Source organism: Pseudomonas sp. THAF187a (genome assembly GCF_009363395.1).
Classification (GTDB): Bacteria; Pseudomonadota; Gammaproteobacteria; order Pseudomonadales; family Pseudomonadaceae; genus Aquipseudomonas; species Aquipseudomonas khazarica.
The window spans coordinates 4419120-4528806 of sequence record NZ_CP045349.1 but is presented as its reverse complement, the minus strand read 5'-3'; the positions used below and the strand labels follow the sequence as shown (position 1 = coordinate 4528806).

Below are 109687 nucleotides of genomic sequence, written 5' to 3'. Positions count from 1 at the left end.
AAGCGTGAAGACGTGCACCGTATGGCTGAAGCCAACAAGGCTTTCTCGCACTACCGCTTCTAATTCCGGCTCCACTAACCTTGCGAGGGCTTTATGGCTCGTAATACAGCAATTAACCGCTACCGTAACATCGGTATCTGTGCCCACGTTGACGCGGGCAAGACCACCACTACCGAGCGGATCCTGTTCTACACAGGCCTGAGCCACAAGATGGGCGAGGTGCATGATGGCGCCGCGACCACCGACTGGATGGTTCAGGAGCAGGAGCGTGGTATTACCATTACTTCTGCTGCGATCACCACCTTCTGGGAAGGTTCTCGTCGTCAGTACGACAAGTACCGCGTAAACGTCATCGATACCCCCGGTCACGTTGACTTCACCATCGAAGTAGAGCGCTCCCTGCGTGTACTCGACGGTGCTGTCGTTGTGTTCTGTGGTACTTCGGGCGTTGAGCCGCAGTCCGAAACCGTATGGCGTCAGGCCAACAAGTACGGTGTTCCGCGTATCGTCTACGTGAACAAGATGGACCGTGCCGGTGCCAACTTCCTGCGCGTCGTCGGTCAGATCAAGAACCGTCTGGGTCACACCCCGGTTCCAATCCAGATCGCCATCGGTGCCGAGGACAACTTCCAGGGTCAGGTCGACCTGATCAAGATGAAAGCCATCTACTGGAACGATGACGACAAGGGCACTACCTATCGCGAGGAAGAGATTCCTGCGGAGCTGGTAGACCTGGCCAACGAATGGCGCTCCAACATGGTCGAGGCTGCTGCCGAGGCCAACGAAGAGCTGATGAACAAGTACCTCGAAGAAGGTGACCTGTCCGTCGACGACATCAAGGCTGGTCTGCGCGCCCGTACTCTGGCGAGCGAGATCGTTCCTGCTGTCTGCGGTTCTTCGTTCAAGAACAAGGGCGTTCCCCTGGTTCTGGACGCCGTCATCGACTTCCTGCCTGCTCCGACCGAGATCCCGGCGATCAAGGGTATCCACCCGGATCTGGCCGAGAAGCCGAAAGAGCAGATGGAAGAGTCGGACTACGACGAGCGTCACGCTGACGACAACGAGCCGTTCTCGGCTCTGGCGTTCAAGATCGCGACCGACCCGTTCGTCGGTACCCTGACCTTCGTTCGCGTCTACTCGGGCGTTCTGGAGTCTGGCCAGTCGGTCATCAACTCCGTGAAGGGCAAGAAAGAGCGCGTTGGTCGTATGGTGCAGATGCACGCCAACCAGCGTGAAGAGATCAAAGAAGTACGCGCTGGTGACATCGCTGCTCTGATCGGCATGAAGGACGTCACCACTGGTGAAACCCTGTGCGATCCCGAGAAGCAGATCATCCTCGAACGTATGGACTTCCCGGAGCCGGTGATTTCGGTAGCTGTAGAGCCGAAAACCAAGGCTGACCAGGAGAAGATGGGTATCGCTCTGGGCAAACTCGCTCAGGAAGACCCGTCGTTCCGCGTCAAGACTGACGAGGAAACCGGTCAGACCATCATCTCCGGTATGGGTGAGCTGCACCTGGACATTCTCGTTGACCGCATGAAGCGCGAGTTCAACGTTGAAGCCAACATCGGTAAGCCGCAGGTTTCCTACCGTGAAACCATCACCAAGGACGCTGTCGAGATCGAAGGCAAGTTCGTTCGTCAGTCCGGTGGTCGCGGTCAGTTCGGTCACTGCTGGATTCGCTTCTCGACTCCGGACGTGGACGACAAGGGCAACATCACTGAAGGCCTGGTGTTCACTAACGAGGTCGTTGGTGGTGTGGTACCGAAGGAATACATCCCGGCTATCCAGAAGGGTATCGAAGAGCAGATGAAGAACGGCGTCGTTGCCGGCTATCCGCTGATCGGCCTGAAGGCTACCGTGTTCGATGGTTCCTACCACGACGTCGACTCCAACGAGATGGCGTTCAAGATCGCTGCCTCCATGGCGACCAAGCAGCTGGCCCAGAAGGGTGGCGGCAAGGTGCTCGAGCCGATCATGAAAGTGGAAGTGGTGACTCCTGAGGATTACATGGGTGACGTGATGGGTGACCTGAACCGTCGTCGTGGTCTGATCCAGGGTATGGAAGATTCGGTCTCCGGCAAGGTCATCCGTGCCGAAGTTCCGCTGGGCGAGATGTTTGGTTACGCTACCGACGTTCGTTCCATGTCCCAGGGTCGCGCCAGCTACTCCATGGAATTCTCCAAGTACGCAGAGGCTCCGGCGAACATCGTCGAAGCACTGGTTAAAAAACAAGGCTAATCCCGCCCTTTAAGTAAGAGGTTTACTGTCGTGGCTAAGGAAAAATTCGAACGTAACAAACCGCACGTCAACGTCGGCACCATCGGTCACGTTGACCACGGTAAGACCACTCTGACCGCTGCTCTGACCCGTGTCTGCTCCGAAGTTTTCGGTTCGGCCAAGGTCGACTTCGACAAGATCGACAGCGCTCCGGAAGAAAAAGCTCGTGGTATCACCATCAACACCGCGCACGTAGAGTACGACTCCACCATTCGTCACTACGCGCACGTTGACTGCCCGGGCCACGCCGACTACGTGAAGAACATGATCACCGGTGCCGCCCAGATGGACGGCGCGATCCTGGTCTGCTCGGCTGCCGATGGTCCGATGCCGCAAACCCGTGAGCACATCCTGCTGTCCCGTCAGGTTGGCGTACCGTACATCGTCGTGTTCCTGAACAAGGCCGACATGGTTGACGACGCCGAGCTGCTGGAACTGGTTGAGATGGAAGTTCGCGACCTGCTGAGCACCTACGACTTCCCGGGCGACGACACTCCGATCATCATCGGTTCTGCTCTGATGGCCCTGAACGGCGAAGACGACAACGAGCTGGGCACCACTGCCGTTAAGAAGCTGGTCGAGACTCTGGATAGCTACATTCCTGAGCCGGTTCGTGCCATCGATCGTCCGTTCCTGATGCCGATCGAAGACGTATTCTCGATCTCCGGCCGCGGTACTGTTGTTACCGGTCGTGTAGAGCGCGGTATCGTCAAGATCCAGGAAGAAATCGAAATCGTCGGTCTGCGTCCGACCACCAAGACCACCTGCACCGGCGTTGAGATGTTCCGCAAGCTGCTGGACGAAGGTCGTGCTGGTGAGAACTGCGGCGTGCTGCTGCGCGGCACCAAGCGTGATGAAGTCGAGCGTGGTCAGGTTCTGGCCAAGCCGGGCACCATCAAGCCGCACACCAAGTTCGAAGCTGAAGTGTACGTTCTGTCCAAGGAAGAAGGTGGTCGTCACACCCCGTTCTTCAAGGGCTACCGTCCGCAGTTCTACTTCCGTACCACTGACGTGACCGGTTCGTGCGAACTGCCGGAAGGCGTTGAGATGGTAATGCCGGGCGACAACATCAAGATGGTTGTCACCCTGATCAAGCCGATCGCCATGGAAGACGGCCTGCGCTTCGCGATCCGCGAAGGCGGTCGTACCGTCGGCGCCGGCGTGGTTGCCAAGATCGTCGAGTAATCAACGATCCGCTTGAAAGAAAGGGGCCCTTCGGGGCCCTTTTCTTTTGAGCTGGTTAAAAGTTGACACCCCTGGGGGGCATCCGTACAATTGCGCCTCCCTCGAACGGGCGTAGTCCGTCTGTGGGGATTAGCAGCTTGGAATCTGAGGTCAAAATGCAAAACCAACAAATCCGTATTCGGTTGAAGGCTTTTGACCATCGCCTGATCGATCAATCTACCCAGGAAATCGTGGAAACCGCGAAACGTACTGGTGCTCAGGTGCGTGGTCCGATTCCTCTGCCTACTCGTAAGGAGCGGTATACCGTTCTGATTTCCCCGCACGTCAACAAAGACGCGCGTGATCAGTACGAAATCCGCACTCATAAGCGTGTTCTGGACATCGTCCAGCCGACGGATAAAACCGTTGATGCGCTGATGAAGCTCGACCTTGCGGCAGGCGTGGAAGTGCAGATCAGCCTCGGCTAAAACCTGGCGGTTTTAGTCGTGTAACGCTCTGAAATGGGCGGCCATAGCGGGTGAAAGCCCCGTACACTCATGAGGTTTAGAACATGACTATTGGTGTAGTCGGTCGTAAGTGCGGCATGACCCGCATTTTCACCGAAGAAGGTGTCTCCATTCCGGTCACGGTCATCGAGATCGAACCGAATCGCGTCACCCAGTTCAAAAACGAGGAGTCCGATGGCTATCGTGCAGTGCAGGTCACTGTCGGTGAACGTCGTGCTTCGCGTGTTAGCAAGGCTCAGGCTGGCCACTTCGCCAAGGCGAACGTCGCGGCAGGTCGTACCGTTCTGGAATTCCGTCTTGAAGAAGGCGACTACCAGGCTGGCGATCTGATCAACGCTGAAATTTTCCAAGCTGGTCAACTGGTCGACGTGACCGGTCAGTCCAAAGGTAAAGGCTTCGCCGGTACCATCAAGCGTTGGAACTTCCGCGGCCAGGACAACACTCACGGTAACTCCGTTTCGCACCGTGTACCGGGTTCCATCGGTCAGTGCCAGACCCCGGGTCGTGTATTCAAGGGCAAGAAGATGTCCGGTCATATGGGCGCCGAGCGCGTGACCGTGCAGTCCCTGGAAGTTGTTCGCGTAGACGCCGAGCGTAACCTGCTGCTGGTCAAGGGTGCCGTTCCGGGCGCTACTGGCGGCGACGTTATCGTTCGTCCGGCTGTCAAGGCGTAAGGGGAGAATCTGAGATGCAATTGAATGTAAATGGCGCTCAGGCGATCGAAGTGTCCGAAGCGACCTTCGGTGGCGAGTTCAACGAGACCCTGGTTCACCAAGCAGTCGTGGCCTACATGGCCGGCGGCCGTCAGGGCACCAAAGGCCAGAAGTCCCGTTCCGACGTTTCCGGTGGCGGTAAGCGCCCGTGGCGTCAGAAGGGTACCGGTCGTGCTCGTGCGGGTACCACCCGTGGTCCGATCTGGCGTGGCGGTGGTGTGACCTTCGCAGCGTCCACCCGTAACCATGATCAGAAGCTGAACAAGAAGATGTACCGCGCAGCCCTGCGCTCCATCCTTGCTGAGCTGGTTCGTACCGACCGTCTGGTAGTGGTTGAAGACTTTGCTGTCGAAGCTCCGAAAACCAAGGCTCTGCTGAGCAAGCTGAACGGCCTGGGTCTGAACGATGTGCTGATCGTATCCGACGCGGTCGATCAGAACCTGTACCTGGCTGCCCGCAACCTGCCGCACGTCGATGTACGTGACGTCCAGGGTTCCGATCCGGTCAGCCTGATCGCGTACGAAAAAGTGCTGGTCACTGTTTCGGCCGTGAAGAAATTCGAGGAGCTGCTGGGATGAACCAGGAACGCGTATTCAAAGTGCTGCTTGGCCCGCACATCTCCGAGAAGGCCACGGTTCTGGCTGACAAGCAAGGTCAGTTCGTTTTCAAAGTCGCTACCGATGCGACCAAGCTGGAAATCAAGAAGGCCGTCGAAAGCCTGTTCAACGTGAAGGTTGAGCGCGTTACTACCCAGAACGTTCTGGGCAAGAGCAAGCGCACCGCTCGCGGTCTGGGCAAGCGTAACGACTGGAAGAAGGCAGTTATCTCCCTTCAGCCGGGCCAAGATCTCGATTTCACCAGCAGTGCTGAGTAAGGAAGGGGTGCATCATGGCAATCGTTAAATGCAAACCGACTTCCGCTGGCCGCCGTTTTGTGGTCAAGGTGGTCAATCAGGAGCTGCACAAAGGCGCTCCGTACGCTCCGCTGCTCGAGAAGAAGTCGAAGTCCGGTGGTCGTAACAACAACGGCCGTATCACCACGCGTCACGTTGGTGGTGGTCACAAGCAGCATTACCGTCTGGTCGACTTCCGTCGCAACGACAAAGATGGCATCCCTGCCACTGTCGAGCGCGTGGAATACGATCCGAACCGTACTGCTCACATCGCTCTGCTGAAGTACGCCGACGGTGAGCGTCGCTACATCATCGCCCCGAAAGGCGTTGTAGCTGGCGACCAACTGATCGCGGGCATCATGGCTCCGATCAAGGCCGGTAACAGCCTGCAGCTGCGCAACATTCCGGTGGGTTCGACCGTTCACGGTATCGAGCTGAAGCCGGGTAAAGGCGCGCAGATCGCTCGTTCCGCTGGTGCTTCCGCTCAGCTGATCGCGCGTGAAGGTGCTTATGTGACTCTGCGTCTGCGCTCCGGCGAAATGCGCAAAGTCCTGGCTGAGTGCCGTGCGACCCTGGGCGAAGTCTCGAACTCCGAGCACAGCCTGCGTTCGCTGGGTAAGGCTGGCGCCAAGCGCTGGCGTGGTGTTCGTCCGACCGTTCGTGGTGTTGCCATGAACCCGGTTGATCACCCGCACGGTGGTGGTGAAGGTCGTACCTCCGGTGGTCGTCATCCGGTGTCGCCATGGGGCTTCCCGACCAAGGGCGCGAAGACCCGTGCTAACAAGCGCACCGACAACATGATCGTCCGTCGTCGCAAGTAAATAGAGGGATACGACAGTGCCACGTTCTCTGAAAAAAGGTCCTTTTATCGATCTTCACCTACTGAAGAAGGTCGAAGCGGCGGTGGAAAAGAATGATCGCAAGCCGGTTAAAACCTGGTCGCGTCGTTCGATGATCCTGCCGCAGATGGTCGGTTTGACCATCGCCGTGCATAACGGTCGTCAGCATGTCCCGGTTCTCGTGAACGAAGACATGGTCGGCCACAAACTGGGCGAATTTGCCGGCACTCGTACCTATCGTGGTCACGTTGCCGACAAGAAAGGCAAGCGTTAAGGGGTTTGGAAATGGAAGTAGCCGCTAAGTTGTCGGGCGCTCGCATCTCCGCCCAGAAAGCTCGCCTGGTCGCCGACCAGATCCGCGGGAAGAAGGTGGGCGAAGCGCTCAACCTGCTGGCTTTCAGCAGCAAGAAAGCCGCCGAGATCATGAAGAAAGTGCTGGAGTCGGCCGTTGCCAACGCCGAGCACAACGAAGGCGCAGACGTTGATGACCTGAAGGTCAGCACCGTTTTCGTCAACGAAGGGCGTTCGCTTAAGCGCATCATGCCGCGTGCCAAAGGCCGTGCTGATCGCATCGTCAAGCGGTCTTGCCATATCACTGTCAAGGTTGCGGACAAGTAACGGAGTCGATCAGATGGGTCAGAAAGTACATCCCGTTGGCATCCGCCTGGGAATCGTCAAGGATCACACCTCGGTCTGGTACGCAGACGGTCGCAATTACGCCGACTATCTGAATGCCGATCTGAAGGTTCGTGCATACCTGCAAGACAAACTAAAAAGCGCGTCCGTTAGCCGTATCGACATCGCTCGTCCGGCTCAAACCGCACGCATCACCATCCACACCGCTCGTCCCGGCATCGTGATCGGCAAGAAAGGTGAAGATGTTGAGAAGCTGCGTCAGGACCTGACCAAGCAAATGGGTGTGCCGGTGCACATCAACATCGAAGAGATCCGCAAGCCGGAGCTCGACGGTATGCTGGTTGCGCAGAGCGTAGCTCAGCAGCTGGAGCGTCGCGTTATGTTCCGTCGCGCCATGAAGCGCGCTGTACAGAACGCCATGCGCATTGGTGCCAAGGGCATCAAGATCCAGGTGAGTGGTCGTCTCGGCGGCGCTGAAATCGCTCGTACCGAGTGGTATCGCGAAGGTCGTGTGCCCCTGCACACCCTGCGTGCCGACATCGATTACGCCACCTACGAAGCGCACACCACTTACGGTGTGATCGGCGTCAAGGTTTGGATCTTCAAGGGTGAGGTCATTGGTGGCCGCACTGAAGAGCTGAAGCCGCAAGCGCCCGCTCCTCGTAAAGCTGCTAAGAAATAAGGAGTACGCATCATGTTGCAACCAAAGCGTACGAAGTTCCGCAAGCAGATGACCGGCCACAACCGTGGTCTGGCTCAGCGCGGTAGCAAAGTCAGCTTCGGCGAGTTCGCGCTGAAGTCTGTCGCCCGCGGTCGTCTCACCGCTCGTCAGATCGAGTCCGCTCGTCGTGCTCTGACTCGTCACGTAAAACGTGGCGGCAAGATCTGGATCCGCGTCTTCCCGGACAAGCCGGTTACCAAGAAGCCTCTCGAAGTGCGTATGGGTAAAGGTAAGGGTGGCGTTGAATACTGGGTAGCCCAGATCCAGCCAGGCAAAGTCCTGTACGAGATCGAAGGCGTATCCGAAGAGCTGGCGCGCGAGGCCTTCGCCCTGGCTGCTGCAAAGCTGCCGCTCGCCACCACCTTTGTTAAGCGGACGGTGATGTGATGAAAGCGACCGAACTTCGTGAAAAAAGCGCACAGCAGCTGAACGAGCAACTGCTCGAGCTGCTGCGCGACCAGTTCAATCTGCGTATGCAGAAGGCAACTGGCCAGCTGGGGCAGTCGCACCTGCTCTCGCAAGTGAAGCGCGACATCGCTCGCGTCAAGACTGTCCTCAGCCAGCAGGCAGGTAAGTGATCATGGCCGAAGTTGAAAAAACAGTCCGTACGCTGACCGGCCGTGTTGTCAGCGACAAGATGGACAAGACCATCACCGTTCTGATCGAGCGTCGCGTCAAGCACCCGATCTACGGTAAATACGTCAAGCGTTCGACCAAGCTGCACGCTCACGACGAATCCAACCAGTGCAAGATCGGCGACAAGGTTTCCATCCGCGAAACCCGCCCGCAGTCCAAGACCAAGTCCTGGGCTCTGGTTGAAGTCGTTGAACGCGCCGTAGAAGTCTAAGAGCTAAGGGTCGGAGAAATTTTATGATTCAGACTCAATCCATGCTCGATGTGGCTGACAACAGTGGTGCACGTCGCGTCATGTGCATCAAGGTGCTGGGCGGCTCGCATCGTCGCTACGCCGGCATCGGCGACATCATCAAGGTCACCGTCAAGGAAGCAATTCCGCGCGGCAAAGTGAAGAAAGGTCAGGTCATGACCGCAGTGGTCGTTCGTACCCGTCACGGCGTTCGCCGTGCCGACGGCTCGATCATCCGCTTCGACGGCAACGCTGCTGTTCTGCTGAACAACAAGCAAGAGCCGATCGGTACCCGTATTTTCGGGCCAGTGACCCGTGAACTTCGTTCCGAGAAGTTCATGAAGATCGTCTCGCTCGCCCCTGAAGTGCTTTAAGGAGATCCGACATGCAAAAGATTCGTCGTGACGACGAGATCATCGTGATCGCCGGCAAAGACAAAGGTAAGCGTGGCAAGGTGCTCAAGGTTCTCGCTGACGACCGTCTGGTCGTTGGCGGCATCAACCTGGTGAAGCGCCACACCAAGCCGAACCCGATGTCGGGCGTTCAAGGCGGTATCGTCGAGAAAGAAGCGCCGCTGCACGCTTCCAACGTTGCCATCTTCAACTCTGAAACCAACAAGGCTGATCGCGTTGGCTTCAAGGTCGAAGACGGCAAGAAAATTCGTGTCTTCAAGTCCACCCAAAAGCCGGTTGGCGCTTGAGAATCATAGGTAGAACACCATGGCACGACTGAAAGAGATTTACCGGAAGGAAATCGCGCCCAAGCTGAAGGAAGAACTGAAGCTGGCCAACGTGATGGAAGTTCCGCGCATCACCAAAATCACCCTGAACATGGGCTTGGGCGAAGCGATCGGTGACAAGAAGGTCATCGAGAACGCCGTTGCCGACCTCGAGAAGATCACCGGTCAGAAAGTCGTCGTGACTCATGCCCGCAAGTCGATCGCAGGTTTCAAGGTTCGTGAAGGCTGGCCGATTGGCGTCAAGGTCACTCTGCGTCGCGAGCGTATGTACGAGTTCCTGGATCGTCTGCTGTCCATCTCCCTGCCGCGCGTGCGTGACTTCCGCGGCCTGAATGCCAAGTCCTTCGACGGCCGCGGCAACTACAGCATGGGCGTGAAAGAGCAGATCATCTTCCCGGAAATCGATTACGACAAGATCGATGCGCTGCGTGGTCTGGACATCACCCTGACTACCACTGCCCGTAACGATGATGAAGGCCGCGCTCTGCTGCGTGCTTTCAACTTCCCGTTCCGCAACTGATCGGAGTCTGGAAAATGGCCAAAATGAGCATGAAGAACCGTGAGCTGAAGCGTCAGCAAACGGTTGCCAAGTACGCCAAGAAGCGTGCCGAGCTGAAAGCGATCATCGTTAACCCGAACTCCACTCCGGAAGCTCGTTGGGAAGCGCAGGTCGCCCTGCAGAAGCAGCCACGTGACGCCAGCGCCTCGCGCCTGCGTAACCGTTGCCGCATCACCGGCCGTCCGCACGGCGTTTACCGCAAGTTCGGTCTGTCGCGTAACAAGCTGCGCGAAGCCGCCATGCGCGGTGACGTACCGGGCCTGGTGAAAGCCAGCTGGTAATCAGCGGTAGCTGAAAGCAGAGCCGGCCTTGTGCCGGCTTTGCCTTTTGTTGAACAAGCCCCTTTTGGGGCTTGCTTCATTTTTGATCGGTCTCTAGAATGTCCGGCTCTCCTGAGCCTGGTATTTACGTGCCGAGCTTTTGGATGATCCCACAGCCCTCGGGCTGTTCTTTTTGTATCAGGAGCGTCTAGCCCATGAGTATGCAGGACCCGTTAGCGGACATGCTAACTCGTATCCGTAATGCCCAGATGGCTGAAAAGTCCGTCGTAAGCATGCCGTCTTCCACTCTGAAGGTGGCTGTAGCCAAAGTTCTGAAGGACGAGGGTTACATTGCGGGTTACGAAGTAAATGGCGAAGCCAAGCCACAACTGTCCATCGAGCTGAAGTACTTCGAAGGCCGTCCGGTCATCGAGGAAGTCAAGCGCGTGAGCCGTCCTGGCCTTCGTCAATACAAATCCGTCGATGACCTGCCGAAGGTTCGTGGCGGTCTCGGTGTTTCCATCGTCTCCACCAACAAAGGTGTGATGACGGATCGCGCTGCGCGCGCTGCCGGTGTCGGCGGCGAAGTGCTCTGCACCGTGTTCTAAGGGGGGATAAGCATGTCTCGCGTTGCTAAGAACCCCGTCGCGCTGCCAGCTGGTGTCGAGATCAAACTCGCCGGTCAGCAGCTCTCGGTGAAGGGTGCCAAGGGCACTCTGGAACTGAACGTTCATTCGTCCGTGGAAGTGATCCAGGAAGGTAGCGAGCTGCGTTTCGCTGCTCGTAACGGCGACCAGCAGAACCGTGCCATGGCCGGTACTACTCGCGCTCTGGTGAACAACATGGTCATCGGTGTCAGCCAAGGCTTCGAGCGTAAGCTGCAACTGGTAGGTGTGGGCTACAAAGCTCAAGCCAAAGGCCAGGTGCTGAACCTTGCTCTGGGCTTCTCCCACCCGATCGACTACGAACTGCCGGAAGGCGTCGTGGCCGAAACCCCGAACCAGACCGAAATCCTGATCAAGGGTATCGACAAGCAACTGGTGGGTCAGGTGGCTGCGGAGATCCGTGACTTCCGTCGTCCTGAGCCGTACAAGGGCAAAGGCGTTCGTTACGCGGATGAAGTTGTCCGTCGTAAAGAAGCCAAGAAGAAGTAAGGGGCTGAGAAATGACCGACAAAAAAGTTACTCGTCTGCGTCGCGCTCGCAAAGCACGCCTGAAAATGCACGAGCTCGAAGCCGTGCGTCTGTGCGTGTATCGCTCTTCGCAGCACATCTATGCCCAGGTCATCTCGGCCGACGGCAGCAAGGTTCTGGCCAGCGCCTCTACCTTGGACAAAGCTCTGCGTGATGGCGCCACCGGCAACGTCGACGCAGCCAAGAAAGTTGGTGCGCTGGTTGCTGAGCGTGCGAAAGCCGCTGGTGTGACTCAAGTGGCATTCGACCGTTCTGGCTTCAAGTACCACGGCCGCGTCAAGGCGCTGGCTGATGCTGCTCGTGAAGGCGGGCTGGAGTTCTAAGTTATGGCAAATAACGACCAAAAGCGCGACGAAGGCTACATCGAGAAGCTGGTTCAGGTTAACCGCGTTGCCAAGACCGTCAAAGGTGGCCGTATCTTCACCTTCACCGCACTGACCGTAGTGGGTGATGGCAAGGGTCGCGTCGGTTTCGGCCGTGGCAAGTCCCGTGAAGTACCGGCTGCCATCCAGAAGGCGATGGAAGCTGCGCGTCGCAACATGATCCAGGTGGATCTGAACGGCAGCACTCTGCAGTACCCGATCAAGTCCGCTCACGGCGCCTCCAAGGTGTTCATGCAGCCGGCTTCCGAAGGTACCGGTATCATCGCCGGCGGCGCCATGCGTGCCGTGCTGGAAGTGGCTGGTGTGCAGAACGTTCTGGCCAAGTGCTACGGCTCGACCAACCCGGTGAACGTGGTTCATGCCACTTTCGAAGGTCTGAAGACCATGCAGTCTCCGGAATCCGTTGCGGCCAAGCGTGGCAAGAGCGTCGAGGAGATTCTCTAACCATGGCTAACACCGTCAAAGTGACTCTGATCAAGAGCACCAATGGCCGTCTGGCCAATCACAAAGCTTGCGTCAAGGGCCTGGGCCTGCGCCGCATCGGTCACACCGTAGAGGTTCTGGATACTCCGGAAAACCGCGGCATGATCAACAAGGCTTACTACCTGCTGAAGGTGGAGGGTTAATCATGCAACTGAACGATCTGCGTTCCGCGCCGGGTGCCCGTCGCGAAAAGCACCGTCCGGGCCGTGGTATCGGTAGCGGTCTGGGCAAGACTGGTGGCCGTGGTCACAAAGGTCAGACCTCCCGCTCCGGTGGCTCCATCGCTCCGGGCTTCGAGGGTGGTCAGCAGCCGCTGCACCGCCGTCTGCCGAAGTTCGGCTTCGTTTCCCTGAAGGCTATGGATCGCGCTGAACTGCGTACCTCCGAGCTGAACAAGGTTGAAGGCGATGTCGTTACTCTGCAGGCTCTGAAGGATGCCAACCTGGTAGGCCAACACGTACAGCGCGTCAAAGTCATGCTGTCCGGTGAGGTTACCCGTGCGGTCACCCTGAAAGGTATCGCCGCCACCAAGGGTGCGCGTGCGGCTATCGAAGCAGCTGGCGGTAAGTTCGAGGACTAAATGGCTAAGCAAGGTGCTCTCTCAGCGCTGGCAGGTGGCGGGTTGTCCGAACTCTGGGCTCGACTGCGCTTCCTGTTCCTGGCGATCATCGTCTACCGGATAGGTGCGCACATCCCGGTTCCTGGCATCAACCCAGACCGACTGGCGGATCTGTTCCGGCAGAATGAGGGGACCATTCTTAGCTTGTTCAACATGTTTTCCGGCGGCGCGCTGGAGCGGATGAGCATCTTTGCACTGGGGATCATGCCGTACATCTCGGCATCGATCATCATGCAGCTGATGACCGCCGTCAGCCCGCAGCTGGAGCAGTTGAAGAAGGAAGGTGAAGCTGGCCGTCGCAAGATCAGCCAGTACACCCGCTACGGCACTCTCGCCCTGGCATTCGTCCAGGCCATCGGCATGTCCGTTGGTCTGGCCAGTCAGGGCGTAGCGTTCTCGGTCGATTTCGGCTTCCACTTCGTGGCGGTCACCACTTTTGTGGCGGGCGCGATGTTCATGATGTGGCTGGGCGAGCAGATCACCGAGCGTGGTGTCGGCAACGGTATCTCGATGCTGATTTTTGCTGGCATCGTGGCCGGTCTGCCGGCGGCAATCGGGCAGTCTTTCGAGTCTGCCCGTCAAGGCGATATCAACATCTTCGCCCTGATTGCCATCGGCCTGCTGGCAGTAGCGATCATCGGTTTCGTGGTGTTCATCGAGCGTGGTCAGCGTCGCATTGCGGTGCACTACGCCAAGCGTCAGCAGGGCCGCAAGGTCTTCGCTGCGCAGACCAGCCACTTGCCGTTGAAGGTGAACATGGCGGGCGTGATCCCGGCCATTTTCGCCAGCAGCCTTCTGCTGTTCCCGGCCTCGCTGGGGTCTTGGTTCGGTCAGTCCGAAGGTCTGGGCTGGCTGCAGGACATTTCGCAGGCTATCGCTCCTGGTCAGCCGTTGAACATTCTGCTGTTTAGTGCAGGGATCATTTTCTTCTGCTTCTTCTACACAGCGCTGATGTTCAACCCGAAAGACGTAGCGGAAAACCTGAAGAAGTCCGGTGCCTTTATTCCGGGCATCCGTCCGGGCGAGCAGTCGGCACGCTATATCGATGGCGTACTGACCCGCTTGACCATGTTCGGTGCTCTGTACATGACGGCCGTGTGCCTGTTGCCCCAGTTCCTGGTGGTGGCGGCCAACGTTCCGTTCTACCTTGGCGGGACCTCGTTGCTGATCGTGGTCGTGGTTGTCATGGACTTCATGTCCCAAGTGCAATCTCACCTCGTGTCTCACCAGTACGATTCCCTGATGAAGAAAGCCAACCTGAAGGGTTATGGCAGCGGCATGCTCCGCTGATCCACCCGTAAGGTTCGAGGAGTTGGTAATGAAAGTTCGTGCATCGGTGAAAAAGCTGTGCCGTAACTGCAAAATTATCCGTCGCGAAGGTGTCGTGCGGGTGATCTGCAGCGCAGAGCCGCGTCACAAGCAGCGCCAAGGCTGAGTGTGAGCCACGCGTGATAAGCCCGGCAGCTAGTGCGCTGCCGGGTTGATTATTTGTTTTTACAGCGTTAATATCTCGCGCCCTATTTCTTGGCTTCCGGGGCGTAGGTAGCTGTCAATTGGAGTTCCACTGAATGGCCCGTATTGCAGGCGTTAACATTCCGGATAACAAGCACACTGTTATCTCGCTGACCTACATCTTCGGTGTTGGTCGCACCACTGCACAGAAAATCTGTGCCGCTACCGGCGTAAATCCGGCTGCGAAAATCAAGGATCTGACTGACGAGCAGATCGAACAGCTGCGTGGCGAAGTAGCCAAGGTGAATACCGAAGGCGACCTGCGTCGTGAAGTGAATATGAAGATCAAGCGCTTGATGGATCTGGGTTGCTACCGCGGCCTGCGTCATCGTAAAGGTCTGCCGGTTCGCGGTCAGCGTACCAAGACCAACGCTCGCACCCGTAAGGGCCCGCGTAAGCCGATCCGCAAGTAATCGCATTCGCGAATCGACAGGAATTTAGTCATGGCAAAACCTGCTGCTCGTACTCGTAAAAAAGTCAAAAAGACAGTGGTTGATGGCATCGCCCACATCCACGCGTCTTTCAACAACACTATCGTGACCATCACCGACCGTCAGGGCAACGCCCTGTCCTGGGCTACCTCCGGTGGTTCGGGCTTCCGCGGCTCGCGTAAGTCCACTCCGTTCGCCGCCCAGATCGCCGCCGAGCGCGCTGGTCAGGCTGCACTGGAGTACGGTCTGAAGAACCTCGACGTGAACGTCAAGGGTCCAGGCCCAGGTCGCGAATCCGCTGTGCGTGCTCTGAACGCCTGCGGCTACAAAATCGCCAGCATCACCGACGTGACGCCTATCCCGCACAACGGGTGCCGTCCGCCGAAGAAGCGTCGCGTGTAAACAGGAGACAGTGAGAAATGGCTCGTTACATTGGTCCCAAGTGCAAACTGTCTCGCCGTGAAGGCACCGATCTCTTCCTGAAGAGCGGTGTTCGCGCGCTTGAATCTAAGTGCAACATCGAAGCAGCTCCCGGTATTCACGGTCAGCGCCGCGGTCGTCAATCCGACTACGGTACCCAGCTGCGTGAGAAGCAGAAAGTCCGTCGTATCTACGGCGTTCTGGAGCGTCAGTTCAGCGGTTACTACAAGCAAGCTGCCAGCCAGAAGGGCGCCACCGGCGAAAACCTGCTGCAACTGCTGGAGTGCCGTCTGGATAACGTGGTTTACCGTATGGGCTTTGGCGCTACCCGTGCCGAATCCCGTCAGCTGGTTTCGCACAAAGCAATCAGCGTCAACGGTCAGACCGTAAACGTACCGTCCTACCAGGTTAAAGCTGGCGACGTAGTTGCTGTTCGCGAGAAATCGAAGAACCAGCTGCGCATCGCTCAGGCTCTTGAGCTCTGCGCCCAGCGCGGCCGCGTTGAGTGGGTAGAAGTAGACGCCGAGAAGAAGTCTGGTGTGTTCAAGAACGTACCGGCTCGTGGCGATCTCTCCGCTGACATCAACGAGAGCCTGATTGTCGAGCTCTACTCCAAGTAAGGGCTAGAAAATAGGTGCATCCATGCAGATTTCGGTAAATGAGTTCCTGACCCCCCGTCACATCGATGTGCAGGAGGTCAGTCCGACCCGCGCCAAGATCACCCTCGAGCCTCTCGAGCGTGGTTTCGGCCATACCCTGGGCAACGCGCTGCGTCGCATCCTGTTGTCCTCCATGCCTGGCTGTGCAGTAGTCGAGGCCGAGATCGACGGCGTACTCCACGAGTACTCCGCGATCGAAGGTGTGCAGGAAGACGTCATCGAGATCCTGCTCAACCTGAAAGGTCTGGCTATCAAACTGCACGGCCGTGACGAAGTGACCCTGACTCTGTCCAAGAAGGGCCCGGGCGTCGTTACCGCTGCCGATATTCAGCTGGATCACGATGTCGAAATCGTCAACGGCGACCACGTAATCGCCAACCTGGCCTCCAATGGCTCGCTGAACATGAAGCTCACCGTAGCTCGTGGTCGCGGCTATGAGCCAGCCGACGCTCGCCAGAGCGACGAAGATGAGAGCCGCAGCATTGGTCGCTTGCAGCTGGATGCTTCGTTCAGCCCGGTACGTCGTGTTGCCTACGTGGTGGAAAACGCTCGTGTCGAGCAGCGCACCAACCTGGACAAACTGGTTATCGACCTGGAAACCAACGGTACCCTGGATCCTGAAGAGGCCATCCGTCGTGCCGCGACCATCCTGCAGCAGCAGCTGGCCGCGTTCGTCGACCTCAAGGGTGACAGTGAGCCGGTTGTGGTCGAGCAGGAAGACGAGATCGATCCGATCCTGCTGCGTCCTGTCGATGACCTGGAACTGACCGTACGTTCGGCCAACTGCCTCAAGGCAGAGAACATCTACTACATCGGCGACCTGATTCAGCGTACCGAAGTAGAGCTGCTCAAAACCCCGAACCTGGGCAAGAAATCCCTGACCGAAATCAAGGATGTTCTGGCTTCTCGCGGTCTGTCCCTCGGTATGCGCCTCGACAACTGGCCGCCGGCAAGTCTGAAGAAAGACGATAAGGCCACTGCCTGATCGTCATCATCACCGAACGAAACAGTTTGGTAAGGAATTGAACCATGCGTCATCGTAAAAGTGGCCGTCACCTCAGCCGCACCAGCGCTCACCGCAAGGCCATGTTCCAGAACATGGCGGTATCGCTGTTTGAGCACGAGCTGATCAAAACTACCCTGCCGAAAGCCAAGGAACTGCGTCGCGTTGCCGAGCCGCTGATCACCCTGGCCAAGGAAGACAGCGTTGCCAACCGTCGTCTGGCCTTCGACCGTACCCGTTCGAAAGCCATCGTTGGCAAACTGTTCAACGATCTGGGCAAGCGCTACGCCACCCGTAACGGCGGCTACCTGCGCATCCTCAAGTGCGGTTTCCGCGCTGGCGACAACGCCCCGATGGCTTACGTCGAACTGGTTGACCGTCCGGTCGCCGGCTCGGTAGAAGCTGCCGAGTAAGTCGTTTGCTGTACGAGAAACCGGGCCTAGTGCCCGGTTTTTTGTTGCCCGTCATTTCTGCCTGTTCCTCGCGACGTTCTGCGGCCCCACGGCGGGTGGCGCTGCCAGTCGCTCGGCATTCACTGCCGCCACAGGCGAAAGAAAATAGCTATCGGCTCGTTACACTTCATGAATTGGTTCGCCTGACAAAGCGGGTCTAGGCTTGTCCCATTGTTGATTGCACAGGCTGCAATCGACCCGATGAGGAGAAGGAGAGAAGCATGTCGAACCAAGGTAAATGTCCGTTCAACCACGTTGCAGGTGGCGGCACGACCAATCGAGATTGGTGGCCGAATCAGCTTCGTGTGGACTTGCTGAACCAGCATTCCGACCGATCCAACCCGCTCGGCGAGACGTTCAATTACGCCGAAGCGTTCAAGAAGCTCGATTACAAGGCACTGAAGGCCGATCTGGTCAGGCTGATGACCGACAGCCAGGACTGGTGGCCGGCGGACTTCGGTCACTATGGTCCGCAGTTCATCCGTATGGCCTGGCACTCGGCCGGTACCTATCGCACCACCGATGGCCGTGGCGGCGGTGGTCGTGGCCAGCAACGCTTCGCTCCGCTCAACTCCTGGCCGGACAACGTCAACATCGACAAGTCGCGCCGCCTGCTGTGGCCGATCAAGCAGAAGTATGGCCAGGCGATTTCCTGGGCCGACCTCTACATCCTCGCCGGTAACGTGGCGCTCGAGTCCATGGGCTTCCGTACCTTCGGCTTTGCCGGTGGTCGCGAGGACGTCTGGGAACCGGATCAGGACGTCAACTGGGGCGCCGAGATCGCCTGGCTGGGTGTCGATCCCAAGCGCGTCAACGACGAGCGCGAGCTGGCCGCACCGTTCGGTGCCACCCACATGGGCCTGATCTACGTGAACCCGGAAGGTCCGAACGCCAGCGGTGACTACCTGGAGGCCGCCAAGGACATCCGCGCCACCTTCAACCGCATGGCCATGGATGACGAAGAGATCGTTGCCTTGATCGCGGGCGGTCACACCTTCGGCAAGTGCCACGGTGCAGCCCCTGAATCGCACAAGGGGCCGGAGCCGGAAGGCGCACCCATCGAGGCCCAGGGCCTTGGCTGGACCAGCGACTTCGGCACTGGCCATGGCAAGGACACCGTGTCCAGCGGCCTCGAGGTTACCTGGACGAAGACCCCGGCGCTGTGGAGCAACAACTTCTTCGAGAACCTGTTCAAGTTCGAATGGGAGCTGACCAAATCGCCGGCTGGTGCCAAGCAGTGGGTGGCCAAGGATGCACCGGAGATCATTCCCGATGCGCACGTGCCCGGTAAATTCCACAAGCCGACCATGCTGACCACTGACCTCAGCCTGCGTTTTGACCCTGAGTTCGGCAAGATCTCCAAGCACTTCTACGAAGATCCGCAGGCGTTCGCCGATGCCTTCGCCCGTGCCTGGTACAAGCTGACGCACCGCGACATGGGGCCGAAAGCGCGCTACCTCGGCCCGGAAGTGCCGAAGGAAGACCTGATCTGGCAAGACCCGCTGCCAGCCGCCACGCACAACCCGAGCGCTGCCGATATCGCCGACCTGAAGGCGAAGATCGCGGCCTCCGGTCTGTCGGTCGGTGACCTGGTGTCCGTGGCCTGGGCTTCGGCCTCGACCTTCCGTGGTGGTGACAAGCGCGGTGGCGCCAATGGTGCACGCCTGGCCCTGGCGCCGCAGAAGGACTGGGCGGTCAACCAGCGTGCGATCAAGGTGTTGCCGAAACTGGTGGAGATCCAGCAGGCCTCCGGCAAGGCGTCGCTGGCGGATGTGATCGTGCTCGCCGGTAACGTGGGCGTGGAGCTGGCTGCCAAGGCTGCTGGCGTCACGGCTGAGGTGCCGTTCGCCGCTGGCCGTGTCGATGCACGTCAGGACCAGACCGATGTCGAGTCGTTCGATGTGCTGGAGCCGGCAGCCGATGGCTTCCGCAACTACAGCAAGGGCAATCTGGGTGTGCCGACCGAAGCGATGCTGGTCGACAAGGCGCAGATGCTGACCCTGACAGCGCCCGAGCTGACGGCGCTGGTGGGTGGCCTGCGTGTACTGGGTGCCAACCATGACGGCAGCCAGCATGGCGTGTTCACCGACAAGGTCGGCGTGCTGTCCAATGACTTCTTCGTCAACCTGCTGGACATGGGCACCGAGTGGAAGGCCACCGACAGCAGCAGCGAGGTGTTCGAAGGGCGGGCTCGCAAGGATGGCCAGGTGAAGTACACCGCCACCCGTAACGACCTGGTGTTCGGCTCCAACTCGGTACTGCGTGCCTATGCCGAGGTCTATGCCAGTGGCGACGGCAAGGAGAAGCTGGTCAAGGACTTCATCGCCGCCTGGATCAAGGTGATGAACCTGGATCGTTTCGACCTGGCCTGAGCCTGAAGGACGCACAGCCGTGCGTCAGTAGACCGCAACGCCTCCCCCGTGGAGGCGTTGTGCTTTTGCTTGACCGAATCAGGTGTGAGGCGGAGCATTGCACTCTGCCAACGAACGCTACAAGGATTGCCCGGCATGAAAGGCCACACCGAAGTCATCGACTACCTCAAGCACCTGCTCAAGGGTGAGCTGGCCGCCCGCGACCAGTACTTCATCCATTCGCGGCTGTATGAGGACTGGGGCTTCAGCAAGCTCTACGAGCGCATCAACCACGAAATGGAAGAGGAAACCCAGCACGCTGATGCCCTGCTCAAGCGCATCATCTTCCTGGAGGGCGTGCCGGACATGGCGCCGAACCCCTTCACCTACGGGCAGACGGTGCCCGAGGCGCTGAAGCTGGACCTGGCCCTGGAGTACGAAGTGCGTGCGGCCCTCAGCAAGGGCATCGAGCTGTGCGAGCAGCATCAGGATTACCCGAGCCGCGACATCCTGCTGGCGCAGCTCAAGGATACCGAGGAAGATCATGCCTACTGGCTGGAAATCCAGCTGCAGCTGATCGACAAGCTGGGGCTCGAGAAGTACCTGCAAAGCCAGATGTGAGCGGCAAGCTACAAGCTGCAAGCCACAAGAAAAAGCCAGAGCTAATGCTCTGGCTTTTTGTTTCCGCTCTGGCTTGCCGCTTGCGGCCTATCGCTTGTCGCTGTCTCTTTCCAGCAGTGGCTTGAGGAAGTGCCCGGTATGCGATACCGGGTTCGCCGCCACCTCTTCGGGGGTGCCGGTCGCGATGATCATGCCGCCCTTGGAGCCACCCTCCGGACCGAGATCGACCAGCCAGTCGGCGGTCTTGATCACGTCCAGGTTGTGTTCGATGACCACCACGGTGTTGCCGTGGTCGCGCAGGCGATGCAGCACGTCCAGCAGTTGCTGGATGTCGGCGAAGTGCAAGCCGGTGGTCGGCTCGTCGAGGATGTACAGGGTCTTGCCCGTGTCGCGCTTGGACAACTCGCGGCTCAGCTTGACCCGCTGCGCCTCGCCGCCGGACAGCGTGGTCGCGCTCTGGCCCAGCTTGATGTACGAGAGGCCGACGTCCATCAGGGTCTGCAGCTTGCGGGCGATCGCCGGCACGGCGTCGAAGAAGGCGCGGGCGTCCTCGATGGTCATGTCGAGCACTTCGGTGATGCTCTTGCCCTTGTACTTCACTTCCAGGGTTTCGCGGTTGTAGCGCTTGCCCTTGCATACGTCGCACGGCACGTAGATATCCGGCAGGAAGTGCATCTCCACCTTGATCACGCCGTCGCCCTGGCAGGCTTCGCAGCGCCCGCCCTTGACGTTGAAGGAGAAGCGCCCCGGCCCGTAGCCGCGCGAGCGCGACTCCGGCACGCCGGCGAAGAGTTCGCGGATCGGCGTGAACAGGCCGGTATAGGTCGCCGGGTTGGAGCGTGGCGTACGGCCGATCGGGCTCTGGTCGATGTCCACCACCTTGTCCAGGTGCTGCAGGCCGTCGAACGAGTCATGCGGCGCGGCTTCCAGGCTGGTGGCGCCATTCAGCGCGGTAGCGGTGATCGGGAACAGGGTGTTGTTGATCAGCGTCGACTTGCCCGAGCCGGAGACACCGGTGACGCAGGTGAGCAGGCCGACCGGAATCTCCAGGTCGACCTTGCGCAGGTTGTTGCCGCGCGCCCCCTTGAGTTTCAGCGACTTCTTCTTGTCGCGCGGGGTGCGGGTCGCCGGGTACTGGATCTTCTTGCGCCCGGACAGGTAGCTGCCGGTCAGCGACTCGGGGTCGGCCATCACCTGGTCCGGTGTGCCCTGGGAGACGATCCGCCCACCGTGCACGCCGGCGCCCGGGCCGATGTCCACCACGTAGTCGGCCAGGCGAATGGCGTCCTCGTCGTGTTCGACCACGATCACCGTGTTGCCCAGGTTGCGCAGGTGGGTGAGGGTGGCCAGCAGGCGCTCGTTGTCGCGCTGGTGCAGGCCGATGGACGGCTCGTCGAGGATGTACATGACGCCGACCAGGCCGGCGCCGATCTGGCTGGCCAGGCGGATGCGCTGCGCCTCGCCGCCGGAGAGGGTGTCGGCGCTGCGGTCGAGGGTCAGGTAGTCGAGGCCGACATTGACCAGGAACTGCAGGCGCTCGCGAATCTCCTTGAGGATCTTCTCGGCGATCTCGCCGCGTCGTCCGCTCAGGTGCAGCTCGCCGAAGTAGTCGCAGGCATCGCCCACCGGCAGGCCGGTGACCGCCGGCAGGGTCTTCTCGCCGACCCAGACGTGGCGTGCCTCGCGGCGCAGGCGGGTGCCACGGCAATCCGGGCAGGGCTGGGTGCTGAGGAACTTGGCCAGCTCTTCGCGCACGCTGGCCGACTCGGTTTCGCGGTAGCGGCGTTCGAGGTTGGGGATGATGCCCTCGAAGGGGTGCGAGCGCTTGACGATGTCGCCACGGTCGTTGAGGTACTTGAAGTCGACGCTCTGCGTGCCGCTGCCGAACAGGATCACCTTCTGGTGCTCGGCCGCCAGCTCGTCGAACGGTTCTTCCAGGCTGAAGCCGTAGTGGCTCGAGAGCGAGCCGAGCATCTGGAAGTAGTAGACGTTGCGGCGGTCCCAGCCGCGAATGGCGCCTTCGGCGAGGGTCAGCTCGCCGTTGACCAGGCGTTTGGTGTCGAAGAACTGCTTCACCCCCAGGCCGTCGCAGGTGGGGCAGGCGCCAGCGGGGTTGTTGAAGGAGAACAGCTTGGGTTCCAGCTCGCTGATCGAATGGCCGCAGTGCGGGCAGGCGAAGCGTGCGGAGAAGATGATCTCGTCGCCTTCCTCGCCCTGCTCTTTGTCGCCTTCGGCTGGGAGGGGCGCCACCAGGGCGATGCCGTCGGCCAGGCCGAGGGCGGTCTCGAAGGACTCCGCCAGGCGCTGCTGCAGGTCTTCGCGCACCTTGAAGCGGTCGACCACCACGTCGATGGAGTGCTTCTTCTGCTTGTCCAGCTTGGGCAACTCGTCCAGCTCATGCAGCTTGCCGTTGATCCGGGCGCGGACGAAACCCTGCGCGCGCAGCTCCTCGAACACCGAGAGGTGCTCGCCCTTGCGTTCGCGGATCACCGGGGCCAGCAGCATCAGCTTGCGCCCTTCCGGCAGGGCCAGCACCTGATCGACCATCTGGCTGACGGTCTGCGCCTCCAGCGGCACGTCATGGTCCGGGCAGCGTGGGGTGCCGACGCGGGCGTAGAGCAGGCGCAGGTAGTCGTAGATCTCGGTGATGGTGCCGACGGTCGAACGCGGGTTGTGCGAGGTGGATTTCTGCTCGATGGAAATCGCCGGGGACAACCCCTCGATGGTGTCGACGTCAGGCTTCTCCATCATCGACAGGAACTGCCGGGCATAGGCCGACAGCGACTCGACGTAGCGGCGCTGGCCCTCGGCGTAGAGCGTGTCGAACGCCAGGGAGGACTTGCCGGAGCCGGACAGGCCGGTGATCACGATCAGCTTGTCGCGCGGCAGGGTCAGGTCGATATTCTTCAGATTGTGGGTGCGGGCCCCACGGATCAGGATTTTGTCCACTTACAACGGCCTCGCTGGGCGGGCGGAAAACGGTCAAGTATAGGGCTTGCGCCTAGGCTGCGGCAAAGTGTGTGCCTGTGCCGAAACGGCGGCGGCTGCTAGAATCGCCGGCTGATTTCCTCGGGATTGATTCGATGCACGATCCGCACAGCGAGCGCATGAGCAGTAGCGAGACCCGCGCGGCCGGTGGCCTGGCGATGGTCTTCGCGTTTCGTATGCTGGGCATGTTCATGGTGTTGCCGGTGCTGGCCACCTACGGCATGGATCTGGCCGGCAGTACACCGGCACTCATCGGGCTGGCGATTGGCGCCTACGGTCTGACCCAGGCCGTGCTGCAGATTCCGTTCGGCATCATCAGCGACCGCATCGGGCGGCGCCCGGTGATCTATGTGGGCCTGCTGATCTTCGTCGCCGGCAGCCTGGTGGCGGCCAACGCCGATTCCATCTGGGGCGTGATCGCCGGGCGCGTGCTGCAGGGCGCGGGCGCCATTTCGGCGGCGGTGATGGCGCTGCTGTCCGACCTGACCCGCGAGCAGCACCGCACCAAGGCCATGGCCATGATCGGCATGAGCATCGGTCTGTCGTTCGCCGTGGCCATGGTGGTCGGTCCGCTGCTGACCCGCGCGTTCGGTCTGTCCGGCTTGTTCTGGGCGACGGCGGGCATGGCGTTGCTGGGCATCCTGATCGTCGCCGGCGTGGTGCCCAGGGATGCCGGGCCGCTGCAGCATCGCGAGTCCGGCGTGGCCGCCCAGGCGCTATGGCCGACCCTGAAGCATGGCGACCTGCTGCGCCTGGACTTCGCCATCCTGGCGCTGCATGCGGTGCTCATGGCCAGTTTCGTCGCGCTGCCGCTGGCGCTGGTGGAAGAGGGCGGGCTGGTCAAGGAGGAGCACTGGTGGGTCTACCTGACCGCGCTGCTGATCGGCTTCTTCGGCATGGTGCCGTTCATCATCTATGGCGAGAAGAAACGCCAGATGAAACGCGTGCTGCTCGGCGCCGTCAGCGTCCTGCTGGCCTGCGAGCTCTATTTCGCCCTGTTCGGCCACAGCTTGCGTGCGCTGGTGCTGGGCATCATGGTGTTCTTCACCGCGTTCAACCTGCTCGAGGCGTCACTGCCGTCGCTGGTCAGCAAGGTGGCGCCGGCCGGTGGCAAGGGGACGGCGATGGGGGTCTATTCCACCAGCCAGTTCCTCGGCGCGGCGCTGGGCGGCATTCTCGGTGGCTGGCTGTACCAGCATGTCGGCCTGGGCGGGGTGTTCATCGGCTGTGCAGTGCTCTGTGCGATTTGGCTGGCCATTGCTGTTACTATGCGCGAACCGCCGTACGTGACCAGTTTGCGCCTGCCGCTCGATGCCGCGGCACTGGCCGATGTCGAACTGGTCGAACGCCTCAAGGCGACGCCGGGAGTGGCGGACGCCGTGGTGGTGGCCGATGAAGCGGCCATCTATATCAAAGTCGATACCCAACAAGTGGATCGCACGTCTCTGGAGCGCCTGATCGCATCGGCACCAGTGGCGTGCCGAGTCTAGGAGAACGTTATGGCCCGTGGGGTTAACAAAGTCATTCTGGTCGGCACCTGCGGCCAGGACCCGGAAACACGCTACCTGCCCAGCGGCAATGCGGTCACCAACCTGAGCCTGGCCACCAGCGAGCAGTGGACCGACAAGCAGACCGGTCAGAAGGTCGAGAAGACCGAGTGGCACCGCGTTGCCCTGTTCGGCAAGGTCGCCGAGATCGCCGGCGAATACCTGCGCAAGGGTTCGCAGGTGTACATCGAGGGCAAGCTGCAGACCCGCGAGTGGGAAAAGGACGGTATCAAGCGTTACACCACCGAAATCATCGTCGACATGCAGGGCACCATGCAGCTGCTCGGCGGTCGTCCGAGCGGTGACGACAGCGGCGCACCGCGCCAGTCGCGTCCGGCACCTCAGCGTGAGCCGCAGCAGGCCCCGCGTCAGGAGCGTCCGGCTCCGCAGCAGGCCCAGCCGGCGCCTGACTACGACAGCTTCGACGACGATATCCCGTTCTAAGCGGAGCGGGCTCTAGCCTATGCGAATGCGCCTGATGCTGCTGGGCGGCGGCAGTGCCCTGGGGCAAGCGCTGATCCGTCTGGGTGCCGAGGAGGACATTGGCTTCCTCGCGCCCAGGCCGCCGGAGAACGGTTGGGATGCCGCGAGCCTGACCGACCTGCTCGACGACACGCGTCCTGACGCGCTGATCAACCTGGCTTACTACTTCGACTGGTTCCAGGCCGAGTCGGTCGCCGAGTCGCGCCTGGCGACCCAGGAGCGTGCGGTGGAGCGTCTGGCCGAGCTGTGCCAGCACCATTCCATCGTTCTCTTGCAGCCTTCCAGCTATAGGGTGTTCGACGGCTCGCGGGTGACGGCCTACAGCGAGAAGGAAGAACCCATCCCCCTCGGTGTGCGCGGCCAGGCCCTGTGGCGCCTGGAGCAGAGCGTGCGGGCGATCTGCCCGCGGCATGTGCTGCTGCGCTTCGGCTGGCTGCTCGATGACAGTCGCGAGGGCCGCCTGGGGCGTTTCCTGCTGCGTGCCGAGCGTGACGACGCCTTGTTCCTGGCCGATGATCGGCGCGGCAACCCGACGCCGGTGGACGACGCCGCGCGGGTGATTCTCGCCGTGCTCAAGCAGCTCGATTGCGAGTCGCCGCTGTGGGGCACCTACCACTATGGCGGGCACGAGGCGAGCACGTCGCTGAGCCTGGGGCAGGCGGTGCTGACGGAGGCGCGCAACTACCGCAGCAACCTGGTCGAGGACGTATCGGCGCAAGCCCATGCCGCTCGCCCGGATGCCGCCGATGAACCGCAGCATGCGGTACTGGCCTGCAAGAAGATTCTTCACACTTTCGGTATCAAGCCGCGCGCCTGGCGTGCGGGTCTGTCCAACCTACTGGATCGCTACTATCGCCATGGCTGAATTTCTCGTAACGGGCGGGGCCGGCTTCATCGGCTCGAATCTGGTCGACGCACTGCTCGCGGCCGGTCATGACGTGCGCGTGCTGGACAACCTGTCCATGGGCAAGCGCAGCAACCTGCCGCTGGACAACCCGCGCCTGCGCTTCATCGAGGGCGACGTGGCCGACGCGCAGATCGTCGCCGAAGCCGTCGCCGGCTGTGCAGGTGTTGCGCACCTGGCGGCGGTGGCCTCGGTACAGGCCTCGGTGGATGACCCTGTCGCGACGCACCAGAGCAATTTCATCGGTACCCTGAACGTCTGCGAGGCCATGCGCCAGCAGGGCGTGCGGCGTGTCGTCTACGCCTCCAGCGCGGCCATCTACGGCAACAATGGCGAGGGGGTGGCGATCGACGAAGCCACCGCCAAGGCGCCGTTGACGCCCTACGCCTCGGACAAGCTGGCCGGCGAGCATTACCTCGATTTCTATCGCCGCCAGCATGGCCTGGAGCCGGCGGTGTTTCGTTTCTTCAATATCTTCGGACCGCGCCAGGATCCGTCCTCGCCGTATTCCGGGGTGATCAGCATCTTTACCCAGCGTGCGCAGCAGGGCCTGCCGATCAGCGTCTTCGGCGATGGCGAGCAGACGCGCGATTTCTTCTATGTGGGCGATCTGGTCGCGTTGCTGATGCAGGGCCTGCTCAACCAGCAGGCAGTGCTCGAACCGGTCAACGTCGGCTGGAGCCAGGCGGTCAGCCTCAACCAGCTGCTGGCCGAGATCGGCACGCTGTACGGCGGCCTGCCACAGGTGACGCACCTGCCGGCACGGGCTGGCGATATCCGCCATTCGCGGGCCGACAATTCGCGCCTGCAGGCGCACTATGCCATGCCGGAGCAGACGCCCTTGCGCGAAGGGCTGCGACTGTTGCTCGGGCTCTGAGCAGAGGAAAAGAAAAAGCCGGCGAAAGCCGGCTTTTTCTTTTGCCCGGGGTTATCAGAACTTGTAACCCAGACCCACCATGTAGACGAAGGGGTCGACGTCCACGTCCACCTTGGCCCGTACGCCAAGCGCGGTGTTATCGACGTAGGCGGTGGTGTCGATATCGATGTAGCGAACCTGGGCGTTGATCATCAGGCTGTCGGTCAGCATGTAGTCGGCGCCCACCTGCCAGGCCAGGCCCCAGGAGTTCTTGGCGCGGAAGTTGTCGAAGCCGTTGGCGCTGGCGTCGCTGCCGACATGTTCGTCGAAGATCCAGGTGTAGTTGATACCGGCACCGAGATAGGGCTGGAAGGCCGACTTGGCGTCAAGCGGGTAGTACACCAGGCTCAGGGTCGGCGGCAGGTGCTTGAGGGTGCCCAGCTTGCCATTGGCGGCATCGAGGACGGTGCCCTTGATCTTCACGTCGTGCTCGAACGGTGTGGCCGCCAGCAGCTCAATGCCCAGGTTGTCGGTGAGCATATAGGCGAAGTTCAGACCCAGCTGAGTGTCACTGCTCATGGTCGCCTTGCCGCCGAGGTCGGTACCGGCGAGGCCGCCACGGTCGACCTTGACGCTGGAGGAGTCAGCGTCCGGATTGACGGTGATGGCACCGGCACGAACGATGATGTCGCCAGCCTGGTGGGCCTGAGCGACGGGGGCAGCGATGGCGAGGGCCAGCAGTGAGGCAGTGAACAGTGACTTGTACATAGCGAGCTCCAGTTCGAGTCGGTTGTGTCTTTGGCTGGAATCAATGCTAAGCCAAGCAACAATTCGCTTTTTGACCTGGCTCAATAGATCGGTGGGCTCTGCCACGGAGCTTTGTCCCATTGCTTAGAATGCATCTCTAGATGATAATGTTTCTCTTTTTGAAGCAAGCCTGTCTGTCGAGGACCCCCTGCGCATGAATCGCTTCCCCCTCCGTTCCCTGGCCGTCGCCCTGTTGTTGGCGAGCGGCTCGCTGGCTGCTGCGCCGCTGGATGCCGCGCTGGACGAAAGCCAGCGTCTGGCCGCCGAGGCCAAGGCCTCCCAGGGCCGCGTCGAGCAGCTGGATGATGCCAGCCGCGAGATGCTCAATGAGTACCGCAATGCCTTGCAGCAGGCTGAAGCTTTGAAAGGTTATAACAGTCAGCTGCGCGACCTGGTCGACGCCCAGCGCCAGGAGCTGGCCAGCTACCAGAAGCAGCTCGACGGCATCGAACGTACCCAGGAGGCGGTGAGCCCGCAGATGGTCAGGATGGTCGAGGTACTGGGCGAGTTCATCGCCGCCGACCTGCCGTTCCTGCCGGAGGAGCGTGAGGATCGCCTGGCCCAGCTCAAGGACCTGCTGCCGCGTGCCGACGTCAGCCTGGCCGACAAGTACCGCCGCATCCTCGAGGCCTATCAGATCGAAAGTGACTATGGCCGCACCCTGGAAGCCTGGCGCGGCGAGCTGAGCCAGGCCGACGGCAGCTCGCGCAGCGTCGAGTTCCTCCGTCTTGGCCGCAGCATGCTGTATTACCAGACCCTGGATGCGCACGAGAGCGGCTGGTGGAACCCGCAGGCCAAGGCCTGGCAGGTGCTCGACGGCGGTGCTCGACGTCCGCTGACCCAGGCCATCGCCATCGCCCGCCAGCAGCAGGCGCCCGCCGTGCTGTCCCTGCCGATCAAGACCCTGGCCGAGGAGGCCGCACAATGAGTCGTCGTGTTGTAGCCGTACTGGCGCTCAGCCTGTTGCCGGCATTGGCCGCCGTGGCCGAAACCCTGAGTCCCGATCAACTGCTGCAGCGCATTCGCAGCGAGCGTGCGGCCGAAGCCAGCGCCATGCAACAGCGCGAGCAGGCCTTTCTGGCCAAGCGCAGCGAGCAGGCGCAACTGCTCGCGAGCGCTCGTTCCGCGCTGAATGCGCAGAAGGCCGAGAGCGAACGCCTGAAGGCCGAATTCGACCGCCAGGAGGCCGAACTGGCCGAGCAGGAGAAACTGCTGGCACAGCGTGTCGGCCACCTGGGTGAATTGTTCGGCGTGGTTCGCCAGAGCGCCGGGGATGTTGCCGGTCAATGGCAGGACAGCCTGCTCAACGCGCAGTACCCGGAGCGCCTGAAGCGTCTCAAGGCATTGGCCGAGAGCCGTTCGCTGCCGTCCGCCGATGACCTCGACAGCTACTGGATGCTGCTGCTCGAAGACCTGGCCGCCAGTGGCCGCATTGAGCGCGTGACGCTGCCGGTGGTCAATGTCGATGGCTCGCGCCAGGAGCAGCAGGTGCTGCGTGTCGGCACCTTCGGCGCCTATGGCGAGGATGCCTTCCTGCGTTACGACGCCGACGCTGGGCAACTGGTCGCTCCGCCACGTCAGCCATCGGGTCTGGGACAGGTCGAGGATTATCTGAGCAGCACCGAGGCGCTGGCGACCCTGCCTGTCGATCCGAGCCGTGGCAGCCTGCTGGCACAGCTGCAGCAGCAGCCGACGTTGTGGGATCGCCTGCAGCAGGGCGGCCTGGTGGGTTGGGTGATCGTCGTGCTGGGCGGCCTGGGCCTGTTGCTGGCGCTGTGGCGGATGGTCTATCTGGCTCGCGTGGGCAGTGGCGTCAAGGCGCAGATGCATGACCTCAGCGCGCCGCGTGACGACAATCCGCTCGGGCGGGTGATCGGCGTGCTGGGCGCCAAGCCGCAGCTGGCCGACCTGGAAACCCTGGAGCTGAAACTGGACGAGGCGATCCTCCAGGAAACGCCGCCGCTGGAGAAAGGCCAGGGCCTGCTCAAGCTGCTGGCCGCCGTCGCCCCGCTGCTGGGGCTGCTGGGCACCGTGACCGGCATGATCGTGACCTTCCAGGCCATCACCCAGAGTGGTGGCGGGGACTCGCGCCTGATGGCCGATGGTATTTCCCAGGCACTGGTAACCACCGTGCTGGGCCTGGTGGTGGCGATCCCGCTGCTGTTCCTGCACAGCCTGCTGGCCAGCCGCAGCAAGGGGCTGATCCAGGTTCTGGAGCAGCAGAGCGCGGGCCTGATCGCCCTGCACCTGTCGGGAGCGTCGCGCCGTGACTGATCTGTTCGCCTTCTGGCTGCGTGCGGTCGACAGCGCCTATGCGCTGCTCGACTTCATGAGCGCCGGTGGCGTGGTGATGTGGGCGCTGGCGGTGCTCTGCATCCTGTTCTGGACCCTGGTGTTCGAGCGCTTCTGGTACATGCGCAGGATCTTCCCGCTCTGGGTCCACGAGCGCCGCGAGGCCTGGCAGCAGGTGCTGGCGGACGACAACGGCAACTGGCAGCGCGCCGTGCGCCTGGCCTGGCTGGCGCAGGCGCGCCAGCAGCTGGCGGCGCCATTGCGCCTGGGCAAGACCCTGGTTGCGTTGTATCCGCTGCTGGGCCTGCTCGGCACCGTGCTGGGCATGATCGCGGTGTTCGACGTGCTTGCCCTCAACGGCACCGGTAACCCGCGCGGCATGGCCGCAGGCGTCTGGCAGGCGACCCTGCCGACCATGGCCGGCATGGTCCTGGCCATTCCCGGATTGTTCAGCCTGGCGCGCCTCGAGCGCGAAGCCAGCCAGGCCATCGAGCGGCTGGCCGACCAGCTGCGTCACGACTGAGATCGCCCAACATGAGAATGCGTCGCCACCACCAGCAGGACGAAGACACCGGCATCGACCTTACGCCGATGCTCGACGTGGTCTTCATCATGCTGATCTTCTTCATCGTCACCAGCTCCTTCATTCGTGAGTCCGGGGTCGAGGTCCAGCGCCCGCAGGCGGAAACCGCCAGCCCGCAGGACAAGGGCAACATCCTCATCGCCGTCACGGCCGACGGGCAGATCTGGATGGACAAGCAATCCGTGGACATCCGCAGCGTGCGTGCGCACGTCGAGCGCATGCGCGTCGACCAGCCGGATGGCGCGGTGGTGGTGCAGGCCGACCAGGACGCACGCACCGGCCTGGTGGTCCAGGTGATGGATCAGGCGCGTCTGGCCGGTGTGCAGGACGTCGCCCTGGCTGCCGGTAGCGGAGTCAACTGATGCGCCTGCCGCTGTCGTTTCTCGGTGCCTGCCTGATGGCCCTGGGGCTGTTCGCCCTGATGCTCTACATGGTTGCACCGCCCAGCGCGAAGGTCAGCCAGGACCCGGTCAGCGTGGCCAACTTCGTGCGCATGGATGGCAATGCCAGCGAGACGGCCAGCCGCACTCGCCAGCAGGCGCCCCAGCCACCGCAACCGCAGACCCCGCAACCGCCCACGCCGCCGACCCCGCAGACGGCCACGCCGAATGCCAACCTGCCGGCACTGGACATCCAGTTGCCCAGCCTGGCCAGCGGCATCGCCGTCAACAGCGCGCCGGCACCGAGCCTGTCCGGGCTGGCTCCGGGCGCGCCGGCACCGACCCCGCCGAGCAATGCCAGCGAGTCGGGCGGGCAGATGGGCGGTATGGAAAGCGAGGTCATGCCGCTCAACGACGTGCGTCCCAAGTACCCGGATCACGCCCTGCGCCGTGGCATCGAAGGTTTCGTCAAACTGGCTTTCACCATCAATCGCGCCGGCAGCGTGGAGAACATCCGCGTGCTGGAGGCCAGCCCCCGCAACGTGTTCGAGCGCGAAGCGCGTCGGGCTGCTGCACGCTGGCGCTTCGCACCTCGGACCGAGGGCGGTCTTGCGGTGGATCGCGAGGCGGTGAAAACCCTCTACTTCCGACTGGAAAGGAGCTGACCATGTACCGTTGGTTGTTGCTCGTGATGCTCAGTGCTACGGCCGTGCCCGGCATGGCCCAGCAAACCGTCGACCCGGCCGTTTTCCGTGCCCTGAACAGCGCGCAGGTCGCGCAGCAGAAAGGCGACTACGCGGCGGCCCGCAAGGCACTGGACGCGGTCAAGGCGTCTGGCGGCAGCCTCGAGGAGGCGCTGATCTGGCGCAGCAAGGCCTATGTGGCCTGGTCGGCGGGCAACAACGCGCAGGCCATCGACTGGCTGGACAAGGCGGTACGCAGCGGCAAGCTGGACGACGAGATGCTGGTCGTCGAACGCCTCAACCTGGCCAAGCTCAACCTGGGCGAGCGGCGCTACGCCAAGGTCGTCGAGCTGCTGGCGCCGGGCCAGGCCAGTGCCTCCGAGGAAGTGCTGCAGATGCTGGTGCAGGCCTATCAGGGCATGAACCAGCCAGCCAAGGCGCTGCCGCTGGCCGAGCGCTACGTGCAGGCCAACCCGCGTGCTGCGGACATCTGGCTGCAGTTCCTGGTGGGCGCCAATGCCGATCTGAAGCGTTATGCCCAGGCCGAGCGCTGGCAGCGCCAGTTGCTGGCGCGCAAACCGGACGATGCCAAGGGTTGGCGCCAGCTGGCTGGTCTGCAGCAGATGGCTGGCAGCAACGACAAGGCCCTGGCCACCCTGCGTGCGGCGCACAGCAAGGGCCTGCGTTTCAGCGAGTCGGAACTGGACAACCTGGTACTGCTGGCAGGCGCTGCCGACCAGCCCTGGCAGGGCGCGAAGCTGCTCAAGGGCATGCTCGACAGTGGCCTGCTGGCCAACACGGCTGCCCGTCAGGAGCGCCTGGGGCTGTTCTGGTGGCAGGCGCGTGACCGCGTCGCCGCCGTGCGTGTGTTGCGGCCGCTGGCCGAGCGCAGCGGCAACGGCAAGCACTGGCTGTACGTGGCGCAGCTGGAACTGGAGCAGTCACGCTGGCAGGCTGGCCTGGAGGCGCTGGCGCGTGCCGAGCGCAACGGCGCCGAGCGGTCCAAGGTGCGCTCCTGGCGGCAGTGGGCAGAAAGCGAGCTGCGCTTCGAACGAGACAATCGCGTCGCCAGTCGTGGCTGATGCTGACGGACATGAAAAAGCCAGACGCGATGTCTGGCTTTTTCATGTCTGGGATCTGTCCGCCGTTCATATCGCGGCTGAAGCCGCTCCTACAACCGCTCCGAATCAACTGTCGGGCAGCTCGTAGGCGTAGATCTTGTCCGCTTCCATCTGGTAGCCGACCTCGGCCAGTTCGCTGGTGACGTGCTCCACCTTCATCGGTCCCTCGATCCAGAACGGCTGGTACAGCGCATCGAGCAGCACGCCGAGCTCACTGGTGACATGCACGATCTGGTTCGACGGCGGTGGCGGTACGTGGATGCAGGCACCGAAGTAAGGCACCAGCAGGAATTCCACGACCCGCCCTTCATCGGTGACGTCGAGCGGCACGATGTAGCCTGGCAACTTGACCTTCTGCCCATTCAGCTCCTTCACCACCGGTGCAGCCGGTGCCTGCTGCGTGGCGGCCGGGCCTGACTCGGACAGGGCATCCGCCAACTGCGAGAGGTCGTGGATGGGCGCCGGGTCGACAATCTGCGGCGGGGCGTTGGGCGGAATCAGTTCGGACCAGGTGAGTTCGCGCACCTCGGCGGCGGCCAGTGGCAGCGCCAGGGTCAGCAGCAGGGTGGCGAGCAGGGGGCGGGACATGAAGAACCTCGTTTCAGGGGCGCCCGCGCAGTGTACGCCAGACGCCCCCTGTTTGGCCTCAGAGCCTGATCGACAGGCCGTCGGCCAGTGACTGCCGGTAGGCGCGCCAGGCGGGCACGCTGCCCATCAGCAGGGCGGCGAGGAGGATGCCCCCGAGCAATTTCCATTCGTAGCCCGTTGGAGCGCTCAGTGCCAGGTACAGGCCGTAGTTGGCCTGCACATGGCCCTGAGCGAGGGCGATGCCCAGGTACAGCAGGGCGAGACCGAACAGCACGCCGGCGAGGGCCAGGGCGAAGGCCTCCAGCACCAGCAGGCTGGCGATATGCCAGGGGCGGGCGCCGACCGAGCGCAGAATGGCCATCTCCCGGCGACGTTCGTTGAGGCTGGTGAGAATCGCCGTGAGCATGCCGATCAGACCGGTCAGCACGACGAACAGCGACACCACGAACAGTGCCTGCTCGGCGGTGCCCATCAGGCTCCACAGCTCTTGCAGCGCCACCCCGGGCAGGATCGCCAGCATCGGCTCGCCACGGAACTCGTTGATCTCGCGTTGCAGGCTGAAGGTGGCGATCTTGCTGTTGAGGCCGAGCATGAAGGCGGTGATCTGCTTGGGTTGCAGGTCCATGGCGCGTGCCTGATCGGCACTCACTCGCGCATCGCCACGGGCCGGCATGCCGTTCTGCCAGTCGACGTGCAAGGCCTCCATGCCCGCCAGCGAGATGTGCAGGGTGCGGTCGACGGGGGTGCCGGTCCGCTCGAGGATGCCGACCACGGTGAAGGGCTTGTCATCGTGCTTGACCAGGCTGATGGTGGCGACGCCATGGGCCAGCACGATCTTCTCGCCGAGGCCGTAGCCCAGCGCTTGTGCCACTTCGGCGCCCAGTACCACCTCGAACGGATCGTCGGCGAAGGTGCGGCCCTGGGCCAGCCGCAACGACTGGCTGCGGGCATAGCGGTAGTGGTCGAAATAGGCGCCGCTGGTGCCCATCACCCGGTAGCCCCGGTGTGAGTCGCCGAGGGAAATGGGGATGGCCCATTTCACCTGGCGATGATTGGCGAAGTGCTCGAAGCTGTCCCAGCGGATGTTGTTGGTGGCGTTGCCGATGCGGAATACCGAGTACAGCAGCAGGTTCACGCTGCCGGAACGGGCGCCGACGATCAGGTCGGTACCGCTGATGGTGCTGGCGAAGCTGGCGCGGGCCTCGGTGCGTACGCGCTCGACAGCCAGCAGCAGGCAGACCGACAGGGCGATGGCGAACACCGTGAGCAGGGCGGTGAAGCGGCGGTTGGCCAGGCTGGCCAGGGCGATACGAATCAGGTGCATCTCAGACCTCGACGGGCTTGGCGGCGCGGTTCAGCTCGCTCAGCGAGACATTGCGGTCGAACAGCGCGGCCAGGCTCTGGTCATGGCTGACGAACAACAGGCTGGCGCCTGCGGCGCGGCATTCGGCGAACAGCAGCTGGAGAAAGGCTTCGCGGGCGTCGAAGTCCAGCGCCGAGGTGGGTTCATCGGCGATGACCAGCTCCGGCTGGCCGATCAGGGCACGGGCCGCCGCGACGCGTTGCTGCTGGCCGATCGACAGCTCGTCAGCACGACGCCCGAGCAGCTCGGCGCGCAGGCCCAGGTGTTCGAGCAGTGCCGTGGCGGCCGCATCGATGCTGCCGTGGCGCTGCTGCGCGCGTTCGGCGCGCTGGCGCGAGAAGCGACAGGGCAGCTCGACGTTTTCGCGTACCGAAAGAAACGGCAGCAGGTTGAACTGCTGGAAGATGTAGCCGGTGTGGTCGACGCGGAAACGGTCGCGCGCGGCCGCGGAGAGCTGTGCGAGGTCCTGTCCCAGCAGGCGGATGTGACCGCTCTGGGCGCGCTGCACGCCGCCGAGCAGGCCGAGCAGCGTGGTCTTGCCGCTGCCGCTCGGGCCTTTGAGGAACAGGGTTTCACCGCGCGCCAGGGTGAAGTCGGGGATGTCCAGCAACTGCGCCTGTCCGGGCCAGGCGAAGCCGAGGTTGGCGAGTTCGATCAGAGGTTGGGTCATGGTCTGCTGCGTGTCGGGAAAATGCGCTCAGCGAGGAGCGAGCCGTGCGCTCGAACGGGCCAATGGCAACGGCGCGGCGAACAGGGCTCGCTCCTGCAACGGGACGTGGCGTCAGAAACTCAGGCGCGGTTGTGCCGGTGTCAGTTGCATCCCTTGCTGGCCGTTCGGGCCGATCAGTTGTACCTGAATCTTCTCGGTCGCGGGGAAACGCTTGAACAGTTCGCTGAGATCCAGTTGCTGCAGTTTGGCGCTGCTGGCGCATTCGAAGCGATAGAAGGCCTGGATATCGCTGTGCTCGCCTTCATGCTCATGATGCTCGTGCTCGTGCTCGTGCTCGTGCTCGTGGTCCGCGTCGCCGAACAGCGGGCTTTCCAGTTCCACCTCGCGGGTCTTGCAGTCACCGCTGGCCAGGGCGAACAGGCCGATGGGCTGTTCCAGCTCACGCTTGGTCGCCGCGACCTTGGCTTTGTCGGCCTCGCTCTTGGCGGCATGCTCGAAACCGACCAGGTTCATGGCCGGGCTTTCCAGCTGCAGCTCCAGCAGGTTGCCGTCCAGTGCCACATTCAGACTGGCGACACCATGTTCATGGGCGCCCAGGCTGTCATGGGCGTGTTCGTCATGGTCATGCTCGTGGGCCTGGGCGGCGACCAGGGGCAGCAGGGCGAAGGGCAGGGCGAGCAACAGGTGGCGCATGGGAGTCTCCGGCGTGAGGGCAATAAAGTTGTTACGTTATAACAACTTTATTGCTCGGCTGGCCAGCCTGTCGTCGTCATGGGAGCATGGCGGCTTCGAATGGGAGGGTGAGTATGGTGCGTATCCGTGGGCGGATCGGGGATTGGCCAGTGGACCTGACGCTGGAGCTGGATGCCGAGGACTGGGCGCAGCTGGCGCAGCGTGTCGCCGTCGCGCCCGTCGCCGCTGAGGGGCCGTTAGCCGCCCCGGTCGAAGCGGCGGACGCCCTGTGGCAGACCGCATTGCAACTGGTGCGCGATGCCGGGCAGGTCGAAGGACCGAGGTTGCTGGCGCAGTTGGCGGCGCTGGCAGGGGGCGAGGCCGCGGGCAAGCGCTTGCTGGTACGCCTGCGCCACTGCGAGCAGATTCGCATGGAGACCGGCGCGGATGCGCCGATCTATCACTGGCAGGAGCAGCGGTAAGCTACAAGCTGCAAGAAGACGTATGGCTCCTGATTCCGCTTGCAGCTTGAGACTTGCCGCTTGCAGCTGCTCTCAGTAGATCGCCTGGTACAGCTTGCGGCGGTAGGCGGTGACCAGCGGATGGTCGCCGCCGAGCAGGTCGAACACCTGTAGCAGGGTCTTGTGCGGCAGGCCGTCCTGGTAGCTGCGGTTGCGCACGAACAGCCTGAGCAGGGCGTCCAGCGCGGCCTCGTACTGCTGGCGGGCCAGTTGCTGCACCGCCAGCTGGTACACCGCTTCGTCGTCCTCCGCGTTCTGTGCCAGGCGGCTCTTCAGGGTGGCGACTTCCGGCAGGTCGGCAGCCTGGCGCAGGAAGGTCAGCTGGGCCTTGGCGCCTGCCAGAGCCTGCTTGTGCTCGTCGCCTTTCACGGCATTGAGCACGGCTTCGGCTTCACCCAGCTCACCGCGTTCGGCCAGGCAGCGGGCGTAGAGAATCAGGGCGGCAGCATGTTCGTTGTCCTCGGTCAGCACCTGCTTGAGCAGGGCCTCGGTCTCGGCGAAACGGCCCTCGCTGAACAGCGCCTGGGCGGCCTCCATGGGGTCGGCGGCGGCGGGCGCCGGCTCGGCCACGTGCGGCTTGAGCATTTCCCGAATCGCCGCTTCCGGCTGGGCACCGGCGAAGCCGTCCACCGGCTGGCCGTCCTTGAACAGCACCACGGTCGGCAGGCTGCGGATACCGAAGCGCATGACGATGTCCTGCTCGATATCGCAGTTGACCTTGGCCAGCAGCAACTCGCCGGCATATTCCTCGGTGATCTTCGCCAGCATCGGCATCAGCGCCTTGCAGGGCGCGCACCACTCGGCCCAGAAGTCCACCAGCACCGGCTTGTGGAAGGAGTTCTCGATGACCAGTTGCTCGAAGCTGGCAGCGCCGGAAATGTCGAAGATGTAAGGGGAGTCGCTCATGTTCGGTCTCGCAAGGGCAGGCAATGGTCTATTAATGCGGGCGGTGAGGCCCGGTTACAAGGGGCGGGTCGCGTGGTACAGGCTGACCTCGCGGAACTCGGCGGGCTCGGCCAGATCCGGCCAGGTACAGCCATCGAGCAGCGCCAGGCGGCGATAGAGCGGGTGCTGGAAGTCCTTGACCCGTGAATCGGCCACCAGGGCCTGGTGCCCGCGACTGAGGAAATGATCGAGCAGTGGCAGGTTGGCGCGGTCGTAGAGTACGTCGGCGACCAGGATCAGGTCGAAGCGATCCGCTTCGGCGAAGAAGTCCGTCGAGTAGCTGAGCGTCACCCCGTTGAGCGCGGCGTTGGCGCGGCAGGCGGCCAGCGCCAGCGGGTGGAGGTCGCAGGCCACCACCTCCTCAGCCCCGGCCTTGGCCGCCGCGATGGCGGCGACGCCTGAGCCGGCGCCAAAGTCCAGCACGCGCTTGCCGCGCACCCACTCGGGGCGTTCGGCCAGCCAGCGCGCCAGCACCAGGCCGCTGGCCCAGCAGAAACACCAGTAGGGCGGTTCCTCGAGGATGCGCCGGGTCTCTTCGGCGTTGAAGGCTCGGTCCATGTTGCTGGCATCGATCAGCCACAGGGCGATCTCGCTGCCGGGCAGCGTTTCGGCGACCAGGCGGGCGTCGCCGAGCAGTTCGCCGAGGGCCTGTTGCAAAGCCTGTGGGGCGTTCATGGCGCCGGTACCAGGTGCAGGGGGCCGAGGTCCTGGTCGTGCAGGTGGGTGATGGCGCGTGCCGGCAGGCGCTGCACCAGGCGCCCGGCCTGGCTGACGCGGCCACGCAGTTCCACGCGCTGCGTCTGGCTGGGCGGCACGACGTTCAGCGGCAGGTGGAACGGCAGCGCCTGGCCGTCGCCCCGCAGGTGCGCCTGCCCGAGCAGTGCGCTCGGCCGCCCGCTGAGGTCGATGGCCAGCAGCGCCAGCTCCACATCGGCACCCTGAGCGACGCCCAGCAGCTGCCCGCGCAGGGCGGGTGTTGGCGTGGCGACGCTGGCGGGAGGCGCGTCCGTCTCGGGGGCGGGGACCGGCACTGCCGGCTGCTCGCTGGCGCAAGCGACCAGCAGGCCGCTCAGGGCCAGAACAAAGGGGTTGCGGTAGCGGGTCATCACATCCTCGATATCTCGTGCGGGCGCCCCTATAGCTTAATTTGTCTTGCTGCCTCTATGCGCTACCATGGCGCCTTTGCCGCCATCAGCCCGCGCCTGCCATGCACTGTCCGTTCTGTGATGCCAACGACACCAAGGTCATCGATTCCCGTCTGGTCGCCGAGGGCGACCAGGTTCGCCGCCGTCGCGAATGCGTGGCCTGCGGTGAGCGCTTTACCACCTTCGAAACCGCCGAACTGGTGATGCCGCGCCTGATCAAGCAGGACGGCAGCCGGCAGCCGTTCGACGAGGAGAAGCTGCGTGCCGGCATGCAGCGTGCGCTGGAGAAGCGTCCGGTCAGCGTCGAGCGGCTGGAAGAGGCCATCGCCCGTATCAAGCAGCAGCTGCGTGCCACCGGCGAGCGCGAAGTGAAGTCGCTGGTGCTCGGCGAGCTGGTGATGAGCGAGCTGAGCAAGCTCGACGAGGTGGCCTACATCCGCTTCGCGTCGGTCTATCGACGCTTCCAGGACCTCAACGAGTTCCGCGAAGAAATCGAGCGTCTGGCTCGTGAGCCGTCGAAAAGCTGATGAGCGAGCGCGATCATCTGTTCATGGCGCGGGCACTGAAGCTGGCGCGCAAGGGGCTTTACTCCACTCATCCCAACCCACGGGTCGGCTGCGTCATCGTGCAGGACGGGCGGATCGTCGGCGAGGGCTGGCATGCCCGTGCCGGTGAGCCCCACGCCGAGGTACACGCGTTGCGCCAAGCCGGCGACAAGGCGCGCGGTGCCACGGCCTACGTCACCCTGGAACCCTGCAGCCACCATGGGCGCACGCCGCCCTGCGCCGACGGGCTGATCGCCGCTGGCGTCGGCCGGGTCGTGGCGGCCATGCAGGACCCCAACCCGCAAGTGGCAGGCAACGGTCTGCGGCGTCTGGCCGAGGCGGGTATCGCGGTCAGTTGCGGTGTGCTGGAGAGCGAGGCGCGGGCGCTGAATGCCGGCTTCATCAAACGCATGGAGCAGGGCTTGCCGTTCGTTCGGGTCAAGCTGGCGATGAGTCTGGACGGGCGCACGGCCATGGCCAGTGGCGAGAGCCAGTGGATCACCGGGCCGTCGGCGCGCGCCGAGGTGCAGCGCCTGCGCGCGCAGGCCAGCGTGGTGCTGAGCGGCGCCGATACGCTGCTGGCCGATGACGCGCGGCTGACCGTACGCCCCGACGAACTGGGCCTGGGCGCGGAGCTGACGGCGCTGGCGCAGCGTCGTCCGCCGCTGCGCGTGCTGGTCGACGGGCGTCTGCGGGTGCCGCTGAGCAAGGCATTCTTCCAGGTCGGCCCGGCGCTGGTGGCGACCTGCGCCGCCGCCACCGCACGCGATCGTTATCTCGCCGAAGGGCATGAGCTGCTGGCCGTGCCCGGCAGCAATGGTCATGTCGACCTGCGCAAGCTGTTGCTGGAGCTGGCGGCGCGCGGTGTCAACGAGGTCCTGGTCGAGGCCGGGCCGCGTCTCGCCGGCGCCTTCGCGCGGGCCGGGCTGGTGGATGAGTACCGCATCTTCATGGCCCCCAAGTTGCTGGGCTCCAGTGCGCGCCCGCTGCTCGAGCTGCCGCTCAACCGTATGGCCGAGGCGCCGCAGTTGAAGATCCTGGATATCCGCGCGGTGGGCGACGACTGGCAGGTCACGGCTGTTCCCGAGCGCCAGCCTTAGGCGGCGAGCCCGTTCCACGCCTGGCTGGAATGCGCGCTCGGCGCCTGTGTGGGGCCTGCCTGGGCAGCGCGTGGGCGTCCACGAGCGGGCACTCTGTAGCCGGCAGCGGCTTCGTTATGGTAAAACGCCACGCGGCCATTCGCTTGGCCGCAACGTTCTCAGGGCGGGGCGCAATTCCCCACCGGCGGTAATGGTTCGCAGAACCTAGCCCGCGAGCGCTCGCCACGGCACCTGCCGTGCGAGGTCCAGCAGACCCGGTGCGATTCCGGGGCCGACGGTATAGTCCGGATAAAGAGAGAGCGGGATTCCCTCCACGGGCGCCTCGTGCGTGTCCGCGAAATCCCTATCGATCGGCATTGCCCTGTTTTTGACCAAAACAGGAGTTCGTCCATGCTGTTCAGCACCATCTTCAACGTGAAACCGGAGGGCGCATGTTCACCGGCATAATCGAAGCCATCGGCAGCATCCGCGCCATGACGCCCAAGGGCGGCGACGTGCGCGTCTACGTGGCCACCGGCAAGCTCGACCTCGGCGACGTCAAGCTCGGCGACAGCATCGCCGTCAACGGCGTCTGCCTGACCGCCGTGGAACTCCCTGGCGACGGCTTCTGGGCCGACGTCAGCCGCGAGACCCTGGCGCGTACCGCCTTCGTCGACCTGAAGCCCGGCAGCGCCGTCAACCTGGAAAAGGCGCTGACGCCTACCAGCCGCCTTGGCGGGCATCTGGTCAGCGGTCATGTCGACGGTGTCGGCGAGATCGTTGCCCGTGCCGATAACGCCCGCGCCGTGCAGTTCAAGGTGCGCGCGCCGCGCGAGCTGGCCAAGTACATCGCGCACAAGGGCTCGATCACCGTCGACGGCACCAGCCTGACCGTCAACGCGGTCGACGGTGCCGAGTTCGAGCTGACCATCGTCCCGCATACCCTGGCCGAGACCATCATGGTCGACTACCAGGCCGGGCGTAAGGTCAACCTCGAGGTGGACCTGCTGGCGCGTTACCTGGAGCGCCTGCTGCTCGGCGACAAGGCCGCCGAACCCAAGGCCTCGGGCCTGACCGAAAGCTTTCTCGCCGAACACGGCTACCTGAACAAGTGAGATGCGCCACCATGGCCCTGAATACCGCTGAAGAACTGATCGAAGACATCCGCGCCGGCAAGATGGTCATCCTCATGGATGACGAGGACCGCGAGAACGAAGGCGACATCATCATCGCCTCCGAGTGCGTCACGGCCGAGCACATCAACTTCATGGCCCGCTTCGCCCGTGGCCTGATCTGCATGCCGATGACCCGCGAGCGCTGCGAGTTGCTCAACCTGCCGCTGATGGCACCGCGCAACGGTTCCGGTTTCGGCACCAAGTTCACCGTCTCCATCGAGGCCGCCGAAGGCGTGACCACCGGCATCTCCGCAGCCGACCGCGCTCGCACCGTGCAGGCCGCGGTGGCCCGTAGCGCCGTGGCCGAGGACATCGTCAGCCCCGGTCACATCTTCCCGCTGATGGCGCAGCCCGGTGGGGTGCTGGCGCGTGCCGGCCACACCGAGGCGGCCTGCGACCTGGCGCGCATGGGCGGGTTCGAGCCGAGCGGCGTGATCTGCGAAATCATGAACGAAGACGGCACCATGGCGCGTCGTCCGGAGCTGGAGAAGTTCGCCGAGGAGCACGGTCTCAAGATCGGCACCATCGCCGACCTGATCCACTATCGCCTGATCCACGAGCGCACCGTCGAGCGCATCAGCGAGCAACCGCTGGACACCGAGCTGGGTCAGTTCAACCTGGTGACCTACCGCGATGGCGTGGAGAACACCGCGCACATGGCGCTGACCCTGGGCACCATCTGTGCCGAGGAACCGACCCTGGTGCGGGTGCACAACATGGACCCGCTGCGTGACCTGTTCATGGTCAATCAGCCGGGGCGCTGGAGCATGCGCGCGGCCATGGCCGAGGTCGCCAAGGCTGGTAGCGGTGTGGTGCTGCTGCTGGGCAACCCGATGACCGGGCCGGAACTGCTGGCGCTGATCAGCCGCCAGCAGCCTGCCAATCCGGCGACCTACAGCACCGTGGGTGCCGGTTCGCAGATCCTGCGTGATCTCGGTGTGCGCAAGATGCGCCTGATGAGCTCACCGATGAAGTTCAACGCGATATCCGGCTTCGATCTCGAGGTTGTAGAATACCTGCCGGCTAAATAAGAAGCGGCTCGACAGCGCCGCATCCGATGAACCTCTCCCTCTGGGGGGAGGGTGCCCGCAGGGCGGGAGAGGGCTGCACAGCATGTGCTCTCCCACAGCCCCTCTCCCATGAGTGGAGAGGGGAGCTAAGACTGGTAGCCCGGATGCAATCCGGGGACATCGGCACACTGGCTCCGGATGGCATCCGGGCTACGCTGATCAACGAATTCGTTTTCGGAGCGCACGACGCTCCGGCTCTTTAACCCATGTGAGACCTGTCATGACCCTGAAGACCATCGAAGGTACCTTCATCGCCCCCAAGGGCAAATACGCCCTGGTGGTAGGCCGTTTCAACAGCTTCGTCGTCGAGAGCCTGGTTAGCGGCGCCATCGATGCCCTGGTCCGCCACGGCGTGAGCGAGAGCGACATCACCATCATCCGCGCACCGGGTGCCTTCGAGATCCCGCTGGTCACCCAGAAGGTCGCCCAGCGTGGCGAGTACGCGGCCATCATCGCCCTTGGCGCGGTGATCCGTGGCGGTACTCCGCACTTCGAATACGTTGCCGGCGAGTGCACCAAGGGTCTGGCCCAGGTTTCCATGGAATACGGCGTGCCGGTCGCCTTCGGCGTGCTGACCGTCGACTCCATCGAACAAGCCATCGAACGTTCCGGCACCAAGGCGGGTAACAAGGGTGCCGAAGCTGCGCTGTCTGCCCTGGAAATGGTCAGCCTGCTGGCGCAGTTGGAGGCCAAGTGAGCAATTCCGGTAACGGCCAGCCGGCCAAGAAGGGGCCGAGCGGCAAGATCCTCGCGCGTCGCGAGGCTCGTACCCTGGCCATGCAGGCCCTGTACTCCTGGCATATCGCCGGGCAGCCGCTGAACGAGATCGAAGCGCAGTTTCGCGTCGACAACGACTTCAGCAAGGTCGATGGCGCCTACTTCCACGAGATCCTGCACGGCGTGCCGCGGCAGAAGACCGAACTGGACGAGGCCTTCACGCCCCTGCTCGACCGCCCGCTGGAAGACATCGATCCGGTCGAACTGGCCATCCTGCGGCTGTCCACCTACGAGCTGAAGAACCGCGTTGACGTCCCCTACAAGGTGGTGATCAACGAGGGGATCGAGCTGGCCAAGGTGTTCGGTGCCACCGACGGGCACAAGTTCGTCAACGGCATCCTCGACAAGCTCGCACCCAAGCTGCGTGCCGCCGAAGTCAACGCCAACAAGCGCTGATCATGACGCTGGCAGTAGCTCGGGCGCGCCCATGGGGAATGCACTGTGGGTGAGTTCGAGCTGATCCGCCGCTACTTCGCCAGCGCCCTGTGTGCCCGACAGGGTGATGGCGTGGTGCGCGGCATCGGTGATGACTGCGCGCTGCTGAGCGTGCCTGCCGGCGAACAGCTGGCGATCTCCACCGACACGCTGGTTGCCGGGGTGCACTTCCCCGAGGCCTGCGATGCCTTCCTGCTCGGCCAGCGCGCGCTGGCCGTGTCTGCCAGTGACCTGGCCGCCATGGGCGCTACGCCACTGGCGTTCACCCTCGCCATCACCCTGCCGGATGCCAGCGATGCCTGGCTGGCCGACTTTGCCCGTGGCCTGCAGGTCATGGCGCAGGACTGCGCGCTGGCGCTGGTCGGTGGCGACACCACGCGCGGGCCGCTGAGCCTGACACTGACCGTGTTCGGCCGCGTGCCGGCCGGGCAGGCGCTACTGCGCAGCGGCGCACAGGTCGGCGACCTGCTCTGCGTGGGCGGTGAGCTGGGCGATGCCGCCGGTGCCTTGCCGCTGGTGCTCGGGCAGCGCGAGGCGGGGGGCGACAGTGGCGCAGCGTTGCTGGCCCGCTACTGGTCACCGCAGCCGCAGCTGGCCCTCGGCCAGGCGCTGCGCGGGCGTGCCACGGCGGCGCTGGATATTTCCGATGGCCTGCTCGCCGATTGCGGACACATCGCCAGCGCGTCGCAGGTCGCCTTGCAGATCGAGCTGGAGCGGCTGCCATTGTCGGCGCCGCTGCGTGCTTTCGCCGGCGAGGAGCAGGCGCGGGTCTGCGCGCTCAGTGGTGGCGACGACTACCGCCTGGCCTTTACCCTACCGCCAGCCTTGTTCGACGAGCTGCAGGCAGACTGGCCCGAGGTCCGGGCCATCGGCCGCGTGCTGGCGGGCAGTGGCGTGCAGTTGCTGGATGCGAACGGCCAGCCCATCGAGTCGCCACGTGGCGGCTACCAACATTTCTGACAGGACGGAGTGCGCGTGACCGATCACCCCAACCAGGTTCCCGCCGAATACGTGCCGCCCTCGGTATGGCGCAATCCCTGGCATTTCATCGCCTTCGGCTTCGGCTCCGGAACCCTGCCCAAGGCGCCCGGCACCTGGGGCTCGCTGGTGGCGCTGCCGTTCGTGCCGCTGTGGCAGATGCTGCCCGACTGGGGCTACTGGCTGATGCTCGGGGTGACCATGCTGTTCGGCTTCTGGCTGTGCGGCAAGGTCGCCGATGACCTGCGTGTGCATGACCACGAGGGCATCGTCTGGGACGAAATGGTCGGCATGTGGATCACCCTCTGGCTGGTGCCCGAGGGTTGGCTCTGGTTGCTGCTAGGCTTTCTCATGTTCCGCCTGTTCGACATCGTCAAACCCTGGCCGATCCGCTGGATCGACCGCCACGTGCACGGTGGTGTGGGCATCATGCTCGACGACATCATCGCCGGGGTGTTCGCCTGGCTGGCCATGCAGGGGCTGGTCTGGGGCTGGGACAGGTATGGGGCCGTGCTGGGTTTCTGAGGGGCTGCGATGCGGATTAGACACGGATGGCTGGGCCTGCTGCTGATGCTGGGCAGCATGACCTGCGCCCAGGCTCGGGATGATCTGCCGCACGAGATACGTCTGGCCAGCGAGGTCTGGGAGGCGTACACCGAGGCGGATGGTACGGGCCTGGGCTGGGACATCATGCGCAAGGTCTTCGAGCCGGAGGGCGTGAGCCTGGCCATCCACAGCGTGCCCTACACCCGTTCGGTGGGACTGGTGCAACGCAACGAGGCCGATGCCTGGGTCGGCTCCTACCGGGATGAGGTCGAGGACAAGGTGTTCTACCCCAAGCACCATTACGACACCGACCGTATCGTCGCGCTGGGCCTCGAGGACAAGCCGGTACCGACGCTGGAGAGCCTCGGCCAGTATCGGCTGGTCTGGGTGCGTGGCTACGAATATCAGGAATATCTGCCGAATGTGCACGATTACCGGGAAGTGCAGCGGCGTGGCGGTATTCTCGGCATGCTCGACCTCGGGCATGCGGACTTCTACATCGATGCGCGTCCCGAGGCCGAGTACGTGCTCAAGGCTGCCAGCCATCCGGAGCGTTATCGCCTGACCGAGCTGACCCGCCTGCCGTTGTTCCTCGGCTTTGCCGACACGCCGCGTGGTCACGCCCTGGCCGAGCTGTATGACCGGCGCATGGCCGCGCTGATCGCCAGTGGCGAGCTGCGGCCGATCTTCACGCACTGGCATCAACCTTACCCATTCGACTGAGCCGGGAGACCACTGCTCATGCTGCTACGCCACTGTCTTGTCGCCCTCGTGCTGTCGTGCTCGGGCCTTGCCTGGGCTGCTTCGCAGGTGCAGGTGGTCGGCCTGTTTCCGGGGGCGGCGGTGCTCAACGTCGATGGCCAGCGCAAGATGGTGCGCGTCGGGCAGACCGGCCCGGGCGGCGTCCAGGTGGTCAACGTCGACAAGCAGGGCGCGCTGCTGCGCGTGGACGGCGTCGAGCGCATGTATCCGCTCAGCCGTGAATACAGCGCCGGGTTCGCCGAGCCGGTGCGCAAGCGCCTGAGCATCGCCAAGGGCATTGGCGGCCACTATTGGGTCGCGGGGTCGGTCAACGGTCAGACGGTGCAGTTTCTGGTCGATACCGGCGCCACCAGCATCGCGCTCAACGATGCGCATGCCAGGCGCCTGGGGATCGACTACCGGGTTTCCGGGCGCCCCATGCAGGTCAGCACCGCCAGCGGCGTCACCCGTGGCTGGCGGGTGACGCTCGACCGGGTCAAGGTCGGCGATCTCGAGGTGCTTGGCGTCGAGGCCGTGGTGCTCGAGGGCAGCGCGCCCAGCGATGCCCTGCTGGGCATGAGCTTCCTCGGACGGGTTGGCTGGCGCGAGGAGCAGGGCATGCTGGTGCTGGAGTCGAAGCACTGAGCCCAGCGCCGGGATAGTCGATCATTTCTCTCGATACTGATGATCGGCAATTCTGACTGACCTGCCAGCGGGGGCTGCTGATACAATGCCGGCCCTGTTTCGTACTCATTGCTAGGAGTATCCGGTGTCCGTCGTGTTTGTCGCCGCCTCCCAACTGCCCACCCCCTTCGGTGTGTTCACCATGCACGGCTTCCTCGATGAAGCGACCGGCAAGGAGCACGTTGCTCTGACCTTCGGCGAAGTGGCCGACGGCGCACCGGTGCTGGGGCGGCTGCATTCCGAATGCCTGACCGGTGACGCCCTGTTCAGCCTGCGCTGCGACTGCGGGGCTCAGCTGCAGGCGGCATTGCAGGCCATCGCCAATGAAGGCCGTGGCGTGCTGCTCTATCTGCGTCAGGAAGGCCGTGGCATCGGCCTGCTGAACAAGATTCGCGCCTATGAGCTGCAGGACGGTGGCGCCGATACCGTTGAGGCCAACGAGCGCCTGGGCTTCGGTGCCGACCAGCGCGACTACGCGATCTGCCTGCCGATGCTCGAACACCTGGGCATCCAGAGCCTCAAGCTGATGACCAACAACCCGCGCAAGGTGAAAGCCCTGGGCGACATGGGCATCGCCGTGGATCACCGTGTGCCGCTGCAGATCGCGCACAACCCCTACAACAAGCGTTATCTCGCCACCAAGGCCGGCAAGCTCGGCCACATGCTGGGCAACCAGCACCAGGGCGAGACTGAGGAAAGCCTGTGACCCGAGGCCAGGTGAAGCGCCGCCTGGCGCTGGCCTGGTGGCGTCAGCTGGGCGTCGCACTGGCGCCGCTTGTCGTGTTCAACCTGCTGTTCGGCGGCGGGAGCACCACGGTGCTGACCATGCCGCTGTTCGTCGCTGGCCTGGCTTCGATGTTCGTCAGCCTGCCGCTGTTCGCCGCCTACAAGCGCGCCCTGGTGGCCACCGAGAAGGCCCTCGACAGCGATGACGAAGCGGCTGCCTGGCTGGAGCTGGATCGTGTGCGCCTGCGGGCGCTGCTCGCTGCCGCGTTGCCCGCCTGGATCGCGGCGCTGGCGGTACTCGCCGGGCTCGAGGCGATTCCCCTGATGCTGCTGGCGCTGTCGTCCATCGTGCTGCACTGCCTCTATCGCATTCCCCGCCAACTGGGCTGATGCGCACGCTGCTGCTGACCCTGTGCGTGCTGGCGCTACCACTGCCGGCTGCCGAGCGGGTGATCAGTCTGGCGCCTTCGCTCAGCGAAATCATGCTCGACCTGGGCGCTGGCGACCGGCTGGTCGGTGTGCTCGAAGGGGAGCAGCAGCCCGCCGGCGTGGCCCATCTGCCGACGGTTGGCCGTTATGGTCAGCTCGAATTCGAACGCCTGCTGCAGCTCGCCCCCGACCTGATCCTGATTGCCCCGGGCAGCGTGCCGCCGGCACAGCAGGCGCAGTTGCAGCGTTTCGACATCCCGCTGCTGGTGATCGAACCGGCCCGCCTCGACCTGCTGGGTGATGCCTTCGTGCAGATTGGCCAGCGAGTGGGCCGGGCGGAGCAGGGCGAACGGCTGGCCGCAGAGTTTCGCGAGCGGCTGGCGGCGCTGCGTCAGCGCTATCGGCGCGAACGACCGCTGGCGGTGTTCTATCAGATCTGGCATCAGCCGCTGTACACCATCGGTGGCGAACAGTTGATCGGCGATGCGCTGCAGGTGTGCGGCGCACGGAACCTCTTCGCCGAGCTGCCGCAGCCGGCGCCACAGGTCAGCGTGGAGGCCGTGCTGGCGCGCGATCCGGACATCATCCTGGGCGGCAGCAATGCCGAGCTGAGCGCCTGGCAGGCCTGGCCGCAACTGCATGCTGTGCGCCAGGGCCAGGTATGGACGGTGCCGGACAAGGGCCTGGAACGGCCCAGTCTGCAGATGCTCGGGGCGATCGAGCAGCTGTGCGAGCGGATGGCCGGGGCGCGTTAGTGCCACGGGATGTAAAGTGCTTCTGCAGGCAGACTTGGCTGCGCTCGATGTGGCGCTAACCCACCACCGCTGCCATGCGTTCCATCGCTGCTGGGTTACGCGGCGCTCCCGTTCATCGGCGCTTGCCAGATTGGCGTTCGGCGCCGCTAACCCACCCTACGCGGGCTGTGCATCGACATCAGATCTGCGGCGTCCAAGTTACGGCGAACAGTGCGGTGCGTCCGGCACTGTTGTAGCCGAAGCGCCCGTTGGGCGTGCTGTACGTGGCTTCTGCGTAGTCCCGGTCCAGCAGGTTATCCAGCTTCAGGCTCAGCCCCAGTTCCTGGGTGGCCTGCCAGGCTGCGCGCAGGCTGAGCAGGCCGTAGCCGCTCATCCTGATCTGGTTCTCGGCATCGTCGTAACGACCACTGAGCGCACGCCAGCCAGCGCCAATCGACACGTCACCGAAGCGGCGGTCGATATCCAGCGTCAGCGTGCGTTTGGCGCGACGCTGCAGGGTATGACCGCTGTCGCGATCGCGCGGGTCGATCAGGGACAGGGCCAGGTTGCCTTGCCAGCCGAACAGTTCCTGCTGCACTGAGGCCTCGAAGCCATTGATCCGGGCAGTCTGAACGTTCTGCGGAATGAAGTTCTCGTCCAGAACGATGGCATCTTCGATCTCGGTTCGGTACACGGAGGCCTGCAGCGAGCCTGTGTCGCTGTACCGGCTGCGCCATTGCAGTTCGTAGCTCCTGGAGCGTTCCGGGGTTAGCTCGGGGTTAGCGCTGGGGAAACACATGCTGCCGAAGCAGAAGTCCGGGTAATACAGGTCATTGAAGGTTGGCGCGCGGAAGCCTTCGCTATACGACAGAATCAGGTCGTTGGCGTTGCCCAGCGGCAGAGTCAGTGCCGCATTCCAGGTGTTTTCGTGGCCGAACTGCTGGTTGTCGTCATGGCGCAAGCCGATCTCGGTGGAAAAGTTTTCCCCGCTGTAACGATGCTGGATGAAGGCTGCGCGGTTCCAGCGCGAATCCTCGACGAAGTCCGTGGTGCCCTGGGCTCGATCCTCGTACCAGTCCAAGCCCAGCAGCAACTGATGGTTTTCGGTGAGTGTCAGCGTGTTCAGCCAGTTAGCGGCGTCACGGTATGTGTTGAACTGGCTGACTGAGCCACCCGGCTGATCATTGCCGCTATCGCGTTTGTCTTCGCTGTGGCCCAGCTCCAGGCGACTGCTCCAGCCATCGCTGAGCTGTGCGTCGATGAAGCCGGAAACACTGCTGAGCAGGTAGTCGGTAGTCGGTAGCGAGCCGCTGAAGACATCGTCGTACTCCACCTGGCCACGCTGGTCGAGCAGGTTGAAGCCGATCTGCAGGCTGTCATCGAAGCGGTGCGACAGACTCAGGCTCAGTGAGCGGTTGCGGTAGGCATCGTCGTCGCCATTGGCGCCGAAACCGTCGCGGGTCGCATCGATACCGGCTGTCTCGTCCAGTGCAGCGCCCAGGTGAAAGCGGGTGTGCTGATCGCCCCCGGAAAGACCAAGGCTGCGCTGGTAGGTACTGTCGCTACCGGCTGCCAGGCGCACGTAAGGGGCGAGCCCCTGATCATCGCCCTTGCGGGTGAAAATCTGTATCACACCACCGATTGCGTCGGAGCCGTAGAGTGCCGAACGGGCGCCACGTACGACCTCGATACGCTCGATCTGCTCGGGGGCGAGAAATTCCAGGCTGCTGGTACCACTGGATGCCGCGGCGATGCGTTGGCCATCGACCAGCACCAGCGTTTGTGCCGTGCTGGTGCCGCGCAGAAACACACCCGTCTGGCTGCCAGTACCGCCAGTGCGGACGACGCTAAGACCGGGAACGCGCTGCAGCAGCTCTGCAACGCTGCTGACCTGCAAACGCTCGATATCCGCTCGCTCGAACACGGTGGTGGCCGCCGTGGCCTGGGCTTGTGGTTCGGGCATGCGGCCCGAGGTGATGACCAGGGGCTCGGCCACGTAGGGTTCGCTGGCCAGTGACAGGCCAGGCAGGACGGCAATGGCCAGGGCCAGGCGAGACGCTCTCATGATGATTTCCTCAAGGTCGGCAGACTTTCGAGGAGGACAGCAGCCAGCGCGTGGGCGGCGCTTGACCGTGCTGCCCTCCGCAACACCAGTCGATCCGCCTTGGCCGGTCTCCGGGCTCTCGACCCCTATCCGCCTTCCCGGGGGCTCCCAGTGGCGGTTGGATAGGGGCAAGCGTGATGCTTGCAGTCGATTACCGTTGCGGGGGCAGCGTCGGGATTGCTCATGGAGAGCGCACCGACTTCCCGTTCAGCAGACCGTTGAAAACTACCTGCGTTGGCGTTTTTTCAACGGCTTGCTGACGCCGCTTGCGCAGCGCACCCTGGCGGAACATGAAGTGCGCGCACCTTAGTGCGCGCGCAGCGGCATGACAAGCAAGCCCGGCTCATTCGGCGATGAGCGGGGCTCATGCTCAGAGCAGGTTCAGGCGTTCGCGCACCGCGCGTTCGATGCCGGCATCGTCCAGGCCGCACTCGGCGAGCATCTGGCTGGGCTTGGCATGCTCGACGTAGTAGTCCGGCAGGCCGAGGTGCAGCATCGACACCTGGCGGTTCTCGGCGGCGAAGAATTCACTGACCGCGCTGCCGGCACCGCCCATCACGGCGTTTTCCTCGAGGGTCACCAGCAGCTCATGGCTGTCGGCCAGCTCACGCAGCAGGGCCTCGTCCAGCGGTTTGACGAAGCGCATGTCGACCACGCTGGCGTCCAGCGTTTCGCCAACCCGCAGGGCTTCGGCCAGTTGCACGCCGAAGGCCAGCAGAGCGACGCGCTTGCCCTGGCGGCGGACCACGGCCTTGCCGATTTCCAGCGGTTCGAGGCCCGCATCGAGCGGGGCGTTGGGGCCGGTGCCACGCGGGTAGCGCACGGCTGCCGGGCCGTCGAACAGGTGGCCGGTGGTGAGCATGCGGCGCATCTCGTTCTCGTCGCTCGGCGTCATCACCAGCATGCCGGGGATGCAGCGCAGGTACGACAGGTCGAAGCTGCCGGCATGGGTCGGGCCGTCTTCGCCGACCAGGCCGGCGCGGTCGATGGCGAACAGCACGTCGAGGTGCTGCACGGCCACGTCATGGATCAGCTGGTCATAGGCGCGCTGGAGGAAGGTGGAGTAGATCGCCACCACCGGCTTGGCGCCCTCGCAGGCCATGCCGGCCGCCAGGGTCACGGCATGCTGTTCGGCGATGGCGACATCGAAGTAGCGCTCGGGGAAACGCTCGCTGAAGGCCACCAGGTCGGAGCCTTCCTTCATCGCCGGGGTGATGCCGACCAGGCGCTCATCGGCCTCGGCCATGTCGCACAGCCACTGGCCGAACACGTTGGAGTACTTCGGGCCGCTCGGCCGCTTCGGGCTGGAGAGCGCTGCGGCCGGCGGCGTCACCGGCTCCAGCTTGGTGATGGCGTGATAGCCGATCGGGTCGGCCTCGGCCGGCGCGAAGCCCTTGCCCTTCTTGGTCACCACGTGGAGGAACTGCGGGCCGTCCAGGTCGCGCATGTTGCGCAGGGTGGCCAGCAGGGTCGGCAGGTCGTGGCCGTCGATGGGGCCGACGTAGTTCCAGCCCAGCTCCTCGAACAGGGTGCCGGGCACCAGCATGCCCTTGGCGTGCTCCTCGACCTTGCGCGCGATTTCCCAGGCACCGGGCAGGCGCGAGAGCATCTTCTTGCTGCCTTCGCGCATGCTGGCGTAGGTGCGGCTGGAGATGATCTTGGCCAGGTAGTTGGACAGGCCGCCGACGTTCTTGGAGATCGACATGTCGTTGTCGTTGAGGATCACCAGCATGTTGGCGCCGACGTCGGTGGCATGGTTGAGCGCTTCGAAGGCCATGCCGGCGGTCAGCGCGCCATCGCCGATCACCGCCACGCTCTTGCGCTTCTCGCCCTTCAGGCGGGCGGCGATGGCCATGCCGAGGGCGGCACTGATGCTGGTGCTGGAGTGGCCGACGCCGAAGGTGTCGTACTCGCTCTCGCTGCGACGCGGGAAGGCGGCCAGGCCGTCACGCTGGCGCAGCGTGCCCATGCGCTCACGGCGACCGGTGAGGATCTTGTGCGGATAGGCCTGATGGCCGACGTCCCACACCAGGCGGTCGTCGGGCGTATCGAAGACGTAGTGCAGGGCGATGGTCAGTTCGATCACGCCGAGGCCGGCACCGAAGTGACCGCCACTCTGGCCGACGCTGTAGAGCAGGTACTGGCGCAGCTCGTCGGCGAGGGTTTCCAGGTCCGCTTCGGCCAGGCGACGCAGTTCGTCCGGCGTATTGGCGCTGTCCAGCAAGGGCGTCAGCGGGCGCTCGCGGGGGATCTCGTGGAAAGTGGTCGGCATCAGGCGAATCGTTATAGGTGTAAAAGATGCGGCAGTTTACCTGATGCCAGGAAAACAGCCCAATCCGCTGACCAGATCGCCGTCAGCGGTAGTGCCGCGCGAGAAACGCCAGCAGCAGTTCGCTTACCCGCTCGCCGCACTCGGCCTGCAGCCAGTGGCCGGCGCCCGGCAGGTCGTGGCGCTCCAGGTGCGGCACCTTGTCGCCCATGCGCTTGAGCGTCGGAGCCTCGAAACGGCCGACCGGGTCGTGCTCGCCGAGCAGGAACAGCGTTGGCTGCGTCACCTGAAGTGCGGCCAGATGCTCGGTGCGTTGCCAGTTGCGCTCGAAGTTGCGGTACCAGTTCAGCGCGCCACGAAACCCGTGGCGTTCGAAGGTGCGCAGGTAGTGGGCGAACGTCGCCTCGCTGCACCAGGGCGGCAGCGGGATGTCGGCCGGCATGCCGTCGAACAGCCGCGCATCGGCCGGTTTTTCCGTTGCCAGCAGGGCATCGCCCAGGCCGCCGAGCAGCAGGCGCAGGCTGCGGCCGATGTCCGCGTCCAGTTCGGCCTCGGCCAGCCCCGGCTGCTGGAAGTAGAGGATGTAGTGGAAGCGTCCGGCGTAGGCCTCGCGCATCATCTCGATGGCCGGGCGTTTCGGCCGGCCACCGAAGGGCACCGACAGTGCGCCCAGGGCCCTGACCCGTTGCGGCTCGAGCAGGGCCAGATGCCAGGCCACCGGCGCGCCCCAGTCATGGCCGACCACCGCGACCTCGCACTGGCCGAGCAGGTCCATGGCCGCCTGGATGTCGCCGCACAGGCTGAGCAGGTCGTAGGCTGCGGTATCGCTCGGCGCGCTGCTGGCGCCATAGCCGCGCATCTCCGGGGCGAACACGCGATAGCCGGCACTGGCCAGCGCCTCGATCTGCGGGTGCCAGGCGTACCAGCATTCGGGAAAGCCGTGCAGCAGCCACACCGGCCGGCCGTGCTCGGGACCGGCGCTGTACAGGCTGAGTTCGATGCCGTTCACGGCGAGCAGACGATGTTCGATGTGCATGGGTGTTTACCAGGTGTCGATGAAGGGACGCTTCTTGCCCTCACGCCGGGGTGGGCGCGGCGCCGCATTGAGGCCACGCAGCAGCCAGGCGCGGCTGTCGGCCGGATCGATCACGGCATCGATCTCCAGGTAGCTGGCCATGTTCAGGGCCTTGCCGTTGTCGTAGGCCTTGGCCACCAGCTTGTCGAACAGGGCCTGGCGTGCGGCCTCGTCCGGCTGGGCGGCCAGCTCCTTGGCGAAACCCAGGCGCACGGCTCCCTCCAGGCCCATGGCACCGAACTCGGCACTGGGCCAGGCGGCGGTGAACAGCGGCGAGTGGAAGCTGCCCGCTGCCATGGCCTGGGCACCAAGGCCGTAGCCCTTGCGCAGCACCAGGGTGAAGAAGGGCACCGTGAGGCTGGCGGCGGTGACGAACAGGCGCGAGACATGGCGCACCGTGGCCTGCTTCTCCGCTTCCGGGCCGACCATGAAACCGGGGGTGTCGCACAGCGATACTACGGGCAGGTCATGCGCCTCGCACAGCTGCAGGAAGCGCGCGGCCTTGTCACCGGCCACGGCATCGATGGCGCCGCCCAGGTGCGCGGGGTTGTTGGCGATCAGGCCGAAGGGCTTGCCTTCGATGCGGATCAGCGCGGTGATCAGCCCGGGGGCGAACTGGCGGCGCAGTTCCAGCACGCTGTGCTGGTCGGCGAGCCGTTCGATGACCTGGCGCATGTCGTACACGCGCAGGCGGTTTTCCGGGATCACGTGGCGCAGTTCGCGGCTATCGCTGGCGTGCCAGTCGCTCAGTGCTCCCTGGAAGTAGCCCAGGTACTGCCTGGCCACGGCGACCGCCTCGGCTTCGTCTTCCACCAGCACGTCGATCACCCCGTTGGGACCCTGCACGCTGCTCGGGCCGACCTGCTCGGGTTTGAAACTGCCCAGGCCGCCGCCTTCGATCATCGCCGGGCCGGCCATGCCGATGCTGGCATTGCGCGTCGCGATGATCACGTCGCAGCAACCGAGCAACGCGGCGTTGCCGGCGAAGCAGCGCCCCGACACGACCCCTACCGTCGGCACCAGGCCGGAGAGCTTGGCCATGGCGACGAAGGTGTGGCAGTCCAGCCCGGCCACGCCGACGAAATCGGTATCGCCTGGCCGGCCGCCACCGCCTTCGGCGAACAGCACCACGGGCAGGCGCCATTGTTCGGCCAGCGCCAGCATGCGGTCGGTCTTCTTGTGATTCATCACCCCCTGGGTGCCGGCGAACACGGTGTAGTCGTAGGCGATGGCCATGCAGCGCGCCGCCTCGCTGCCGAAGCGTTCTGCGCCCACGGTGCCGATGCCGGCAACCAGGCCGTCGGCCGGGCTCAGTTCCAGCAGTTCTTCGGGCGAGCGTCGGCGGCGCTGGGCGGCGAGGGCCATGGCGCCGTATTCGATGAAGCTGTCGGCGTCGAGCAGGTCCGCCAGGTTCTCGCGCACGGTGCGCTGGCCGGTCCTGCGGCGCTTGGCCACGGCCTCGGGGCGGCGGGCGTCGGTCAGGCGGGCATGGCGTTCGAGCACTTCGGCCAGGTCGGCGCGGACATGAGCCAGGTCGATGGCCTGCTCGCCGTGCAGCGCGCCGCCATCGACCTCGGCCGGTTCGACGAACAGCAACGCCTGGCCCTCGCTCACCGCGCTGCCCTCTGTCACGGCCAGTGCGCGGACGATGCCGCTGCGCTCGGCCTTGACCTCGAACTCCATCTTCATCGCCTCCAGCACGGCGATGTTCTGGCCCACCGCGATGGCATCGCCGGCGCGCACCGAGAGGCTGACCAGCACGCCAGCACTGGATGCATGCAGCGCCAGGGTGCCGGGCGGGGCATCGACCTCCGGTTGCGTATCGCTGGCGGCCTGGGCGCCGGTGAAGTAGCGATGCGGATGGGCCTGCTCGCGGGCTGCCAGCAGCGTGTCCAGATGACGTTCGACATAGGTGGTGTCGACCTGGTTGGCGCGTACCTCGCCGCGTTGCAGCAGGTTCTGCAGCAGGTGCAGGTTGCTCGCCACGCCTTCCAGGCGGAATTCGCAGAGCCCGCGATAGGTGCGGCGCAGGGCGCCTGGGTAGTCGCTGGCGCTGGCGATCAGCTTGGCCACCAGCGAATCGTAGGCCGGGCTCACGGCATAGCCGGCATAGCCGCAGCCGTCGATGCGCAGGCCGGGACCGGACGGCGGCTGGTAGGCGCTGAGCACGCCGGCAGCCGGGCGTGCGCTGCCATCGGCATGCAGCGACTCCAGATTCAGGCGCACCTGCACGGCATAGCCGTTTGTTGCTGGCGGCCTGAGCAGGCCCAGTTCGGCCAGGCTTGCGCCAGCGGCCAGGTGCAGTTGGCTGTGCAGCAGGTCGATGCCGGTGACCTGCTCGGTGACGGTGTGCTCCACCTGCACGCGCGGGTTGGCTTCCATGAAGTAGAAGTGCCCCGGCTGGTCGAGGTCGAGGAGGAACTCGAAGGTGCCGATGCCCTGGTAGCGCACTTCGGCAGCCAGGCGCAGGGCACTGGCGATGATGGCGTCGCGGATGCTGGCGTCCAGGTCCGGGCTGGGAGCGATTTCCACCAGTTTCTGGTGGCGCCGCTGCAGGCTGCAGTCGCGCTCCCACAGGTGGCTGACCGCACCGCTGCCATCCCCGAGCACCTGCACCTCGATATGCCGGGCGCGGCACACGCGTTTTTCCACGTACAGCGCGCCGCTGCCGAAGGCGCCCAGGGCTTCCGACGCGCAGCGGGCGAAGGCGTCGGCCAGCTGCGTCGGATCATCCACCGCGCGCATGCCGCGCCCGCCGCCACCGGCCAGGGCCTTGAGCATCACGCTGCCGTGCTCGCGCAAGAAGGCCTCGGCCTGCTCCAGGGTGACGGCGTGGTTGAGGCCGGGCACCAGCGCCACGTCGCAGCGCTGGGCGAGCGCGCGGGCCGCCGCCTTGTCGCCGAACAGCTGCAGGGTCTCCGCCGTCGGGCCGATGAAGGTCAGGCCTGCCGCCTGGCAGCGGCGGGCGAACTCGGCATTCTCGGCGAGAAAACCATAGCCGGGGTGGATCGCCGTGCAGCCGTGCGCCACGGCGCTGGTGATCAGCTGGTCCATGTCCAGGTAAGCGGCCACCCCGCGTCCCTCGAGTGCCACGGCGAGGTCGGCCTTGCGCGTATGCAGCCCGGCCGCGTCGTCCTCGGCGAACACCGCCACCGAGCGGATGCCGAGATCGGCACAGGCCTGGGCAATGCGGATGGCGATCTCGCCACGGTTGGCGATGAGCAGGGCGGGGAAGGGCATGGCGGCTCCAGACGTCTTGTCGTTATGGAGCCATCTTAGGAGGCTGGGCGCAGGGGTAAAGCAAGCCTCATGCGGCGATCATGCGGTCATAGATGAGAATGATGGTGCGATCGCGGCGGCAGCCGCCTTCACGAGAGCGGCCTAGCTGCGCCGCTCGACGATGTAGCGCGCCAGCTCGCGCAGCGGTTCGGCGCTGTTGCCGAAGGCGCGCAGCACGTGCAGCGCCTGGTCGCGCAGCTCCAGGGCATAGACCTTGGCGGCGTCGAGGCCGAGCAGGGCCGGGTAGGTGGGCTTGTCGTGGGCCTCGTCCTTGCCCTGGGTCTTGCCCAGGGTGGCGGTGTCGCTCTCCACGTCGAGGATGTCGTCCTGCACCTGGAAGGCCAGGCCAATGGCGCGGGCATATTGCAGCAGGGCCTTGAGGCTGAGGTCGTCGGCCTTGCCGCTGGCCAGGGCACCCAGCAGCACGCTGGCTTCGATCAGGGCGCCGGTCTTGTGCCGGTGCATGGTCTCCAGCGCCTCGCGGTCGAGCTTCTGCCCGACCGAACCGAGGTCGATGGCCTGGCCGCCGACCATACCGGCCGGCCCGGCGGCACCGCCCAGGGCACTGAGCATCTGCAGGCGCACCTCGGGGTCCTGCGGGTTGCGACGGCGGTCGGCGAGGACCTCGAAGGCCAGGCTCTGCAGGCCGTCGCCCGCGAGGATGGCGGTGGCTTCGTCGAAGGCCTTGTGGGTGGTCGGCTGGCCGCGACGCAGGTCGTCATCGTCCATGGCCGGCAGGTCGTCGTGGACCAGTGAATAGGCGTGGATCAGCTCCACCGCACAGGCGGCACCATCGGCTCGTTCGATATCACCTTGCAGGGCTTCGCAGGCGGCGTAGACCAGCAGCGGGCGCACGCGCTTGCCGCCGTTCATGACGCTGTAGCGCATGGCCTGGTAGAGGCGTTCGAGTTCGTCGCGCGGGGCCTGGAACAGTTCATCCAGCGCCGCGTCGACGCGGCTCTGGCAGCGCTTCTGGTAGCTCGGGATCATGCCTGTTCGTCCGTGTCGAACGGCGCGGCCTGCAATTCACCATCGCGTTCGAGGAGGATCTGCACCTTCTGCTCGGCCTGGGCCAGCGAAGCCTGGCATTCGCGGGTCAGGCCAATGCCTTGCTCGAACGCGGTCAGCGAATCCTCCAGCGACAGCTCGCCGCTCTCCAGGCGCTCGACCAGCGTCTGCAGTTCGGCAAGGGAGTGTTCGAAGTCGGGAGCGGCTTTCTTGCGGGCCATGGCGCGGGTTCTCGCTGATTCTGGAACGGGCGCGACACTAGCAGAGCCGCGCCTCTCGGGCAAATCAGCGGGGCTGATCGATAGGCGCTTGTAGGAGCGGCTGGGCGGCATTTTGTTTTGTCCGCGATGCTGTCCAGGCACCCACCGGCCATCGCGGCTGAAGCCGCTCCTACAAAGGAGTCGCTTCATTACGCGGAGAAGTAGGTGCTCCAGAAGTAATAGAGGGTCATGCCGCTGCCCACCAGGATCACGAAGCTGCGCAGCAGCGCGGGCGGCAGTTTCTCGCCCAGTGCGCCGCCTGCGTAGCCACCCAGGGTGGCGCCGGTGAGCAGGATGACCAGCTCGTACCAGCTGACGCGGCCGGCGATGACGAAGGTCAGGGTGGCGACGCTGTAGATCACGGCCGAAATCAGATTCTTCAGTGCATTGGCACGGGCCAGCGGATGCCCCTCGATGGAGAAGGCCGCCAGTTGCAGGATGCCCATGCCGGCGCCGAAGTAGCCGCCATAGATCGACACGCCGATATGCGCCCCCAGCGACAGCGGCGTGTGGGGCGGATGCTCGGCCTCCTTGCGCCGCGCCGCCAGTGCGCGCCCCAGCCAGGGGCTGGCGGCGAACAGTGCGGTGGCGGCCAGCAGCAGCCAGGGGATCAGCACGCGGAATACATCGTCGCCGCCGGCCAGCAGCAACAGGCCGCCGAGCAGGCCCCCGGCCAGGCCTGCGCCCAGCAACGGCAGCAGGTAGCGGCCCAGCGGGCGCAGCGAGGCACGCGCGGCCCAGGCGCCGGCCAGGCTGGCGGGCCACAGCGCCACCGCGTTGGTCGCGTTGGCGGTCACCGGCGGCAGCCCGGCGGCGAGCAGTGCGGGGAAGGAGAAGAACGTACCACCGCCCGCCAGGGCGTTCATGCCGCCGGCGGCGAAACCGGCGAGGGCCAACAGCAGCAGATCGAACAGGGACATCGGGCAGGCTCGCACAAAAAGAGTGCAGCATAGGGCTGACCGTACGGTCAGCCAAGTACGACCAAGGTCCGCTCGCAAAGTGGCGCCGGGGCGGACAGGTGCTCGACGGTGCTGGCCGGGGACCTTCATCAGGCCTATAGTTAGTTGCCTTGCTAATCATTTGCGGCGCGCCGCGCGTCGAGTATCCAATGACCTCCCTTCCGCTATCCGGCGCCAATCACCCCTTCAAGGGGATCGCGCTCATGGTCGTGGCGACGTTCATGTTCGCCAGCCACGACGCCATGTCCAAGTACCTCTCGGGGTTCTACCCGATCATTCTGATCGTCTGGGCGCGCTATCTGGTGCATACGCTGCTGATGGCGGGCATCTTCCTGCCGCAGTCGGGGCTGCGCGTGCTGCGCACCAAGCGCCCCGGCCTGCAGGTGCTCCGGGCGCTGTGCCTGCTGGGCGTCAGCCTGCTGTTCACCTCGGGGCTGATGTTCATCCCCCTGGCGGAAGCGACGTCGGTGATCTTCCTGGCGCCGTTGCTGGTCACCGCGCTGTCGGTGCCGCTGCTCGGTGAGCGCGTCAGCCTGGGCCAGTGGCTGGCGGTCAGCGTCGGCTTCGTCGGCGTGCTGGTCATCGTCCATCCGGGGGGCAACCTGTTCACTCCCGCCGTCCTGCTGCCGTTCAGCGCTGCCTTTTGTTTCAGCCTCTATCAGCTGCTGACACGGCGCCTGAGCGAGGTGGACAGCGCCACCACCAGCAACTTTCTCGCCGGGCTGGTCAACACCCTGGTGATGAGTGCGCTGGTGCCGTTCTTCTGGCACGTCCCTAGTCTTACCCATGGGCTGATGATGCTGGCGCTGGGCGGTTTCGGCATGGCGGCGCACCTGCTGCTGACCCATGCCTTCCGGCATGCGGCGCCTGCATTGCTGGCCCCTTTCGGCTACGCGCAGATCATCTTTGCCGGCCTGCTGGGCATGCTGGTGTTCGGTCACACGCCCGACAGCACGACCCTGATCGGCATTCTGATCATCTGCCTGAGCGGCCTGGCGGCAGCCTGGCAGACCCGCCGCCGCTGAGGCCTCAGCGCTCAGTCGTGTCGCTCGCCTGCGCCACCTGGTTGCGACCGCTGTGCTTGGCCAGGTACAGGCCTTCGTCCGCCTTGATCACCAGGCTCAGCGGGGCGCGCTCCGCCGAGGGGCGAATGGTGGCGACGCCGATGCTGATGCTGATCGACGAGCCGGCCTTGGGCAGGTCGTGGGGGATGCCCAGGGCCTCGACGGCACGGCGGATCTTCTCCGCCTGCAGACGTGCGCCACCCATGGCGGTGCCCGGCATGATCACGGCGAATTCCTCACCACCGTAGCGCGCGGCCAGGTCGCTGGCGCGGGTGCAACTGCTGCGCAGGGTCTCGCCGACCTGGCGCAGCACTTCGTCGCCGGCCACGTGGCCGTGCTGGTCGTTGTAGGCCTTGAAGTAGTCGACGTCGATCATCAGCAGCGACAGCTCGCTCTGGTCGCGTTGCGCGCGGCTCCACTCGATCTCCAGGTACTCGTCGAAGTAGCGGCGGTTGGCCAGGGCGGTGAGGCCATCGGACTTGATCAGGCGTTGCAGCACCAGGTTGGTGTCGAGCAGCTGCTGCTGGCTCTCGCGCAGGGCGCGGTAGGCTTCGTCGCGTTGCAGCAGGGTCAGGTAGGAGCGCGAGTGATAGCGAATGCGCGCCAGCAGCTCGATGACGTCCGGCAACTTGACCAGGTAATCGTTGGCGCCAGCGGCGAAGGCGGCGCTCTTGACCTTGGGGTCTTCCTTGGTCGACAGGACGATGATCGGCACGTCGCGCAGGCCCGGAGCGGTACGGTACTGGGAGAGCAGTTCGAGGCCGTCGACGCCAGGCATGATCAGGTCCTGCAGGATCACCGTCGGCCTGATTTGCTGAGCCACGCTCAGGGCCTGCTGCGGGTCGGAGCAGAAGTGGAAGTCGATATCGCTCTCTTCGCTCAACGCACGCCGCACGGCCTCGCCGATCATGGCCTGGTCATCGACCAGCAGCACCATCATCGAATAGTCGGGCAGGCCATGATGGTGAATCGGATTGTCTTGAGGCCCTTGCATAAATGCGTCTCCGCCGGTGTGTTCGTTAAGGGGGCGGCGACTCTGGCCGCCAATTGGCATTCTCAGCCCAGGCACTCGACCAGGCGTGCCGCGATCCGTTTCAGGGGCAGCACTTCCGTTGCTGCGTCGAGTGCCACGGCGGCCTTGGGCATGCCATAGACGGCGCTGCTGGCCTGGTCCTGGGCGATGGTGTGAAAGCCGCGTTCGCGCATCTGCTTCAGACCTCGGGCGCCGTCACGGCCCATGCCGGTCAGCAGCACGCCGATGGCCTCGCCGCGCCAGTGACTGGCCACGCTCTCGAAGAATACATCGATAGAGGGCCGATAGACCTGATCGACCGGCTCCGGTCGATAGACCAGGTGCCCTTCCGGGGCCAGGTACAGGTGATTGTTGGTGCCGGCCAGCAGCACCGCGCCCGGTTGCAGGACCTCGCCCTCCTGGGCCAGGCGTACCGGCATGTGCGCCTCGCTGGCGAGCCACTGGGCCATGCCAGCGGCGAACACCTCGTCTACGTGCTGGACCAGCACGATGCTGGCGGGAAAGTCGGCGGGAATCTGTTGCAGCAGCTCCACCAGCGACGCCGGCCCACCCGCCGAGGCGCCGATGGCGACCAGGCGCTTGCCACGGTTGTCGCTCTTGCGCACGACGCTCGGCTTGACCGTGCGCGAGGCCTTGTGCCCGATCATCCAGGCGATGTTGTGGATCTTGCGCCGGACGCTGGCGGCGTCGAGCACCAGTTGCGGGCCGAGTGACGGGGCGGCGACCACATCGAGTGCGCCGACGCCCATGGCGTCGAACACCCGCGCCATGTTGCGCTCGACATCGGAGGTGACGATGAGAATGGCGCAGGGCGTGTCCTGCATGATTCGCCGGGTCGCTTCCACGCCGTCCATGCCCGGCATCAGCATGTCCATCAGCAGCAGGTCCGGCAGGTCGTCGTGGCAGCGGCGCACGGCTTCTTCGCCGTCACTGGCGACCCAGATCAGCTCGTACTCCGGCTCCGCAGCCAGGGCGCGGCGCAGGGCCTCGACGGCCAGCGGCATATCGTTGGCGATGGCAATCCTCATTCGCGGGCTCCGCCGATCAGGGTCTGCACGGCGTCCAGCAGGGCTTCGTCGTGGAAGCTCGCCTTGGCCAGGTAGTAATCGGCGCCGGCCTCCAGGCCGCGGCGGCGATCCTCTTCGCGGTCCTTGTAGGACACCACCATCACCGGCAGGGTGCGCAGGCGAGGGTCCTGACGGACCTGGGTGACCAGCTCGATGCCGTCCATGCGTGGCATGTCGATATCGGTGATCAGCAGGTCGAAGTGCTCGGCGCGCAACGCGTTCCAGCCGTCCATGCCGTCGACCGCCACCGAGACCTGGTAGCCGCGACTGAGCAGCAGCTTGCGCTCCAGCTCGCGCACGGTCAGCGAATCGTCCACCACCAGCACGCGCTTGCTCACCGTCTGGCGGGCGTTGCTGGCATGGTCGACGCGGTCCAGATGGCCGGTGCCGAGCAGCTTGCCCACGGAGTTGAGCAGGTCATCGACATCGAGGATCAGCACCGGCGTGCCATCGTGCAGCAGTGCGCCGGCGGCCACGTCACGCACCTTGCCCAGGCGCGCGTCCAGCGGCATCAGCACCAGGGTGAATTCACCGAGGAAGGCTTCCACCGCCAGGCCGTGGTACTGCTCGCGATCGCGAATCAGGACGATGGGAATGCTGTCGTCATCGTCCTGTTTCTCCTGGCGTTGCAGCAGCTGCGCCGCCGAGATCAGGCCGACGTGCTCGTCCTCCAGCCAGAAGTGCTGGCGGCCCTCGAGCTGGACGATGGCGCTGCGCGGCAGACGCAGCATGCGCTCGATCTGGGCCAGCGGGAAGGCGTAGGCCTCGCCGCCGATGGTCACCACCAGGGCGCGCACCACCGACAGCGTCAGTGGCAGCTCGAGGTGGAACAGGCAGCCCTGGTCCGGCTGCTGCAGCAGGCGCACGTTGCCACGCATGCGGCGAATCTCGTGCTGCACCACGTCGAGGCCGACACCGCGACCGGACACTTCGGTGACCTGCTGGCTCATGCTGAACCCGGGCAGGAAGAGGAAGGCCAGCAGCTCTTCCTCGGTCATCTGCTCGACCTGCTCGGCGGAGGCGAAGCGCCGCTTGACCACGGCCTCGGCGACGCGCTGCAGGTCGATGCCGGCGCCGTCATCGCTGACCTCCAGCACCAGCATGCCGGCATGGTGACGTGCGCGCAGCTGCACCACGCCCTCTGCCGGCTTGCCTTTGCGCGAGCGCAAGGCGGGCGGCTCGATGCCATGGTCGACGGCGTTGCGCAGCAGGTGGGTCAGTGGCGCCTCCAGGCGTTCCAGCACGTCGCGGTCGACCTGGGTGTTCTCGCCCTCGATCTCCAGGCGGATCTGTTTGCCCAGCGTGCGGCCCAGGTCACGCAGCATGCGCGTCTGTCCGGTCAGCACGTCGGAGAAGGGGCGCATGCGCGACGCCAGCGCCAGGTCGTACAGTTGCTGGGTACGCTGGCCACCGTGCCAGACGAAGTCGTCGAACAGTTCCTGGTGGCCCTGCAACTGCTGCTGGCACTCGATCAGCAGGTTGCGGCTCTCGTTGAACAGCGCCTGGGCGGTGGCGTCCAGGTCACTGCCCAGCAGGTGCTCGCGCAGGGTTTCCAGGGTGCGCCGGGCCGACTCCTGCTGGCGCTTGAGGCGGTGCAGCGACTCGCTCAGCGGCTTGGTGCGCTGGAACTCCACCAGCGACTTGCCGGAGAGGTCGATGAGGTGGTCGAAGCGCTCGGCCGAGACCCGCAGCACGCGGCTGGTGCGCTCCTCCGGGACGGCGGGTTCGAGCGTGGCGCTGGCCGGTGCGCTGGCGGACTCGGCGGCGTCGCTCGTCTCGGCAGGCGTTTCCTGCGCCTCGGGGCTGGTAGCCGGCAGGCGCAACGTCGGCACGGCGTTGCCAAGCAGCACCTGCAAGCGGCTGGTGACGGTCTCGATGCGCGCCTCCAGGTCGGCATCCTGCTGCGCCTGGCCGATGCGCAGGAGCAGGTCGGACCCCTGCAGCAGGGCGTCGATATGCTCCGGCAGCAACCGCAGCAGGCCTTCCTGGGCGGCGACCAGCAGGTCCTCCATCGCATGCGCGACCTGCACGCCATGGTCCAGGCCGACGATGCGCGCGGCGCCCTTGAGCGAGTGCGCGGCCCGCATGCAGGCTTCCAGCTGGCCGGCGTTGCTCGGGTCGCGTTCGAGAATCAGCAGGCCGGTATCGAGTACCTGCTTCTGCGCCTCGGCCTCCAGCCGGAACAGGTCGAGCAGCGATGCATCCCTCATCTGGTCCGGTGTCACGCGAGGCTCCCGATCATGTTCTGCAGCAACTGCTCGTCGTTCAGCAGGGTGATGCTCTGTCCCCGCCATTGCAGGACACCGGCAGTGAAGCGGCTGATGGTTCGCTTGTCATCCTGCTTGGCATTGCTGATGCGTGCCAGCGGGATTTTCTGGATGCCGCTGACTTCGTCGACCGGCACGACCAGCGGCCCGCTGCCGCTTTCCAGGATCAGCATGCGCGGGATGACGCGCTGGCCGTCCTGTCGGCTGTCGTCCGTTTCGAGATCGAGCAGCTCGCTCAGCGACAGGCAGGCGACCAGCGTGCCGCGCACGTTGGTCACGCCCAGCAGGCCGGCGCTCTTGCGGTGCGGCAGGCTGTGGATCGGCGACACCGGCATCACCTCGGCCAGGCAGCGGGTGGCGATGGCCAGCCATTGTTCGCCGAGGCGGAAGATCAGCAGTGAGCGTTGCTCGCCAGTGGGTTCCTGCGCCTCGCCCTGGCCGTAGTCGTCATCGTCGCGCTCCAGGCTGCTGCCGTAGCGGTCGAGCAGGGCGATGGCGGCGGCCCCGTAGACCTCGCAGTTGCGGCAGTGGATGTGGCGCTCCAAGCGCTCGCAGCGCTTGTCGCCAAACACGCCGATACGGTTCCAGCAGTCGTCGACGGCGGGTTGGCTCTGGAGCAGGTCGTGGTCAGTCACGTTCGCCTACCTCGGGGTTCTGGGCGCGTCGGTACAGGCGCTGTGCGCCGGCCAGATCGCCCTGGGATTCCAGGTGCGCGGCCAGGTGCGTCAGGGCTTCGCGGTGCTGCGGTTCGAGATAGATCGCCTTGCGGTAGTAGGCGCATGCCTGGTCGCTGCGGCTTGCCGAGTCGCTCAGCAGGCCCAGCCAGTAATAGGCGGTGGCGCTGGGGCCGCTCTGTTGCAGGTGCTGCTCGCTGCGCTGGCGCGCCTCGTCGGTGCGCCCGGCATTGGCCAGGCTGGCGACTTCGGCCCAGATGTCCACCGCCGCGACCTGGGGCACGGCTGCGACCACGGCCTTGGGCGTGGCGCGGGGCCTGGCCGGCGGCTGCGGGCGGATCTGCGGCGCCGGGAGCGGGCGCGCGCGGCTGACGGCGCCCCGGCCGGGCACGCTCCTGGCGGGTTTGGCCGGGGCCAAGCGGAAGGCGAAGGTCTGTTGCCGTCCCAGCGCCTGCAGGCCGTTCTGGCTGGCCAGGCTGGCTTCGGCAGGGCCGATGAACAGCATGCCGTCGCCCTGCAGCTGGCGCTTGAGCAGCTCCAGCACGCGTACCTGGGTGGGACGGTCGAAATAGATCAGCAGGTTGCGGCAGAAAATGAAGTCATAGGCCGGCTCGCCCGCGAACAGGTTGCTGTCGAGCAGGTTGCCGGTACGCAGCCTGATGCAGTTGCGCACCCGCTCATCGAGGAGGAAACCGCCACCCGGCTGCTCGCGGAAGTAGCGTTGGCGAAAGTCCAGGGCGTCGCCGCGGAATGAATTGCGCCCGTAGAGGCCGGCGCGGGCCTGCTCCAGCACCTTGTCACTGACGTCCAGGGCGTCGATCTGGAATTGCTGGGGCATGAGGCCGCTGTCGAGCAGCGTCATGGCGATCGAGCAGGGTTCCTCGCCACTGGAGCAGGGCAGGCTGATCAGGCGCAGCGGACGTGCGCCGTGCAGTTGCGCATGGCGCTCCAGGGCCAGGCTGGCGAGTGCGTTGAACGACTCCGGATAGCGGAAGAACCAGGTCTCCGGCACCACCACCGCCTCGACCAGGGCCTGCTGCTCGCGCGGCGAGCCGCCGAGTGTGGTCCAGTAGCCTTCCAGGTCGTCCTGGCCGAGCTGATTCATGCGCTGGCGCACGGCACGTTCGATCACGCTGCGCCCCACCGATTCGGCGTCCAGGCCGATGCGGCTCTTCAGCAGGCGTTCGATATGCTCGATCATGGCGTCAGCCCTGTGCCGGCGGCTGGAACAGCAGGGCGCGCATCTCGTCGTCGAGCAGGCCGCCGACTTCGATGCGCTGGATCATGCCGCGGGCGTCGCGTTGCAGCGGGCCCAGGTAACCGGGCTGGCTGGCTTCCAGGCCGCTGGCCTTGAAGGCCTCGGCCGGCAGGCGCAGGGTATCGGTGGCCTGCTCCAGTATCAGCCCGAGCACCGGGGAGCGCTCACCCAGCTGCGGATCGAAGCGCACCAGCACTACGCGCGTGCTGCTGCGGGGCTGGGCGGGGCGGCCCAGCACCCGGCGACTGAGGTCGATCACCGGGGTGACCCGGCCGCGATGCTCGAACACCCCGGCCACCCAGGCCGGCGCCTCGGGCACCTGCTTCAGGCGCCGCAGCGGCAGCACTTCGACCACCTCCTGCGCCGGGAGGGCATAGCGGTCGTCGCCGAGCTGGAACTGCAGGTGCAGTTCGCCGGCCTGGGCCTTGCTGGAAACCGGCATGTTCAGACCTTGAAGCGACTGACGCCAACACGCAGGTTGTTGGCCACCTGGTTGAGCTCGTCGATGGCGGCACCGGCCTGGCGCAGCGAGTCGACGGTCTGGCTGCTGGCCTCGCTGAGCTGCACCAGCGCCTGGTTGATCTGCTCGGCCCCGGTGGACTGCGCCTGCATGCCTTCGTTGACCATCTGGATGCGTGGTGCCAGGGCCTGGACCTGCTGGATGATCTGGCTGAGCTGATCACCCATCTGGGTCATCTCGCCGATGCCACGGCGTACTTCCTCGGAGAACTTGTCCATGCCCATGACCCCGGCCGAGACGGCGGACTGGATCTCGCGCACCATCTGCTCAATGTCATAGGTGGCCACTGCCGTCTGGTCCGCCAGGCGGCGCACCTCGATGGCCACCACGGCGAAGCCCTTGCCGTACTCGCCGGCCTTCTCCGCTTCGATGGCGGCATTCAGCGAGAGCAGGTTGGTCTGGTCGGCCACCTTGACGATGGTGGTGACCACCTGGGTGATGTTGCCGGCCTTCTCGTTGAGGATCGACAGCTTGCCGTTGACCACGTCGGCCGCGCCCATCACCTGGTGCATGATTTCCTCCATGCGCGCCAGGCCCAGCTGGCCGGTGCCGGCGAGGATCGAGGTCTGCTCCGCGTTGTCGGACACCTCGCCCATGGTCCGCACCAGGTCGCGCGAGGTGGCGGCGATCTCGCGTGAGGTGGCGCCGATCTCGGTGGTGGTGGCGGCGGTCTCGGTGGCGGTTGCCTGCTGCTGACGCGAGGTGGCGGCGATCTCGGTGACCGAGGTGGTCATCTGCACCGCCGAGCGCTGGGCGCTGCCGACCAGGGTCTTCAGCTCGCCCACCATGCTGTTGAAACCCAGCTCGATGGCGTTGAACTCGTCGCGTCGATGCAGCTCCAGCTTCATCGACAGGTCGCCGCTTTCCAGCGCCTTCAGGCCGTTGACGATCAGGTCGACCGGGCGGGTGATGGCGCGCACCAGCAACCAGCCACAGACTGCCGAGGCGATGATCGCCAGCAGCACGGCCAGCAGCAGGTCGATCTTCAGGCCGAGCACTTCATCGCGGATCGAGCGCGCGGCGTGGTCAGACTGCACGCGATTGTTCTCGACCAGCTCGTCGAGCACCTGCTGCGCCTGGTCCCAGGCCGGGAATACGTTCTGGATGCTGAACTGGCTGGCCTCCTGTGGCGTGGCCTGTTGCAGCATTTCCCGCAACTGCACATGCTGGCGCAGGTACTGCTGGGCCTGCTGCTCGAAGCGTTCGATGAGGGCGCGGTCGCTGGCCATGCGCACCGTCTGCTGGTACTGCTTGAGCAGCTCCACCAGGCTGCTTTCGATTCTGGCGAACTCCTCCTGGTGGGCGGTCATTACCGTCGAATTCGAGCGTGTCACCAGGTCGACCAGGGTGCGGCGGGTTTCCAGCATGTGCCGCGCCCACTCGTTCTGCGTCTTGTTGATGTAGTAGGCACCCGGAACGGAGTCATCGAGCATGCTCTGCGTGCCTTTCTCGATCTGCGCCAGGCGCATATACGAGACGCCTGCCAGCAGGGCCAGAATGGCGATGATCAGCAGGAAGCTGCCAATGATTCGATTGCGTACGGTCAGGTTCATCATGTCCATTGGGCCTGGCGGGTCAGGTGTGGTGATCGATTAGAGCATATCGGCGCATGGCCGGTTTGTCCGAGGGAAGCGAATTCGCACTGTCGGCCAGGAGCGAAAGGCAATGAGCATACGCGTGCTGGCGGGTTTTCGGCTCGCATGAGCTGCTGAATTATAAGTGCCTGATTTTCAGGAGTCTGGTCCGGGCGTTGCTTCTGCCACGGGTTGAGGATAAAGCCAGCGTTGCGAGTTCTTTGTCGTCACGTCACCGGGGATCTCTTTTTTGCCCATGGCGCCTTGAGGGCCGCGTTCGACGGACGGGGCCAGAAGGGGCTGTCGAGATTGTGGATCGGCCTCGGGTTTCGCTCGGGTGGGCGGGGAATCTACTTCAGGACGATGATCTTTGAGACCAGCTCGGCGCTGTTCTTTGCCGCCAGTTTCTTCATCAGCCGACCCCGATGCACCTCGACAGTCCGGTGCGAGATATCGAGCCTGCGCCCGATCTCTTTGCAGGTGAGGCCGTTGACGATATGAGCCGCTATTTCACGCTCTCTCGGTGTCAGGTTGACGGTTGGACGAACGACCTGGTCGATGCGCTCGAAGTGCCAGACCATCAGGTGGAAAGGATCCTCCGGCGTCAATGTGTAGCCTCTGGCGCGTGCCCAGAAAACCTCGCCACTGCGGTGCTGCATGAAGCGCTCATCCGAATAGGCACCGTTCTCGGCGTGCCGCAGCCAGTTCAGGCTGCGAGCTCCGATGGCCTGATAGTCCGCTCTCGATGGGTAAAGCTTCAGCAGAAGCTCACCTATCATTTCCTCGCGCCTGTACCCGAACAGGGCTGCAAAGGCATCGTTGAGTTCAAGAATGTAGCGATCCCCGGTAATCATCTGAGGTGCGGGCGAAACCTGAAATGCCAGACGCTCAAGGTCCTGCAGTTGTCGAGGCGTCGGGGTCGTCATGGCCTTTCACCGTGCAGATGAACTGATCCAGGAAGTATTTCCTCGCAGGCTACCAATCCCTATACGTAGTTGCACGAATGGCAGCGGCTGATGGCGCTGCGGCAAGCTGGGCGATAACGGGTGGACAGGAGACAGGTGCGATTGCCGTGCCCTGATGACCTGTCGAAAAGAAAGTGCTGCCAAGCGCTGTCGTTGAAAACCCATCAATAAGAAGTGAGGTATGCGACATGAGGTTCGAGAACAAGGCGGCCTTTGTCACTGGCGGCGGATCGGGAATTGGCGAAGCCGCGGTGGTTGCACTTGCGGCTCGAGGTGCTCGCGTTGTCGTAGCCGACGTGAATATCGAAAACGCTACTCGAGTGGCCAGGTCGATTCAGGACCAAGGTGGTAGTGCGATGGCGGTGCCGGTCGATGTGTCGGATGCGAGCTCCGTCGATTCGGCCTTCAACGCTGCCGAACACTGGTACGGCAGTACGACCCATCTGTTGCTGAACAGCGCCGGCATCCTGGGTATTCATGCATTCATCGACTATCCGGTCGATCTTTTCAACAAGGTAATGGCGGTGAACGTGACCGGCACCTTCCTGTGTGCCCAGCGCGCAGGACGAAGCATGGTCAAGGCCGGATATGGTCGTATCGTCAACGTGGCATCGGTCAGCGCAGTGCGCGCCGGCATTGGCCGCACGGCTTACGGTACATCCAAGGCCGCGATGGTCGGACTGACCAAGCAGCTCTCGATGGAGCTCGGGCCGCATGGCATCACGGCTAATGCAATTGCCCCTGGCCCCGTTGTAACGCCGATGACCGAGGCGAGTTACACGGCGGAGACCGTCGAGGCGTACACGTCAATGATTCCGGCCCGCCGTCTTGGCGCACTGGATGATATGACGGCGACAATTCTGTTTCTTCTCTCTGATGGCGCTGCATACATCAACGGTGCGTACTTGCCTGTCGATGGAGGGTACCTCGCCAGCGGTGTCGGCAAGACGGGGACGTTGAAGTAGGTGCGCCGCCAGGACAGGTTCGGGACGAGCTGCGTTGAATGCCTTGGCAGTACTTCCTTGGACGTACGGGGCTGTCGGGGCGGCTTGATCTGCGCCGAAGCAAGCATGCAGGACCTGGAATGAGTGAGTCATCAACCTGGCCTGAAGGCTGGGGAGAGGGTGGACTCGATCTCGCATGATTGATCATTGAGAAAGTAAGGAAGGTTATGGCACAGACCCAATTGGACGTGGCGCTGGAGCTACCGGCGTCCGTTGACGAACTTGCTGGAAAACTGACCTACGTGACTCCAGAGCATGCTGCGATGGTTGCCGGACGCCGTGCATTCTTCAAGTACCGCGATCTGGGACTGACCGATGCCACTGGAGGTTTTGCAAGGGCCCAGGTCACTTGCGCTACCGATGTGATGGAGCAGACAGGGTGGCACTACCACATCTGCGACGTGCACTTTGTCTATGCCCTGCGCGGCTGGATCGAACTTCAATTTGAGGATGGGCGCACGATCCGGGTGGAGACGGGCGAGTCGCTGTACATCCCGCCAGGCCTCAAGCACAACGAAACCGCCATCTCGCCTGACCTGGAACTGTTCGAAATGTCGGTGCCGGCAAAGATGGAGACGGTTGCCTGCGAGCGGCCAGCCCACTTGCCAGCAGATTTCTAGTCCTCTGCGCAGCCTCCAGAATCAGGGCCGTTTCAGTCGCAGTGCATCAGGCCCTGGTAAACAGGCTACGTCGCCGGGGCTGTAGTCCTGATCGAACAGCCGCGCGGGTGAGCGCTCGCTCCAGCCCGGGGTAAAGGCGCTGCGTTGCCTGCTCAACAGACACCTCACCAGGGGGCAGCGGCCCGGTCGGATTGTTCCAGGCAATAAAAAAGCCGGCTTGTGGCCGGTGTATTATTGTTGTATCTCATTGATTTTATAAGATTTTATATTTATAAATTACTTTGACCCACACTTTGACCCACACTCTGGTGGGTCGCTGCCCTGGGGCGATGATTTCAGATGGCTCTTGGGCTCATCTCTCTATGCTTGAATACGGCGGCGTCGATGGCCTCTTGGATTACACGCAGGTGTTCCTCTGCAAGAGGCGTTGCAGCGGCTTCTTCCTCGGGGGATAGCGCAGGGAGTGTTTCCTTTAGGTAGGCCTCCCACTGCGCAAGCTGTTTTATGCAATGGCGCAGCTGCTTCCAGGTTTCATCAATGCGGATCTTGGCTAACTCTTGTTCAAGCTTGCGTGCGTTGCGTATGGCTTTCATTGCCTGAGATTCGTGCCTGGCTTCCTCTTTGTTAATGGAAACCTGTTTAGAGGCTACCTCGATCAGGCTTTCAATCACGCCTGTTTCAGTAATTTTGTGTCTTTTTGCCAAGGTCTTGAGCTTTGCCTTGGTTGCTTTGGGGAGGGTGAAGGAGCACGTCTGCCGGCCACCCTCTGTCGCTCGATAGCGCCGTTGCCGGATGGCATTTCTCAGTCGCTGAATGAGCTTTACGCCTTCGGCCTCTTTTTCTAGGGCATGGATCGATCTGACAAGCGAGCTGAAAATCGTCGCGGCCATCAGGCTGAGCTTGTCCTTGAGTCGATCAGGGCAGTGTTTGGACAGATAGTTCGCGGCCCACTGCCACTCTTCATGATCATCCTCATTGAGCCAGCTCGGCTTGCCTTCAGTCCTCGCCATCCACCTCTCTCCTCTTACTGAGCTCCACCACCATGCCGTGGGCGCTCGCTATGCCAAGCCTGTTAACAGAAAAGATAACTGATGTGTTAGCTGATGTGAATTATGAGGTGTTAACTGATTTGTTAATTAGCATGTTAAATGCATCGTTAACGGTCTTGTTAACTGAATTAACTGTTCTGATAAAATAGGGTATAAAATCTCAATTTCTATTTTTGGATTAAGATTTTTACGGCCATGATAGCTCTATCAGATATAGAAGCAGATGCAGAGGCACGGTTTTTTTTGCAGGCTTTTGTTTGTCGGAATGACGTCAGTCTGGACGTGCCTTACAAAATCAAGCCTGTAGCGAAGCAACTCTGTCTGACGGAAAGGTTTGTCTGGGATGCTTCGCAAGAGCTGGTCAGGGCTGGGCTTCTGAAGAAGTGCAAGCAGGACGGCAGGGTTGGGCGTCCTGATGTCAGCTACGTAGCCTCAGAAAACTTGCTTAGAGTGCTCGTCAAGGCAGACCCAGAATTCACTCATCGCGAGCTGATGCTTCGTCTTTTTCTTGAACCGGAGATTCACGCAGTTAGGGACGGTGAAACGACGGCATCGACAGGGCATGAGGAAAAGCCACCCCGTACTGCGACACGCAAAGACGGTCGGCCTGCAGCTCCTGGTGCCAAGGGGCGGTTGGGGGCTGCTACCCGGGTTTTATTAGCGGCCCTTCTCAGTGAGGCTGACGAGTGCGGTGTAGTGGCCGGGCTTGGAGGGCCTAGGCTCAGGGCTATGACTGGTCTCGACACCTTATCGATCAAGCATCAATTGAAGCGTCTTTTGAGCTTGGGGTTCGTTAGGAGCTATATGCCGGGGTTGTCGCATGGGGTCTTCGTTGGCTCAAAGGTAACGAGCATCTACTACCTAAACCTGGATCACCCGCAGCTTCGTTTGAGACAGAGGGAACGGGGGGTAGTGGTATACGTAACGCATGGGCCGGGCAGATACGACATACTCGGCGCGGCAATGCCGACGACAGAGGCGCTAAATGCGCTGAAGCCAAAGCAAGGACAAAAGCCTTATGTGCTGGATCTGCTCTATCACAAGCTGGCAAGCCATACGTCGTATCTGCTGACGGCTATTTGGTCAGATCCAGAATGCGACCTGGGTGATGCGAAAGCGGAAATTTCCAAAAGGATTGCTGAAGAGCTGGGCGGTCCGTTGACCGTTAATTCTGATCGGACTGCGTACGCTGGTTGGGGAGGCTTGAGGGAAAGTTTCCAGGCCGAGGCTTGCCGGTGGGCGGAAAGCATCCACAAGGGGTTGCGCCGTATGAAAGTCTGGCCAGGATACAAGCCCCACCTGGTTCGGCTCATTCCAGCTCCGGTGAGAAAGGATGGCCTCAGCATTGTGTCGCTGGTTGTTCATCCCGCACCGAGAGATAACAACATATGCCTTTGGGTATGGGACGTACGCGGTGGGAGGGTTGACTCGTATGTCCGTGAGGATGCGCTGGACTCGGCCCTTCGCTATGACGTAAGGCTTTTGACCAGGGCCCCCTAGGCGAGCAACAGGCAGGTCATTTTATACGGCCCTCGCAGATCCTCTGGGACATACAGAGGAGCCCTGCTGATGCGAATTTTCCGCTTACAAGACGTGATCACTGCTACTGGCCTGTCTAGGTCGACCCTGTACAAGTACATCTCGGAAGGCACCTTCCCGAAACCGGTATCGTTGGGCGACCGATGCGTCGGCTGGGTCGATAGCGAGGTGCACGACTGGATCCTGGCCAGGATTGAGGAGCGTGACCAGGCTGAGGGTGCTGCTACGCGCCCGATTGGCCACCTGAGTATGGCCGGCTAGAACCGCTCCTGCGCCATGATCAGCTTCGGCTGGTCATGGCGCTTATGCCGTCGTTCAGTCACTGGCTGTGCGGCCTCGCATGGCAAGTCGTGGCGGTGTCGCTCCCGCCGCCCCGACAGCCTCTTCGATATCTGGCTCAGGCCTCTTCAGCTTGATTTATTTCCGAAATCCGAACTCGGCAAAAATTGCCGCTATGGCGGGACGATTGAGGTGGCTTTGCCCGAGCAGCTCGGCGAAGGAAATTGCGGTGCGGGTATTATGCTTTTACTAGCTATTACCCCCCGAAGGGTTCACGCCTAACCGAGTAGCAACCTTCACTGACCTACACAGGGAGTCGGACACTGATCCACCATCTGAGAGGCCAACACTACAGCGTGTCCAGAGAGACCAACCAACGGATCAGGCGAGCAAGGTAGCGGTTAAAAAGTACACAGTAGACAAAAGGTTATGAAACTCCACCAACGAGAGGTCATAACCATGCTCAACGATACCGACACCATCCAACGCTACCCGCTTCGTCATCCAGCCAATACCAATCTGCATCTTCACTACGACGACACCTTTGAGGGCTTCCGCTTGATGCGTGACAAGGGGCCTTTCATTCGTGAGCACCTGTCCGATCTCAAGCGCACCATAGACCTGGCATTAGCTGAGTATCCGAGGGTCTTAGCCTTCAGAGTTGACCTCCACTTGCCTCAAGGCGTCCTGCTACCTGACTACGCCTATACGAACCAGGTCATCAGCCGATTCTTCGAATCGTTTACGAAGAAGATCCAGTACCACCAGGAACGAGTGGCTGATCGTGGCTATTCGCGTGGCTGCAAAGTACGGTACGTCTGGTCGAGAGAAATAGGTCAGGCAGGCCGGCAGCATTATCACCTGCTGATCCTGTTGAACCGCGATGCCTATTACACCCTGGGGCTGCTGCGCTCAGAGAGGGTCAACATGATCAGCCGGATAGAAGAGTCATGGGCCAGTGCACTGCGGTTGTCGAAGCATGAGGTCGACGGGCTGGTACATATCCCCGACAATCCAACGTATCGGATAGATCGGCATCCCCGTATGCGGAAGGTTGCATGGTCAGAACACAAGGTTCTTGTTGATGAGCTACCGGATCTGTTCCACCGGGCCAGCTACCTGTGTAAGAAAGCGACCAAGTCCTACGGGGATCGTCAGCGAGGATTCGGTACCAGTCGAGGGTAGTGGCTAGTTCGCCTTTGCGACCATTAACTCAGACCAGCGAGTGGTGTAGGCGGGGGATAGCAGTTTTCTTCGCATAGCCCACTCGACTGGCTTGGCGATGCGTCCTGGCTGCAGCGTTCCACGTCCTCAGCAGTTTTTGATAGCTTCCATGGGGCACAGGATCATTTTCACATGCCAATGCTCGTTCCTTTATCATCCATGCACTTTGCATGGATGGTGGGCCTAAAGGCCCCCTGTGCCGCCTTGGCAGCAGTGATCGGAACAGCCCTATATGAACGCCGTAGAAATCGAACAAGCCATCACCGACCTGGCCAGCCAGCCGTTAGACCGGGTCGAGTTCCCTTATGCCTTCCTGCAGGCTTTCGGTAACAAGGAAACCACCCTCAAGCGCCTGCGTTCGGGTGCAACCAATAAGTCCGATCTGGGCGGCGTACTGCAGACCAGCAATATCCATTTGGCTGTGTGTGAGCCAGGCAAGGTCACCGAAACCCTGGCGGCACTGAAGGCCAGCCCCGCGACGGCCCGTGCCAAGGCTAAATATGTGCTCGCTACCGATGGCGAGACGCTGGAAGCTGAGGAGCTGGAAAGCGGCGAGACGGTCGCCTGCGACTACCCGCAGTTTCCTCTTGTGTCAGCTCACCGCTCGTTACCTATCTGGATGGCGAATGCAATCTGCGCTCAGTCGAGTTGCACCTGCACCCACCCTGTCAAGTTGGGCTAGCGGTTAGCTGTAGCCTACTTACCGCCAGACCGGCATTATCTGGGATGGGGCAATTCGATGTGAAAGCCCGTGAGGCTAGCCGCTGAGGTGCACCAGATGCGGCCTTTGTGAGCCTCAATGATGGATCGGGTGATTGCAAGCCCGAGCCCGGCGTTGCTCGGGCTGCCCTCCCGCCGAGCGGGGTCAACCCGGTAAAAACGGTCGAAGAGCTTCTCTAGATGCTCTGAGCTGATTGTGTCCCCTGGGTTCTCGATACTGAAGGTAGTGGAGTCCTCTGTCTCGCGGATCAGAACCGAAATTGTCTGTCCCGCCGGCGTGTAGCGCAGCGCATTGGACAGCAAGTTGGATAGCGCGCGATCAAGCATCAGCCGATCTCCCAGCACTTGGCCTTTGCCTGTGAGCGATAGCTCAATGCCGCGCTCTTCGGCCAGAAGGTGGTAGTAGTCAAACAGCTTGAAGACTACGTCAGCCAGTTCGATCCTGGCCTGCTCGGGGATGATCAGGCCATTATCAGCCTTGGCCAAGAACAGCATGTCATCAATCATCCGAGACATGCGCTTCAAGTCCTCCAGGTTGGAGTACAGATTCTCCTCATAGGCATTGATATCGCGTTTTTTACTCAGCACGACCTCGGTGTGGGTCATCAGATTGCTGACTGGAGTTCGTAGCTCGTGGGCAATGTCGGCCGAAAAATTGGAGAGCCTAACGAAGGCATCCTCTAGCCGAGCCAACATCGCATTGAAGGAGAGAACCAGTTGCTGAAGTTCCCGCGGCACTGGTTCGAGAGGGATTCGCTCCTGTAACGAGCGAGCGGACATCCCGGAGGCCACATGAGTGACTTGCCGCAGAGGCCTAAGGCCGCTGCGAGCAACCACCCAGCCGAGTGCGGCACTGAACAGGGCGCTGATGACCAATCCAATCCAAAACCATCGTTGCAGCGTGTCGAAAAAGTGTGTGTGATTGGTGACGTCAAGAATCAGCAACGCAGTGAGCGGCTCAGCCTGATCGGCTACCGAGATTTGCTCCGTCATGCCACGGTACATGTGTTGGCCGTTCTGCCACTCCCACATGCTCTGCTCATTTGCACGTCTGAAACGCTCAGGTACTTCGACTGCTCTGGGGTCGGAAAACAGTACAGAACCGTCACTGGCCAGGATAGTGGCGGCCAGATCCTGATGGGCTCCCAGCAAAGCTCGCAACTGCGGTAATTCTTCCGAAAGGCTCGCTTCACCGCGAGCATTGTTGAGGATATGTTTGGCGGATTCGAGTTTCTCCACCAGGGCCTGCCGATCCAGCATCTTGAAGTGGTGCTGGCTGAGCATATTGAAACTCAGCCCTGCTACCGTCAGGACTGCAATTACCGCGGACATGAACATCAGGCTCATGCGTGCGGTCAGCGAAAGGTGCTTCATATTCACTCCGGAGCATCCATCATGTATCCCATGCCGCGGGCGGTATGAATCAGCTTGAGATCGAAATCGTCATCGATTTTTGCGCGTAGCCGGCGTACCGCAACCTCAATGACATTGGTGTCGCTGTCGAAATTCATGTCCCAAACCTGAGAGGCAATCAGCGACTTCGGGAGCACCTCGCCGCGCCGGCGCAGTAGCAGTTCCAGCAGTGAAAACTCCTTCGCGGTCAGGTCAATTCTTTTCCCGCCACGGATCGCACGCCGCTTCATCAGATCGACTTCCAGATCGGCAATTTTCATGGTGGTCTGCGTCGGCGAACCATTACCTCTGCGCAACAGCGTTCTGACCCTGGCCAGAAGCTCTGAGAAAGCAAATGGCTTGATCAGGTAGTCGTCCGCACCCAGCTCCAACCCTTTTACGCGGTCTTCCACACCATCGCGTGCCGTCAAGAACAGTACGGGGACGTCTTTTCCTGCTGCGCGCAACATGCGCAGCACTTCCCAACCGTCCAGCCCAGGCATCATTACATCCAGAATTAGCAGGTCATAGGCTTCGCTAAGTGCATGCTGAAGGGCATCTGTACCGGTCATAACCCGGTCGACATTGAACCCAGCCTCGGTGAGACCTTGCTGGAGGTACGTACCGGTTTTGGGTTCGTCTTCAGCTACCAGTAGTTTCATGTGTGCAGACTCCAAAAGTCGGGTGGCCTGAGTTTGCAGGCAAACCGCGGCCCCAACCAGAAGCTTACGAAAATGTAATTCTGACTTCAGCTCACTGACAGGGTGGCTTGTCTAGGGTGCAAGCATGAGTACTAGGTTGTGCTCTCGGCCCTCGACAGACCAAAAGCAGAGGTGCCGGCCATAGTTTGCACTGATGGAGACTGCCCATGAAATCGCTGAAACCTTTGCTTCTGGTTGGTTCGCTACTGCTGTCTTCCATGGCTTGGGCCGAAGGGGGCAGCGACCGTGTATTCGAGCGCATCCAGCAGATGCGCGACAAAGCAGAAGCCGTGCTGATCCAGGCGGAGAAGGCCCCGGTCGGCGAGCGGCATGTGCACATGAAGGAGCATATGAACATGCTCGAAGACATCATGAGCCAGCTGCACAACGAACATCCCGCGCCAAACATGTCTGCCGAAGAGCATCTGGCCTGGATGGAAAAGCATGACAAGCTGGTAGACGACGTGCTGGCTCAAATGATCCGCGAGCACAAGCTAATGATGGCCGACAAAGAGTGCCATCGATAAGGATTTTCCCATCTTCCAGGCCTTCCGTGATTGCTCCTTTGGCCTAGCGGCGCCTTTATGGCGCCGTGCTTTTTCCCAGCTGACGCAATTGTAGTTTTGGGGTCAGCGGCCTGGCAGCAAGCGGGGAATAGCATGAGATTTCCAGCACCCATCTCGAGGTCTCACCATGAAACGCTTACCCCTTAAACTGCTGATCAGCACTCTGTTCATCAGCACCACCTTTCCGGCATTTGCCGAGGTCGGCGGCAGTAGCAATGGCATTGGGCAGCAGGCCCAGGCGACGCCAGCGACTCGTACCATCTTGGTAAAGATGGACGACATCAACTACAGCCAGAAAACGATCGATGTGAAGCCAGGTGAAACCGTGCGCTTCGTTCTGAAGAACGAGGGCGCGTTGATGCACGAGTTCAACATCGGGCAGGCAGCGTCCCAGCTGGAGCACCAGCGCAAGATGGCGTCCTTGTTCAAGGACGGCACACTGACCCCGACCGGCATGGCCGAGCGCATTGTCTGGCATGAGCGTTATGGCATGGGAGACTCCAACCCTCCAGGCTATCCGGAAGTCATCAAAGCCAAGCATGACGACCCGAACGCGGTTCTCGTCGAGCCCGGCACAACCAAAGAGTTCGTGTGGACCTTCCCTAAGGCGGGCAGTTTGAGCTTCGCCTGTACATTGCCTGGGCATTACCAGGCGGGGATGGTCGGTGAGTTTGCTCTGCGTTAGTCCGGCATCGGTGCTACCCGTTGGCCGCGAGCTGGGTAGCACCGATCTGACGAACCTTACTGCGATGTAGTTTTCACGTCAGCGTACCGCCAGCTGCACCTCATTAGCATCGGGACTCATCCCTCCTCAACACCTCAGAGGCACACCATGAAACTCAGACCCGCTTTCATAATCACCACCCTTGGCTTGCTGCTCAGTGCTGCCAATGCGCTGGCCAGCCCGGGCCACAAGAAAGACAGTATTGGGCAACCGGGAGACGGTCAGGCAGTAGATCGCACCATCGAAGTCCGGATGGGGGACATCTTCTTCGAACCCAAAGCAATGGAGATCAAAGCAGGCGAGACAGTTCGCTTCGTCCTGAAAAATGACGGTGCACTGCTACACGAATTCAATCTTGGCAAAGCGGCATCCCATGCCGCGCACCAGAAAGAGATGGCCGCGATGTTTCAGAACGGCACGCTGTCCCCTACAGGTGCACATGACATGAGCAATATGGGCCATGCCATGGGCGGCATGAAGATGGTCGGTATGGAACACGATGACCCCAACAGTGTTCTTGTCGAACCTGGAGCACGCGAAGAGTTGATCTGGACCTTCTCCGCCGCCACCGAACTGGAGTTCGCCTGCAATATTCCAGGACATTATCAGTCGGGAATGGTCGGTAAGGTGACCGTACGCTGACGTTTATTGATACTCGCCAACTCCGTCCAGTCTGAGACACCTATAGTGATCCGGCCGCCATTGAAACGAGGCTATTGTCATGGACCATACCCATCACACCAGTACCACTGAGCCGCCTTTTTGGAAGAGCAAGATTGGCATTGCGCTGATCATGCTGGCCGTAATCGGCATCTTCTATGTAGCGCGTGAGCATTACGGTCATCTTTCGCAGGCCCTGCCGTACCTCATCCTGCTGCTATGCCCGCTGATGCATCTGTTTGGCCACAATCACGGCGGGCACTCCCACTCCAGCAGCACCGCTGTTTCCAAGGACGAAGAAAGGACATAGATCGCATGCAAAAGACCTCCTGCCATCATGACCAGGATCATTCACATAACTCGCACGCCCACTCCGAGAGCCAGCGCGACCCGGTGTGTGGCATGGAGGTCAAACCTGATGGCCCTTATCGCGGGAGCTTTGAAGGGAAGGCCTATCATTTCTGCAGTGCGAAGTGCCTAGAGAAATTCCAAGCAGATCCTCATCAGTACATGAGCCATCAGTCTCATGGGGAGCATCACCAGCACGCGACTCCAGCACCCACATCGACACCTGTAGGTGCTGAATACACCTGCCCGATGCATCCAGAAATCCGTCAACCGGCTCCCGGAAACTGCCCGATCTGCGGGATGACGCTGGAACCTGTCATCCCGGAGCTGGAAGAGGAGGAAAATCCAGAGCTGAAGGACTTCTCGCTGCGGTTCTGGTGGACCCTACCGTTGACCGTCATCGTGACCGTATTGGCGATGGCCGGCCATTCCTTGCAACTGTTTCATGGCACGACCCAGAACTGGGTCGAGCTGGCTCTGGCGACGCCCGTGACGCTATGGGGTGGCTGGGTATTCTTCACCCGCGGCATTGACTCCATCCGCCACCGCAGCCCCAACATGTGGACCCTGATCGGTTTGGGAACGGCCGCTGCCTACCTCTACAGCGTGGCCGCTACCTTGGTTCCGCAGTGGTTTCCGGCGGCTTTTGCCCAGGACGGACGTATCGGCGTCTATTTTGAAGCAGCCGCGGTGATTATCTCACTCACGCTGTTGGGCCAAATGCTCGAACTCAAGGCCCGCTCGCAGACTTCGGCAGCCATCAAGTCACTGCTGAGGCTGGCACCAAAGACTGCGCGTCGCATCAAGCCCGATGGCCAGGAAGAAGATATTCCGCTGACACATGTCCATCAGGGCGACCACCTACGTGTCCGGCCGGGAGAGAAAGTCCCGGTGGACGGTACGGTTCTAGAGGGGGAGAGCGCCGTCGACGAGTCGATGCTTACCGGAGAACCGTTACCCGTGACCAAGCGGGTAGGGGATGCCCTTATCGGTGCCACCCTGAACACCCACGGCAGCCTGGTGATGGAGGCGCAGAAGGTCGGTGCCGAGACCATGCTGTCGCAGATCGTTCAGATGGTGGCCAGAGCCCAACGTTCCAAGGCCCCCATGCAGCGTATGGCTGATGCGGTGGCAGGGTATTTCGTGGTCGGGGTGATCCTGATCGCGATTCTGACCTTCTTCGGCTGGGGGCTATTAGGGCCGGAATCAGGCTGGGTATTTGGCCTGATCAATGCGGTGGCGGTGCTGATCATTGCGTGTCCCTGCGCTCTGGGTCTGGCAACCCCGATGTCCGTCATGGTTGCGACTGGCAAGGCCGCTAGCAGCGGTGTGTTGTTCCGCGATGCCAGCGCCATCGAAAATCTATGCAAGATCGACACGCTCATCGTCGACAAGACTGGAACCCTGACTGAGGGGCGTCCCGTATTTCATAGTGCGGAAGGGACAGGCGGTTACGACTCCAATGAAGTGCTGCGCCTGGCTGCTAGTCTCGACCAGGGTAGTGAGCACCCGCTGGCTCATGCCATCGTCGATCATGCGCGCGGTCAGGGCATTGCACTGGTCAAACCGGACACTTTCGAATCTGGCTCGGGTATTGGTGTGCGCGGCCAGGTCGATGACCATCAGCTGCAGCTCGGCAACACCGCACTGATGGACGAGGCGGGCGTCGATATTACCCCGCTGCGCAATCGCGCCGAGCAACTGCGTCTGGAAGGCATCAGCATCATCTATTTGGCCGTTGATGGTCGCCTGGCGGGACTCCTGGCCGTTTCCGATCCGATCAAGCCTACTTCTCAACAGGCTGTCTCCAAGCTTCAAAGCGAAGACGTAAAGGTCATCATGGCCACTGGTGATGGCCTCACCACAGCAAGAGCCGTGGCGAAGCAGCTCGGAATCGAGGAAGTGCATGGTGAGGTCAAACCGCAGGATAAGGAGAAACTGGTCGCCGATTTGCAGGGCTATGGCCGTCGTGTCGCCATGGCGGGTGACGGCATCAACGATGCGCCCGCCCTGGCCAGGTCTGACGTAGGTATCGCCATGGGCACCGGTACCGATGTGGCGATGAACAGCGCCCAAGTGACGCTGGTCAAGGGAGATCTGATGGGCATCCTGCGAGCGCGCACCCTGTCAGTGGCAACCGTGAAAAACATGAGGCAGAACCTCGCCTTTGCGTTCCTCTACAACGCGATGGGAATCCCGCTAGCAGCGGGGCTGCTGTACCCGCTGACGGGGCATCTTCTGTCGCCCTTGATTGCTGCGCTGGCGATGAGTGTCAGCTCGGCGTCGGTGGTCTTCAATGCTCTGAGGTTGAAATCAACGGACATCGGATAGGCTTCCATACCACCGACCAGGTGATTATTCAGAAGCGCATCTGACCGGAAAATGCCGTACGGTAGTTTCCGGTCCGACCTATCTGTCGCAACACATAGTGACGAGGTGACGTTCGATGGACTGTTGCCGCTGCGGGTAGGAGACTGGTCGTCGTTAACCCATGAGGACTCTCCGTGGCCCGCATTCGCAGACTGATTATCAGCAACTTCCGATCTATCCAGGCGCTCGACTGGGTGCCGGCCCCAGGAATTAACTGCCTCATAGGTCCTGGCGATAGTGGAAAGTCCAGCATTCTAGATGCGATTGACCTTTGCGTCGGTGCCCGCCGGGGCGGCACGTTCGGCGACATGGACTTCTTCGCTCTGAACGTCGAAACACCCATCACCATCAGTGTGACGCTTGGCGATTTGCCGGTATCGCTGATGGATATCGATGTTTACGGCGAGTTCTTGCGTGGATTCAATCCAGGAACGGGAGAAGTCGAAGACGAACCGCGAGCGGGGCTGGAGACCGTTATCACCTTGCTCCTGCAAGTTGGTGCCGATTTGGAACCTACCTGGACACTTTTTTCTGAGCGTGCGGAGCAGCAGCAACTCGAACGCACTCTTCCCTGGAAGGAACGAGCGGCACTAGCACCCGCCCGTATCGGCAGCTTTGCGAGTTCGAACTTGTCGTGGAGTCGTGGCTCAGTGCTCAATCGACTTACCGATGAGCGCGCCGAGCTTGGTGCTGAACTGGCGCGCGCCGCTAGGCAAGCAAGAGCGAACTTTGGCAATCAAGCAGCCGAACATCTGACCCAGACGCTTGAGGTCGTGCAACGCACAGCACAGCATCTTGGCGTTTCGGTCGGGGCTATGCCTCAGGCGCTCCTTGACGCACATTCTGTGTCGATTGGCGAGGGGGCGATCGCGCTGCACAGTGAAACAGGTATTCCGCTGCGCTCCCTTGGCACGGGCTCGTCACGCTTGCTAGTGGCAGGGCTTCAAAGGGCTGCGGCCAGCGCCGCGCCAATTGCCCTGGTTGATGAGGTGGAATACGGGCTTGAACCTCATCGGCTCATGCGATTCCTGGACTCGCTGGGTGCAAAGGACGCTGCCGCTCCGTTGCAAGTGTTCATGACGACGCACTCGCCGGTCGCGCTGCGCGAGCTGTCCGGCAGCCAGTTATTCGTTGTTCGGTCAGCACCTCAGCGCCACAGTGTTATGCCAGCTGGGGAAGCCAACGAGGTACAAAGTACCCTTCGGAAGGACCCCGAAGCATTCCTCGCCAAATCCATCATCGTTTGCGAGGGGGCCAGCGAGGTTGGCTTCGCGCGTGGCCTTGACCAATGGTGGGTCAGTCTTGGCGCTACCTCATTCCTGGCCCATGGCGGCGCGTATGTGGACGCCGGCGGGGGAAGCCCCGATAACAGTCTTATCCGGGGAACAGCACTTCTGAACTTGGGTTACCGCGTGATGGTTTTTGTAGATGCCGACAAGCCTTCGACCGCGGGGCTCGCTGAAGCATTCTTGGCCGCCGGCGGGCAAATTCTTACATGGCGACCAGGCCTCACGTTGGAGGACGAGATCTTCCGCCATCTCAGTGAGCAAGCACTCGATGCACTTCTGGCGAAAGCCGAAACAATAGTGGGTGCAGAGCTGATGGACGCACACATTCAGACGAAGTCCCAAGGCCGCGTGACGCTGAACGATATCCGAGCCAAGCGACTCGTGGATGGGTACTCACCTGAGAGACGAGAGCTGCTGGGAACCGCATCCCGTATCCGCAACAGCGGCTGGTTCAAGTCGCTGACAACCTATCAGGAGGTTGCAAGGGACATCGTCGGTCCGTCTTTACAGAACGCCGAACCGGGCTTCATGGCAGTCACGAATCAGCTCTGGACGTTTACAAGTGCCCCCTGAGATTGATCTTTTCGCTATCGAGCGTGGCTCCATAACGGCCCCCGCAGGTTGTGGAAAAACGCAATTGATTGCCGAGACGCTCATCGCGCATACGCAGAGCAAACCCATCCTCGTCTTGACACATACGAACGCCGGCGTTGCGGCCTTACGGGCGCGCCTGAGACGAGCCGGTGTTCCTAACTCCGCATATCGAGTCTCCACCATTGACGGATTCTCGATGCGCCTGATCGCTAAGTTCCCAGCGCGAAGCGGCCATAACCCGCAGATCCTACAGCTGCATCAACCCAATACTGACTATCCGGCAATTCGGGAGGCCGCCATGCAGTTGTTGCAGGCCGGTCACCTCGCTCAGCCCCTTCGCGCCACCTATGCACGGTTGCTTGTCGACGAGTACCAAGACTGCAACGTCGTCCAGCACGCCATCGTGTCTGGTTTGGCCCAGGTGCTTCCGACCTGCGTGCTCGGTGACCCGATGCAAGCCATATTCAGCTTCCGTGGCAATCGACTGGTGCATTGGGCGAATGAGGTGCAACCCCTGTTTCCCGCAGCGGGAGAGTTGAGGATACCGTGGCGCTGGCGGCTGGCTGGAGCTGAGAACCTCGGGCAGTGGCTGCTCGCCATAAGGCAACAACTTCAAGCTGGTCAGCCGGTGGATCTGCGCACGGCTCCAGCAGAAGTGCGTTGGGTGCAGCTAAACGCCGGAACCGAAGTTCAGCAGCGACTGGTGGCCGCGAGAACCGAAGCTCCCAACGCTCAGGGTAGCGTCCTCATCATCGGGGACTCCATCAACGTGCAAGGTCGCCATCAGCTCACGAGCCAGACACCCGGTGCCATGGCCGTAGAAGCCGTCGACCTGAGAGATCTCGTCAACTTCGCCAGGAACTTTGACTTGCAGGGTGCCAATGCTCTGGCACAACTTGTGGAGTTTGCTTCCAGCGTAATGACGGGGGTAGGTGCAGCAAACCTGCGAACGCGCGTGGAGTCGCTGCGTGCAGGAAGGGCCCGAACGCCTCCGACCGCGGCCGAGGCTGCGGCGATCGATTTCGTAGCAGCGCCAACATTGGGGCAAGCGCTCCGTGTGATCGATACGCTCGCTGAGCAGCACGGGGCACGTGTATACCGACCGGAGGTTCTGTACTGCTGCCGGTCTGCAATGCAAGCGGTGGTGGGAGGTGCTGCCGACTTTCTGAGTGCAGCCATTCAAGCGCGAGAGCGCAATAGACACCTTGCCCGACCGATCGCAAGACGCTCTGTAGGCAGCACATTACTTCTCAAGGGGCTGGAGGCGGATGTCTCGGTTGTCCTGCATCCTGAGCTTATGACCCCCCAGAATCTATACGTCGCACTGACGAGGGGCGCAAGGCATGTCGTGGTGTGTTCACCAACCCCCATCCTTACGCCCGTGGTAAACGGCTGATCCTTTTGTAGCGCTTACGGGCTTGACCTTGCCATCGTGTCAAGGTCGATGCTGTCCGTGCGGTAACTTGAGCCGCGGACGAAATGAGGTGAAAGACATGTTTAGTCTGAGTGTTGCGGGGATGGGCTGTGGCAGTTGCGTGAGCAAAATCACGAAGGCCATTCAAGCTCTGGATCAGGATGCACGAGTAGAAGTGGATCGAGCGGCCGGCAAGGTCACCGTTGAGAGCACAGAAAGTGCCGAATCGATCCGCGAACTCATCCAGGAGCTTGGCTATTCGGCCCAGGTCAGCGCTTGAGCGCTGACCTGCTATCCCACTAAATCCCCAGTTCTGAGAGCTCTTTTAGCCCTGGGATACTGGTGACCTCGTTGGTCATACGTTCTGAACCATCTCGGCCGCGAAGCCAGTTTGAGTGATCGCCTGGCTCGCGCATTTCCAGCGTGTCATAGGAGTACCGCTTGCGCTTGAACAGGCTTTTCAATGCAGCGAACTCGTGGCTTTTTTCGTCTTCTATGCCGACGACTTCTCCTGCAAGCCGCTCCCAGTGACCAACGCCGTCGGCCAGCATTGCCTGATAGGTCTCCGGGTCAAGCAAGGCTTGCTGTTTGAAATGAATGATGCGGTGAGTCATAGAAGCGCTCGGAGTGGCCAAAGAGAGAGCGCTAGCCTAAAGGTTCCGGGTCATTCGTGTAATAGCTGGCCGCGCTTTAGCAAACCGTCGTTGACCCACAACTTCAACCAGGTCGCGGCTTGCAAGGGAGCTTGCTCGCCATGCGTGGCGCTCAACGACTCGCAGAGTTCAGCGAACGATCCGCCCTCGATGAGAAACTGCAATGCCGAAGCCTCCGCTGGCTCCAGGCTCCGGTACTGGCAGACGAGTTCATGACGCCAAACAAGACAGGCTAGGTTCGTTGGCAGGCGGGTAACATCAGGCAGCAAGCTGCCGGACTTGGCGGCTTTCCACAACTCCAGCGTGTTGTACTGCAGCTGCAACCACCGGGCAGATGCAGTCAGGGAAACCCTGAGTGAAATCCAGTCTTCAGCCGAAAAATCACTCATGGTCTCCAGCGAAAGCGCTTCGACATCCTGAGCGTCGAAGGCCAGTGTAAAGGCCCATTCCAGTTCCGCGAGTTCGCGCATCGGCGATAGTTGGGGTTCTTCGACGTAGCTGCTAATGAACTCGGGCAGCTTCTCGCCCAGCCAGCGAATGCTGAAATGTCGTGGTGGCCAGGCGGCCAAGTAGGCCAGTGCGAGCTGCTCGAATGATTCGTTGCCGATCCAGTGAAGCAGGGCAGGGAAGTCTTCTCGCAAGACCGCAAGCAGGCGCGAACGGTAAGCGTTGTGGTAGATCTGCAGGCCTTCGAGAGCACTCAGCGCTGTGCTACCTCGGATCTGCTCCAAAAGCTCGTTGGAGGGCAGGGCACTGTCACCTGTCAGGTAAGTTTCAAATGCAGTCTGTAGGGCGATCAGGCTCAAGGGGTGGCCCCCGATATCACAGATTTGGCGATAGCACGGGCATGTGCTAATTCGGACAACAGCTCTTCCAGCGGCGGAAACTGGTCATCCCGCTCGATCAAGGTCGATGTCGGGCCCAAGTAGCTCAAAGTCTTGCTGTAGAGAGACCAAACCGGATCAGCGATGGGCTGGTCATGGGTGTCGATGAGGTACTGCCCGTAATCGCTGTGCCCGGCCAGGTGAATTTGCCGAATCCGCTCGTGCGGCAATTCCATGATGAACTGCCAAGGGTCGAAACCCTGGTTGCGCGAACTGACGTAGACGTTGTTCACGTCGAGAAGCAGCTCGCACCCGGTCAGGTAACTGAGCTCCGAGAGGAACTGAGACTCGCTCATGCTGGATGTTGTCCACTGCACGTAGGAGGAAACGTTCTCCAGCACGATGGGACGTTCCAAAACATCCTGCACCAAGCGCACCCGGGCCGCGACATGCAGCAGGCTCTCCTGGGTAAACGGCAGCGGTAGCAGATCGTGAAGTTGATGGGCGTTGCCTCGACTCCAGCACAGGTGATCAGACACCCACTGAGGCTGCACCCGATCCGCCAGCTGCTTGAGCTGTCGTAGGTAGTCTATGTCCAAGGCATGTGAGCCGCCAATCGAAAGAGATACTCCGTGCATCACCAGGGGGTAGTGCTCGCCGATCGCATCAAGGAAGTAGAGAGCCTTGCCGCCCTCCACCAGGTAATTCTCGGAAATGATCTCGAACCAGTCGACCGCAGGCCGTTCCTCCAGGATCTGCCGGTAATACTCGTTACGAAGGCCAAGACCGAAACCCAGAGTTTTGCGCTTACTCATTCGAGACTCCAGCAGGGGAGTGGCATGCACTCCCCTGAACCGCCTTATTCGCTGGTTTTGCCACCGGCTTCGTCACATTTGGTCTGGGTCATCAACTTGAACCCTTGGCCTTTGCATTCGCCTTGGCCTTTGCAGTCGTTTTTCGCGGTCATGCAGTCGTTCTGCCCTTTGCAACCATTGATCCCGAAGCACTTCACTTCTGCTGCTTTGGTTTCCTGAGCAGCCTGGACGGGCAGGGTGGAGAACAGGCTGGCGGCTACCAGAGCCAGGGTGGCACCGGTAGCTACGTTGGATTTGTTCGACATAGTGGCTATCTCTCTTGATTGTTTGATGGTCGCGATCCGTCGGTGCGAATGAGCGAGTTAGCTCAGGCATTGCTACCGAGCAGGCCCATGGAATCCGCAAGGCTTCTCGGGCAAGAGGACAGTACCGAGCCTTCAGGAGGGCCTACAAGAAAGAAATAGCAACCTGACGGAACTGTAATGTTCAGATCAGGTTGCTGACAGGGCTTCGTGGTTAACGTAAGAGCGAGCTTAAGGCTCGTCCCCACTAGTTACGGGGGCTTCTAAACTTACGAGGATTCACGAAATGAAATCGATCAAAACCCTGTTTGTAGTTGCTGCCCTGAGTGCTTCCACTCTGGCAATGGCCGAAGGCGGTGCCGATCGCACGTTTGCACGCATGGAGCAGGCCCGTCAGGTCTCGCTGGAAGCGTATCAGTTGGCCAAGCAGCAGAAGGATGAAGCTCCCGTCGCCGGCAGCCAAACCAAACAGGCGGAACACGCCAACTGCTGAGCCCTATCAACCTTACAGAAATGTAATCACTCGGATGGTTGAGATATGGCAGTTTCATACTGTTTGGTGTCGGGGGAACTTGCGCAGCGCGCAAGGCTTGAAGATTCAACCTCCTGACACTGGCAGTCAATGAACCCGAGACCGGATGCACATCACCGGCTCATATGACGGATTGGACATAACGGCATGCAAAGCAAATCCACAAGACGTACTTTCGTCAAAGGCCTCGCCGCCGTCGGTATTCTCGGCGGCATGGGCATGTGGCGCACGCCGGTCTGGGCGGTGAACAGCCCCGGCCAGCCCAACGTACTGACTGGTAACGAATTCGACCTATTCATCGGTGAAACCCCGGTGAACATCACCGGCGCAGCGCGCACGGCCATGACCATCAACGGCTCGCTCCCGGGGCCGATTCTTCGCTGGCGCGAAGGCGATACCGTCACACTGCGCGTGCGCAACCGCCTCCAAGAGGACACCTCCATTCACTGGCACGGCATTATCCTGCCGGCGAACATGGACGGTGTTCCGGGCCTGAGCTTCCATGGCATCGCCCCCGATGGCATGTATGAGTACAAGTTCAAGGTCAACCAGAACGGCACCTACTGGTACCACAGTCACTCCGGGCTGCAGGAGCAAGTCGGCGTATACGGCGCGCTGGTCATCGACGCCAAGGAACCCGAGCCCTTCAGTTACGACCGTGATTATGTCGTGCTGCTGAGCGACTGGACCGATGAAAATCCAGCGCGGGTACTGGCCAAGCTCAAAAAGCAGTCGGACTACTACAACTACCACAAGCGCACCGTTGGTGATTTCATCAATGACGTGAGCGAGATGGGGTGGTCCGCTGCGGTAGCCGATCGCAAGATGTGGGCCGAGATGAAGATGAGCCCGACGGATCTCGCTGACGTCAGTGGCTACACCTACACCTACCTGATGAATGGCCAGGCACCTGATGGCAACTGGACCGGCATATTCAAACCGGGCGAAAAGATCCGCCTGCGCTTCATCAACGCCTCGGCGATGACCTATTTCGATGTGCGCATCCCAGGCCTGAAGATGACTGTGGTTGCGGCCGATGGTCTGCACGTCAAACCGGTCAGCGTCGACGAGTTCCGTATCGCCGTGGCCGAGACCTACGACGTGATCATCGAACCAGACAGCGAACAGGCCTATACCGTGTTTGCCCAATCCATGGACCGCACTGGCTATGCGCGCGGCACCCTTGCGGTACAGGAAGGGTTGAGTGCACCGGTACCAAGCCCTGACCCGCGCCCACTGATTGCCATGGGTGACATGGGCATGGACCACGGCAGCATGGGCGGCATGGATCATGGGAGCATGGCCGGGATGGATCACGGCAGTATGTCGGGCATGGATCATGGGAGCATGCAGGGTGGCATGGCCGGCATGGATCACAGCCAGATGGCGGGAATGGATCATTCGGGCATGGCAGGCATGGCAGGCATGGCAGGCATGGCAGGTGCCATGCAGGCACACCCAGCCTCAGAGACCAACAACCCGCTGGTCGATATGCAAACCATGACACCAACGCATAAGTTGGACGACCCAGGTATTGGTTTGCGAGACAACGGCCGACGCGTCCTCACGTACTCTGACCTGCGCAGCACCTTCCCTGATCCGGACGGGCGTGAGCCAAGTCGCACCATCGAGCTGCACCTCACCGGGCATATGGAGAAATTCTCCTGGTCCTTCGATGGAATCAAGTTCTCTGACGCCGAGCCTCTGCGCCTCAAGTACGGCGAGCGTGTTCGCATCACGCTGGTCAACGACACCATGATGACTCACCCGATCCATCTTCATGGCATGTGGAGTGATCTGGAGGATGCGAACGGCAATTTCCTGGTGCGTAAACACACCATCGACATGCCGCCAGGTTCCAAGCGCAGCTATCGGGTAACCGCCGATGCGTTGGGGCGTTGGGCCTATCACTGCCACCTGTTGCTCCACATGGAAACGGGCATGTTCCGTGAAGTCCGTGTGGATGAGTAAAGGAGATTTCTGATGAGTACTTTTATGAAGCGTAATGCCCTGTTTGGCAGCGCAGCGATGTTCAGTCTTTTGGCTGTTCTGCACGCGCCGACGTCATTGGCAGGTGAGGGGCACAGCGAGCACGAACAACATGCTGCCGAGTCGGCTGCGCCCGACGCCAGTGACAAGCCTGCAGATCAATCGAAAGGCAAGGCCGCTGGCCATCAGATGGATCATGGCGCCATGGATCATGAGGGTATGAACCATGACGATATGGGGCACGAGAAGATGATGGATAAGCATGGCGGCACCGAAGCCGAAGCAGGTTCGAACCATGACCACTAGGTTTTCACGTCCATCTCTCTTGGCGCTGGCTGTGTCGCTGAGTGCGTTCAGCGGCGGCGTTACTTTGGCTGCGGAAGAAATGGATCATTCGGCAATGGGGCACGGCACCATGTCGATGGACCATAGCCAGATGAGCCACGGCGCTACCAAAGCGCCGATGGAGGGCATGGATCACAGCAAGATGAACCATGGCGCCATGCAAGGGCAGATGGAAGGCATGGATCATTCAAAGATGAAACATGGTTCCACTGAAGCCCCAAGAACCACCAGCCGTACGCCGATTCCCGTTCTGACGGATGCTGATCGCCAAGCGGCTTTCCCACCATTACCTGGCCACAAGGTTCACGATAGCGCCATCAACAGTTTTTTCCTGCTCGATCAGCTCGAATACCAGGACGCAGATGAGGGCAGCACCCTGGCCTGGGATGCGTCGGGCTGGGTAGGCGGTGATATCAACCGGGTCTGGTTCCGCTCTGAAGGCGAGCGTACCAACGGCGTGACCGAGGATGCTGAATTACAGCTGCTGTACGGCCGCTCGATCGGCCCTTGGTGGGATGTCGTCGCGGGCGTTCGCCAGGACTTCAAACCGGAGTCGCCGCAGACTTGGGCCGCCTTCGGTATCCAGGGCATGGCGCTTTACGCCTTTGAGGCCGAAGCCACGGCCTTCGTCGGCGAGAATGGCCAAACTGCTGCCCGACTGGAGGGCGAGTACGACATTCTGCTGACCAACCGGCTGATTCTCCAGCCAACTGCCGAAATGAACTTCTACGGCAAGAACGATCCTGAGCGAGGTGTGGGGTCCGGGTTGGCCAATACCGAGCTCGGTTTACGTCTGCGTTACGAGATTGTCCGGCAGTTTGCCCCCTATATCGGGGTTTCCTGGAGCCGCTCCTATGGCAACACGGCAGACATGGTGCGCGACGAGGGCGGTGATGTAGACGAGGCGCGTTTTGTCGCCGGTATCCGGATGTGGTTTTGAGAACCTGACATGAAAAGAACAATTAAAACTTTGGTGGCGGCCGGCGTGGTCGGTAGCACAGCTGTCCTGGCCGGCGCCTACTTTGGCGTGGTCAACGTGGGGGCCGACGATCCCCATTTTCCTGCAGTGCATGCGTTTCTCACGATGGCCCGTGACCGCTCTATCGAAGTCCGTTCGCGGGACATCGAGGTTCCCAACCTGGATGATCAAGCTCTTATTCGCGCCGGTGCGGGCAACTACAACTCCATGTGTATCGGCTGTCATTTGGCGCCAGGTGTGGCGGAGACCGAGCTAAGCCAATCGCTTTATCCTGCGCCCCCCAACCTCGCCAAGATCGGTGTCGATGGCAATCCGTCAGCAGCGTTCTGGGTGATCAAGCATGGCATCAAGGCAACGGGTATGCCTGCGTGGGGCAAGAGCATGGGAGACGAGTACATCTGGGGCATGGTTGCCTTCCTCAACCAACTGCCGACGATGGATGCCAAGCAATACCAAACACTCGTCGCATCCAGTGGCGGCCATCAGCACGGTGGTGGGGAAACGCAGATGCATAACCATGAAGGACAGCACGGCGACAACAAGCCTGGCCATCATGACAATAGTGGCGGTGGCGATGACCATCATGGATCAGGTGATGCTGGAGAGCCTGGTCATCACGATGCCGCGGCTACGGATAGCGAGGGTGGCTCCGCACCTAAGGCAGGTCACCATTCGGATATGAGTGGCGATGACCACCATGCTGGAGATGAGGCGTCGTCCAACGGAGGTGATCATCACGCCGAGCAGGCTCCGAACGCCTCGCCCAAGACCCACACCCACGCCGATGGCAAAGAGCACGTACATGAAAGCTAAGTATCTGGCCCTGCTGGCCGCTCTCTCCGCCATATCTGCAGTTCAAGCCGCTGAGGCCCTGACGATTGATGTCCATCGTGATGCCAATTGCGGATGTTGCAAAAAATGGATCTCACACCTCGAAGCGAATGGCTTCAAAGTCGTCGACCATGTCGAAAGCAACATGACAGCAGTGAAGCAAAGTCTGGGCGTCGCGCCGCGATTGGCGTCTTGCCACACCGCGGTGATTGACGGCAAGTTCGTCGAAGGTCATGTGCCGGCGGCCCAGGTCATCGAACTCACCAAGCGCGATGATCTCGTGGGCATCGCTGTTCCCGGGATGCCGGCGGGCTCCCCCGGCATGGAAGTCGATGGTGTACAGCATGCCTACCAGGTCATTGGCTTGACCAAGACGGGTGCCGATCAGGTCGTTGCAGAATATCCCACCCAGTAGTACTGCCTGCCCGCACGGCTGCTTGCGTCTAAAGTGGCCGATTCTTTTTCATACATCCTTTAACCGGGTAAGCGGATTAAATGGTTGATCTTACCTTTGCATGAGAGTGAGACAGACCGGCATCTCATCGGATTATCTGGTTGATGCTTCACCTACTGCTGGTGCATGTTTCCTTCGCTAATTCCAGCAAGAACCCCACACGCCTCAACTTCCCGGTCATCGTTGCAACTCGCTCTCAGTGAAACGAGTTGTTTCTCAAGCGCTTGCAGAGCGGTTATCTGCGACCGCACATGAGAGATGTGATCATCGAGCAAGGCGTTGACGGCGGTACAAGGCTGATGAGGGTCGTCCTTATAGCTCTGTAGTTCGTGAATCTCAGCCAGTGACAGGCCCAGGATTCTGCAGCGACGGATGAAGGCCAGCCCCTCACCATGCTTCTCGGTATAGACACGGTAACCGTTGTCCTGCCGATCAGGCGGCGGCAACAAGCCCTGCTGTTCATAGAAGCGGATCGTCTGTGTTTCGACCCCTACCAACTGCGCCAACTGACCAATGCGCATCAGCCTCCTCCCCAACGGATTCTTTACTCTATTGACCTTATAGTAGCTTTATAGTTTTAAGTGGTACCACAACATTGTTCAAGTGGAGTCGTATCATGAGCAAATCCTGTGGTGGCGCCTGTGGCGGTGATGCAACGTCCGCAGCGGATACCGATATACAGGCCTCCTCCGAGGCGCCAGGGAGATGGGTCAGTGTTTATGCCGTGCCGAAGATGGACTGTCCATCAGAAGAACGAATGATTCGCCTAGCCCTGAACGGCTTTGAGGAGATTCGGGCGCTGTCCTTCGACTTGTCGAACCGCCGGCTGAAGGTCGTGCATGACGGCGAGGTCGAGCCCGTCACCTCGAAACTGAAGACCTTGGGGCTAGGCGCCTCGCTTCAGGAAACCGTCGCTGCAAATCCGGAGACCATCAAGGCCGCCGAGTTTTCGGCAGCTTCTGCTAAGCAAGAATCCGGGACCCTGCGCTGGTTGCTCGGCATCAATGCACTTCTGTTCGTGGTGGAAATGACTGCCGGTCTGATCGCCCAGTCCACCGGCCTGATTGGAGAATCCCTGGACAATTTTGCCGATGCGGCGGTGTACGGGCTTGCCCTTTATGCGGTTGGACATAGCGTGAAAATGCAGGTACGTGCCGCGCATCTTGCTGGTGTACTGCAACTGATCTTGGCTGTGGGCGTGCTCGTAGAGGTGGTGAGACGCTTTGTATTCGGTAGTGAGCCTGAATCGCTGGTGATGATGGCTATCGCATTCGTCGCATTGATTGCCAATACCAGTTGTCTGCTGCTCATATCCAAACATCGGGAAGGCGGGGCGCACATGAAGGCAAGCTGGATATTCTCGGCCAACGACGTGGTGATCAACCTGGGGGTCATCACCGCCGGCGCCCTGGTCGCGTGGACCGGTTCCAATTATCCGGATCTGATTATCGGCACCATCGCGGGGGGCATTGTACTTAACGGTGCCAGACGCATTTTGGCGTTGAAGGGTTAAATAATGCTCATTATTGGCAAAAAGCTCTCGCCGTATGCCCTATTGTCCATATCGGGCCTGCTGGCAGCGTCTGATCAGGCTGTAAAGTGGCTGGTGCAGCAATCAATGGCCTATGGCGAGTATGTTTCGGTGACCCCGTTCTTTAACTGGGTGCACCTATGGAACACCGGTGCCGCATTCAGTCTTTTTGCGAATGGTGGAGGCTGGCAGCGCTACTTTTTTATCGGAATCGCGGTAGTGGTCTCGATTTTTCTGATCAAGCTGATCCTTGAAAATCGTCATAAAGGAGAAGCCATCGCTTACAGTCTTATCCTCGGTGGCGCCATGGGCAACCTGATTGACCGGGTCTTTCGCGGCTATGTTGTGGATTCCTTTGATTTCTATTGGCGAGACTGGCATTGGCCGGCCTTCAACCTGGCTGATATTGCAATTGTCCTCGGTGCCTTACTTTTCGTTTCCAGCAGCTTGTTGGGTAAAAAAGCAAACACCAATGCCGAGCCGGATGGATCTGACTGACACCTACGCTTATACAACACCATGACCGAACTTCCCGACAACATCCTTCACCTGCCGCAATACCAAGTACTGGGCTGCAAATCAACCGACGACGAAATGCACTTCCAGGTGGACGGGCCCGATCCCATCGCCTGCGAGGAATGCGGCGTGCAGGGTGAGTTCGTACGGTTCGGCAAGCGTGACGTTCCCTATCGTGATCTGCCCATCCACGGCAAGCGGGTCACTCTCTGGGTGGTCCGCCGCCGATACACCTGCCGGGCCTGCAAGACAACATTCAGGCCCCAGCTACCGGAGATGGTGGACGGATTCCGTATGACACTGCGGCTGCATGAGTACGTGGAGAAGGAATCCTTCAACCACCCCTACACCTTTGTGGCGGCACAGACCGGCCTGGACGAGAAGACGGTGCGCGACATCTTCAACGCCCGCGCCGAGTTCCTGGGGCGCTGGCACCGCTTCGAGACGCCCCGCATCCTGGGCATTGACGAGCTATACCTAAGTAAAAAAGGCGCCCGAGGGCGCCAAGGGCTGTCTCCAAACCAAAGGAGCACTACGAGGGGACAGCAGGACCACGGCGCGAGCGGGCAATCAACCCGCTCGCGCACCGAGGTTAGAGAACTTCCAGCGGGTATTCGACAATGAAGCGGAACTCATCCAGATCCGACTCGAAGTCGGTGGCGCGAGTCGTGGCTTGTCGAATGCGAAAGGACATGTCCTTCAACGACCCAGACTGCACAACGTACTTGGCCTCGATGTCCCGCTCCCAGCGCTTCTGGTTGGTCAACGGATCGCCGTTGTCATCACGGCGCATATAGACTTCGTTGGCGTTGCTGTAGTCGGCATCCCAGCCCTGGGCATATCGAGTCATGAAGCTCAATCCAGGCACACCGAAAGGCTCCATATCCAGGTCATAGCGCACTTGCCATGACTTCTCCTTCGGCGAGTTGAAGTCGCTGTACTGGATGGAGTTGTCGAGGTAGATGGAGTCCGATTGGCGCAAGTAGTCGAAGTCATCATCGCCATTGTTGCGCTGGAGACCCACCAGCACTGTATGAGCGCCGAATTGGATGCCGACCTTGCCGCTCCAGATGTTGTTATCGAAGCTCCCGAGGAGCTGCCTCCCTTCATCGACCGCCTTGTAGTAGTTCAGCCCGCCGATCAAGGCGACATCGTCCGCAAGCGGGTAGCTCAGCGTGGTGCCCGCGTAATATTGATTCCAGGCATCCTTGAGGCGGCTGGTGTAGAGACTAAAGCCGACGTTGTCATTAAGCGTGTAATCACCACCGAAATAGGCGATCCATGGCGAGTCCACTTCGCCCGCGTAGAAGGTAGCGAAGCCGTCGCGCATGCTGCTGGTATTGGGTTGGCTCATCGAGTGGAGGCGACCGCCCTGAAGCGACAGTCCTTCCACGCTGCTGTTGACCACGGTGACACCTCGAAAACTCTCCGGTAAAAGCCGTGCATCACCGTATTGGACGACCGGGCTGACGGGAAAGACGTCGCCTGCCTTGATCTCGGTATCCATGAACCGAGCTTTCACCGCGCCACCCAGTTTGGAGTAGTTATCCTCAGCCTGCCCGAGGCTGTTGTAAGGCAGCACATCGACTGAGCCACCGGCTCCTGAACGGCCGTCGCCGGTGTCAAGTTTGAGTCCTAGCATGGCAAAGGCATCGACACCGAAGCCTATGGTGCCCTCGGTGAAGCCAGACTCGAATCGGCCTATCACGCCATGCGCCCACTCTTCCGAATAGCCATTACCCGAGCTGCTGGACTGGCCTTTGCGGAAGTCACGGTTGAAGTAGAGATTTCGATTGAGGATGGTCAGGCTGCTGCCTTCGATAAATCCCTCGCCTTTCTCGTCGGCGGCCATTGCAGCTTGCCCGGTACTGATGCTCAGAGCGAGTAGAGAAAGTCCTAACAGGGTTCTGTTATTCATAAATGCTCCTGATGTTATTGGCAGTTGTCATTGTGTGGTCGCATATATGTGCCAAGCGCGCCGGGCATAACCAGGCGCGCCTTGGCCATATTTCCACATGCCAAATAACGTCAGGGTGACTTGAAAATTACTTTTCAGTCAGCGCGATGTCATTTATTAGTTTTGGTTCCGGCAACCTGTTCCGGCTGCACGGTATTCAAGAATATTCAGATCGCCGTTGGAGTCCTCGTAGGTCATCTGGGCTGGCATCACATTGCAGCTAGAGTCCGTTGAGGTAGTGGCCACGACCCTGGCGATATCGAGCTTCATGCCGTAGCGGTAATGAATAACTTCAGGCGGATTCTTTCCGTTAGCGGCAGCATACTCTTGCATGGCCTGCTCATTGGCCTGAATCATCCGACCATAAACACGATCAGCGCCGCCTTCTGCCAGAGCGGCAGAGGAAACAACCATAACGGCAAGGGCTGCAATAACTTTGAGGCTTTTCATATTTAATCACTCCTTCAAGGTGGTGATTAAAATATATCCGCTCAACCTGTCATAAAAATGAAGTCAAAGTTACATCGCCGTAATGCTTCCTGCCGCGTTACCCGGGCGAGTCAGCTTGGCGCGTGGCTTGCCCGGGTTTGTAAAGCTATATCTCCTGTGGTGCGCGAACCTTCTGTGTACGCTGCCTTCGCATCAGCCAGTAGGCGGCCGGCAAAACCAGCATGGACATCAGCGGCGCGGTAATCATGCCGCCGACCATGGGCGCGGCGATGCGCTTCATCACTTCAGATCCGGCACCTCCGCCCCAGAGGATTGGCAACAGGCCGGCGATGATCACGGCCACCGTCATCACCTTGGGCCGCACGCGCAGCACTGCGCCTTCACGAATTGCCTCCAGTAGTGCCGGGTCACCGCTGCGCCCGGCATCCATACGTGCATGCCAGGCATTCTTCAGGTACAGCAGCATGATCACCCCAAATTCCGCCGAGACGCCGGCCAAGGCGATAAAGCCGACCCCAGTGGCAACCGACAGGTTGAAGCCGAACCAGTAGAGCAGCCAGATGCCGCCCGATAGGGCGAAGGGCAGGGTTGCCATGATCAGTAGGGCCTCACCGAAGCGGCTGAAGGTCAGGTAAAGCAGCACGAAGATGATCAACAAGGTCGCCGGTACCACCCAGGCCAGCCGTGCATTGGCGCGCTCCAGGAACTCGAACTGACCGGAGTAGGAGACGGTCATGCCAGCATCGAGTTGTACCTGCTCAGCTACGCGTTGCTGCAACTCGCGCACGGTCGATGCCAGGTCGCGCCCACGGACATCGACATAGACCCAACCGGACAGACGCCCGTTCTCGCTGCGCAGCATTGGCGGCCCTTCGGTCAGACTAACCTGGGCGACGGTGCCCAAGGTGATCTGCTGGCCGGCTTGCGTGAGGATCGGCATACGCCGTAGTGCCTGCGGACTGTCTCGCCACTCCTTGGGATAGCGCAGGTTGATCGGGAAGCGGGCCAGTCCTTCAACCGTCTCACCAATATTGCTGCCGCCGATGGCGCCCGATACCACCGCCTGCACATCGGCGATGCTCAGGCCATAGCGCGCCGCGGCCAGTCGATCGATCTGGATGTCCACGTAACGGCCGCCAGTAAGGCGTTCTGCCAAGGCCGAACTCACCCCAGGCACCTCTTTGGCCACGGCCTCGATATCGCGCGTTATGCGCTCGATGTCGACCAAGGAGGTTCCGGACACTTTCACCCCAATGGGGCTCTTGATCCCCGTCGCCAGCATGTCGATGCGGTTGCGGATGGGCGGCACCCAGATATTGGACAGCCCCGGAACTTTTACCGCGCGATCCAGTTCCTCGATCAGCTTTTCGGGTGTCATCCCCGCGCGCCATTGATCGCGTGGTTTGAACTGCACCGTGGTCTCGAACATTTCCAGCGGTGCTGGATCGGTGGCGGTCTCTGCTCGCCCGGCCTTGCCGAATACCCGTGCCACTTCGGGCACCGTGAGGATCATCCGGTTGGTTTGCTGCAGCAGCTGGGTGGCCTTGCTGGCCGGCAAGCCGGGCAGGGCTGATGGCATGTACAACAAGTCGCCCTCGTCCATCGGCGGTAGAAACTCTCCTCCGAGTCTGCTGAGGGGCCAGAGACTGGACAAAAACACTAGCAAGGCCAGCGCTAGGGTCACCTTAGGCCAAGCCAGCACCCACTCCAGCACCGGCCGGTATGCACCGATCAGCCAACGATTCAAGGGGTTCTGTTGTTCGCTGGGGATATGCCCACGAATCCAATAGCCCATCAGCACCGGTACCAAGGTGATCGAGAGGCCAGCAGCGGCAGCCATGGCATAGGTCTTGGTGAATGCCAGCGGGCCAAACAGGCGACCCTCCTGGGCCTCCAGGGTGAAGACCGGGAGGAAAGACAGGGTGATGATCAAAAGGCTGAAGAACAGCGCCGGCCCGACCTCGGCCGCAGCTTCGCCGATCACCCGCCAGTGCGCCTCGCCCTGAAGCGGTTCACCGGGGTGTCGAGCCTTCCAGGCCTCGATGTGCTTGTGCGCGTTCTCGATCATCACCACGGCGGCATCGACCATGGCGCCGATGGCGATTGCGATCCCGCCGAGCGACATGATGTTGGCATTGACGCCCTGGTAGCGCATGACGATGAAGGCCATCAGGATGCCCAGGGGCAGGGTGATGATCGCGACCAGCGACGAGCGCAGGTGCCAGAGGAAGATCAGGCAAACCAGGGCAACCACCGCGAACTCTTCCAGCAGCTTGTAGCTGAGGTTATCGATGGCGCGGTCGATCAATTGCGAACGGTCATAGGTGGTGACCACCTCGACGCCGGCCGGCAAGCTGCCCTTCAGGCTGTCCAGCTTGGTCTTCACCGCGGCGATGGTATCGCGGGCATTCTTTCCGGAGCGCAAGATGACCACGCCGCCTACCACTTCACCCTGGCCATCCAGCTCGGCAATGCCACGACGCATCTCTGGCCCCAGCTGAATGGTGGCCACCTGACCCAGCAGCACCGGAACTCCGCTGGCCGAAGCCCGCAGCGGCACATTGCGGAAATCCGCCAGGCTCTCTAGATAGCCTGAAGCCCGCACCATGTACTCGCGCTCTGCCAGCTCCAGGATGGCGCCGCCGGTTTCCTGATTGGCGCTCTTCAGCGCCGCTTCGACCTCCTGCTGAGTTACCCCATAAGCCACCAGCTTCTGCGGATCGAGCAGCACTTGGTATTGCTTGACCATGCCGCCGAGGGTGGCCACTTCGGCTACGTTGGGCAGGCTCTTGAGTTCGTACTTGAGGAACCAGTCCTGCAGTGCCCGCAGCTGGGCAAGATCATGCTGGCCGCTGCGGTCGACCAAGGCGTACTGGTAGATCCAGCCCACGCCGGTGGCATCCGGCCCAAGGGTGGTGGTAACACCCTCGGGCAGGCGTTCCTGCGCCTGGTTGAGGTACTCCAGCACCCGCGAGCGCGCCCAGTAGAGGTCGGTGTCGTCCTCGAACAGCACGTAGACGAAGGAGTCGCCGAAGAACGAGTAGCCGCGCACCGTCTTCGCCCCCGGTACCGAGAGCATGGTTGTGGCCAGTGGGTAGGTCACCTGGTTCTCGACGATCTGCGGTGCCTGTCCGGGAAAGCTGGTTCTGATGATGACCTGGGTGTCAGATAGGTCCGGCAGTGCATCCAACGGCGTGTTGCGCAGCGACCAGAGGCCCAGGGCGGTGATGAACAGGGTGGCCAGCAGTACCAGGAAGCGGTTGCCGATCGACCAATGGATCAGGCGCGCGATCATGGCTGGTCTCCTTCCTTGCGGAGCTGCTCGATCAGCAGGCCGGAGTTTGTCTGACGTGCGGCGATGCGTACGTGATCTCCTGGCTTAAGTCCCACAGCTACTTCGGAGCTGACCAGAGGAAAAGCCATGGTCATACCTGGCATATTCAGGCTCTCGAAGGGGCCATGCTCCAGGGTGACTTGTTTCCCGTCCAGTGCGCGAATAACGCCGTGAGACACATGCAGCCCCTCCGTGCTGTCCTGTTCTGCATTGCCGGCCAGGATGCCCTGCAGGCTGGCTTCCGAATCGATGAGGAACTGGCCGGAGGTAACGACCGCCTGACCTTCCTCAAGACCGGAAAACACCTCCAGACGCCCATCGGCCTCGCGGCCCAAGGTGATTTCCTGGGGACGGTAGCGTCCGTCGCCTTCGGCCAGCATCACCAATGCACGCTTCCCGGTGCGAATCACGGCTTCACTCGGCACAAGAAGCGTGGATTGTTCGACGGCACTGTTCAGGCGTACGGCGGCGAACATGCCGGGGCGCAACTTACCGGCAGGGTTGGGTAGCTCGCTGCGTACCGTGAGCGTGCGCGTTTGCGGATCGGCACTCGGCAGCAAGGCTATGACGCGGCCCAGCAGCGGTCGATCAGGAAAGGCCGTCAGGTTGGCGCGGATCTCGTCCCCGACCTGGATACTTCCGGCCATGGCCTCGGGTATCGCCGCATCGAGCCAGACACTGGACAGCCCGTTGATCAACGCTAGATCCTGCCCGGCTTCAACGGTCATCCCGGCGCGTACCTGCAAGGCTTGGAGCTCGCCGCTGATAGGTGTGGTGAGGGTTTGCACTGCCCGCGGTTTGCCGCTGCGGCGAACCTGCTCTATCAACGCTTGTGGCATGCCGAGCAGGCGGAGGCGCTCTTGGGCCGCAGTGATCAAGCGGGCGTCACCGGTACGCAGTACCGCGAGGAATTCCAACTGCGCGGCGGACCACTCGGGAATCAGCAGGTCGACCAGGGGTGTTCCAGCTGGCAGTACATCGCCAGGGGCACGCCCGTAAACCCGCTCGACGAATCCGCCAGCGCGGGCCTGGAGGTTCGCTACCTCTCGCTGGTTATAGGCCAGGGAGCCGACCACCTCGATATCCGAGGGCAGTACACCGCGGATCACCGTCGAGGTCCGCATTCCGAGGTTCTGCACGGCTTGAGCGGGGACGCTCAGGACAGACGGATCTTGCTCGGATCCTGCGTATTTAGGGACAAGCTCCATATCCATGAAAGGTGACTTGCCCGGTTTATCGAAGCGCTGCTCAGGCTGCATCGGGTCGTACCAATAGAGCACCTTGCGCTCGTCCGTCGGTGCGGAGCTAGGCAGTAGCTCGTGTTTGGCTTGCCGCTGGGCCAGCCAGTAGCCACCGCCCGCCGCGCCAATGCCCACGGTCAGCACGGCGACCGCAAAACCAAATGTCGATATCTTCATTTCAGGCCCTCCACATAGGCGTAGTACAGGCTTGCGGAGAGCTGGCTCAACTTGCGCTGTTGTTCAATCTGCCGCAGTTGCGCATCAATCAGGTCGCGCTGGGCAGTAATAACGGATGTGAGCTGGCTGTTACCGGCTTGGTAGGCGGCCAGTTCGAGATCGGCCCGTTTGCTTGCAAGCGGGATCAAGGTTTTTTCGGTGCGTGACAAGGTCCTGCGCAGTTGCTCAAGCTCGGCAATACCGCCTTCCAGCTCAGCCTGATGGGCGCGCAGTAATGCTTCCTGCTCGGCTTCCATCTGCGACACGCTTTGTTGTCTGGCGTTGATCTTGGGCCCCTGACGTGTGCCTACGAACAACGGCAGGTCGAAGGTAAATTGCACCATCACCATATCGCCGAACTGGTTGTCGCGATTGTTGTAGGCAAACTCAACACCCCAGTCGGGGGTCTTCTCGGCGATGGCCTCGTTCAGCTCGGCGCTAGCCTCGCCGACTCGGGCGGAGGCAGCGCGCAACTCAGGGTGTGAGGCAATGCGTTGCTGCAGGTGCGGTGCCACCAGGTTCAGACTGGGAACACCTCCTTGCAAAGGCTGGTCAGCCTCGTTGCCTATCCAGCGGCGCAGCTTGGCACGAGCTACTGCCACATCGCGATTCAGTTCATCTCGCCGATCTTGTAACGCCAAAGCTTCCTGGTCGGCCTGCAACAGCTCGCCAGGCTGAGCACTACCGCCGGCAATCAGCGATTGCACGGTCGAGCGGAGCATCTCGATCTGACGGTCCAGTTGATCGAAGAGGCCAAAACTGCGTTCGGCGTAGTACACATCCAGCCAGCTCACTGCCGTCTGGCGCTTGATCTCCAACTGCATGGCACGCTGCTCGGCCTCGGCTCGGCCTACTGAAGCCTCGGCCAACTGGCGCCGAGCCTGACGCTTGTCACTGTTGGGGACTTCCTGCATGAACCCAATGCGGCGCATGGTCATGGAGTCACGATTAAGCGTGTAACGGTCAGGGCCTTCGATCGGCAGGTTGTCGATGCCTAGAATCAGCTTGGGATCGGGCAGGGCGTCTGCGGGCTCGACAGCCTGCTGTGCCGATGCCACCTGCGCCTGGCGCGCGAGGTTCTCAGGGGCACTCTGCTCGGCCAGAGCTTGGGCTCGTTCGAAAGTTAGGGGCTGCGCCTGCGCGGCAAGCCAGGGAGCTGCCCAGAATGCGGCAGCCAACACACCGAGAAAGCCACGGCGTGGAAAAAGGAAAGCGGACATGCTTTCGCCTCCAATGCGATTGATCGAAGTCGCGACTACGAAACGTGACCGCGACGATGCGCCTGACTGTAAGGCGCGGGATGATCACTGCATTAGACGAAACGAGGAGGGCGCCAGAGTCCTGCGGGCTCTCGCTTAATCACCGACTGGGTCAGCAATATCTCGGGGCGTGAGGGGAGAGGGGATATGCTCTTGATCACGGTGGTCTGGAGAAGTCCTCCGGTCTTGCATTCCTGGCCGGGTTTGCAAGGGGACTTCTTGGCCACCCCATCAGACTTGTCCATTTGCTCGCAGCACGGAGCATCGGCCATTGCATGGCCCTGATGATCGGCGCTCTGCATCGGGCAAGGTTGTGCCGGCATGCTGAAAGCCACACCGCCGAAGGTCGGCAGCACGAGGCTAGCAATCATTAGCAGGATCAATCCAATCCGACGCACAGCAATTCACCAGGCGGGGCAATAGGCCAACGATAGCAGATTGCCCCCGAGCCATGAATGCTCCTTTTGACGATAACAGCACTTCGTTGATTTGGATCAAATAGAGTGTCTAGGGAAGGTCTGAAGTAACCCTGTATTTCCGGTCGACTTCAGCCCTCGCTGCTTTTGAAAGCGGGCCGTCGATCAAAATCGACCAGGTAACCCGCTCAGTTCTCCGTTTTTGGCCGCCGCGAGCACCTCGCAGCAGCCATTTTCCGCATTACGGGTGCACCTTTCCTGCGGTAGTCAGCAAATGTCGGCGCGCCATCCATAGGTTCGACAGCGCGAACAGCGTCACCAGCTGAGCGGTGTTCTTGGCCAGGCCACGGAAGCGCACCTTCACGTAACCGAACTGGCGCTTGATCACTCGAAACGGGTGCTCGACCTTCGCTCGCACTTGTGACTTGGCCTTCTCGATCTTGCGCTTGGCTTTGTACAGGGCGCTGCGTTTATCGAGCTTCTTGTAGGTGCTGCGGCGTGCTGCGACCTGCCAGATCACTTCGCGGCCAGCATGTTCGGGGCGCTTTTCGACGCCGGTGTAGCCGGCATCGGCGCAGACGACGTTCTCGTCACCGTGCAGCAGTTTGTCGACCTGGGTGATATCCGCCACGTTGGCTGCCGTGCCTACCACGCTGTGTACCAGCCCCGACTCATCATCTACGCCGATGTGCGCCTTCATGCCAAAGTAATACTGGTTCCCTTTCTTGCTCTGGTGCATTTCCGGGTCGCGCTTGTCGTCCTGGTTCTTGGTCGAGCTGGGCGCGTGGATCAGTGTGGCATCGACGATAGTGCCCTGGCGCAGCGACAGGCCGCGATCCCCCAGGTAGCCATTGATGATGATCGGGTGGTTGTGATTGTGGTCGCAGTGGGCAAGCGTGAACGAAGTGCAGCTTACAAGGCAGCAGGTAAGCGTTAGCTACCAGGGCAAAAGAAAAAAGAGGGAGCCATTGCAGGCAGTCTTTCGACTACCCACGCTGGCTCACTGTTCAAGGGTTCATTCTTACTTTCTGCTTCCGGTAGATCCAGCACGCCAACACCACGGCAATCAGCAATGGTGGAAAGCGCACCATCAGAATCATCAGCAGCAATATCGCCAGACAACCGGCCAAGATCCCGGCAAACATTAATGCCGAGGCAACAGTCCGTAGCAGCAGTTTCATTGGCACCTCCTTACAGGTAGCCGCGCTCAGCCAACGACACACAATCCTCCTGGCCTACCACAACGTGATCGAGCGTTCTGACTCCGACCAGATTCAGTGCGTCCTGCAGTTTCGTGGTGAGATTGCGATCCGCCTGGCTGGGCTCGGGATCACCTGAGGGGTGGTTGTGTACCAGGATGATTGCCGCTGCGTTGTGTTCCAAGGCGATCTTCACGATTTCCCGTGGGTAGACGCTGGCTCCATCCAGGGTTCCGCGAAACACTTCCTCGAACGCAATCACCCGGTGTCGGCTGTCGAGCATGAGCAGTGCAAAAACCTCGTGCTCATAATCAGCCAGCAGCGTCTGCAGGTGACTGAACGCCTCCTTAGGCGAGGTCAGTGCACGTCCCTTGCGTAGGCGCAGACTGGCCAGTTGCCTGGCCATCAGCAGGATGTCGTTTTCCGTCACCGGCGACTCGACCAGGTAGGTGCCGGTCGTGTCACTGGCTTTCAGCTTGTGCAGGCGCATGGCGGCCTCCTTGGTCTCGGTCTGTGGGTGGGGTTTGACGAGCAGCTTGTGCATCGAGCTTTTCAGTCAGGCTGGGTTTGGTGGGGTTGAGTTGCGAAATTGTTGCTGCAGCAGGGGCTTCACCCTCGGGGTAGAACTCTTCCACGATGGCGCTGACATCCTCCTCGCTGTCTTCGAATGCTCCGTTGCCAAAGCCGCGTCGTGCTGCCTCATCCAAGGCGGCTTGATCGAAGCCTGCAGCTTGCCGCCGCGAATCGAGTTCACTGGCGGTCACCAGCGCTTCAGCCATGTCCATGCCACCGCGTACTGTCAGGTCGGCGTAGAAGATCGGCGTGCCATGACTCTGGCGAGTCGACTTACCTCGCAGGCGCAACTCCAGCGGCAGACAGGCCAGGCGATTACCCGAGATGGCTTGGAAGTAATGCAGGCGGGCTGCGAGGGTGCGGATGCTGTTGAAACCGGTGGTGCGGAATACAAAGCTTCCCAGCGGATCCTCATCGCCAATGACCACGTTCAGTCGACCGTAGGGCTTGCAGGCACCGCCTTTGGCCAGTGGGCAGGCATCCGGTGAAGGGCAGGGCAGCGACTGCATGCCGTCCTGCGTGACCCGCTTGCAGGTCTCGCCATTGCCGACGCAGATCGGACGCCCCGATTGCCGGTCGAACAGTGTGTAGTCAGCCCTGAAGTTCAGCTCCGGTTCGTTGAACAGCAGACGTACCGGAATGCTGCGCAGCTTGTCGTCCTTGCCCTGACGTAGCTCGTCATTGAGAGGGTGCAGCAGCCAGCCGTCCTTACCCTGCACCTGGGACGTGATGGTGAATTGGTCATCCTTCTCCGGCAGCCGTTTGCCGTTCTTCTCGATGACCTTGCCGATGGAAATCCGCCCGAGCACCGGCGGGGTGATAGCCAGACCTTTGAGCATGGTGTGTCTCCTGGAAATGAAAAAAGGCCAGCCACGCAGCGCTAACTGCATGGACTGGCCAAGGGGAGGGATGGAGTAGTTGGGTTTCAGCCCACCAGGAAGCGTCGTGCACCTGGTTTCAGCAGTGGGTACTTGGCTTGCAGGTAGGGCTTGTCCTTGAGCAGTTGAGCGACATCGAAGCCGATGCTGTCCTTGGCCTTGCGCCAGCTGATGTAGCCGCTGGAGAACTCCGCCCGGCTGGCATCGCCCATGGCCTGCTGCAGCATCTGCTTTAGCTCAGCCTCGCGTTTTTCCTTGTCGGCAATCGACTGACGTACGGCTTTCAGCTCGACGTAAGCCGCGCTGAGCCCGGCATGCTGGCTGAAGTCGACGACTTGGCCGTTGTCCTCCGGGTACAGGCTGCGTAGCGCCATTTCCGCCGAAGCCGAGCCATCGGCAGGGGGTGGCGTATCAGTCTCCACGTAGTGCCAGAACTGGCGCTCCAGCTCGATCAGGCTAGCGATCATCTGCTCATCCCGCTCGATACGGTGGATCTCCAGCGTCTGACCACCCAGCAGTACCGCCACATCCGCCGCCTGCTTGCCGGTGACGGCGAGCTGGTGCATCACCTGCAGCTGCACATACTCCGGCACGCCCTCTTTCCAGAGGCGTGCCCCGTTTATGCCGGCTGTCTTGCACTCGAGAATCTGCACATCGTCGGCCCCGATCACCTCGCGGTCGATGTTGGCCAGCATCCAGGACAGCTCGGGATTGGGATGCTGCAGCACGGCGTTGATGCGACGTACCTTGTTCTTTGTACGCTTGCTGTAGTGCCAGGCTACGATGGGCTCCAGCACGTTGCCCCAGTACATCGGGCTTTCCTCATCCTGAGGATCAGCCTTGGGCATGCTGGCATCGCGACCGGTCTTCTCCATCCAGAGTTCCAGCTGCGACTTATAGGGGTTCAGCCCTACTGCCGCAGCTGCGTCCGAACTGCCGATACCTTGCTTGCGGATCTGCAGCCAGTCCTCGCGCGGCAGCTCCTTAGTGCTGACCAGGCGCAGAGCTGGACGAGATTTGCTGGTGCTGCGATTCAATGAAGTGGCTTTCATAGCGTTCACCTTGCAGAAATAGAAACGCCCGACCTGCAACGAAGCGGGTCGGGCGTTATGGGGTGGAGTAGGTAAAAAGGTCAGGCGACCAGTTGCAGGGCAGTATCCAGAGCGCGTTGCTTGATCTGGGCACCTTGGCCGAACCAGGCAGAGTCGAGGCGGTATTCCGTGCTGCGTGCCCGGCGTTCGTGATCGACGTACTCGGTCACGGCATTGAGCAAGCCCCAGGCGGTGCCGCGTGCCGAGTCCAGCTGGCTGCCGCGACCACGACCTTCGTACAGCTCCTGCACTTTGCGCAGAGCGCGTTCGTTGGGCAGTTGCTCCGGCAGTGCGCCAGTCGGGCTTGTGTCGCACATCACGTTCATAAAGAAGCCCAGTGCCTCATGCCACTGCACCTTGCGTTCAGCCAGGTGGCGCATGCGGTACATGAAGTCATCCCATTGCGAGACGGCGATACCGAGCTGCTTCTTCACCAGATCGCCATCGAAGCGTGTGCTGTGCGGCACCTTGATCGCACGGCTGGTGCCGTCCAGGGCGATGGTCAGGGTGTTGTTGCAAACTACGCGGATGGTGGTGGGCGTTGCTGTGGTGGCCAGAGTGCCGTCACAGGAAGTGGCCAGCAGCAAATAGCCGTTCACTTGGTCGTTGCCCTTGATTGCAGCGCCTTGGCCGGTTCGCGCCAG

The 109687-nt window shown here is 62.1% G+C and carries 122 protein-coding genes, 3 pseudogenes and 2 riboswitches (2 of these 127 only partly in view); of the genes and pseudogenes, 81 read left to right on the top strand and 44 right to left on the bottom strand.

Annotated elements, in window-relative coordinates; translation table 11 throughout:
* The 33 genes from rpsG to bfr form a co-directional block, all read left to right on the top strand.
* Positions 1–63, top strand: partial view of a 30S ribosomal protein S7 gene (gene rpsG, locus FIV02_RS21170; RefSeq protein ID WP_003246741.1) — the final stretch only. 408 nt of this gene lie to the left of the window's left edge; the window shows 63 of its 471 coding nt (coding positions 409–471); its start codon lies beyond the left edge, outside the window; its stop codon occupies positions 61–63.
* Positions 64–93: 30 nt separating this feature from the next.
* Positions 94–2241, top strand: coding sequence for an elongation factor G (gene fusA, locus FIV02_RS21165; protein WP_037057235.1), 2148 nt, complete (start codon positions 94–96; stop codon positions 2239–2241).
* Positions 2242–2271: 30 nt separating this feature from the next.
* The gene (gene tuf, locus FIV02_RS21160) at positions 2272–3465 is read left to right on the top strand and encodes an elongation factor Tu (protein WP_152489706.1); all 1194 of its coding nucleotides are present in this window, start codon (positions 2272–2274) and stop codon (positions 3463–3465) included.
* A gap of 155 nt (positions 3466–3620) precedes the next feature.
* On the top strand, positions 3621–3932 hold the full coding sequence (gene rpsJ / locus FIV02_RS21155) for a 30S ribosomal protein S10 (protein WP_003243886.1): 312 nt from the start codon (positions 3621–3623) through the stop codon (positions 3930–3932).
* Positions 3933–4015: 83 nt separating this feature from the next.
* The gene (rplC, locus tag FIV02_RS21150; protein ID WP_013717347.1) at positions 4016–4645 is read left to right on the top strand and encodes a 50S ribosomal protein L3; all 630 of its coding nucleotides are present in this window, start codon (positions 4016–4018) and stop codon (positions 4643–4645) included.
* 14 nt (positions 4646–4659) lie between these two features.
* On the top strand, positions 4660–5262 hold the full coding sequence (gene rplD / locus FIV02_RS21145; protein WP_037055711.1) for a 50S ribosomal protein L4: 603 nt from the start codon (positions 4660–4662) through the stop codon (positions 5260–5262).
* The gene (gene rplW / locus FIV02_RS21140; RefSeq protein WP_003243891.1) at positions 5259–5558 is read left to right on the top strand and encodes a 50S ribosomal protein L23; all 300 of its coding nucleotides are present in this window, start codon (positions 5259–5261) and stop codon (positions 5556–5558) included. Before rplD ends, rplW begins: the two co-directional genes overlap by 4 nt.
* A gap of 14 nt (positions 5559–5572) precedes the next feature.
* Positions 5573–6397, top strand: a complete 825-nt coding sequence (rplB, locus tag FIV02_RS21135; protein ID WP_037055713.1) for a 50S ribosomal protein L2 — start codon at positions 5573–5575, stop codon at positions 6395–6397.
* A 16-nt stretch (positions 6398–6413) separates the two neighbouring features.
* Positions 6414–6689: a 30S ribosomal protein S19 gene (rpsS, locus tag FIV02_RS21130; protein ID WP_003243896.1), complete on the top strand. Its 276-nt coding sequence runs from the start codon at positions 6414–6416 to the stop codon at positions 6687–6689.
* Positions 6690–6700: 11 nt separating this feature from the next.
* On the top strand, positions 6701–7033 hold the full coding sequence (gene rplV, locus FIV02_RS21125) for a 50S ribosomal protein L22 (protein ID WP_003103908.1): 333 nt from the start codon (positions 6701–6703) through the stop codon (positions 7031–7033).
* Positions 7034–7046: 13 nt separating this feature from the next.
* On the top strand, positions 7047–7733 hold the full coding sequence (gene rpsC / locus FIV02_RS21120) for a 30S ribosomal protein S3 (RefSeq protein ID WP_003243898.1): 687 nt from the start codon (positions 7047–7049) through the stop codon (positions 7731–7733).
* Between the two features lie 12 nt (positions 7734–7745).
* On the top strand, positions 7746–8159 hold the full coding sequence (rplP, locus tag FIV02_RS21115) for a 50S ribosomal protein L16 (RefSeq protein WP_003243901.1): 414 nt from the start codon (positions 7746–7748) through the stop codon (positions 8157–8159).
* A complete protein-coding gene (gene rpmC / locus FIV02_RS21110) occupies positions 8159–8350 on the top strand; it encodes a 50S ribosomal protein L29 (RefSeq protein ID WP_003243902.1) in 192 nt (63 codons plus the stop codon). Before rplP ends, rpmC begins: the two co-directional genes overlap by 1 nt.
* Positions 8351–8352: 2 nt before the next feature.
* A complete protein-coding gene (gene rpsQ, locus FIV02_RS21105) occupies positions 8353–8619 on the top strand; it encodes a 30S ribosomal protein S17 (protein WP_003243904.1) in 267 nt (88 codons plus the stop codon).
* 23 nt (positions 8620–8642) lie between these two features.
* The gene (rplN, locus tag FIV02_RS21100) at positions 8643–9011 is read left to right on the top strand and encodes a 50S ribosomal protein L14 (protein WP_003243907.1); all 369 of its coding nucleotides are present in this window, start codon (positions 8643–8645) and stop codon (positions 9009–9011) included.
* Positions 9012–9022: 11 nt separating this feature from the next.
* The gene (rplX, locus tag FIV02_RS21095; protein ID WP_003463290.1) at positions 9023–9337 is read left to right on the top strand and encodes a 50S ribosomal protein L24; all 315 of its coding nucleotides are present in this window, start codon (positions 9023–9025) and stop codon (positions 9335–9337) included.
* 19 nt (positions 9338–9356) lie between these two features.
* On the top strand, positions 9357–9896 hold the full coding sequence (gene rplE / locus FIV02_RS21090) for a 50S ribosomal protein L5 (RefSeq protein WP_003243911.1): 540 nt from the start codon (positions 9357–9359) through the stop codon (positions 9894–9896).
* 14 nt (positions 9897–9910) lie between these two features.
* Complete coding sequence (gene rpsN / locus FIV02_RS21085) at positions 9911–10216, top strand: 30S ribosomal protein S14 (RefSeq protein WP_037055718.1); 306 nt, start codon at positions 9911–9913, stop codon at positions 10214–10216.
* A 194-nt stretch (positions 10217–10410) separates the two neighbouring features.
* Positions 10411–10803, top strand: coding sequence for a 30S ribosomal protein S8 (gene rpsH / locus FIV02_RS21080; protein WP_003243915.1), 393 nt, complete (start codon positions 10411–10413; stop codon positions 10801–10803).
* 12 nt (positions 10804–10815) lie between these two features.
* Positions 10816–11349, top strand: a complete 534-nt coding sequence (gene rplF / locus FIV02_RS21075) for a 50S ribosomal protein L6 (protein ID WP_037055721.1) — start codon at positions 10816–10818, stop codon at positions 11347–11349.
* A gap of 11 nt (positions 11350–11360) precedes the next feature.
* On the top strand, positions 11361–11711 hold the full coding sequence (gene rplR, locus FIV02_RS21070) for a 50S ribosomal protein L18 (RefSeq protein ID WP_017675612.1): 351 nt from the start codon (positions 11361–11363) through the stop codon (positions 11709–11711).
* A 3-nt stretch (positions 11712–11714) separates the two neighbouring features.
* A complete protein-coding gene (rpsE, locus tag FIV02_RS21065; protein WP_152489705.1) occupies positions 11715–12215 on the top strand; it encodes a 30S ribosomal protein S5 in 501 nt (166 codons plus the stop codon).
* A 2-nt stretch (positions 12216–12217) separates the two neighbouring features.
* The gene (gene rpmD, locus FIV02_RS21060) at positions 12218–12397 is read left to right on the top strand and encodes a 50S ribosomal protein L30 (RefSeq protein WP_003243922.1); all 180 of its coding nucleotides are present in this window, start codon (positions 12218–12220) and stop codon (positions 12395–12397) included.
* A gap of 2 nt (positions 12398–12399) precedes the next feature.
* On the top strand, positions 12400–12834 hold the full coding sequence (gene rplO, locus FIV02_RS21055) for a 50S ribosomal protein L15 (RefSeq protein ID WP_037055727.1): 435 nt from the start codon (positions 12400–12402) through the stop codon (positions 12832–12834).
* Positions 12835–14163 (top strand): preprotein translocase subunit SecY, encoded by a 1329-nt coding sequence (gene secY / locus FIV02_RS21050; RefSeq protein WP_037055730.1) that lies wholly within the window; start codon positions 12835–12837, stop codon positions 14161–14163.
* 28 nt (positions 14164–14191) lie between these two features.
* Positions 14192–14308, top strand: a complete 117-nt coding sequence (gene rpmJ / locus FIV02_RS21045; protein ID WP_002555468.1) for a 50S ribosomal protein L36 — start codon at positions 14192–14194, stop codon at positions 14306–14308.
* 133 nt (positions 14309–14441) lie between these two features.
* The gene (gene rpsM / locus FIV02_RS21040; RefSeq protein ID WP_003463275.1) at positions 14442–14798 is read left to right on the top strand and encodes a 30S ribosomal protein S13; all 357 of its coding nucleotides are present in this window, start codon (positions 14442–14444) and stop codon (positions 14796–14798) included.
* 30 nt (positions 14799–14828) lie between these two features.
* Positions 14829–15218 carry a 30S ribosomal protein S11 gene (gene rpsK, locus FIV02_RS21035; RefSeq protein WP_003243933.1) on the top strand — a complete coding sequence of 130 codons (390 nt, stop codon included), beginning with the start codon at positions 14829–14831 and terminating at the stop codon, positions 15216–15218.
* 17 nt (positions 15219–15235) lie between these two features.
* A complete protein-coding gene (gene rpsD, locus FIV02_RS21030; protein ID WP_003243935.1) occupies positions 15236–15856 on the top strand; it encodes a 30S ribosomal protein S4 in 621 nt (206 codons plus the stop codon).
* A 22-nt stretch (positions 15857–15878) separates the two neighbouring features.
* On the top strand, positions 15879–16880 hold the full coding sequence (rpoA, locus tag FIV02_RS21025) for a DNA-directed RNA polymerase subunit alpha (RefSeq protein WP_037055733.1): 1002 nt from the start codon (positions 15879–15881) through the stop codon (positions 16878–16880).
* Positions 16881–16924: 44 nt separating this feature from the next.
* Entirely contained in the window at positions 16925–17311 is a 387-nt protein-coding gene (rplQ, locus tag FIV02_RS21020; protein ID WP_037055738.1) for a 50S ribosomal protein L17, read from the top strand.
* A 260-nt stretch (positions 17312–17571) separates the two neighbouring features.
* Positions 17572–19722 (top strand): catalase/peroxidase HPI, encoded by a 2151-nt coding sequence (gene katG / locus FIV02_RS21015; RefSeq protein WP_152489704.1) that lies wholly within the window; start codon positions 17572–17574, stop codon positions 19720–19722.
* A 135-nt stretch (positions 19723–19857) separates the two neighbouring features.
* Positions 19858–20322: a bacterioferritin gene (bfr, locus tag FIV02_RS21010; RefSeq protein ID WP_047587342.1), complete on the top strand. Its 465-nt coding sequence runs from the start codon at positions 19858–19860 to the stop codon at positions 20320–20322.
* An 87-nt stretch (positions 20323–20409) separates the two neighbouring features.
* On the opposite strand, the gene uvrA is transcribed toward bfr, so the two are convergent.
* Positions 20410–23271, bottom strand: coding sequence for an excinuclease ABC subunit UvrA (gene uvrA, locus FIV02_RS21005; RefSeq protein WP_152489703.1), 2862 nt, complete (start codon positions 23269–23271; stop codon positions 20410–20412).
* Positions 23272–23405: 134 nt separating this feature from the next.
* On the opposite strand from uvrA, the gene FIV02_RS21000 reads away from it, so the two are divergent.
* The 4 genes from FIV02_RS21000 to FIV02_RS20985 are packed head-to-tail and all read left to right on the top strand — an operon-like array spanning position 23406 to position 27121.
* Positions 23406–24800 carry an MFS transporter gene (locus FIV02_RS21000; protein ID WP_152489702.1) on the top strand — a complete coding sequence of 465 codons (1395 nt, stop codon included), beginning with the start codon at positions 23406–23408 and terminating at the stop codon, positions 24798–24800.
* Positions 24801–24809: 9 nt separating this feature from the next.
* Positions 24810–25301, top strand: coding sequence for a single-stranded DNA-binding protein (locus FIV02_RS20995; protein WP_037055750.1), 492 nt, complete (start codon positions 24810–24812; stop codon positions 25299–25301).
* A 19-nt stretch (positions 25302–25320) separates the two neighbouring features.
* Positions 25321–26205, top strand: a complete 885-nt coding sequence (locus FIV02_RS20990; protein WP_134675805.1) for a sugar nucleotide-binding protein — start codon at positions 25321–25323, stop codon at positions 26203–26205.
* Positions 26198–27121, top strand: coding sequence for an NAD-dependent epimerase/dehydratase family protein (locus FIV02_RS20985; protein ID WP_037055754.1), 924 nt, complete (start codon positions 26198–26200; stop codon positions 27119–27121). Before FIV02_RS20990 ends, FIV02_RS20985 begins: the two co-directional genes overlap by 8 nt.
* A gap of 54 nt (positions 27122–27175) precedes the next feature.
* On the opposite strand, the gene FIV02_RS20980 is transcribed toward FIV02_RS20985, so the two are convergent.
* Entirely contained in the window at positions 27176–27868 is a 693-nt protein-coding gene (locus tag FIV02_RS20980) for an OmpW family protein (protein ID WP_037055756.1), read from the bottom strand.
* Between the two features lie 193 nt (positions 27869–28061).
* On the opposite strand from FIV02_RS20980, the gene FIV02_RS20975 reads away from it, so the two are divergent.
* The 6 genes from FIV02_RS20975 to FIV02_RS20950 are packed head-to-tail and all read left to right on the top strand — an operon-like array spanning position 28062 to position 32927.
* Positions 28062–28835 (top strand): DUF3450 domain-containing protein, encoded by a 774-nt coding sequence (locus tag FIV02_RS20975; RefSeq protein WP_047584896.1) that lies wholly within the window; start codon positions 28062–28064, stop codon positions 28833–28835.
* On the top strand, positions 28832–30181 hold the full coding sequence (locus FIV02_RS20970; protein ID WP_152489701.1) for a MotA/TolQ/ExbB proton channel family protein: 1350 nt from the start codon (positions 28832–28834) through the stop codon (positions 30179–30181). The genes FIV02_RS20975 and FIV02_RS20970 overlap by 4 nt, the downstream gene beginning before the upstream one ends.
* Positions 30174–30722 (top strand): MotA/TolQ/ExbB proton channel family protein, encoded by a 549-nt coding sequence (locus FIV02_RS20965; RefSeq protein ID WP_037055760.1) that lies wholly within the window; start codon positions 30174–30176, stop codon positions 30720–30722. The genes FIV02_RS20970 and FIV02_RS20965 overlap by 8 nt, the downstream gene beginning before the upstream one ends.
* Before the next feature lie 11 nt (positions 30723–30733).
* Complete coding sequence (locus FIV02_RS20960; RefSeq protein ID WP_152489700.1) at positions 30734–31144, top strand: biopolymer transporter ExbD; 411 nt, start codon at positions 30734–30736, stop codon at positions 31142–31144.
* Complete coding sequence (locus FIV02_RS20955) at positions 31144–31827, top strand: energy transducer TonB (protein ID WP_037055761.1); 684 nt, start codon at positions 31144–31146, stop codon at positions 31825–31827. Before FIV02_RS20960 ends, FIV02_RS20955 begins: the two co-directional genes overlap by 1 nt.
* A 2-nt stretch (positions 31828–31829) precedes the next feature.
* On the top strand, positions 31830–32927 hold the full coding sequence (locus tag FIV02_RS20950; protein WP_152489699.1) for a tetratricopeptide repeat protein: 1098 nt from the start codon (positions 31830–31832) through the stop codon (positions 32925–32927).
* Between the two features lie 105 nt (positions 32928–33032).
* Here the strand turns inward: FIV02_RS20950 and FIV02_RS20945 are convergent, their stop codons facing one another.
* The 4 genes from FIV02_RS20945 to FIV02_RS20930 all read right to left on the bottom strand — a co-directional run bounded on the left by FIV02_RS20945 (position 33033) and on the right by FIV02_RS20930 (position 36280).
* A complete protein-coding gene (locus FIV02_RS20945) occupies positions 33033–33554 on the bottom strand; it encodes a DUF3299 domain-containing protein (RefSeq protein ID WP_152489698.1) in 522 nt (173 codons plus the stop codon).
* A 58-nt stretch (positions 33555–33612) separates the two neighbouring features.
* Positions 33613–34878: an ABC transporter permease gene (locus FIV02_RS20940; RefSeq protein ID WP_152489697.1), complete on the bottom strand. Its 1266-nt coding sequence runs from the start codon at positions 34876–34878 to the stop codon at positions 33613–33615.
* Position 34879: 1 nt separating this feature from the next.
* Positions 34880–35587: an ABC transporter ATP-binding protein gene (locus FIV02_RS20935; RefSeq protein ID WP_047584881.1), complete on the bottom strand. Its 708-nt coding sequence runs from the start codon at positions 35585–35587 to the stop codon at positions 34880–34882.
* Between the two features lie 111 nt (positions 35588–35698).
* A complete protein-coding gene (locus tag FIV02_RS20930; protein WP_152489696.1) occupies positions 35699–36280 on the bottom strand; it encodes a DUF2796 domain-containing protein in 582 nt (193 codons plus the stop codon).
* A 113-nt stretch (positions 36281–36393) separates the two neighbouring features.
* Between FIV02_RS20930 and FIV02_RS20925 the strand changes: the two genes are divergently transcribed.
* Positions 36394–36741 carry a hypothetical protein gene (locus FIV02_RS20925; protein WP_152489695.1) on the top strand — a complete coding sequence of 116 codons (348 nt, stop codon included), beginning with the start codon at positions 36394–36396 and terminating at the stop codon, positions 36739–36741.
* A gap of 72 nt (positions 36742–36813) precedes the next feature.
* Here the strand turns inward: FIV02_RS20925 and trxA are convergent, their stop codons facing one another.
* Genes trxA through FIV02_RS20910 form a run of 3 tightly spaced genes read right to left on the bottom strand, consistent with a single transcriptional unit; the run spans position 36814 to position 38831 of the window.
* Positions 36814–37686, bottom strand: a complete 873-nt coding sequence (trxA, locus tag FIV02_RS20920; protein WP_152489694.1) for a thioredoxin — start codon at positions 37684–37686, stop codon at positions 36814–36816.
* Between the two features lie 54 nt (positions 37687–37740).
* Entirely contained in the window at positions 37741–38400 is a 660-nt protein-coding gene (locus FIV02_RS20915; protein ID WP_152489693.1) for a methyltransferase, read from the bottom strand.
* Complete coding sequence (locus FIV02_RS20910; RefSeq protein WP_150606705.1) at positions 38397–38831, bottom strand: hypothetical protein; 435 nt, start codon at positions 38829–38831, stop codon at positions 38397–38399. The genes FIV02_RS20915 and FIV02_RS20910 overlap by 4 nt, the downstream gene beginning before the upstream one ends.
* Before the next feature lie 101 nt (positions 38832–38932).
* Here FIV02_RS20910 and nrdR point away from each other — a divergent pair, with 101 nt between their 5' ends.
* From nrdR to FIV02_RS20845, 13 genes are all read left to right on the top strand, one after another.
* Positions 38933–39397 (top strand): transcriptional regulator NrdR, encoded by a 465-nt coding sequence (gene nrdR / locus FIV02_RS20905; protein WP_037055795.1) that lies wholly within the window; start codon positions 38933–38935, stop codon positions 39395–39397.
* The gene (ribD, locus tag FIV02_RS20900; RefSeq protein WP_037055797.1) at positions 39397–40515 is read left to right on the top strand and encodes a bifunctional diaminohydroxyphosphoribosylaminopyrimidine deaminase/5-amino-6-(5-phosphoribosylamino)uracil reductase RibD; all 1119 of its coding nucleotides are present in this window, start codon (positions 39397–39399) and stop codon (positions 40513–40515) included. Before nrdR ends, ribD begins: the two co-directional genes overlap by 1 nt.
* 150 nt (positions 40516–40665) lie before the next feature.
* A riboswitch (FMN riboswitch) is annotated at positions 40666–40820 on the top strand.
* A 126-nt stretch (positions 40821–40946) separates the two neighbouring features.
* Positions 40947–41609: a riboflavin synthase gene (locus tag FIV02_RS20895; protein ID WP_037055799.1), complete on the top strand. Its 663-nt coding sequence runs from the start codon at positions 40947–40949 to the stop codon at positions 41607–41609.
* Positions 41610–41620: 11 nt separating this feature from the next.
* Positions 41621–42700 (top strand): bifunctional 3,4-dihydroxy-2-butanone-4-phosphate synthase/GTP cyclohydrolase II, encoded by a 1080-nt coding sequence (gene ribBA, locus FIV02_RS20890; protein ID WP_037055800.1) that lies wholly within the window; start codon positions 41621–41623, stop codon positions 42698–42700.
* Positions 42701–42959: 259 nt separating this feature from the next.
* Positions 42960–43436 carry a 6,7-dimethyl-8-ribityllumazine synthase gene (gene ribE / locus FIV02_RS20885; protein WP_012019761.1) on the top strand — a complete coding sequence of 159 codons (477 nt, stop codon included), beginning with the start codon at positions 42960–42962 and terminating at the stop codon, positions 43434–43436.
* Positions 43433–43912, top strand: coding sequence for a transcription antitermination factor NusB (gene nusB, locus FIV02_RS20880; protein ID WP_152489692.1), 480 nt, complete (start codon positions 43433–43435; stop codon positions 43910–43912). Before ribE ends, nusB begins: the two co-directional genes overlap by 4 nt.
* 45 nt (positions 43913–43957) lie before the next feature.
* Positions 43958–44911 (top strand): thiamine-phosphate kinase, encoded by a 954-nt coding sequence (gene thiL, locus FIV02_RS20875; RefSeq protein WP_152489691.1) that lies wholly within the window; start codon positions 43958–43960, stop codon positions 44909–44911.
* Positions 44912–44926: 15 nt separating this feature from the next.
* On the top strand, positions 44927–45454 hold the full coding sequence (locus tag FIV02_RS20870; RefSeq protein ID WP_037055806.1) for a phosphatidylglycerophosphatase A: 528 nt from the start codon (positions 44927–44929) through the stop codon (positions 45452–45454).
* Between the two features lie 9 nt (positions 45455–45463).
* The gene (locus FIV02_RS20865) at positions 45464–46198 is read left to right on the top strand and encodes an ABC transporter substrate-binding protein (RefSeq protein ID WP_152489690.1); all 735 of its coding nucleotides are present in this window, start codon (positions 45464–45466) and stop codon (positions 46196–46198) included.
* Positions 46199–46216: 18 nt separating this feature from the next.
* Positions 46217–46861 (top strand): TIGR02281 family clan AA aspartic protease, encoded by a 645-nt coding sequence (locus tag FIV02_RS20860; protein WP_152489689.1) that lies wholly within the window; start codon positions 46217–46219, stop codon positions 46859–46861.
* Between the two features lie 124 nt (positions 46862–46985).
* Positions 46986–47606: a GTP cyclohydrolase II gene (gene ribA / locus FIV02_RS20855; RefSeq protein WP_037055814.1), complete on the top strand. Its 621-nt coding sequence runs from the start codon at positions 46986–46988 to the stop codon at positions 47604–47606.
* Complete coding sequence (locus tag FIV02_RS20850; protein ID WP_152489688.1) at positions 47603–48016, top strand: MFS transporter; 414 nt, start codon at positions 47603–47605, stop codon at positions 48014–48016. Before ribA ends, FIV02_RS20850 begins: the two co-directional genes overlap by 4 nt.
* Positions 48016–48810, top strand: a complete 795-nt coding sequence (locus tag FIV02_RS20845) for a cobalamin-binding protein (RefSeq protein WP_152489687.1) — start codon at positions 48016–48018, stop codon at positions 48808–48810. Before FIV02_RS20850 ends, FIV02_RS20845 begins: the two co-directional genes overlap by 1 nt.
* 178 nt (positions 48811–48988) lie before the next feature.
* Here the strand turns inward: FIV02_RS20845 and FIV02_RS20840 are convergent, their stop codons facing one another.
* The 7 genes from FIV02_RS20840 to FIV02_RS20810 all read right to left on the bottom strand — a co-directional run bounded on the left by FIV02_RS20840 (position 48989) and on the right by FIV02_RS20810 (position 59704).
* A complete protein-coding gene (locus FIV02_RS20840) occupies positions 48989–50854 on the bottom strand; it encodes a TonB-dependent receptor domain-containing protein (protein ID WP_152489686.1) in 1866 nt (621 codons plus the stop codon).
* 83 nt (positions 50855–50937) lie between these two features.
* Positions 50938–51141, bottom strand: a riboswitch (cobalamin riboswitch).
* A 122-nt stretch (positions 51142–51263) separates the two neighbouring features.
* Positions 51264–53165, bottom strand: a complete 1902-nt coding sequence (gene dxs / locus FIV02_RS20835; protein ID WP_037055825.1) for a 1-deoxy-D-xylulose-5-phosphate synthase — start codon at positions 53163–53165, stop codon at positions 51264–51266.
* 82 nt (positions 53166–53247) lie between these two features.
* Positions 53248–54198: an alpha/beta fold hydrolase gene (locus tag FIV02_RS20830; RefSeq protein WP_152489685.1), complete on the bottom strand. Its 951-nt coding sequence runs from the start codon at positions 54196–54198 to the stop codon at positions 53248–53250.
* A gap of 6 nt (positions 54199–54204) precedes the next feature.
* Complete coding sequence (locus tag FIV02_RS20825) at positions 54205–57477, bottom strand: carboxyl transferase domain-containing protein (RefSeq protein WP_152489684.1); 3273 nt, start codon at positions 57475–57477, stop codon at positions 54205–54207.
* Positions 57478–57618: 141 nt separating this feature from the next.
* On the bottom strand, positions 57619–58506 hold the full coding sequence (locus FIV02_RS20820; protein ID WP_152489683.1) for a polyprenyl synthetase family protein: 888 nt from the start codon (positions 58504–58506) through the stop codon (positions 57619–57621).
* Positions 58503–58745, bottom strand: coding sequence for an exodeoxyribonuclease VII small subunit (locus FIV02_RS20815; RefSeq protein ID WP_037055831.1), 243 nt, complete (start codon positions 58743–58745; stop codon positions 58503–58505). The genes FIV02_RS20820 and FIV02_RS20815 overlap by 4 nt, the downstream gene beginning before the upstream one ends.
* Positions 58746–58933: 188 nt before the next feature.
* Positions 58934–59704, bottom strand: coding sequence for a sulfite exporter TauE/SafE family protein (locus FIV02_RS20810; RefSeq protein WP_037055832.1), 771 nt, complete (start codon positions 59702–59704; stop codon positions 58934–58936).
* 188 nt (positions 59705–59892) lie between these two features.
* Between FIV02_RS20810 and FIV02_RS20805 the strand changes: the two genes are divergently transcribed.
* Positions 59893–60768, top strand: coding sequence for a DMT family transporter (locus tag FIV02_RS20805; protein WP_037055833.1), 876 nt, complete (start codon positions 59893–59895; stop codon positions 60766–60768).
* A gap of 4 nt (positions 60769–60772) precedes the next feature.
* Here the strand turns inward: FIV02_RS20805 and FIV02_RS20800 are convergent, their stop codons facing one another.
* The 8 genes from FIV02_RS20800 to FIV02_RS20765 all read right to left on the bottom strand — a co-directional run bounded on the left by FIV02_RS20800 (position 60773) and on the right by FIV02_RS20765 (position 70126).
* Complete coding sequence (locus FIV02_RS20800; protein WP_152489682.1) at positions 60773–61801, bottom strand: PleD family two-component system response regulator; 1029 nt, start codon at positions 61799–61801, stop codon at positions 60773–60775.
* Positions 61802–61863: 62 nt separating this feature from the next.
* Positions 61864–62868, bottom strand: a complete 1005-nt coding sequence (locus FIV02_RS20795; RefSeq protein ID WP_152489681.1) for a chemotaxis response regulator protein-glutamate methylesterase — start codon at positions 62866–62868, stop codon at positions 61864–61866.
* Positions 62865–65132: a hybrid sensor histidine kinase/response regulator gene (locus FIV02_RS20790; RefSeq protein ID WP_152489680.1), complete on the bottom strand. Its 2268-nt coding sequence runs from the start codon at positions 65130–65132 to the stop codon at positions 62865–62867. Before FIV02_RS20790 ends, FIV02_RS20795 begins: the two co-directional genes overlap by 4 nt.
* Positions 65129–65809 carry a chemotaxis protein CheW gene (locus tag FIV02_RS20785; protein ID WP_152489679.1) on the bottom strand — a complete coding sequence of 227 codons (681 nt, stop codon included), beginning with the start codon at positions 65807–65809 and terminating at the stop codon, positions 65129–65131. Before FIV02_RS20785 ends, FIV02_RS20790 begins: the two co-directional genes overlap by 4 nt.
* On the bottom strand, positions 65802–67049 hold the full coding sequence (locus tag FIV02_RS20780; RefSeq protein WP_152489678.1) for a protein-glutamate O-methyltransferase CheR: 1248 nt from the start codon (positions 67047–67049) through the stop codon (positions 65802–65804). Before FIV02_RS20780 ends, FIV02_RS20785 begins: the two co-directional genes overlap by 8 nt.
* Positions 67050–67053: 4 nt before the next feature.
* Complete coding sequence (locus tag FIV02_RS20775) at positions 67054–67548, bottom strand: chemotaxis protein CheW (RefSeq protein WP_152489677.1); 495 nt, start codon at positions 67546–67548, stop codon at positions 67054–67056.
* 2 nt (positions 67549–67550) lie between these two features.
* Positions 67551–69182, bottom strand: coding sequence for a methyl-accepting chemotaxis protein (locus FIV02_RS20770; protein WP_152489676.1), 1632 nt, complete (start codon positions 69180–69182; stop codon positions 67551–67553).
* A gap of 368 nt (positions 69183–69550) precedes the next feature.
* A complete protein-coding gene (locus tag FIV02_RS20765) occupies positions 69551–70126 on the bottom strand; it encodes a LuxR C-terminal-related transcriptional regulator (protein ID WP_152489675.1) in 576 nt (191 codons plus the stop codon).
* A 227-nt stretch (positions 70127–70353) separates the two neighbouring features.
* On the opposite strand from FIV02_RS20765, the gene FIV02_RS20760 reads away from it, so the two are divergent.
* Together FIV02_RS20760 and FIV02_RS20755 are read left to right on the top strand one after the other, a co-directional pair.
* Entirely contained in the window at positions 70354–71130 is a 777-nt protein-coding gene (locus tag FIV02_RS20760) for an SDR family NAD(P)-dependent oxidoreductase (RefSeq protein WP_152489674.1), read from the top strand.
* Positions 71131–71336: 206 nt separating this feature from the next.
* Positions 71337–71789 carry a cupin domain-containing protein gene (locus tag FIV02_RS20755; RefSeq protein WP_152489673.1) on the top strand — a complete coding sequence of 151 codons (453 nt, stop codon included), beginning with the start codon at positions 71337–71339 and terminating at the stop codon, positions 71787–71789.
* Positions 71790–72124: 335 nt separating this feature from the next.
* Here the strand turns inward: FIV02_RS20755 and FIV02_RS20750 are convergent, their stop codons facing one another.
* Positions 72125–72799 (bottom strand): hypothetical protein, encoded by a 675-nt coding sequence (locus FIV02_RS20750; protein ID WP_034019461.1) that lies wholly within the window; start codon positions 72797–72799, stop codon positions 72125–72127.
* 234 nt (positions 72800–73033) lie between these two features.
* Between FIV02_RS20750 and FIV02_RS20745 the strand changes: the two genes are divergently transcribed.
* From FIV02_RS20745 to FIV02_RS20735, 3 genes are all read left to right on the top strand, one after another.
* A complete protein-coding gene (locus tag FIV02_RS20745; RefSeq protein WP_034019463.1) occupies positions 73034–74338 on the top strand; it encodes a hypothetical protein in 1305 nt (434 codons plus the stop codon).
* A 69-nt stretch (positions 74339–74407) separates the two neighbouring features.
* Positions 74408–74638: an AlpA family transcriptional regulator gene (locus FIV02_RS20740; RefSeq protein WP_034019465.1), complete on the top strand. Its 231-nt coding sequence runs from the start codon at positions 74408–74410 to the stop codon at positions 74636–74638.
* A gap of 477 nt (positions 74639–75115) precedes the next feature.
* The gene (locus FIV02_RS20735; RefSeq protein ID WP_034019520.1) at positions 75116–75841 is read left to right on the top strand and encodes an inovirus Gp2 family protein; all 726 of its coding nucleotides are present in this window, start codon (positions 75116–75118) and stop codon (positions 75839–75841) included.
* Between the two features lie 3 nt (positions 75842–75844).
* On the opposite strand, the gene FIV02_RS25060 is transcribed toward FIV02_RS20735, so the two are convergent.
* Positions 75845–75916: a DUF4113 domain-containing protein gene (locus tag FIV02_RS25060; protein WP_232961653.1), complete on the bottom strand. Its 72-nt coding sequence runs from the start codon at positions 75914–75916 to the stop codon at positions 75845–75847.
* Between the two features lie 196 nt (positions 75917–76112).
* Between FIV02_RS25060 and FIV02_RS20725 the strand changes: the two are divergent.
* Positions 76113–76466, top strand: a pseudogene (locus FIV02_RS20725) (type IIL restriction-modification enzyme MmeI); the annotation flags it as partial.
* Between the two features lie 131 nt (positions 76467–76597).
* On the opposite strand, the gene FIV02_RS20720 reads toward FIV02_RS20725, so the two are convergent.
* Both FIV02_RS20720 and FIV02_RS20715 read right to left on the bottom strand, forming a co-directional pair.
* Positions 76598–77974 (bottom strand): heavy metal sensor histidine kinase, encoded by a 1377-nt coding sequence (locus FIV02_RS20720; protein WP_012018612.1) that lies wholly within the window; start codon positions 77972–77974, stop codon positions 76598–76600.
* Between the two features lie 2 nt (positions 77975–77976).
* Positions 77977–78654 carry a heavy metal response regulator transcription factor gene (locus FIV02_RS20715; RefSeq protein ID WP_004374688.1) on the bottom strand — a complete coding sequence of 226 codons (678 nt, stop codon included), beginning with the start codon at positions 78652–78654 and terminating at the stop codon, positions 77977–77979.
* Positions 78655–78860: 206 nt separating this feature from the next.
* Between FIV02_RS20715 and FIV02_RS20710 the strand changes: the two genes are divergently transcribed.
* The 8 genes from FIV02_RS20710 (at position 78861) to FIV02_RS20675 (ending at position 86938) form a co-directional block, all read left to right on the top strand.
* Entirely contained in the window at positions 78861–79220 is a 360-nt protein-coding gene (locus FIV02_RS20710) for a co-regulatory protein PtrA N-terminal domain-containing protein (RefSeq protein WP_003246763.1), read from the top strand.
* 166 nt (positions 79221–79386) lie between these two features.
* The gene (locus tag FIV02_RS20705) at positions 79387–79944 is read left to right on the top strand and encodes a plastocyanin/azurin family copper-binding protein (RefSeq protein WP_003139550.1); all 558 of its coding nucleotides are present in this window, start codon (positions 79387–79389) and stop codon (positions 79942–79944) included.
* Between the two features lie 147 nt (positions 79945–80091).
* Positions 80092–80625 carry a plastocyanin/azurin family copper-binding protein gene (locus FIV02_RS20700; RefSeq protein ID WP_003246762.1) on the top strand — a complete coding sequence of 178 codons (534 nt, stop codon included), beginning with the start codon at positions 80092–80094 and terminating at the stop codon, positions 80623–80625.
* A gap of 79 nt (positions 80626–80704) precedes the next feature.
* Complete coding sequence (locus FIV02_RS20695; RefSeq protein WP_003246761.1) at positions 80705–80953, top strand: DUF2933 domain-containing protein; 249 nt, start codon at positions 80705–80707, stop codon at positions 80951–80953.
* A gap of 5 nt (positions 80954–80958) precedes the next feature.
* The gene (locus tag FIV02_RS20690; RefSeq protein ID WP_172979187.1) at positions 80959–83322 is read left to right on the top strand and encodes a heavy metal translocating P-type ATPase; all 2364 of its coding nucleotides are present in this window, start codon (positions 80959–80961) and stop codon (positions 83320–83322) included.
* A gap of 173 nt (positions 83323–83495) precedes the next feature.
* The gene (locus FIV02_RS20685; RefSeq protein WP_037051447.1) at positions 83496–85223 is read left to right on the top strand and encodes an ATP-dependent endonuclease; all 1728 of its coding nucleotides are present in this window, start codon (positions 83496–83498) and stop codon (positions 85221–85223) included.
* Positions 85213–86640 carry a UvrD-helicase domain-containing protein gene (locus FIV02_RS20680; RefSeq protein WP_033725463.1) on the top strand — a complete coding sequence of 476 codons (1428 nt, stop codon included), beginning with the start codon at positions 85213–85215 and terminating at the stop codon, positions 86638–86640. Before FIV02_RS20685 ends, FIV02_RS20680 begins: the two co-directional genes overlap by 11 nt.
* 97 nt (positions 86641–86737) lie before the next feature.
* Entirely contained in the window at positions 86738–86938 is a 201-nt protein-coding gene (locus FIV02_RS20675) for a heavy-metal-associated domain-containing protein (protein WP_003246756.1), read from the top strand.
* Positions 86939–86957: 19 nt separating this feature from the next.
* Here the strand turns inward: FIV02_RS20675 and FIV02_RS20670 are convergent, their stop codons facing one another.
* From FIV02_RS20670 to FIV02_RS20655, 4 genes are read right to left on the bottom strand one after another with little or no spacing between them, the layout of a single operon-like run.
* Positions 86958–87272: a hypothetical protein gene (locus FIV02_RS20670; RefSeq protein ID WP_152489672.1), complete on the bottom strand. Its 315-nt coding sequence runs from the start codon at positions 87270–87272 to the stop codon at positions 86958–86960.
* A gap of 50 nt (positions 87273–87322) precedes the next feature.
* Positions 87323–88117 (bottom strand): DNA-binding domain-containing protein, encoded by a 795-nt coding sequence (locus tag FIV02_RS20665; RefSeq protein WP_003246754.1) that lies wholly within the window; start codon positions 88115–88117, stop codon positions 87323–87325.
* Positions 88114–88950, bottom strand: coding sequence for a DUF692 domain-containing protein (locus tag FIV02_RS20660; protein WP_004374664.1), 837 nt, complete (start codon positions 88948–88950; stop codon positions 88114–88116). Before FIV02_RS20660 ends, FIV02_RS20665 begins: the two co-directional genes overlap by 4 nt.
* Positions 88951–88994: 44 nt before the next feature.
* Positions 88995–89255 carry a hypothetical protein gene (locus tag FIV02_RS20655; protein WP_152489671.1) on the bottom strand — a complete coding sequence of 87 codons (261 nt, stop codon included), beginning with the start codon at positions 89253–89255 and terminating at the stop codon, positions 88995–88997.
* A gap of 283 nt (positions 89256–89538) precedes the next feature.
* Here FIV02_RS20655 and FIV02_RS20650 point away from each other — a divergent pair, with 283 nt between their 5' ends.
* The 6 genes from FIV02_RS20650 (at position 89539) to FIV02_RS20625 (ending at position 94343) form a co-directional block, all read left to right on the top strand.
* Positions 89539–89745 (top strand): co-regulatory protein PtrA N-terminal domain-containing protein, encoded by a 207-nt coding sequence (locus FIV02_RS20650; protein WP_152489670.1) that lies wholly within the window; start codon positions 89539–89541, stop codon positions 89743–89745.
* Positions 89746–89931: 186 nt separating this feature from the next.
* Positions 89932–91755 (top strand): copper resistance system multicopper oxidase, encoded by a 1824-nt coding sequence (locus FIV02_RS20645; protein ID WP_152489669.1) that lies wholly within the window; start codon positions 89932–89934, stop codon positions 91753–91755.
* 12 nt (positions 91756–91767) lie between these two features.
* The gene (locus FIV02_RS20640) at positions 91768–92079 is read left to right on the top strand and encodes a hypothetical protein (protein ID WP_003246749.1); all 312 of its coding nucleotides are present in this window, start codon (positions 91768–91770) and stop codon (positions 92077–92079) included.
* Positions 92069–93058, top strand: a complete 990-nt coding sequence (locus FIV02_RS20635) for a copper resistance protein B (RefSeq protein ID WP_152489668.1) — start codon at positions 92069–92071, stop codon at positions 93056–93058. The genes FIV02_RS20640 and FIV02_RS20635 overlap by 11 nt, the downstream gene beginning before the upstream one ends.
* A 9-nt stretch (positions 93059–93067) precedes the next feature.
* Positions 93068–93910, top strand: a complete 843-nt coding sequence (locus FIV02_RS20630) for a cytochrome c (protein WP_003139525.1) — start codon at positions 93068–93070, stop codon at positions 93908–93910.
* Positions 93900–94343, top strand: coding sequence for a DUF411 domain-containing protein (locus tag FIV02_RS20625; RefSeq protein WP_037051460.1), 444 nt, complete (start codon positions 93900–93902; stop codon positions 94341–94343). Before FIV02_RS20630 ends, FIV02_RS20625 begins: the two co-directional genes overlap by 11 nt.
* A 152-nt stretch (positions 94344–94495) precedes the next feature.
* Here the strand turns inward: FIV02_RS20625 and cadR are convergent, their stop codons facing one another.
* Positions 94496–94903, bottom strand: coding sequence for a Cd(II)/Pb(II)-responsive transcriptional regulator (gene cadR / locus FIV02_RS20620; protein ID WP_037051462.1), 408 nt, complete (start codon positions 94901–94903; stop codon positions 94496–94498).
* A gap of 95 nt (positions 94904–94998) precedes the next feature.
* Here cadR and FIV02_RS20615 point away from each other — a divergent pair, with 95 nt between their 5' ends.
* The 3 genes and pseudogenes from FIV02_RS20615 to FIV02_RS20605 form a co-directional block, all read left to right on the top strand.
* Positions 94999–95895: a cation transporter gene (locus FIV02_RS20615; RefSeq protein ID WP_004574643.1), complete on the top strand. Its 897-nt coding sequence runs from the start codon at positions 94999–95001 to the stop codon at positions 95893–95895.
* Positions 95896–95898: 3 nt separating this feature from the next.
* A complete protein-coding gene (lspA, locus tag FIV02_RS20610; protein WP_004863699.1) occupies positions 95899–96411 on the top strand; it encodes a signal peptidase II in 513 nt (170 codons plus the stop codon).
* A gap of 21 nt (positions 96412–96432) precedes the next feature.
* Positions 96433–96918: pseudogene (locus FIV02_RS20605) on the top strand (transposase family protein); the annotation flags it as partial.
* A gap of 103 nt (positions 96919–97021) precedes the next feature.
* Here FIV02_RS20605 and FIV02_RS20600 read toward each other — a convergent pair.
* From FIV02_RS20600 to FIV02_RS20550, 11 genes and pseudogenes are all read right to left on the bottom strand, one after another.
* Positions 97022–98347, bottom strand: a complete 1326-nt coding sequence (locus tag FIV02_RS20600; RefSeq protein WP_152489667.1) for an OprD family porin — start codon at positions 98345–98347, stop codon at positions 97022–97024.
* 156 nt (positions 98348–98503) lie between these two features.
* A complete protein-coding gene (locus FIV02_RS20595) occupies positions 98504–98836 on the bottom strand; it encodes a DUF2790 domain-containing protein (protein ID WP_150609636.1) in 333 nt (110 codons plus the stop codon).
* A 145-nt stretch (positions 98837–98981) separates the two neighbouring features.
* Positions 98982–102131, bottom strand: coding sequence for an efflux RND transporter permease subunit (locus tag FIV02_RS20590; protein WP_152489666.1), 3150 nt, complete (start codon positions 102129–102131; stop codon positions 98982–98984).
* Positions 102128–103588 carry an efflux RND transporter periplasmic adaptor subunit gene (locus FIV02_RS20585; RefSeq protein WP_003452298.1) on the bottom strand — a complete coding sequence of 487 codons (1461 nt, stop codon included), beginning with the start codon at positions 103586–103588 and terminating at the stop codon, positions 102128–102130. Before FIV02_RS20585 ends, FIV02_RS20590 begins: the two co-directional genes overlap by 4 nt.
* Complete coding sequence (locus FIV02_RS20580; protein WP_152489665.1) at positions 103585–104847, bottom strand: TolC family protein; 1263 nt, start codon at positions 104845–104847, stop codon at positions 103585–103587. Before FIV02_RS20580 ends, FIV02_RS20585 begins: the two co-directional genes overlap by 4 nt.
* A 696-nt stretch (positions 104848–105543) precedes the next feature.
* Positions 105544–106161 (bottom strand): annotated as a pseudogene (locus FIV02_RS20570) (IS5-like element ISPpu18 family transposase); the annotation flags it as partial.
* Between the two features lie 148 nt (positions 106162–106309).
* Entirely contained in the window at positions 106310–106483 is a 174-nt protein-coding gene (locus FIV02_RS24860; RefSeq protein WP_172979186.1) for a hypothetical protein, read from the bottom strand.
* Between the two features lie 10 nt (positions 106484–106493).
* Entirely contained in the window at positions 106494–106991 is a 498-nt protein-coding gene (gene radC / locus FIV02_RS20565) for a DNA repair protein RadC (protein ID WP_009686157.1), read from the bottom strand.
* On the bottom strand, positions 106963–107913 hold the full coding sequence (locus FIV02_RS20560) for a hydrolase or metal-binding protein (protein ID WP_152489664.1): 951 nt from the start codon (positions 107911–107913) through the stop codon (positions 106963–106965). The genes radC and FIV02_RS20560 overlap by 29 nt, the downstream gene beginning before the upstream one ends.
* Positions 107914–107999: 86 nt before the next feature.
* The gene (locus tag FIV02_RS20555) at positions 108000–109004 is read right to left on the bottom strand and encodes a YqaJ viral recombinase family protein (RefSeq protein WP_152489663.1); all 1005 of its coding nucleotides are present in this window, start codon (positions 109002–109004) and stop codon (positions 108000–108002) included.
* A gap of 80 nt (positions 109005–109084) precedes the next feature.
* On the bottom strand, positions 109085–109687 hold the 3' portion of the coding sequence (locus tag FIV02_RS20550; RefSeq protein WP_037051478.1) for a DUF932 domain-containing protein. The gene runs 366 nt beyond the window's last position; only the last 603 of its 969 coding nucleotides appear in the window; the start codon falls outside the window, past its right edge; its stop codon occupies positions 109085–109087.

What these genes read in the sequence shown, in the direction of transcription:
- rpsJ (WP_003243886.1), top strand. Translation starts at nt 3,621, where the DNA reads ATGCAAAACCAACAAATCCGTATTCGGTTGAAGGCTTTTGACCATCGC.
- FIV02_RS20640 (WP_003246749.1), top strand. Translation starts at nt 91,768, where the DNA reads ATGAGTACTTTTATGAAGCGTAATGCCCTGTTTGGCAGCGCAGCGATG.
- FIV02_RS20935 (WP_047584881.1), bottom strand. Translation starts at nt 35,587, where the DNA reads ATGACCCAACCTCTGATCGAACTCGCCAACCTCGGCTTCGCCTGGCCC.
- FIV02_RS20630 (WP_003139525.1), top strand. Translation starts at nt 93,068, where the DNA reads ATGAAAAGAACAATTAAAACTTTGGTGGCGGCCGGCGTGGTCGGTAGC.
- FIV02_RS20695 (WP_003246761.1), top strand. Translation starts at nt 80,705, where the DNA reads ATGGACCATACCCATCACACCAGTACCACTGAGCCGCCTTTTTGGAAG.
- rplE (WP_003243911.1), top strand. Translation starts at nt 9,357, where the DNA reads ATGGCACGACTGAAAGAGATTTACCGGAAGGAAATCGCGCCCAAGCTG.
- rpsC (WP_003243898.1), top strand. Translation starts at nt 7,047, where the DNA reads ATGGGTCAGAAAGTACATCCCGTTGGCATCCGCCTGGGAATCGTCAAG.
- FIV02_RS20715 (WP_004374688.1), bottom strand. Translation starts at nt 78,654, where the DNA reads ATGAAACTACTGGTAGCTGAAGACGAACCCAAAACCGGTACGTACCTC.
- FIV02_RS20625 (WP_037051460.1), top strand. Translation starts at nt 93,900, where the DNA reads ATGAAAGCTAAGTATCTGGCCCTGCTGGCCGCTCTCTCCGCCATATCT.
- FIV02_RS20995 (WP_037055750.1), top strand. Translation starts at nt 24,810, where the DNA reads ATGGCCCGTGGGGTTAACAAAGTCATTCTGGTCGGCACCTGCGGCCAG.
- FIV02_RS20655 (WP_152489671.1), bottom strand. Translation starts at nt 89,255, where the DNA reads ATGTCGAACAAATCCAACGTAGCTACCGGTGCCACCCTGGCTCTGGTA.
- FIV02_RS20755 (WP_152489673.1), top strand. Translation starts at nt 71,337, where the DNA reads ATGGCACAGACCCAATTGGACGTGGCGCTGGAGCTACCGGCGTCCGTT.
- cadR (WP_037051462.1), bottom strand. Translation starts at nt 94,903, where the DNA reads ATGCGCATTGGTCAGTTGGCGCAGTTGGTAGGGGTCGAAACACAGACG.
- FIV02_RS20645 (WP_152489669.1), top strand. Translation starts at nt 89,932, where the DNA reads ATGCAAAGCAAATCCACAAGACGTACTTTCGTCAAAGGCCTCGCCGCC.
- nrdR (WP_037055795.1), top strand. Translation starts at nt 38,933, where the DNA reads ATGCACTGTCCGTTCTGTGATGCCAACGACACCAAGGTCATCGATTCC.
- FIV02_RS20800 (WP_152489682.1), bottom strand. Translation starts at nt 61,801, where the DNA reads ATGCAAGGGCCTCAAGACAATCCGATTCACCATCATGGCCTGCCCGAC.
- FIV02_RS20825 (WP_152489684.1), bottom strand. Translation starts at nt 57,477, where the DNA reads ATGCCCTTCCCCGCCCTGCTCATCGCCAACCGTGGCGAGATCGCCATC.
- rpsD (WP_003243935.1), top strand. Translation starts at nt 15,236, where the DNA reads ATGGCTCGTTACATTGGTCCCAAGTGCAAACTGTCTCGCCGTGAAGGC.
- FIV02_RS20635 (WP_152489668.1), top strand. Translation starts at nt 92,069, where the DNA reads ATGACCACTAGGTTTTCACGTCCATCTCTCTTGGCGCTGGCTGTGTCG.
- rplC (WP_013717347.1), top strand. Translation starts at nt 4,016, where the DNA reads ATGACTATTGGTGTAGTCGGTCGTAAGTGCGGCATGACCCGCATTTTC.
- FIV02_RS20600 (WP_152489667.1), bottom strand. Translation starts at nt 98,347, where the DNA reads ATGAATAACAGAACCCTGTTAGGACTTTCTCTACTCGCTCTGAGCATC.
- secY (WP_037055730.1), top strand. Translation starts at nt 12,835, where the DNA reads ATGGCTAAGCAAGGTGCTCTCTCAGCGCTGGCAGGTGGCGGGTTGTCC.
- fusA (WP_037057235.1), top strand. Translation starts at nt 94, where the DNA reads ATGGCTCGTAATACAGCAATTAACCGCTACCGTAACATCGGTATCTGT.
- rplO (WP_037055727.1), top strand. Translation starts at nt 12,400, where the DNA reads ATGCAACTGAACGATCTGCGTTCCGCGCCGGGTGCCCGTCGCGAAAAG.
- rpsM (WP_003463275.1), top strand. Translation starts at nt 14,442, where the DNA reads ATGGCCCGTATTGCAGGCGTTAACATTCCGGATAACAAGCACACTGTT.
- FIV02_RS20960 (WP_152489700.1), top strand. Translation starts at nt 30,734, where the DNA reads ATGAGAATGCGTCGCCACCACCAGCAGGACGAAGACACCGGCATCGAC.
- FIV02_RS20745 (WP_034019463.1), top strand. Translation starts at nt 73,034, where the DNA reads ATGATAGCTCTATCAGATATAGAAGCAGATGCAGAGGCACGGTTTTTT.
- FIV02_RS20970 (WP_152489701.1), top strand. Translation starts at nt 28,832, where the DNA reads ATGAGTCGTCGTGTTGTAGCCGTACTGGCGCTCAGCCTGTTGCCGGCA.
- trxA (WP_152489694.1), bottom strand. Translation starts at nt 37,686, where the DNA reads ATGAGCGACTCCCCTTACATCTTCGACATTTCCGGCGCTGCCAGCTTC.
- FIV02_RS20650 (WP_152489670.1), top strand. Translation starts at nt 89,539, where the DNA reads ATGAAATCGATCAAAACCCTGTTTGTAGTTGCTGCCCTGAGTGCTTCC.
- rpoA (WP_037055733.1), top strand. Translation starts at nt 15,879, where the DNA reads ATGCAGATTTCGGTAAATGAGTTCCTGACCCCCCGTCACATCGATGTG.
- FIV02_RS20810 (WP_037055832.1), bottom strand. Translation starts at nt 59,704, where the DNA reads ATGTCCCTGTTCGATCTGCTGCTGTTGGCCCTCGCCGGTTTCGCCGCC.
- rpsH (WP_003243915.1), top strand. Translation starts at nt 10,411, where the DNA reads ATGAGTATGCAGGACCCGTTAGCGGACATGCTAACTCGTATCCGTAAT.
- FIV02_RS20690 (WP_172979187.1), top strand. Translation starts at nt 80,959, where the DNA reads ATGCAAAAGACCTCCTGCCATCATGACCAGGATCATTCACATAACTCG.
- FIV02_RS20795 (WP_152489681.1), bottom strand. Translation starts at nt 62,868, where the DNA reads ATGAGGATTGCCATCGCCAACGATATGCCGCTGGCCGTCGAGGCCCTG.
- FIV02_RS20615 (WP_004574643.1), top strand. Translation starts at nt 94,999, where the DNA reads ATGAGCAAATCCTGTGGTGGCGCCTGTGGCGGTGATGCAACGTCCGCA.
- FIV02_RS20555 (WP_152489663.1), bottom strand. Translation starts at nt 109,004, where the DNA reads ATGAAAGCCACTTCATTGAATCGCAGCACCAGCAAATCTCGTCCAGCT.
- FIV02_RS21000 (WP_152489702.1), top strand. Translation starts at nt 23,406, where the DNA reads ATGCACGATCCGCACAGCGAGCGCATGAGCAGTAGCGAGACCCGCGCG.
- FIV02_RS20700 (WP_003246762.1), top strand. Translation starts at nt 80,092, where the DNA reads ATGAAACTCAGACCCGCTTTCATAATCACCACCCTTGGCTTGCTGCTC.
- ribD (WP_037055797.1), top strand. Translation starts at nt 39,397, where the DNA reads ATGAGCGAGCGCGATCATCTGTTCATGGCGCGGGCACTGAAGCTGGCG.
- FIV02_RS20955 (WP_037055761.1), top strand. Translation starts at nt 31,144, where the DNA reads ATGCGCCTGCCGCTGTCGTTTCTCGGTGCCTGCCTGATGGCCCTGGGG.
- FIV02_RS20910 (WP_150606705.1), bottom strand. Translation starts at nt 38,831, where the DNA reads ATGACCCGCTACCGCAACCCCTTTGTTCTGGCCCTGAGCGGCCTGCTG.
- FIV02_RS20720 (WP_012018612.1), bottom strand. Translation starts at nt 77,974, where the DNA reads ATGAAGCACCTTTCGCTGACCGCACGCATGAGCCTGATGTTCATGTCC.
- FIV02_RS20840 (WP_152489686.1), bottom strand. Translation starts at nt 50,854, where the DNA reads ATGAGAGCGTCTCGCCTGGCCCTGGCCATTGCCGTCCTGCCTGGCCTG.
- radC (WP_009686157.1), bottom strand. Translation starts at nt 106,991, where the DNA reads ATGCGCCTGCACAAGCTGAAAGCCAGTGACACGACCGGCACCTACCTG.
- FIV02_RS20670 (WP_152489672.1), bottom strand. Translation starts at nt 87,272, where the DNA reads ATGACTCACCGCATCATTCATTTCAAACAGCAAGCCTTGCTTGACCCG.
- rpmJ (WP_002555468.1), top strand. Translation starts at nt 14,192, where the DNA reads ATGAAAGTTCGTGCATCGGTGAAAAAGCTGTGCCGTAACTGCAAAATT.
- rpsK (WP_003243933.1), top strand. Translation starts at nt 14,829, where the DNA reads ATGGCAAAACCTGCTGCTCGTACTCGTAAAAAAGTCAAAAAGACAGTG.
- rplP (WP_003243901.1), top strand. Translation starts at nt 7,746, where the DNA reads ATGTTGCAACCAAAGCGTACGAAGTTCCGCAAGCAGATGACCGGCCAC.
- rpsQ (WP_003243904.1), top strand. Translation starts at nt 8,353, where the DNA reads ATGGCCGAAGTTGAAAAAACAGTCCGTACGCTGACCGGCCGTGTTGTC.
- FIV02_RS20560 (WP_152489664.1), bottom strand. Translation starts at nt 107,913, where the DNA reads ATGCTCAAAGGTCTGGCTATCACCCCGCCGGTGCTCGGGCGGATTTCC.
- FIV02_RS20950 (WP_152489699.1), top strand. Translation starts at nt 31,830, where the DNA reads ATGTACCGTTGGTTGTTGCTCGTGATGCTCAGTGCTACGGCCGTGCCC.
- lspA (WP_004863699.1), top strand. Translation starts at nt 95,899, where the DNA reads ATGCTCATTATTGGCAAAAAGCTCTCGCCGTATGCCCTATTGTCCATA.
- FIV02_RS20710 (WP_003246763.1), top strand. Translation starts at nt 78,861, where the DNA reads ATGAAATCGCTGAAACCTTTGCTTCTGGTTGGTTCGCTACTGCTGTCT.
- rplW (WP_003243891.1), top strand. Translation starts at nt 5,259, where the DNA reads ATGAACCAGGAACGCGTATTCAAAGTGCTGCTTGGCCCGCACATCTCC.
- katG (WP_152489704.1), top strand. Translation starts at nt 17,572, where the DNA reads ATGTCGAACCAAGGTAAATGTCCGTTCAACCACGTTGCAGGTGGCGGC.
- rplQ (WP_037055738.1), top strand. Translation starts at nt 16,925, where the DNA reads ATGCGTCATCGTAAAAGTGGCCGTCACCTCAGCCGCACCAGCGCTCAC.
- FIV02_RS20985 (WP_037055754.1), top strand. Translation starts at nt 26,198, where the DNA reads ATGGCTGAATTTCTCGTAACGGGCGGGGCCGGCTTCATCGGCTCGAAT.
- FIV02_RS20805 (WP_037055833.1), top strand. Translation starts at nt 59,893, where the DNA reads ATGACCTCCCTTCCGCTATCCGGCGCCAATCACCCCTTCAAGGGGATC.
- FIV02_RS20760 (WP_152489674.1), top strand. Translation starts at nt 70,354, where the DNA reads ATGAGGTTCGAGAACAAGGCGGCCTTTGTCACTGGCGGCGGATCGGGA.
- FIV02_RS20580 (WP_152489665.1), bottom strand. Translation starts at nt 104,847, where the DNA reads ATGTCCGCTTTCCTTTTTCCACGCCGTGGCTTTCTCGGTGTGTTGGCT.
- FIV02_RS20750 (WP_034019461.1), bottom strand. Translation starts at nt 72,799, where the DNA reads ATGGCGAGGACTGAAGGCAAGCCGAGCTGGCTCAATGAGGATGATCAT.
- FIV02_RS20990 (WP_134675805.1), top strand. Translation starts at nt 25,321, where the DNA reads ATGCGAATGCGCCTGATGCTGCTGGGCGGCGGCAGTGCCCTGGGGCAA.
- rplN (WP_003243907.1), top strand. Translation starts at nt 8,643, where the DNA reads ATGATTCAGACTCAATCCATGCTCGATGTGGCTGACAACAGTGGTGCA.
- FIV02_RS20860 (WP_152489689.1), top strand. Translation starts at nt 46,217, where the DNA reads ATGCTGCTACGCCACTGTCTTGTCGCCCTCGTGCTGTCGTGCTCGGGC.
- bfr (WP_047587342.1), top strand. Translation starts at nt 19,858, where the DNA reads ATGAAAGGCCACACCGAAGTCATCGACTACCTCAAGCACCTGCTCAAG.
- rpsN (WP_037055718.1), top strand. Translation starts at nt 9,911, where the DNA reads ATGGCCAAAATGAGCATGAAGAACCGTGAGCTGAAGCGTCAGCAAACG.
- ribE (WP_012019761.1), top strand. Translation starts at nt 42,960, where the DNA reads ATGACCCTGAAGACCATCGAAGGTACCTTCATCGCCCCCAAGGGCAAA.
- rplR (WP_017675612.1), top strand. Translation starts at nt 11,361, where the DNA reads ATGACCGACAAAAAAGTTACTCGTCTGCGTCGCGCTCGCAAAGCACGC.
- FIV02_RS20590 (WP_152489666.1), bottom strand. Translation starts at nt 102,131, where the DNA reads ATGATCGCGCGCCTGATCCATTGGTCGATCGGCAACCGCTTCCTGGTA.
- FIV02_RS20895 (WP_037055799.1), top strand. Translation starts at nt 40,947, where the DNA reads ATGTTCACCGGCATAATCGAAGCCATCGGCAGCATCCGCGCCATGACG.
- FIV02_RS20775 (WP_152489677.1), bottom strand. Translation starts at nt 67,548, where the DNA reads ATGCCGGTTTCCAGCAAGGCCCAGGCCGGCGAACTGCACCTGCAGTTC.
- FIV02_RS20925 (WP_152489695.1), top strand. Translation starts at nt 36,394, where the DNA reads ATGGTGCGTATCCGTGGGCGGATCGGGGATTGGCCAGTGGACCTGACG.
- rplV (WP_003103908.1), top strand. Translation starts at nt 6,701, where the DNA reads ATGGAAGTAGCCGCTAAGTTGTCGGGCGCTCGCATCTCCGCCCAGAAA.
- FIV02_RS20930 (WP_152489696.1), bottom strand. Translation starts at nt 36,280, where the DNA reads ATGCGCCACCTGTTGCTCGCCCTGCCCTTCGCCCTGCTGCCCCTGGTC.
- FIV02_RS20975 (WP_047584896.1), top strand. Translation starts at nt 28,062, where the DNA reads ATGAATCGCTTCCCCCTCCGTTCCCTGGCCGTCGCCCTGTTGTTGGCG.
- rpmD (WP_003243922.1), top strand. Translation starts at nt 12,218, where the DNA reads ATGGCTAACACCGTCAAAGTGACTCTGATCAAGAGCACCAATGGCCGT.
- FIV02_RS24860 (WP_172979186.1), bottom strand. Translation starts at nt 106,483, where the DNA reads ATGAAACTGCTGCTACGGACTGTTGCCTCGGCATTAATGTTTGCCGGG.
- FIV02_RS20865 (WP_152489690.1), top strand. Translation starts at nt 45,464, where the DNA reads ATGCGGATTAGACACGGATGGCTGGGCCTGCTGCTGATGCTGGGCAGC.
- rpmC (WP_003243902.1), top strand. Translation starts at nt 8,159, where the DNA reads ATGAAAGCGACCGAACTTCGTGAAAAAAGCGCACAGCAGCTGAACGAG.
- FIV02_RS20845 (WP_152489687.1), top strand. Translation starts at nt 48,016, where the DNA reads ATGCGCACGCTGCTGCTGACCCTGTGCGTGCTGGCGCTACCACTGCCG.
- FIV02_RS20740 (WP_034019465.1), top strand. Translation starts at nt 74,408, where the DNA reads ATGCGAATTTTCCGCTTACAAGACGTGATCACTGCTACTGGCCTGTCT.
- FIV02_RS20915 (WP_152489693.1), bottom strand. Translation starts at nt 38,400, where the DNA reads ATGAACGCCCCACAGGCTTTGCAACAGGCCCTCGGCGAACTGCTCGGC.
- FIV02_RS20735 (WP_034019520.1), top strand. Translation starts at nt 75,116, where the DNA reads ATGCTCAACGATACCGACACCATCCAACGCTACCCGCTTCGTCATCCA.
- FIV02_RS20770 (WP_152489676.1), bottom strand. Translation starts at nt 69,182, where the DNA reads ATGATGAACCTGACCGTACGCAATCGAATCATTGGCAGCTTCCTGCTG.
- dxs (WP_037055825.1), bottom strand. Translation starts at nt 53,165, where the DNA reads ATGCCGACCACTTTCCACGAGATCCCCCGCGAGCGCCCGCTGACGCCC.
- FIV02_RS20830 (WP_152489685.1), bottom strand. Translation starts at nt 54,198, where the DNA reads ATGCACATCGAACATCGTCTGCTCGCCGTGAACGGCATCGAACTCAGC.
- FIV02_RS20780 (WP_152489678.1), bottom strand. Translation starts at nt 67,049, where the DNA reads ATGATCGAGCATATCGAACGCCTGCTGAAGAGCCGCATCGGCCTGGAC.
- FIV02_RS20820 (WP_152489683.1), bottom strand. Translation starts at nt 58,506, where the DNA reads ATGATCCCGAGCTACCAGAAGCGCTGCCAGAGCCGCGTCGACGCGGCG.
- rpsE (WP_152489705.1), top strand. Translation starts at nt 11,715, where the DNA reads ATGGCAAATAACGACCAAAAGCGCGACGAAGGCTACATCGAGAAGCTG.
- ribBA (WP_037055800.1), top strand. Translation starts at nt 41,621, where the DNA reads ATGGCCCTGAATACCGCTGAAGAACTGATCGAAGACATCCGCGCCGGC.
- FIV02_RS20980 (WP_037055756.1), bottom strand. Translation starts at nt 27,868, where the DNA reads ATGTACAAGTCACTGTTCACTGCCTCACTGCTGGCCCTCGCCATCGCT.
- FIV02_RS20585 (WP_003452298.1), bottom strand. Translation starts at nt 103,588, where the DNA reads ATGAAGATATCGACATTTGGTTTTGCGGTCGCCGTGCTGACCGTGGGC.
- FIV02_RS20675 (WP_003246756.1), top strand. Translation starts at nt 86,738, where the DNA reads ATGTTTAGTCTGAGTGTTGCGGGGATGGGCTGTGGCAGTTGCGTGAGC.
- rplX (WP_003463290.1), top strand. Translation starts at nt 9,023, where the DNA reads ATGCAAAAGATTCGTCGTGACGACGAGATCATCGTGATCGCCGGCAAA.
- FIV02_RS20945 (WP_152489698.1), bottom strand. Translation starts at nt 33,554, where the DNA reads ATGTCCCGCCCCCTGCTCGCCACCCTGCTGCTGACCCTGGCGCTGCCA.
- rplD (WP_037055711.1), top strand. Translation starts at nt 4,660, where the DNA reads ATGCAATTGAATGTAAATGGCGCTCAGGCGATCGAAGTGTCCGAAGCG.
- rplB (WP_037055713.1), top strand. Translation starts at nt 5,573, where the DNA reads ATGGCAATCGTTAAATGCAAACCGACTTCCGCTGGCCGCCGTTTTGTG.
- FIV02_RS20815 (WP_037055831.1), bottom strand. Translation starts at nt 58,745, where the DNA reads ATGGCCCGCAAGAAAGCCGCTCCCGACTTCGAACACTCCCTTGCCGAA.
- FIV02_RS20595 (WP_150609636.1), bottom strand. Translation starts at nt 98,836, where the DNA reads ATGAAAAGCCTCAAAGTTATTGCAGCCCTTGCCGTTATGGTTGTTTCC.
- FIV02_RS20940 (WP_152489697.1), bottom strand. Translation starts at nt 34,878, where the DNA reads ATGCACCTGATTCGTATCGCCCTGGCCAGCCTGGCCAACCGCCGCTTC.
- FIV02_RS20705 (WP_003139550.1), top strand. Translation starts at nt 79,387, where the DNA reads ATGAAACGCTTACCCCTTAAACTGCTGATCAGCACTCTGTTCATCAGC.
- FIV02_RS20765 (WP_152489675.1), bottom strand. Translation starts at nt 70,126, where the DNA reads ATGACGACCCCGACGCCTCGACAACTGCAGGACCTTGAGCGTCTGGCA.
- FIV02_RS20660 (WP_004374664.1), bottom strand. Translation starts at nt 88,950, where the DNA reads ATGAGTAAGCGCAAAACTCTGGGTTTCGGTCTTGGCCTTCGTAACGAG.
- rplF (WP_037055721.1), top strand. Translation starts at nt 10,816, where the DNA reads ATGTCTCGCGTTGCTAAGAACCCCGTCGCGCTGCCAGCTGGTGTCGAG.